Source organism: Burkholderia sp. BCC1644 (assembly GCF_902833225.1).
Classification (GTDB): domain Bacteria; phylum Pseudomonadota; class Gammaproteobacteria; order Burkholderiales; family Burkholderiaceae; genus Burkholderia.
This window is the reverse complement of sequence record NZ_CADFEI010000023.1, coordinates 1-113,067: the sequence shown is the minus strand read 5'-3', so window position 1 is coordinate 113,067 and position 113,067 is coordinate 1. Positions and strand designations below refer to the sequence as shown.

General features: G+C 64.6%; 117 protein-coding genes, 1 tRNA gene, 2 pseudogenes and 1 riboswitch (1 of these 121 only partly in view). Of the genes and pseudogenes, 103 read left to right on the top strand and 17 right to left on the bottom strand.

All coding sequences use genetic code 11. The features are described 5' to 3' along the window. From rpoC to dsbD, 37 genes are all read left to right on the top strand, one after another. Positions 1–2,060, top strand: the final stretch of a protein-coding gene (gene rpoC / locus HWX87_RS33220; protein WP_176051126.1) for a DNA-directed RNA polymerase subunit beta'. Its footprint begins 2,188 nt before the window's first position; only the last 2,060 of its 4,248 coding nucleotides appear in the window; its start codon lies beyond the left edge, outside the window; the stop codon is at positions 2,058–2,060. 311 nt (positions 2,061–2,371) lie between these two features. After that, positions 2,372–4,219: a DNA helicase RecQ gene (gene recQ / locus HWX87_RS33215; RefSeq protein WP_176051125.1), complete on the top strand. Its 1,848-nt coding sequence runs from the start codon at positions 2,372–2,374 to the stop codon at positions 4,217–4,219. A gap of 227 nt (positions 4,220–4,446) precedes the next feature. Then, positions 4,447–4,827 carry a 30S ribosomal protein S12 gene (rpsL, locus tag HWX87_RS33210; RefSeq protein ID WP_006400662.1) on the top strand — a complete coding sequence of 127 codons (381 nt, stop codon included), beginning with the start codon at positions 4,447–4,449 and terminating at the stop codon, positions 4,825–4,827. A gap of 172 nt (positions 4,828–4,999) precedes the next feature. Then, the gene (rpsG, locus tag HWX87_RS33205; RefSeq protein ID WP_006477195.1) at positions 5,000–5,470 is read left to right on the top strand and encodes a 30S ribosomal protein S7; all 471 of its coding nucleotides are present in this window, start codon (positions 5,000–5,002) and stop codon (positions 5,468–5,470) included. A 123-nt stretch (positions 5,471–5,593) separates the two neighbouring features. Then, positions 5,594–7,696 (top strand): elongation factor G, encoded by a 2,103-nt coding sequence (gene fusA / locus HWX87_RS33200; protein ID WP_176051124.1) that lies wholly within the window; start codon positions 5,594–5,596, stop codon positions 7,694–7,696. A 39-nt stretch (positions 7,697–7,735) separates the two neighbouring features. After that, complete coding sequence (gene tuf, locus HWX87_RS33195) at positions 7,736–8,926, top strand: elongation factor Tu (RefSeq protein WP_011350666.1); 1,191 nt, start codon at positions 7,736–7,738, stop codon at positions 8,924–8,926. Between the two features lie 284 nt (positions 8,927–9,210). Beyond that, positions 9,211–9,522 carry a 30S ribosomal protein S10 gene (rpsJ, locus tag HWX87_RS33190; protein ID WP_004199280.1) on the top strand — a complete coding sequence of 104 codons (312 nt, stop codon included), beginning with the start codon at positions 9,211–9,213 and terminating at the stop codon, positions 9,520–9,522. Positions 9,523–9,700: 178 nt separating this feature from the next. After that, positions 9,701–10,351: a 50S ribosomal protein L3 gene (gene rplC, locus HWX87_RS33185; RefSeq protein ID WP_006482922.1), complete on the top strand. Its 651-nt coding sequence runs from the start codon at positions 9,701–9,703 to the stop codon at positions 10,349–10,351. After that, on the top strand, positions 10,351–10,971 hold the full coding sequence (rplD, locus tag HWX87_RS33180) for a 50S ribosomal protein L4 (protein WP_006477192.1): 621 nt from the start codon (positions 10,351–10,353) through the stop codon (positions 10,969–10,971). The genes rplC and rplD overlap by 1 nt, the downstream gene beginning before the upstream one ends. Further along, entirely contained in the window at positions 10,968–11,282 is a 315-nt protein-coding gene (rplW, locus tag HWX87_RS33175; RefSeq protein WP_004199275.1) for a 50S ribosomal protein L23, read from the top strand. Before rplD ends, rplW begins: the two co-directional genes overlap by 4 nt. A 2-nt stretch (positions 11,283–11,284) precedes the next feature. Continuing rightward, the gene (gene rplB, locus HWX87_RS33170) at positions 11,285–12,112 is read left to right on the top strand and encodes a 50S ribosomal protein L2 (protein ID WP_006482900.1); all 828 of its coding nucleotides are present in this window, start codon (positions 11,285–11,287) and stop codon (positions 12,110–12,112) included. Between the two features lie 10 nt (positions 12,113–12,122). After that, positions 12,123–12,398, top strand: coding sequence for a 30S ribosomal protein S19 (gene rpsS, locus HWX87_RS33165; protein WP_004199273.1), 276 nt, complete (start codon positions 12,123–12,125; stop codon positions 12,396–12,398). Between the two features lie 12 nt (positions 12,399–12,410). After that, positions 12,411–12,740 (top strand): 50S ribosomal protein L22, encoded by a 330-nt coding sequence (rplV, locus tag HWX87_RS33160; RefSeq protein ID WP_004199272.1) that lies wholly within the window; start codon positions 12,411–12,413, stop codon positions 12,738–12,740. Positions 12,741–12,751: 11 nt separating this feature from the next. Continuing rightward, entirely contained in the window at positions 12,752–13,552 is an 801-nt protein-coding gene (gene rpsC, locus HWX87_RS33155) for a 30S ribosomal protein S3 (RefSeq protein WP_006482899.1), read from the top strand. A gap of 2 nt (positions 13,553–13,554) precedes the next feature. Continuing rightward, positions 13,555–13,971: a 50S ribosomal protein L16 gene (gene rplP, locus HWX87_RS33150; protein WP_006752927.1), complete on the top strand. Its 417-nt coding sequence runs from the start codon at positions 13,555–13,557 to the stop codon at positions 13,969–13,971. Positions 13,972–13,980: 9 nt separating this feature from the next. Beyond that, the gene (gene rpmC, locus HWX87_RS33145; RefSeq protein WP_006400652.1) at positions 13,981–14,175 is read left to right on the top strand and encodes a 50S ribosomal protein L29; all 195 of its coding nucleotides are present in this window, start codon (positions 13,981–13,983) and stop codon (positions 14,173–14,175) included. After that, positions 14,172–14,444 carry a 30S ribosomal protein S17 gene (gene rpsQ / locus HWX87_RS33140; RefSeq protein WP_006752928.1) on the top strand — a complete coding sequence of 91 codons (273 nt, stop codon included), beginning with the start codon at positions 14,172–14,174 and terminating at the stop codon, positions 14,442–14,444. Before rpmC ends, rpsQ begins: the two co-directional genes overlap by 4 nt. Positions 14,445–14,753: 309 nt before the next feature. After that, positions 14,754–15,122 carry a 50S ribosomal protein L14 gene (rplN, locus tag HWX87_RS33135; RefSeq protein ID WP_006752929.1) on the top strand — a complete coding sequence of 123 codons (369 nt, stop codon included), beginning with the start codon at positions 14,754–14,756 and terminating at the stop codon, positions 15,120–15,122. Positions 15,123–15,131: 9 nt separating this feature from the next. Beyond that, positions 15,132–15,440, top strand: coding sequence for a 50S ribosomal protein L24 (rplX, locus tag HWX87_RS33130; protein ID WP_006477187.1), 309 nt, complete (start codon positions 15,132–15,134; stop codon positions 15,438–15,440). A 16-nt stretch (positions 15,441–15,456) separates the two neighbouring features. Next, positions 15,457–15,996 carry a 50S ribosomal protein L5 gene (gene rplE, locus HWX87_RS33125; RefSeq protein WP_006477186.1) on the top strand — a complete coding sequence of 180 codons (540 nt, stop codon included), beginning with the start codon at positions 15,457–15,459 and terminating at the stop codon, positions 15,994–15,996. A gap of 7 nt (positions 15,997–16,003) precedes the next feature. After that, complete coding sequence (gene rpsN, locus HWX87_RS33120) at positions 16,004–16,309, top strand: 30S ribosomal protein S14 (RefSeq protein ID WP_011350676.1); 306 nt, start codon at positions 16,004–16,006, stop codon at positions 16,307–16,309. Between the two features lie 14 nt (positions 16,310–16,323). Continuing rightward, positions 16,324–16,719 carry a 30S ribosomal protein S8 gene (gene rpsH / locus HWX87_RS33115; protein ID WP_006477185.1) on the top strand — a complete coding sequence of 132 codons (396 nt, stop codon included), beginning with the start codon at positions 16,324–16,326 and terminating at the stop codon, positions 16,717–16,719. Positions 16,720–16,737: 18 nt separating this feature from the next. Then, complete coding sequence (gene rplF, locus HWX87_RS33110; protein ID WP_011350678.1) at positions 16,738–17,268, top strand: 50S ribosomal protein L6; 531 nt, start codon at positions 16,738–16,740, stop codon at positions 17,266–17,268. A 12-nt stretch (positions 17,269–17,280) separates the two neighbouring features. Beyond that, positions 17,281–17,646: a 50S ribosomal protein L18 gene (gene rplR, locus HWX87_RS33105; RefSeq protein WP_006477183.1), complete on the top strand. Its 366-nt coding sequence runs from the start codon at positions 17,281–17,283 to the stop codon at positions 17,644–17,646. Between the two features lie 14 nt (positions 17,647–17,660). Next, complete coding sequence (gene rpsE / locus HWX87_RS33100) at positions 17,661–18,179, top strand: 30S ribosomal protein S5 (protein WP_006752931.1); 519 nt, start codon at positions 17,661–17,663, stop codon at positions 18,177–18,179. Between the two features lie 15 nt (positions 18,180–18,194). Further along, positions 18,195–18,377, top strand: coding sequence for a 50S ribosomal protein L30 (rpmD, locus tag HWX87_RS33095; protein ID WP_006400644.1), 183 nt, complete (start codon positions 18,195–18,197; stop codon positions 18,375–18,377). 26 nt (positions 18,378–18,403) lie between these two features. After that, a complete protein-coding gene (gene rplO / locus HWX87_RS33090) occupies positions 18,404–18,838 on the top strand; it encodes a 50S ribosomal protein L15 (RefSeq protein ID WP_006482880.1) in 435 nt (144 codons plus the stop codon). Between the two features lie 42 nt (positions 18,839–18,880). Continuing rightward, positions 18,881–20,230, top strand: coding sequence for a preprotein translocase subunit SecY (gene secY, locus HWX87_RS33085; RefSeq protein ID WP_006482915.1), 1,350 nt, complete (start codon positions 18,881–18,883; stop codon positions 20,228–20,230). 5 nt (positions 20,231–20,235) lie between these two features. Then, the gene (gene infA / locus HWX87_RS33080) at positions 20,236–20,454 is read left to right on the top strand and encodes a translation initiation factor IF-1 (RefSeq protein WP_004521905.1); all 219 of its coding nucleotides are present in this window, start codon (positions 20,236–20,238) and stop codon (positions 20,452–20,454) included. 20 nt (positions 20,455–20,474) lie between these two features. Then, positions 20,475–20,591: a 50S ribosomal protein L36 gene (gene rpmJ / locus HWX87_RS33075; protein ID WP_004199844.1), complete on the top strand. Its 117-nt coding sequence runs from the start codon at positions 20,475–20,477 to the stop codon at positions 20,589–20,591. Positions 20,592–20,629: 38 nt separating this feature from the next. Then, complete coding sequence (gene rpsM / locus HWX87_RS33070) at positions 20,630–20,995, top strand: 30S ribosomal protein S13 (RefSeq protein WP_006477178.1); 366 nt, start codon at positions 20,630–20,632, stop codon at positions 20,993–20,995. A gap of 28 nt (positions 20,996–21,023) precedes the next feature. Further along, entirely contained in the window at positions 21,024–21,425 is a 402-nt protein-coding gene (gene rpsK / locus HWX87_RS33065) for a 30S ribosomal protein S11 (RefSeq protein ID WP_004197937.1), read from the top strand. 154 nt (positions 21,426–21,579) lie between these two features. Next, entirely contained in the window at positions 21,580–22,203 is a 624-nt protein-coding gene (gene rpsD / locus HWX87_RS33060) for a 30S ribosomal protein S4 (protein WP_047899585.1), read from the top strand. A 124-nt stretch (positions 22,204–22,327) separates the two neighbouring features. After that, on the top strand, positions 22,328–23,305 hold the full coding sequence (rpoA, locus tag HWX87_RS33055) for a DNA-directed RNA polymerase subunit alpha (RefSeq protein ID WP_006477176.1): 978 nt from the start codon (positions 22,328–22,330) through the stop codon (positions 23,303–23,305). 147 nt (positions 23,306–23,452) lie between these two features. Then, the gene (rplQ, locus tag HWX87_RS33050; RefSeq protein ID WP_006477175.1) at positions 23,453–23,848 is read left to right on the top strand and encodes a 50S ribosomal protein L17; all 396 of its coding nucleotides are present in this window, start codon (positions 23,453–23,455) and stop codon (positions 23,846–23,848) included. A 201-nt stretch (positions 23,849–24,049) separates the two neighbouring features. Next, entirely contained in the window at positions 24,050–24,376 is a 327-nt protein-coding gene (gene cutA, locus HWX87_RS33045) for a divalent-cation tolerance protein CutA (protein WP_176051123.1), read from the top strand. Next, entirely contained in the window at positions 24,369–26,219 is a 1,851-nt protein-coding gene (gene dsbD, locus HWX87_RS33040; protein ID WP_176051122.1) for a protein-disulfide reductase DsbD, read from the top strand. The genes cutA and dsbD overlap by 8 nt, the downstream gene beginning before the upstream one ends. A gap of 105 nt (positions 26,220–26,324) precedes the next feature. Here the strand turns inward: dsbD and hemB are convergent, their stop codons facing one another. Both hemB and yihA read right to left on the bottom strand, forming a co-directional pair. Continuing rightward, positions 26,325–27,323, bottom strand: coding sequence for a porphobilinogen synthase (gene hemB / locus HWX87_RS33035; RefSeq protein ID WP_176051121.1), 999 nt, complete (start codon positions 27,321–27,323; stop codon positions 26,325–26,327). A 253-nt stretch (positions 27,324–27,576) separates the two neighbouring features. Continuing rightward, positions 27,577–28,236 (bottom strand): ribosome biogenesis GTP-binding protein YihA/YsxC, encoded by a 660-nt coding sequence (gene yihA / locus HWX87_RS33030; protein WP_176051120.1) that lies wholly within the window; start codon positions 28,234–28,236, stop codon positions 27,577–27,579. Positions 28,237–28,450: 214 nt separating this feature from the next. Here yihA and HWX87_RS33025 point away from each other — a divergent pair, with 214 nt between their 5' ends. From HWX87_RS33025 to msrQ, 5 genes are all read left to right on the top strand, one after another. Then, a complete protein-coding gene (locus HWX87_RS33025) occupies positions 28,451–29,104 on the top strand; it encodes a c-type cytochrome (RefSeq protein WP_176051134.1) in 654 nt (217 codons plus the stop codon). 215 nt (positions 29,105–29,319) lie between these two features. Further along, positions 29,320–31,536, top strand: coding sequence for a cytochrome c biogenesis protein ResB (locus HWX87_RS33020; RefSeq protein WP_176051119.1), 2,217 nt, complete (start codon positions 29,320–29,322; stop codon positions 31,534–31,536). 4 nt (positions 31,537–31,540) lie between these two features. Next, positions 31,541–32,731, top strand: a complete 1,191-nt coding sequence (gene ccsB, locus HWX87_RS33015) for a c-type cytochrome biogenesis protein CcsB (RefSeq protein ID WP_176051118.1) — start codon at positions 31,541–31,543, stop codon at positions 32,729–32,731. Positions 32,732–32,890: 159 nt separating this feature from the next. Beyond that, complete coding sequence (gene msrP, locus HWX87_RS33010; RefSeq protein ID WP_176051117.1) at positions 32,891–33,886, top strand: protein-methionine-sulfoxide reductase catalytic subunit MsrP; 996 nt, start codon at positions 32,891–32,893, stop codon at positions 33,884–33,886. Positions 33,887–33,906: 20 nt separating this feature from the next. Next, positions 33,907–34,593: a protein-methionine-sulfoxide reductase heme-binding subunit MsrQ gene (msrQ, locus tag HWX87_RS33005; protein ID WP_176051116.1), complete on the top strand. Its 687-nt coding sequence runs from the start codon at positions 33,907–33,909 to the stop codon at positions 34,591–34,593. Between the two features lie 80 nt (positions 34,594–34,673). On the opposite strand, the gene HWX87_RS33000 is transcribed toward msrQ, so the two are convergent. Further along, entirely contained in the window at positions 34,674–34,949 is a 276-nt protein-coding gene (locus HWX87_RS33000; RefSeq protein ID WP_176051115.1) for a lipoprotein, read from the bottom strand. A 36-nt stretch (positions 34,950–34,985) separates the two neighbouring features. Between HWX87_RS33000 and cyaY the strand changes: the two genes are divergently transcribed. Next, complete coding sequence (cyaY, locus tag HWX87_RS32995) at positions 34,986–35,312, top strand: iron donor protein CyaY (RefSeq protein ID WP_176051114.1); 327 nt, start codon at positions 34,986–34,988, stop codon at positions 35,310–35,312. Between the two features lie 82 nt (positions 35,313–35,394). Here cyaY and HWX87_RS32990 read toward each other — a convergent pair whose 3' ends face one another. After that, positions 35,395–37,788 carry a penicillin-binding protein 1A gene (locus HWX87_RS32990; RefSeq protein ID WP_176051113.1) on the bottom strand — a complete coding sequence of 798 codons (2,394 nt, stop codon included), beginning with the start codon at positions 37,786–37,788 and terminating at the stop codon, positions 35,395–35,397. Between the two features lie 220 nt (positions 37,789–38,008). Here HWX87_RS32990 and HWX87_RS32985 point away from each other — a divergent pair, with 220 nt between their 5' ends. The 12 genes from HWX87_RS32985 (at position 38,009) to ugpQ (ending at position 50,102) form a co-directional block, all read left to right on the top strand. Beyond that, a complete protein-coding gene (locus tag HWX87_RS32985) occupies positions 38,009–38,932 on the top strand; it encodes a competence protein ComA (protein ID WP_176051112.1) in 924 nt (307 codons plus the stop codon). Further along, positions 38,929–39,537 (top strand): fimbrial protein, encoded by a 609-nt coding sequence (locus tag HWX87_RS32980; protein WP_176051111.1) that lies wholly within the window; start codon positions 38,929–38,931, stop codon positions 39,535–39,537. Before HWX87_RS32985 ends, HWX87_RS32980 begins: the two co-directional genes overlap by 4 nt. After that, on the top strand, positions 39,534–40,388 hold the full coding sequence (locus tag HWX87_RS32975; RefSeq protein ID WP_176051110.1) for a pilus assembly protein: 855 nt from the start codon (positions 39,534–39,536) through the stop codon (positions 40,386–40,388). Before HWX87_RS32980 ends, HWX87_RS32975 begins: the two co-directional genes overlap by 4 nt. Beyond that, on the top strand, positions 40,385–42,016 hold the full coding sequence (gene pilQ / locus HWX87_RS32970; RefSeq protein WP_176051109.1) for a type IV pilus secretin PilQ: 1,632 nt from the start codon (positions 40,385–40,387) through the stop codon (positions 42,014–42,016). Before HWX87_RS32975 ends, pilQ begins: the two co-directional genes overlap by 4 nt. 40 nt (positions 42,017–42,056) lie before the next feature. Next, positions 42,057–42,611: a shikimate kinase gene (locus HWX87_RS32965; RefSeq protein ID WP_176051133.1), complete on the top strand. Its 555-nt coding sequence runs from the start codon at positions 42,057–42,059 to the stop codon at positions 42,609–42,611. Further along, complete coding sequence (gene aroB, locus HWX87_RS32960; RefSeq protein WP_176051108.1) at positions 42,608–43,687, top strand: 3-dehydroquinate synthase; 1,080 nt, start codon at positions 42,608–42,610, stop codon at positions 43,685–43,687. Before HWX87_RS32965 ends, aroB begins: the two co-directional genes overlap by 4 nt. A gap of 65 nt (positions 43,688–43,752) precedes the next feature. Beyond that, the gene (locus HWX87_RS32955; protein ID WP_244137803.1) at positions 43,753–44,937 is read left to right on the top strand and encodes a deoxyguanosinetriphosphate triphosphohydrolase; all 1,185 of its coding nucleotides are present in this window, start codon (positions 43,753–43,755) and stop codon (positions 44,935–44,937) included. Positions 44,938–45,027: 90 nt separating this feature from the next. After that, a complete protein-coding gene (ugpB, locus tag HWX87_RS32950; protein ID WP_176051106.1) occupies positions 45,028–46,362 on the top strand; it encodes a sn-glycerol-3-phosphate ABC transporter substrate-binding protein UgpB in 1,335 nt (444 codons plus the stop codon). 96 nt (positions 46,363–46,458) lie between these two features. Next, entirely contained in the window at positions 46,459–47,343 is an 885-nt protein-coding gene (gene ugpA, locus HWX87_RS32945; protein WP_176051105.1) for a sn-glycerol-3-phosphate ABC transporter permease UgpA, read from the top strand. Then, complete coding sequence (gene ugpE, locus HWX87_RS32940) at positions 47,340–48,185, top strand: sn-glycerol-3-phosphate ABC transporter permease UgpE (RefSeq protein ID WP_176051104.1); 846 nt, start codon at positions 47,340–47,342, stop codon at positions 48,183–48,185. Before ugpA ends, ugpE begins: the two co-directional genes overlap by 4 nt. Before the next feature lie 32 nt (positions 48,186–48,217). Next, positions 48,218–49,303: a sn-glycerol-3-phosphate import ATP-binding protein UgpC gene (locus HWX87_RS32935; protein WP_176051103.1), complete on the top strand. Its 1,086-nt coding sequence runs from the start codon at positions 48,218–48,220 to the stop codon at positions 49,301–49,303. 28 nt (positions 49,304–49,331) lie between these two features. Further along, positions 49,332–50,102, top strand: a complete 771-nt coding sequence (gene ugpQ / locus HWX87_RS32930; protein ID WP_176051102.1) for a glycerophosphodiester phosphodiesterase — start codon at positions 49,332–49,334, stop codon at positions 50,100–50,102. 169 nt (positions 50,103–50,271) lie between these two features. On the opposite strand, the gene HWX87_RS32925 is transcribed toward ugpQ, so the two are convergent. After that, entirely contained in the window at positions 50,272–51,003 is a 732-nt protein-coding gene (locus HWX87_RS32925; protein WP_176051101.1) for an OmpW family outer membrane protein, read from the bottom strand. Between the two features lie 193 nt (positions 51,004–51,196). On the opposite strand from HWX87_RS32925, the gene HWX87_RS32920 reads away from it, so the two are divergent. The 5 genes from HWX87_RS32920 (at position 51,197) to thpR (ending at position 60,838) form a co-directional block, all read left to right on the top strand. Beyond that, on the top strand, positions 51,197–51,910 hold the full coding sequence (locus HWX87_RS32920; RefSeq protein WP_034189835.1) for a transposase: 714 nt from the start codon (positions 51,197–51,199) through the stop codon (positions 51,908–51,910). Positions 51,911–52,198: 288 nt separating this feature from the next. Continuing rightward, positions 52,199–56,902: a glutamate synthase-related protein gene (locus HWX87_RS32915; RefSeq protein WP_176051100.1), complete on the top strand. Its 4,704-nt coding sequence runs from the start codon at positions 52,199–52,201 to the stop codon at positions 56,900–56,902. An 85-nt stretch (positions 56,903–56,987) separates the two neighbouring features. Further along, positions 56,988–58,454 carry a glutamate synthase subunit beta gene (locus tag HWX87_RS32910; protein ID WP_176051099.1) on the top strand — a complete coding sequence of 489 codons (1,467 nt, stop codon included), beginning with the start codon at positions 56,988–56,990 and terminating at the stop codon, positions 58,452–58,454. Between the two features lie 327 nt (positions 58,455–58,781). Further along, positions 58,782–60,275, top strand: a complete 1,494-nt coding sequence (locus HWX87_RS32905; RefSeq protein WP_176051098.1) for an alanine/glycine:cation symporter family protein — start codon at positions 58,782–58,784, stop codon at positions 60,273–60,275. Further along, on the top strand, positions 60,272–60,838 hold the full coding sequence (thpR, locus tag HWX87_RS32900) for an RNA 2',3'-cyclic phosphodiesterase (protein WP_176051097.1): 567 nt from the start codon (positions 60,272–60,274) through the stop codon (positions 60,836–60,838). Before HWX87_RS32905 ends, thpR begins: the two co-directional genes overlap by 4 nt. 88 nt (positions 60,839–60,926) lie before the next feature. Here the strand turns inward: thpR and HWX87_RS32895 are convergent. The 4 genes and pseudogenes from HWX87_RS32895 to HWX87_RS32880 all read right to left on the bottom strand — a co-directional run. Next, positions 60,927–62,309 (bottom strand): annotated as a pseudogene (locus HWX87_RS32895) (D-amino acid dehydrogenase); the annotation flags it as partial. 16 nt (positions 62,310–62,325) lie between these two features. After that, on the bottom strand, positions 62,326–63,588 hold the full coding sequence (locus tag HWX87_RS32890; RefSeq protein ID WP_176051095.1) for an MFS transporter: 1,263 nt from the start codon (positions 63,586–63,588) through the stop codon (positions 62,326–62,328). Positions 63,589–63,833: 245 nt separating this feature from the next. After that, a complete protein-coding gene (locus tag HWX87_RS32885; protein WP_176051094.1) occupies positions 63,834–64,610 on the bottom strand; it encodes an SDR family oxidoreductase in 777 nt (258 codons plus the stop codon). After that, positions 64,607–66,376 (bottom strand): ABC transporter ATP-binding protein/permease, encoded by a 1,770-nt coding sequence (locus tag HWX87_RS32880; RefSeq protein WP_176051093.1) that lies wholly within the window; start codon positions 66,374–66,376, stop codon positions 64,607–64,609. Before HWX87_RS32880 ends, HWX87_RS32885 begins: the two co-directional genes overlap by 4 nt. A 271-nt stretch (positions 66,377–66,647) precedes the next feature. Further along, positions 66,648–66,771, top strand: a riboswitch (TPP riboswitch). A gap of 225 nt (positions 66,772–66,996) precedes the next feature. On the opposite strand from HWX87_RS32880, the gene HWX87_RS32875 reads away from it, so the two are divergent. The 29 genes from HWX87_RS32875 to tatC all read left to right on the top strand — a co-directional run bounded on the left by HWX87_RS32875 (position 66,997) and on the right by tatC (position 88,422). Then, positions 66,997–68,133, top strand: a complete 1,137-nt coding sequence (locus HWX87_RS32875) for an FAD-dependent oxidoreductase (RefSeq protein ID WP_176051092.1) — start codon at positions 66,997–66,999, stop codon at positions 68,131–68,133. A gap of 32 nt (positions 68,134–68,165) precedes the next feature. After that, positions 68,166–68,363, top strand: coding sequence for a sulfur carrier protein ThiS (thiS, locus tag HWX87_RS32870; RefSeq protein ID WP_014898319.1), 198 nt, complete (start codon positions 68,166–68,168; stop codon positions 68,361–68,363). Between the two features lie 38 nt (positions 68,364–68,401). Continuing rightward, entirely contained in the window at positions 68,402–69,217 is an 816-nt protein-coding gene (locus tag HWX87_RS32865) for a thiazole synthase (protein WP_034183640.1), read from the top strand. After that, positions 69,214–70,335: a thiamine phosphate synthase gene (gene thiE / locus HWX87_RS32860; protein WP_176051091.1), complete on the top strand. Its 1,122-nt coding sequence runs from the start codon at positions 69,214–69,216 to the stop codon at positions 70,333–70,335. The genes HWX87_RS32865 and thiE overlap by 4 nt, the downstream gene beginning before the upstream one ends. An 84-nt stretch (positions 70,336–70,419) precedes the next feature. After that, entirely contained in the window at positions 70,420–71,241 is an 822-nt protein-coding gene (locus HWX87_RS32855) for an ABC transporter ATP-binding protein (protein WP_124453428.1), read from the top strand. Continuing rightward, entirely contained in the window at positions 71,238–72,005 is a 768-nt protein-coding gene (gene mlaE / locus HWX87_RS32850) for a lipid asymmetry maintenance ABC transporter permease subunit MlaE (protein WP_176051090.1), read from the top strand. Before HWX87_RS32855 ends, mlaE begins: the two co-directional genes overlap by 4 nt. A 24-nt stretch (positions 72,006–72,029) precedes the next feature. Then, positions 72,030–72,581, top strand: a complete 552-nt coding sequence (gene mlaD / locus HWX87_RS32845; RefSeq protein ID WP_176051089.1) for an outer membrane lipid asymmetry maintenance protein MlaD — start codon at positions 72,030–72,032, stop codon at positions 72,579–72,581. Positions 72,582–72,612: 31 nt separating this feature from the next. Continuing rightward, a complete protein-coding gene (locus HWX87_RS32840; RefSeq protein WP_176051132.1) occupies positions 72,613–73,548 on the top strand; it encodes a VacJ family lipoprotein in 936 nt (311 codons plus the stop codon). Positions 73,549–73,659: 111 nt separating this feature from the next. Beyond that, entirely contained in the window at positions 73,660–74,289 is a 630-nt protein-coding gene (locus HWX87_RS32835; protein WP_096473120.1) for an ABC transporter substrate-binding protein, read from the top strand. Then, positions 74,286–74,561, top strand: a complete 276-nt coding sequence (locus HWX87_RS32830) for an STAS domain-containing protein (RefSeq protein WP_176051088.1) — start codon at positions 74,286–74,288, stop codon at positions 74,559–74,561. The genes HWX87_RS32835 and HWX87_RS32830 overlap by 4 nt, the downstream gene beginning before the upstream one ends. 192 nt (positions 74,562–74,753) lie before the next feature. Next, positions 74,754–75,680 carry an ABC transporter ATP-binding protein gene (locus tag HWX87_RS32825; protein ID WP_176051087.1) on the top strand — a complete coding sequence of 309 codons (927 nt, stop codon included), beginning with the start codon at positions 74,754–74,756 and terminating at the stop codon, positions 75,678–75,680. After that, complete coding sequence (locus HWX87_RS32820; protein WP_011350723.1) at positions 75,677–76,432, top strand: ABC transporter permease; 756 nt, start codon at positions 75,677–75,679, stop codon at positions 76,430–76,432. The genes HWX87_RS32825 and HWX87_RS32820 overlap by 4 nt, the downstream gene beginning before the upstream one ends. A 57-nt stretch (positions 76,433–76,489) precedes the next feature. Beyond that, entirely contained in the window at positions 76,490–76,729 is a 240-nt protein-coding gene (locus HWX87_RS32815; protein ID WP_006477131.1) for a BolA family protein, read from the top strand. Between the two features lie 14 nt (positions 76,730–76,743). Next, positions 76,744–78,093, top strand: a complete 1,350-nt coding sequence (murA, locus tag HWX87_RS32810) for a UDP-N-acetylglucosamine 1-carboxyvinyltransferase (RefSeq protein ID WP_176051086.1) — start codon at positions 76,744–76,746, stop codon at positions 78,091–78,093. Continuing rightward, entirely contained in the window at positions 78,090–78,743 is a 654-nt protein-coding gene (gene hisG, locus HWX87_RS32805; RefSeq protein ID WP_012327780.1) for an ATP phosphoribosyltransferase, read from the top strand. The genes murA and hisG overlap by 4 nt, the downstream gene beginning before the upstream one ends. Positions 78,744–78,767: 24 nt before the next feature. After that, entirely contained in the window at positions 78,768–80,084 is a 1,317-nt protein-coding gene (hisD, locus tag HWX87_RS32800; protein ID WP_176051085.1) for a histidinol dehydrogenase, read from the top strand. 142 nt (positions 80,085–80,226) lie between these two features. Continuing rightward, positions 80,227–81,300 (top strand): histidinol-phosphate transaminase, encoded by a 1,074-nt coding sequence (gene hisC / locus HWX87_RS32795; RefSeq protein WP_176051084.1) that lies wholly within the window; start codon positions 80,227–80,229, stop codon positions 81,298–81,300. Between the two features lie 65 nt (positions 81,301–81,365). Then, positions 81,366–81,953 carry an imidazoleglycerol-phosphate dehydratase HisB gene (gene hisB, locus HWX87_RS32790; protein WP_059232569.1) on the top strand — a complete coding sequence of 196 codons (588 nt, stop codon included), beginning with the start codon at positions 81,366–81,368 and terminating at the stop codon, positions 81,951–81,953. 62 nt (positions 81,954–82,015) lie between these two features. After that, on the top strand, positions 82,016–82,636 hold the full coding sequence (locus HWX87_RS32785) for a YchE family NAAT transporter (protein ID WP_176051083.1): 621 nt from the start codon (positions 82,016–82,018) through the stop codon (positions 82,634–82,636). Then, positions 82,633–83,274, top strand: coding sequence for an imidazole glycerol phosphate synthase subunit HisH (gene hisH, locus HWX87_RS32780; RefSeq protein WP_124453409.1), 642 nt, complete (start codon positions 82,633–82,635; stop codon positions 83,272–83,274). Before HWX87_RS32785 ends, hisH begins: the two co-directional genes overlap by 4 nt. 163 nt (positions 83,275–83,437) lie before the next feature. Continuing rightward, on the top strand, positions 83,438–84,193 hold the full coding sequence (gene hisA, locus HWX87_RS32775; protein ID WP_122944235.1) for a 1-(5-phosphoribosyl)-5-[(5-phosphoribosylamino)methylideneamino]imidazole-4-carboxamide isomerase: 756 nt from the start codon (positions 83,438–83,440) through the stop codon (positions 84,191–84,193). A gap of 105 nt (positions 84,194–84,298) precedes the next feature. Continuing rightward, positions 84,299–85,072 carry an imidazole glycerol phosphate synthase subunit HisF gene (gene hisF, locus HWX87_RS32770; protein ID WP_011350732.1) on the top strand — a complete coding sequence of 258 codons (774 nt, stop codon included), beginning with the start codon at positions 84,299–84,301 and terminating at the stop codon, positions 85,070–85,072. After that, a complete protein-coding gene (gene hisI, locus HWX87_RS32765; RefSeq protein ID WP_011350733.1) occupies positions 85,072–85,488 on the top strand; it encodes a phosphoribosyl-AMP cyclohydrolase in 417 nt (138 codons plus the stop codon). Before hisF ends, hisI begins: the two co-directional genes overlap by 1 nt. Then, positions 85,485–85,850 carry a phosphoribosyl-ATP diphosphatase gene (locus tag HWX87_RS32760; RefSeq protein ID WP_006485344.1) on the top strand — a complete coding sequence of 122 codons (366 nt, stop codon included), beginning with the start codon at positions 85,485–85,487 and terminating at the stop codon, positions 85,848–85,850. Before hisI ends, HWX87_RS32760 begins: the two co-directional genes overlap by 4 nt. Positions 85,851–85,921: 71 nt before the next feature. After that, positions 85,922–86,314, top strand: coding sequence for a hypothetical protein (locus HWX87_RS32755; protein WP_059236499.1), 393 nt, complete (start codon positions 85,922–85,924; stop codon positions 86,312–86,314). Positions 86,315–86,346: 32 nt separating this feature from the next. Next, positions 86,347–86,712: a histidine triad nucleotide-binding protein gene (locus HWX87_RS32750; RefSeq protein WP_124453403.1), complete on the top strand. Its 366-nt coding sequence runs from the start codon at positions 86,347–86,349 to the stop codon at positions 86,710–86,712. Positions 86,713–86,804: 92 nt separating this feature from the next. Further along, positions 86,805–87,035: a Sec-independent protein translocase subunit TatA gene (gene tatA / locus HWX87_RS32745; RefSeq protein WP_059232563.1), complete on the top strand. Its 231-nt coding sequence runs from the start codon at positions 86,805–86,807 to the stop codon at positions 87,033–87,035. Between the two features lie 26 nt (positions 87,036–87,061). After that, positions 87,062–87,592 (top strand): Sec-independent protein translocase protein TatB, encoded by a 531-nt coding sequence (tatB, locus tag HWX87_RS32740; RefSeq protein WP_176051082.1) that lies wholly within the window; start codon positions 87,062–87,064, stop codon positions 87,590–87,592. Between the two features lie 41 nt (positions 87,593–87,633). Next, the gene (gene tatC, locus HWX87_RS32735; protein WP_176051081.1) at positions 87,634–88,422 is read left to right on the top strand and encodes a twin-arginine translocase subunit TatC; all 789 of its coding nucleotides are present in this window, start codon (positions 87,634–87,636) and stop codon (positions 88,420–88,422) included. Positions 88,423–88,626: 204 nt separating this feature from the next. Here the strand turns inward: tatC and HWX87_RS32730 are convergent, their stop codons facing one another. Continuing rightward, entirely contained in the window at positions 88,627–89,832 is a 1,206-nt protein-coding gene (locus HWX87_RS32730) for a Do family serine endopeptidase (protein WP_176051080.1), read from the bottom strand. Positions 89,833–89,853: 21 nt separating this feature from the next. Between HWX87_RS32730 and HWX87_RS32725 the strand changes: the two genes are divergently transcribed. The 8 genes from HWX87_RS32725 (at position 89,854) to HWX87_RS32690 (ending at position 95,451) form a co-directional block, all read left to right on the top strand. Beyond that, complete coding sequence (locus HWX87_RS32725; RefSeq protein WP_176051079.1) at positions 89,854–90,600, top strand: Nif3-like dinuclear metal center hexameric protein; 747 nt, start codon at positions 89,854–89,856, stop codon at positions 90,598–90,600. A gap of 218 nt (positions 90,601–90,818) precedes the next feature. Next, entirely contained in the window at positions 90,819–91,439 is a 621-nt protein-coding gene (petA, locus tag HWX87_RS32720) for a ubiquinol-cytochrome c reductase iron-sulfur subunit (RefSeq protein ID WP_021161845.1), read from the top strand. Then, positions 91,436–92,818 carry a cytochrome bc complex cytochrome b subunit gene (locus HWX87_RS32715; RefSeq protein WP_176051078.1) on the top strand — a complete coding sequence of 461 codons (1,383 nt, stop codon included), beginning with the start codon at positions 91,436–91,438 and terminating at the stop codon, positions 92,816–92,818. The genes petA and HWX87_RS32715 overlap by 4 nt, the downstream gene beginning before the upstream one ends. Before the next feature lie 21 nt (positions 92,819–92,839). Further along, positions 92,840–93,598, top strand: a complete 759-nt coding sequence (locus tag HWX87_RS32710; protein WP_176051077.1) for a cytochrome c1 — start codon at positions 92,840–92,842, stop codon at positions 93,596–93,598. 94 nt (positions 93,599–93,692) lie between these two features. Continuing rightward, positions 93,693–94,304, top strand: a complete 612-nt coding sequence (locus HWX87_RS32705) for a glutathione S-transferase N-terminal domain-containing protein (protein WP_006400565.1) — start codon at positions 93,693–93,695, stop codon at positions 94,302–94,304. 71 nt (positions 94,305–94,375) lie between these two features. Further along, a complete protein-coding gene (locus HWX87_RS32700; RefSeq protein WP_176051076.1) occupies positions 94,376–94,903 on the top strand; it encodes a ClpXP protease specificity-enhancing factor in 528 nt (175 codons plus the stop codon). Between the two features lie 18 nt (positions 94,904–94,921). Next, positions 94,922–94,997, top strand: a tRNA-Thr gene (locus tag HWX87_RS32695). A 208-nt stretch (positions 94,998–95,205) separates the two neighbouring features. After that, a complete protein-coding gene (locus HWX87_RS32690; RefSeq protein ID WP_176051075.1) occupies positions 95,206–95,451 on the top strand; it encodes a helix-turn-helix transcriptional regulator in 246 nt (81 codons plus the stop codon). Between the two features lie 709 nt (positions 95,452–96,160). Here HWX87_RS32690 and HWX87_RS32685 read toward each other — a convergent pair. The 6 genes from HWX87_RS32685 to HWX87_RS32660 all read right to left on the bottom strand — a co-directional run bounded on the left by HWX87_RS32685 (position 96,161) and on the right by HWX87_RS32660 (position 101,209). Next, positions 96,161–97,093 carry a hypothetical protein gene (locus HWX87_RS32685; protein ID WP_176051074.1) on the bottom strand — a complete coding sequence of 311 codons (933 nt, stop codon included), beginning with the start codon at positions 97,091–97,093 and terminating at the stop codon, positions 96,161–96,163. 2 nt (positions 97,094–97,095) lie between these two features. Next, complete coding sequence (locus tag HWX87_RS32680) at positions 97,096–97,452, bottom strand: hypothetical protein (protein ID WP_176051073.1); 357 nt, start codon at positions 97,450–97,452, stop codon at positions 97,096–97,098. Further along, on the bottom strand, positions 97,452–98,096 hold the full coding sequence (locus HWX87_RS32675) for a hypothetical protein (protein WP_176051072.1): 645 nt from the start codon (positions 98,094–98,096) through the stop codon (positions 97,452–97,454). Before HWX87_RS32675 ends, HWX87_RS32680 begins: the two co-directional genes overlap by 1 nt. Positions 98,097–98,278: 182 nt before the next feature. After that, positions 98,279–99,409 (bottom strand): DUF6680 family protein, encoded by a 1,131-nt coding sequence (locus tag HWX87_RS32670; RefSeq protein ID WP_347880185.1) that lies wholly within the window; start codon positions 99,407–99,409, stop codon positions 98,279–98,281. 56 nt (positions 99,410–99,465) lie between these two features. Beyond that, entirely contained in the window at positions 99,466–100,200 is a 735-nt protein-coding gene (locus HWX87_RS32665) for a LytTR family DNA-binding domain-containing protein (protein WP_176051070.1), read from the bottom strand. Between the two features lies 1 nt (position 100,201). Beyond that, positions 100,202–101,209, bottom strand: coding sequence for a histidine kinase (locus HWX87_RS32660; RefSeq protein ID WP_176051131.1), 1,008 nt, complete (start codon positions 101,207–101,209; stop codon positions 100,202–100,204). A gap of 470 nt (positions 101,210–101,679) precedes the next feature. Between HWX87_RS32660 and HWX87_RS32655 the strand changes: the two genes are divergently transcribed. Together HWX87_RS32655 and HWX87_RS32650 are read left to right on the top strand one after the other, a co-directional pair. Then, positions 101,680–102,222 (top strand): DUF6622 family protein, encoded by a 543-nt coding sequence (locus tag HWX87_RS32655; protein WP_176051069.1) that lies wholly within the window; start codon positions 101,680–101,682, stop codon positions 102,220–102,222. A 354-nt stretch (positions 102,223–102,576) separates the two neighbouring features. Then, entirely contained in the window at positions 102,577–102,780 is a 204-nt protein-coding gene (locus HWX87_RS32650) for a hypothetical protein (RefSeq protein ID WP_176051130.1), read from the top strand. 60 nt (positions 102,781–102,840) lie between these two features. On the opposite strand, the gene HWX87_RS32645 is transcribed toward HWX87_RS32650, so the two are convergent. Continuing rightward, entirely contained in the window at positions 102,841–103,641 is an 801-nt protein-coding gene (locus HWX87_RS32645; protein ID WP_176051068.1) for a transporter substrate-binding domain-containing protein, read from the bottom strand. Positions 103,642–103,966: 325 nt separating this feature from the next. Between HWX87_RS32645 and HWX87_RS32640 the strand changes: the two genes are divergently transcribed. The 4 genes and pseudogenes from HWX87_RS32640 to HWX87_RS32625 all read left to right on the top strand — a co-directional run. Further along, on the top strand, positions 103,967–107,137 hold the full coding sequence (locus tag HWX87_RS32640; RefSeq protein ID WP_176051067.1) for a type VI secretion system Vgr family protein: 3,171 nt from the start codon (positions 103,967–103,969) through the stop codon (positions 107,135–107,137). A gap of 56 nt (positions 107,138–107,193) precedes the next feature. Continuing rightward, positions 107,194–111,837: an RHS repeat-associated core domain-containing protein gene (locus HWX87_RS32635; protein WP_176051066.1), complete on the top strand. Its 4,644-nt coding sequence runs from the start codon at positions 107,194–107,196 to the stop codon at positions 111,835–111,837. A 71-nt stretch (positions 111,838–111,908) separates the two neighbouring features. Further along, positions 111,909–112,268: an SMI1/KNR4 family protein gene (locus tag HWX87_RS32630; RefSeq protein WP_176051065.1), complete on the top strand. Its 360-nt coding sequence runs from the start codon at positions 111,909–111,911 to the stop codon at positions 112,266–112,268. A 96-nt stretch (positions 112,269–112,364) separates the two neighbouring features. Continuing rightward, positions 112,365–113,067 (top strand): annotated as a pseudogene (locus HWX87_RS32625) (sugar-binding protein); the annotation flags it as partial.

The following is a 113,067-nucleotide window of genomic DNA, read 5'->3' as shown; positions in this document are numbered from 1 at the left end:
TGGCCGACTCGGGCGCCCGGGGTTCGGCGGTTCAGATTCGTCAGCTGGCCGGTATGCGAGGCCTGATGGCGAAGCCGGACGGCTCGATTATCGAGACGCCGATTACCGCGAACTTCCGCGAAGGTCTGAACGTGTTGCAGTACTTCATCTCGACCCACGGTGCACGTAAGGGTCTGGCTGATACGGCACTGAAGACCGCGAACTCGGGTTACCTGACGCGTCGTCTCGTCGACGTCACGCAGGATCTGGTCGTGGTGGAAGACGATTGCGGCACGTCGAACGGCGTCGCGATGAAGGCGCTGGTCGAAGGCGGTGAAGTCGTCGAAGCGCTGCGCGACCGTATCCTCGGCCGCGTCGCGGTCGCGGACGTCGTCAACCCGGAAACGCAGGAAACGGTGTACGAATCGGGCATGCTGCTCGACGAAACGGCGGTCGAGGAAATCGAACGCCTCGGCATCGACGAAGTGCGCGTGCGCACGCCGCTGACCTGCGAAACGCGTTACGGCCTGTGCGCTGCCTGCTACGGCCGTGACCTCGGCCGCGGCTCGCTCGTGAACGTCGGCGAAGCAGTCGGCGTGATCGCGGCACAGTCGATCGGTGAACCGGGCACGCAGCTGACGATGCGTACGTTCCACATCGGTGGTGCGGCATCGCGTGCGGCAGTGGCTTCGTCGGTCGAAGCGAAGAGCAACGGTATCGTGCGCTTCACGGCGACGATGCGCTACGTCACGAACGCGAAGGGCGAGCAGATCGTCATTTCCCGTTCGGGCGAAGCGATGATCACCGACGACTTCGGTCGCGAGCGCGAGCGTCACAAAGTGCCGTACGGCGCGACGCTGCTGCAGCTCGACGGCGTGACGATCAAGGCAGGCACGCAGCTCGCCACGTGGGATCCGCTGACGCGTCCGATCATCACCGAGTACGGTGGTACGGTGAAGTTCGAGAACGTCGAGGAAGGCGTGACCGTCGCGAAGCAGATCGACGACGTGACCGGCCTGTCGACGCTGGTCGTGATCGACGTGAAGCGTCGCGGTTCGCAGGCTTCGAAGAGCGTGCGTCCGCAGGTGAAGCTGCTCGACGCGAACGGCGAAGAAGTGAAGATTCCGGGCACGGAGCACGCAGTGCAGATCGGCTTCCAGGTCGGCGCACTGATCACCGTGAAGGATGGCCAGCAGGTGCAGGTCGGTGAAGTGCTCGCACGTATCCCGACCGAAGCGCAGAAGACGCGTGACATTACCGGCGGTCTGCCGCGGGTGGCGGAACTGTTCGAAGCGCGTTCGCCGAAGGATGCCGGCATTCTCGCGGAAGTCACCGGTACGACGTCGTTCGGTAAGGACACGAAGGGCAAGCAGCGTCTCGTCATCACGGATCTCGAGGGCAACCAGCACGAGTTCCTGATCGCGAAGGAAAAGCAGGTTCTGGTTCACGATGCACAGGTCGTCAACAAGGGCGAAATGATCGTGGACGGTCCGGCCGATCCGCACGACATCCTGCGTCTGCAGGGTATCGAGGCGCTGTCGCGCTACATCGTCGACGAAGTGCAGGACGTGTATCGTCTGCAGGGCGTGAAGATCAACGACAAGCACATCGAGGTGATCGTTCGCCAGATGCTGCGTCGTGTGCAGATCACCGACAACGGTGATACGCGCTTCATCCCGGGCGAACAGGTCGAGCGTTCCGACATGCTGGACGAGAACGATCGCATGATCGCCGAGGACAAGCGTCCGGCTTCGTACGACAACGTGCTGCTCGGTATCACGAAGGCATCGCTGTCGACCGACTCGTTCATCTCCGCGGCATCGTTCCAGGAAACGACCCGCGTGCTGACCGAAGCGGCGATCATGGGCAAGCGCGACGATCTGCGTGGCCTGAAGGAAAACGTGATCGTCGGCCGCCTGATTCCGGCCGGTACGGGTCTCGCGTTCCACAAGGCACGCAAGGCGAAGGAATCGTCGGATCGCGAGCGTTTCGACCAGATCGCAGCGGAAGAGGCATTCGACTTCGGCACGCCGAGCGCGCCTGCCGCGGAAGAGCCGCAACAGCACCCGGCAGCCGAGTAAGCGCGGGCGGCGCGAGCCGCCTTGCCTCACCACGCTGTCACCGAAACCGCCCGGTTCTGCCGGGCGGTTTTTTTTCATCTGTCGTTCGCGCGCATGACGCGCCGGCGCCGGCCGAGCTTGCTTGCGAGCGATGTGCGGCCTGACTGCAAGCGCCGCCGAAGCATCGCAATCACCTGCGGCGCGATCGTGGCAGGCCCGTCATGCACGCGAACGAACCCTGGCCGATCGGCCAAAACCGCACGATTCGCCACGCGTTGCGTGAGCGGGTTGTTAAAATTGCGGTCATCGTTTAGCCGTCCTTGTTCTCATTCATGTCCCGCGCCCTCGAAATTCTCGACGAAGTATTTGGTTATCCCGCCTTTCGCGGCCAGCAGGGCGAGATCGTCGAGCACGTCGCCGGCGGCGGCGATTGTCTCGTGTTGATGCCGACGGGCGGCGGCAAGTCGCTGTGCTACCAGATTCCCGCGCTGCTGCGTCGCGAGGCCGGGCAGGGTGCCGGCATCGTCGTGTCGCCGCTGATCGCGCTGATGCAGGACCAGGTCGCCGCACTGAGAGAAGTGGGCGTACGCGCGGCGTATCTGAATTCGACGCTGTCGGGCGCCGAGGCCGCGGCCATCGAGCGCGCGCTGCGCGAAGGCGAGATCGACCTGCTGTACGTCGCGCCGGAGCGGCTGATGACCGGGCGCTTCCTCGACCTGCTCGAGCGCGCGAAGATCGGCCTGTTCGCGATCGACGAAGCGCACTGCGTGTCGCAATGGGGGCACGATTTCCGTCCGGAATACATCCAGCTGTCGGTACTGCACGAGCGTTTCCCGGCGGTGCCGCGCATCGCGCTGACGGCCACGGCCGACGCGATCACGCGCGACGAGATCATCCATCGTCTCGCGCTCGACGACGCGCGCGTGTTCGTGTCGAGCTTCGACCGCCCGAACATCCGCTACCGGATCGTCGAGAAGGACAACGCGCGCTCGCAGCTGCTCGACTTCATCCGCGCCGAACACACGAATACCGACGGCACGACGGACGCCGGCGTCGTCTATTGCCTGTCGCGCCGCAAGGTCGAGGAAACGGCCGAGTGGCTGAAGGCGCAGGGCGTGCGCGCGCTGCCGTATCACGCCGGGATGGAGTTCGAGGTGCGGCAGAAGCACCAGGAAATGTTCCAGCGCGAAGAGGGCATCGTGATGTGCGCGACGATCGCGTTCGGCATGGGTATCGACAAACCCGACGTGCGCTTCGTCGCGCACCTGGATCTGCCGAAGAGCGTCGAAGGCTACTACCAGGAAACGGGCCGCGCGGGCCGCGACGGGATGCCTGCGAACGCATGGATGGCGTACGGCCTCGGCGATGTCGTCCAGCAGCGCAAGATGATCGACGAGTCCGATGCGGACGACGCACACAAGCGCGTGCAGACGTCGAAGCTCGATGCGCTGCTCGGACTGTGCGAGACGATCTCGTGCCGCCGCGTGCGGCTGCTGAACTACTTCGGCGAGGAGAGCCAGCCGTGCGGCAACTGCGATACGTGCCTCGAGCCGCCCGCATCGTGGGATGCGACGCGCGAGGCGCAGATGGCGCTGTCTTGCGTGTTCCGCGCGCAGCGCGCGAGCGGCTTCAATTTCGGCTCGAGCCACCTGATCGAGATCCTGCGCGGCGGGCGCACCGAGAAGGTGCTGCAGCGCGGCCATGACCAGCTCACGACGTTCGGGATCGGCGCATCGCTGTCCGAGCCCGAATGGCGCGCGATTTTCCGGCAGCTCGTCGCGTACGGCTATCTGGCGGTCGATCATGGCGGCTTCGGCGCGCTGGTGCTGACCGAGGCTGCGAAGCCCGTGCTGAAGAACGAGGAGAAGGTCACGCTGCGCCGCTACGTGAAGCCGCAACGCACGCGCCAGTCGTCGAGCCGCAGCGGCACGCGAGTCGATCCGACGGCCGGCATGGGCACGCGCGAGCGCGCGCGGTGGGACGCATTGCGTGCGTGGCGCGCGGAAACCGCCAAGACCGACGGCGTGCCGGCCTACGTGATCTTCCACGACGCGACGCTCGCGGAAATCGCGCGCAACGCGCCGGAGTCGATCGACGACCTGCGCCACATCCCCGGCATGGGCGTGCGCAAGCTCGAACGTTTCGGCGACGAGATCATCGACGTCGTTGAATCGGCCTGACACAGGTGTTCCGACCCTTCCTGTAAACCACGCGATCGACCGGCAAATCACGCAAGCCGTTGACTTAGTTGGTATTTCCGGAATATGATGCTGGGTTCCGGTATTCGGTGGGCCGTGTTGCGTTCGAAAGCGCGCGCCCGATTCGCCGGTTCGGAAGTCAACTGTGCGCCGATTCTCGCTTTGCCCGAAATCGATGCGCAGATTTTGTTCAATTTCAGGAATAAACAATGCCAACCATCAACCAACTGGTTCGCAAAGGCCGTCAGTCGGAAACGACGAAGAGCAAGAGCCCGGCCCTGCAGGACTGCCCCCAGCGTCGCGGCGTGTGCACCCGTGTGTACACGACGACGCCGAAGAAGCCGAACTCGGCACTCCGTAAGGTCGCCAAGGTTCGTCTGACGAACGGCTTCGAAGTGATTTCGTACATCGGCGGTGAAGGCCACAACCTGCAGGAACACTCGGTTGTGCTGATCCGCGGCGGCCGTGTGAAGGACTTGCCGGGTGTGCGTTACCACATGGTTCGCGGCTCGCTGGATACCCAGGGCGTCAAGGACCGTAAGCAAGCGCGCTCGAAGTACGGCGCGAAGCGTGCAAAGGCTGCCAAGTAAGCAGTTTTTGATCAGGGATCGCCGCAGGGCGGTCAAGGCGGGAGTGCCGGATTGCCGGTGCTGTCGAGTAAGTGGTCACCCGGCCAAGCTGGTTAGTCGTAAAGATGTGATCGGGTTTGTTGGTGGCCGCGGAGCTGGAACCAGCTCCAACTGAACAAGTAAAGGAAGAATCATGCCGCGTCGTCGCGAAGTCCCCAAGCGGGAAGTGTTGCCGGATCCGAAGTTCGGTAACGTTGATGTTGCCAAGTTCATGAACATGCTGATGCTGTCCGGCAAGAAGTCGGTCGCAGAGCGCATCGTTTATGGCGCATTCGAACAAATCCAGACCAAGGGTGGCAAGGACCCGCTGGAAGTGTTCACGGTTGCGCTCAACAACGTGAAGCCGGTGGTCGAAGTGAAGAGCCGCCGCGTTGGTGGTGCCAACTATCAAGTTCCGGTCGAAGTGCGCCCGTCGCGTCGTATGGCATTGGCGATGCGCTGGCTGCGTGAGGCTGCGAAGAAGCGTAGCGAGAAGTCGATGGCCCTGCGCCTGGCAGGTGAACTCTCCGAAGCGGCCGAAGGCCGTGGCGGCGCGATGAAGAAGCGCGACGAAGTTCACCGCATGGCAGAAGCCAACCGCGCGTTCTCGCATTTCCGTTTCTAAGCGCCTGGCTGGGCTGTTAGCGGAAATAAATTCCGGGCGGGTGCGCTTTTCAGGCGCCTCGCCCGTTTGTGTTGAAGCATGATGCAGCCGGGCTGCATCATGTCATCCCAGTAGAGGATCAAAGTGGCTCGCAAGACTCCTATCGAGCGCTACCGCAATATCGGTATTAGCGCTCACATCGACGCCGGCAAAACGACGACGACCGAGCGCATTCTGTTTTACACCGGTGTGAACCACAAGATCGGTGAAGTCCACGACGGCGCAGCCACGATGGACTGGATGGAGCAGGAACAGGAGCGTGGCATCACGATCACGTCCGCTGCTACCACGGCCTTCTGGAAGGGCATGGGCGGCAACTATCCGGAACACCGCATCAACATCATCGACACCCCGGGCCACGTCGACTTCACGATTGAAGTCGAGCGCTCGATGCGCGTGCTCGACGGCGCATGCATGGTGTACTGCGCAGTGGGCGGCGTGCAGCCGCAGTCGGAAACGGTGTGGCGCCAGGCGAACAAGTACAAGGTGCCGCGTCTCGCGTTCGTCAACAAGATGGACCGTACCGGCGCGAACTTCTTCAAGGTCTACGACCAGCTCCGTCTGCGCCTGAAGGCGAACCCGGTTCCGGTCGTGGTGCCGATCGGTGCGGAAGAAGGCTTCAAGGGCGTCGTCGATCTGATCAAGATGAAGGCGATCATTTGGGACGAAGCGTCGCAAGGTACCAAGTTCGACTACGTCGACATCCCGGCGGAACTCGTCGACACGTGCAACGAATGGCGTGAAAAGATGGTCGAGGCGGCTGCAGAGTCGAGCGAAGACCTGATGAACCAGTACCTGGAAGCAGGTTCGCTGACGGAAGACGAGATCGTGAAGGGTCTGCGTGACCGTACGATCGCGTGCGAAATCCAGCCGATGCTGTGCGGTACCGCGTTCAAGAACAAGGGCGTGCAGCGTATGCTCGACGCCGTGATCGACTTCCTGCCGTCGCCGGTCGACATCCCGCCGGTTACGGGTGAACTCGAAAACGGCGAGAAGACGGAGCGTCGTGCTTCCGACGACGAGAAGTTCTCGTCGCTCGCGTTCAAGATCATGACCGACCCGTTCGTCGGCCAGCTGATCTTCTTCCGCGTCTACTCGGGCGTCGTCAATTCGGGCGACACGCTGCTCAATGCGACCAAGGGCAAGAAGGAACGTCTCGGCCGTATTCTGCAGATGCACGCGAACCAGCGCGAAGAAATCAAGGAAGTGCGCGCAGGTGACATCGCTGCAGCGGTCGGCCTGAAGGAAGCGACCACGGGCGACACGCTGTGCGATCCGGCACATCCGATCGTGCTCGAACGCATGATCTTCCCGGAGCCGGTGATTTCGCAGGCCGTCGAGCCGAAGACGAAGGCTGACCAGGAAAAGATGGGCCTGGCGCTGAACCGTCTGGCACAGGAAGATCCGTCGTTCCGCGTGCAGACCGACGAAGAATCGGGTCAAACGATCATTTCGGGCATGGGCGAGCTCCACCTCGAAATTCTGGTTGACCGGATGAAGCGTGAATTCGGCGTGGAAGCGACCGTCGGCAAGCCGCAGGTTGCTTACCGCGAAACCATCCGCAAGTCGGCCGCGGACGTCGAAGGCAAGTTCGTCAAGCAGTCGGGCGGTCGCGGTCAGTACGGCCATGCGGTCATCACGCTCGAGCGCAGCGAACTGGGCAAGGGCTACGAGTTCATCGACGCGATCAAGGGCGGCGTGATTCCGCGTGAATACATTCCGTCGGTTGACAAGGGTATCCAGGAAACGCTGAAGAGCGGCGTGCTGGCAGGCTTCCCGGTCGTCGACGTGAAGGTCACGCTGACGTTCGGTTCGTACCACGACGTCGACTCGAACGAAAATGCGTTCCGCATGGCTGGTTCGATGGCGTTCAAGGAAGCAATGCGCCGCGCGGATCCGGTTCTGCTCGAGCCGATGATGGCCGTGGAAGTGGAAACGCCGGAAGACTTCATGGGTAACGTGATGGGCGACCTGTCGGGTCGTCGCGGCATTATCCAGGGCATGGACGACATGGTGGGCGGCGGCAAGATCGTGCGCGCCGAAGTGCCGCTGTCGGAAATGTTCGGCTATTCCACGTCGCTGCGGTCGCTCACGCAAGGTCGCGCAACGTACACGATGGAGTTCAAGCACTACGCTGAAGCTCCGAAGAACGTTGCAGAAGCGATCATCAGCGCGAAGTCGAAGTAATTCGCTATCACAATCGATTATTTTTGAAAGAAGAGAATCATGGCAAAAGGTAAATTCGAGCGGACCAAGCCGCACGTGAACGTTGGTACGATTGGTCACGTTGACCACGGCAAGACGACGCTGACGGCAGCGATCACGACGGTTCTGACGAAGAAGTTCGGCGGCGAAGCGAAGGCATACGACCAGATCGACGCGGCACCGGAAGAAAAGGCGCGCGGCATCACGATCAACACGGCACACGTCGAGTACGAAACGGCTAACCGCCACTACGCACACGTCGACTGCCCGGGCCACGCTGACTATGTGAAGAACATGATCACGGGCGCGGCGCAGATGGACGGCGCGATCCTGGTTTGCTCGGCAGCTGACGGCCCGATGCCGCAGACGCGTGAGCACATCCTGCTGGCACGTCAGGTTGGCGTTCCGTACATCATCGTGTTCCTGAACAAGTGCGACATGGTGGACGACGCTGAACTGCTCGAGCTGGTCGAGATGGAAGTTCGCGAACTCCTGTCGAAGTACGACTTCCCGGGCGATGACACGCCGATCGTGAAGGGTTCGGCGAAGCTGGCGCTGGAAGGCGACACGGGCGAGCTGGGCGAAGTGGCGATCATGAGCCTGGCCGACGCGCTGGACACGTACATCCCGACGCCGGAGCGTGCAGTTGACGGCGCGTTCCTGATGCCGGTGGAAGACGTGTTCTCGATCTCGGGCCGTGGTACGGTTGTGACGGGTCGCGTCGAGCGCGGCATCGTGAAGGTCGGCGAGGAAATCGAAATCGTCGGTATCAAGCCGACGGTGAAGACGACCTGCACGGGCGTTGAAATGTTCCGCAAGCTGCTGGACCAAGGTCAGGCAGGCGACAACGTTGGTATCCTGCTGCGCGGCACGAAGCGTGAAGACGTGGAGCGTGGCCAGGTTCTGGCGAAGCCGGGTTCGATCACGCCGCACACGCACTTCACGGCTGAAGTGTACGTGCTGAGCAAGGATGAAGGCGGCCGCCACACGCCGTTCTTCAACAACTACCGTCCGCAGTTCTACTTCCGTACGACGGACGTGACGGGCTCGATCGAGCTGCCGAAGGACAAGGAAATGGTGATGCCGGGCGACAACGTGTCGATCACGGTGAAGCTGATCGCTCCGATCGCGATGGAAGAAGGTCTGCGCTTCGCAATCCGCGAAGGCGGCCGTACGGTCGGCGCCGGCGTCGTCGCCAAGATCATCGAGTAATATCGACGATCCGCGGATCCCGACGGGTCCGCGATTCCGCGGTATGCAGTTGTACCGCCGAAACCGGGTGTCCAGCTTGCGCTGGCACCCGGTTTTGTTTTTTGGCGGCGCGTTGGGCTGCCCGAGAAATGCTCGCCACGGTTTCAGATTTTCGTGTAGAATCGCGGACTTAGCAGTGGAAGTGCCGTTAGGAACATGATGTCTCGCTCCCCGCAGGCGTCGTGTTTCACGTTCTTTTAGTGTCCGGCGATGCAACATCGCCTCGCTCTTTTCAAGGAATCGTCATGCAGCAACAGAAAATCCGCATTCGCCTGAAGGCATTCGACTATCGTCTGATCGATCAATCGGCTGCCGAGATCGTCGATACCGCGAAGCGGACTGGCGCAATCGTCCGTGGCCCGGTGCCGCTGCCGACGCGCATTCAGCGTTTTGACATCCTGCGTTCGCCGCACGTCAACAAGACGTCGCGCGATCAGCTCGAAATCCGCACCCACCAGCGCCTGATGGACATCGTCGACCCGACGGACAAGACCGTTGACGCGCTGATGAAGCTCGACCTGCCGGCTGGCGTCGACGTGGAAATCAAGCTGCAGTAAGGCTTTCGGCGCCAATCGGCTCGCCGGGCGGTGCTAAGTCTTTGTATTGCTTGCGGAAATCGCGGAGTCGGGCTATACTGCTTGGCTTTTCGCGTATTCGCGTAAAAAAGTTGGGCCTTGCGTGCCCGGCATTTTGTAAATCAGCCCCGACCAATCGCAGTCGGGAATGGAGAAAATGATGAGCCTTGGACTCGTAGGTCGCAAGGTTGGCATGACCCGTATCTTCACGGCTGAAGGGGATTCGATTCCCGTCACCGTGCTGGACGTGTCGGACAACCGCGTGACGCAGATCAAGACTGTTGAAACCGACGGCTACACGGCCGTGCAGGTTGCATTCGGCTCCCGTCGTGCATCGCGCGTGACGAAGCCGCTGGCAGGTCATCTCGCCAAAGCCGGTGTCGAAGCCGGTGAAATCCTCAAGGAATTCCGCATTGACGCGGCCAAGGCAGCTGAGCTGTCGAATGGCGCCGTTGTCGGTGCTGATCTTTTCGAAGTGGGCCAGAAGGTCGACGTGCAAGGCGTGTCGATCGGTAAGGGCTACGCCGGTACGATCAAGCGTTACAACTTCTCCTCCGGCCGTGCCACGCACGGTAACTCGCGCTCGCACAATGTGCCGGGCTCGATCGGTATGGCGCAGGATCCGGGTCGTGTTTTCCCGGGTAAACGCATGACGGGTCACATGGGTGACGTGACGGTGACGGTGCAGAACCTCGAAATCGCTCGTATCGATGCAGAGCGCAAGCTGCTGCTCGTGAAGGGTGCGATTCCGGGCGCGAAGGGCGGCAAAGTCTTCGTGACGCCGGCCGTCAAGACCAAGGGGGCGAAATAATGGAACTCAAGCTCCTGAACGAAAATGGTCAGGAAGGTGCAGTGGTCAACGCATCGGACGTCGTGTTCGGTCGTGACTACAACGAAGCACTGATCCACCAGGTCGTCGTCGCTTACCAGGCGAATGCTCGCCAGGGTAACCGCGCACAGAAGGACCGCGAGCAAGTCAAGCACACGACCAAGAAGCCGTGGCGCCAGAAGGGTACGGGCCGCGCTCGTGCCGGTATGTCGTCGAGCCCGTTGTGGCGTGGCGGTGGTCGTATCTTCCCGAATTCGCCGGAAGAAAACTTCTCGCACAAGGTCAACAAGAAGATGCATCGCGCAGGCCTCTGCTCGATCTTCTCGCAGCTGGCCCGTGAAGGCCGCCTGTCGGTCGTCGAGGACATCATCCTCGAAGCGCCGAAGACCAAGCTGCTGGCCGACAAATTCAAGACCATGGGTCTCGACTCCGTGCTGATCATCACCGACACGGTTGACGAAAACCTGTACCTGGCATCGCGCAACCTGCCGCACGTGGCAATTGTCGAGCCGCGCTACGCTGACCCGCTGTCGCTGATCTACTTCAAGAAAGTGCTGGTCACGAAGGCTGCGGTCGCCCAGATCGAGGAGTTGCTGTCATGAGCGAGATTCGCAAGAACGATCATCGTTTGATGCAGGTCCTGCTCGCACCGGTGATCTCGGAAAAGGCGACGCTGGTTGCCGACAAGAACGAGCAAGTCGTGTTCGAAGTCGCACCGGATGCCACGAAGCAGGAAGTGAAGGCGGCTGTCGAGCTGCTGTTCAAGGTTGAAGTTGATTCCGTCAACGTGCTGGTTCAGAAGGGCAAGCAAAAGCGCTTTGGCCGTTCGATGGGCCGTCGCAAGGACGTGAAGAAGGCGTACGTTTGCCTGAAGCCCGGCCAGGAAATCAACTTTGAAGCGGAGGCCAAGTAATCATGGCAATCGTTAAAGTTAAGCCGACATCGCCGGGTCGCCGCGCGATGGTCAAGGTGGTCAACAAGAACCTGCACCAGGGCAAGCCGTTCGCGGCACTGCTCGACTCGCAGAGCTCGACCGCCGGCCGTAACAACAACGGTCGTATCACCACGCGTCACAAGGGTGGTGGTCACAAGCAGCACTATCGTATCGTCGATTTCCGTCGCACGAAGGATGGCATCCCGGCAAAGGTCGAGCGTCTCGAGTACGACCCGAACCGTAGCGCGAACATCGCGCTGGTGCTCTACGCAGACGGCGAGCGTCGCTACATCATCGCCCCGAAGGGCCTGACGGTCGGCCAACAGCTGATGTCGGGTTCGGAAGCGCCGATCCGTGCAGGCAACACGCTGCCGATCCGCAACATTCCGGTCGGTACGACGATCCACTGCATCGAGATGCTGCCGGGCAAGGGCGCGCAAATGGCGCGTTCGGCTGGCACGTCGGCCATGCTGCTGGCACGTGAAGGCGTCTACGCGCAGGTTCGTCTGCGTTCGGGCGAAATCCGCCGCGTGCACATCGAGTGCCGTGCAACGATCGGTGAAGTCGGTAACGAAGAGCATAGCCTGCGCCAGATCGGCAAGGCTGGCGCGAACCGCTGGCGCGGTATCCGCCCGACGGTGCGTGGCGTTGCGATGAACCCGGTCGATCACCCGCACGGTGGTGGTGAGGGCAAGACGGCTGCAGGTCGCGATCCGGTTAGCCCGTGGGGTACGCCGGCTAAGGGTTATCGCACCCGTAGCAACAAGCGCACGACGACGATGATCGTCCAGCGCCGTCACAAGCGTTAAGGAGTAGGCAATGGCACGTTCTGTTAAAAAAGGTCCGTTCTGCGACGCCCATTTGCTGAAGAAAGTTGAGGCGGCTGCAGCTTCGCGCGACAAAAAGCCGATCAAGACCTGGTCGCGTCGCTCGACGATTCTGCCGGATTTCATCGGCCTGACGATCGCTGTTCACAACGGCCGTCAACACGTTCCGGTGTACATCTCGGAAAACATGGTCGGCCACAAGCTTGGCGAGTTCGCACTGACCCGTACGTTCAAGGGTCACGCAGCCGACAAGAAGGCCAAGAAATAAGGGGCAATCAAGATGGAAGTGAAAGCAATTCATCGCGGTGCCCGCATCTCGGCGCAAAAAACGCGCCTTGTGGCTGACCAGATCCGCGGTTTGCCGGTCGACAAGGCGCTGAACGTTCTGACGTTCTCGCCGAAGAAGGCGGCTGGCATCGTGAAGAAGGTTGTGCTGTCGGCAATCGCGAATGCGGAGCACAACGAAGGCGCCGATATCGACGAGCTCAAGATCAAGAGCATCTACGTCGACAAGGCTGCATCGCTCAAGCGTTTCACCGCGCGCGCCAAGGGCCGCGGTAACCGCATCGAGAAGCAATCCTGTCACATCACTGTGACGGTCGGGAATTAAGGAGCCATACGATGGGACAGAAAATTCATCCGACTGGCTTCCGCCTGGCTGTCAGCCGTAATTGGGCTTCGCGTTGGTACGCGAACAACAACAATTTCGCGGCGATGCTGCAGGAAGACATCGGTGTTCGTGAATACCTGAAGAAGAAGCTGAAGAACGCTTCGGTCGGTCGGGTCGTCATCGAGCGTCCGGCGAAGAACGCGCGCATCACGATTTACAGCTCGCGTCCGGGTGTTGTCATCGGCAAGAAGGGCGAGGATATCGAGCAGCTGAAGACGGAACTGCAACGCCGCATGGGCGTTCCGGTTCACGTCAACATCGAAGAAATCCGCAAGCCGGAAACCGATGCTCAGCTGATCGCTGACTCGATCACGCAACAGCTCGAGCGCCGGATCATGTTCCGTCGCGCGATGAAGCGTGCGATGCAGAACGCGATGCGTCTGGGTGCTCAAGGCATCAAGATCATGAGCGCGGGCCGTCTGAACGGTATCGAAATCGCTCGTACGGAGTGGTATCGCGAAGGTCGCGTGCCGCTTCACACGCTGCGTGCTGATATCGACTACGCGACTTCGGAAGCGAAGACGACTTACGGGATCATCGGCGTCAAGGTGTGGGTCTACAAGGGCGATACGCTCGGCCGCAACGACGCACCGGTGGTGGAAGAAGTAGCCGAAGACAAGCGTCCGCGTCGCAATGCGCGTCCGGGCGACCGTCGTCCGCGCCGTGATGGCGAAGGCGGCGCTCCGGGTGCTCGCCGTGGCGCACCGCGCCGTGGCGCCGGCAAGCCCGAAGACGGCAAGACTGGAGAATAACGATGCTGCAACCGAAACGCAGAAAGTATCGTAAAGAGCAGAAGGGTCGTAACACCGGCAAGGCGACGCGCGGCAACGCAGTGTCGTTCGGTGACTTCGGCCTGAAGGCTATCGGTCGCGGTCGTTTGACCGCACGCCAGATTGAAGCGGCGCGTCGTGCAATGACGCGTCACATCAAGCGTGGCGGCCGCATCTGGATCCGGATCTTCCCGGACAAGCCGATTTCGCAGAAGCCGGCGGAAGTGCGTATGGGTAACGGTAAGGGTAACCCGGAGTACTACGTCGCCGAGATTCAGCCGGGCAAGATGCTCTATGAAATGGACGGCGTAACCGAAGAACTGGCACGCGAAGCGTTCCGTCTGGCTGCAGCCAAGCTGCCGCTGAAGACGGCATTCATCGTGCGCCAGCTCGGCGCCTAAGGAGAAAACATGAAGGCTTCCGAACTTCTCCAGAAAGACCAGGCCGCGCTCAACAAGGAGCTGGCGGACCTGCTGAAGGCGCAATTCGGCCTGCGCATGCAACTCGCGACCCAGCAGCTCACGAACACGAGCCAGCTGAAGAAGGTTCGTCGCGACATCGCACGTGTGCGGACCGTCATGACTCAGAAGGCGAACCAGAAATGAACGATAGCGTGAAAACCTCGCTGAAGCGGACGCTGGTCGGTCGGGTCGTCAGCAACAAGATGGACAAGACCGTCACCGTGCTGATCGAGCACCGCGTCAAGCATCCGATCTACGGCAAGTATGTCGTGCGCTCGAAGAAGTACCACGCGCATGATGAAGCGAACACCTGCAACGAAGGCGATCTCGTCGAAATCCAGGAAACTCGTCCTGTTTCGAAGACGAAGGCCTGGACGGTGTCGCGCCTCGTCGAAGCCGCTCGCGTCATCTAAGCGGGCAGCGCAGTAGGCAGTAACAGGCACTTCTCCACGAAGTGCTTGAAATCGCAAAGTTTTTGCTTGCGTGACCAGGATTATTTGTTATAATCCTGGTCTTCCCTCTTTATGGGAGCCCCGTCGCGGGCGAAGTTGGTGGGGGAAGCGGACTGGCGCCTGCCTGTCCGAAAGATTCACCGAATTGCGATGGCGGGTTTCGTTTGCCGTCGCTGCTGTTCCAACCCAAGCAGCCGATTGGCTGACGGGACCAAGACTGACCGAATGCATCATGGTGGTGCATCCGGATTAAGTTGGGAAAGACAAACCATGATCCAGACCGAATCTCGGCTCGAAGTAGCCGACAACACGGGTGCACGTGAAGTCATGTGCATCAAGGTGCTCGGCGGCTCGAAGCGTCGTTATGCCGGCATTGGCGACATCATCAAGGTGACCGTCAAAGAGGCAACGCCGCGCGGGCGCGTGAAGAAAGGCGAAATTTACAACGCCGTGGTGGTCCGCACCGCCAAGGGCGTGCGCCGTCAAGACGGCTCGCTGATCAAGTTCGACGGCAACGCCGCTGTGCTTTTGAATAACAAGCTCGAGCCGATCGGCACCCGTATCTTCGGGCCGGTGACGCGTGAGCTGCGTAGCGAACGATTCATGAAGATCGTTTCGCTGGCGCCGGAAGTGCTGTAAGGAGTCGCGATGAACAAGATTCGCAAGGGTGACGAAGTCATCGTCGTCACTGGCAAGGACAAGGGCAAGCGCGGCGTCGTGCTGGCTGTCGGTGCTGAACATGTGACGGTTGAAGGTATCAACCTCGTCAAGAAGCATGTGAAGCCGAACCCGATGAAGGGTACGACGGGTGGCGTGGAAGCGAAGACGATGCCCCTGCATATTTCGAACGTCGCACTGGTCGACGCGAATGGCAAGGCGTCGCGTGTTGGCATCAAGGTCGAGGAAGGCAAGAAGGTTCGCTTCCTGAAGACGACCGGTGCCGTACTGAGCGCCTGACGCAGCGGAGTAAAAAATGGCTCGTTTTCAAGAGTTTTACAAAGAAAAGGTTGTGCCCGGCCTGATCGAGAAGTTCGGTTACAAGTCGGTCATGGAAGTGCCGCGCATCACCAAGATCACGCTGAACATGGGTCTTGGCGAAGCGATCGCTGACAAGAAGATCATCGAGAACGCCGTTGGCGACCTCACGAAGATCGCCGGCCAGAAGCCGGTCGTCACGAAGGCTCGCAAGGCAATCGCAGGCTTCAAGATCCGCCAGGGTTACCCGATCGGCGCGATGGTGACGCTGCGTGGTCAAGCGATGTACGAATTCCTCGACCGTTTCGTAACGGTTGCCCTGCCCCGCGTGCGAGATTTCCGCGGCGTGTCGGGTCGTGCTTTCGATGGCCGTGGCAACTACAACATCGGTGTGAAAGAGCAGATCATTTTCCCCGAAATCGACTACGACAAGATCGACGCACTGCGTGGGCTGAACATCAGCATCACGACGACTGCGAAGACCGACGACGAAGCAAAGGCTCTGCTCGCCAGCTTCAAGTTCCCGTTCAGAAACTGAGGTTACCGTGGCTAAACTGGCACTGATCGAACGTGAAAAGAAGCGCGCCCGCCTGGTCGCGAAGTTCGCAGCAAAGCGCGATGCGCTGAAGGCGATCGTCGAAGACCAAAGCAAGTCGGAAGAAGAGCGCTACGAAGCACGCCTTGAGCTGCAGCAACTGCCCCGCAACGCGAACCCGACCCGCCAGCGTAACCGCTGCGCGATCACGGGCCGTCCGCGTGGCACGTTCCGTAAATTCGGCCTCGCGCGTAACAAGATTCGTGAAATCGCATTCCGTGGCGAGATTCCTGGCCTGACCAAGGCGAGCTGGTAATAGGAGAAACGTAAATGAGCATGAGTGATCCTATCGCCGATATGCTGACTCGCATCCGCAACGCGCAGATGGTCGAGAAGGTATCGGTTGCGATGCCCTCGTCGAAGGTCAAGGTTGCAATCGCGCAAGTCCTCAAGGACGAAGGTTATATCGACGATTTCGCCGTGAAGGCGGAAGGTGCGAAGTCCGAACTGAATATCGCGCTGAAGTACTACGCAGGTCGCCCGGTCATCGAACGCCTCGAGCGCGTTTCGAAGCCTGGTCTGCGCGTGTACCGCGGCCGTAACGACATTCCGCAGGTCATGAACGGCCTCGGCGTGGCTATCGTGTCGACGCCGAAGGGCGTGATGACTGATCGCAAGGCGCGCGCTACCGGCGTCGGCGGCGAAGTCATCTGCTACGTCGCTTAAAGCCGAGGAGAGAGAAACATGTCTCGAGTAGGTAAGAGCCCGATCGCGCTGCAAGGCGCGGAAGTCAAGCTGGCCGACGGTGCTATCACCGTCAAGGGCCCGCTGGGCACCATCACGCAAGCGATCAATCCGCTCGTGAACGTGGCGAACAACGACGGCACGCTGAATCTGGCGCCGGTCGACGAAAGCCGCGAAGCAAATGCACTGTCGGGCACGATGCGCGCGATTATCGCGAATGCCGTGCACGGCGTGACCAAGGGTTTCGAGCGCAAGCTGACGCTGGTTGGCGTCGGTTACCGTGCGCAAGCGCAAGGCGACAAGCTGAACCTGTCGCTGGGTTTCTCGCACCCGGTGGTGCACCAGATGCCGGAAGGCGTCAAGGCTGAAACCCCGACGCAAACCGAAATCGTGATCAAGGGGATCAACAAGCAACAAGTCGGTCAAGTGGCTGCGGAAGTCCGCGGTTACCGTCCGCCGGAGCCCTACAAGGGCAAGGGCGTGCGTTATTCCGACGAGGTTGTGATCCTCAAAGAAACGAAGAAGAAGTAAGGGTGCGCAATCATGGATAAGACTCAATCTCGCCTGCGCCGCGCTCGCCAGACGCGTATCAAGATCGCTGAGCTGCAGGTCGCGCGTCTCGCCGTGCATCGCACGAACACGCACATCTACGCTCAAGTGTTCTCGCCCTGCGGCACCAAGGTGCTCGCCAGCGCGTCGACGCTCGAAGCTGAAGTGCGCGCCGAGCTCGCCGACAAGTCGGGCAAGGGCGGCAACGTTAATGCTGCGACGCTGATCGGCAAGCGTATTGCCGAGAAGGCAAAGGCCGCCGGCATCGAATCCGTCGCCTTCGACCGCTCGGGCTTCCGCTACCATGGCCGCGTCAAGGCGCTGGCTGAGGCAGCTCGCGAAGCTGGGCTCAAGTTCTAAGGAAGGAATTCGTCATGGCAAAGATGCAAGCGAAAGTTCAGGCTGACGAGCGCGACGACGGCCTTCGTGAAAAGATGATTTCGGTCAATCGCGTGACCAAGGTCGTGAAGGGTGGCCGTATTCTCGGCTTCGCCGCACTGACCGTGGTTGGCGACGGTGATGGCCGCATCGGTATGGGCAAGGGCAAGGCGAAGGAAGTGCCGGTCGCTGTCCAGAAGGCAATGGAACAAGCTCGCCGCAACATGTTCAAGGTGCCGCTCAAGAACGGCACGCTGCAGCACGAAGTGCACGGCAAGCACGGCGCATCCGCTGTCCTCCTCGCTCCGGCGAAGGCAGGTACGGGCGTGATCGCCGGCGGCCCGATGCGCGCAGTGTTCGACGTGATGGGCGTTCAGAACGTCGTGGCGAAGAGCCACGGTTCGACGAACCCGTACAACCTCGTTCGCGCCACGCTGGACGGCCTGCGCAAGCAGTCGACCCCGGCAGACATCGCGGCGAAGCGCGGCAAGTCCGTCGAAGATATTTTGGGCTAAGCCCGGGTGGTCACCATGTCTGAAAAAACTGTCAAGGTTCAGCTCGTTAAGAGCCTGATCGGGACCCGCGAATCGCACCGCGCGACCGTGCGTGGCCTGGGCCTGCGCCGACTCAACTCGGTCAGCGAGCTCCAGGACACGCCGGCGGTCCGCGGCATGATCAACAAGGTCTCGTACCTCGTTAAGGTCATCGCGTAAGCGGCCCTACGGATCAAGGAGTTGATATGGAATTGAATAACCTGAAGCCGGCCGCTGGTGCCAAGCACGCCAAGCGTCGCGTCGGTCGTGGCATCGGTTCGGGCCTCGGCAAGACGGCTGGCCGTGGTCACAAGGGTCAGAAATCGCGTTCGGGCGGCTTCCACAAAGTCGGTTTCGAAGGCGGTCAGATGCCGCTGCAACGTCGTCTGCCGAAGCGCGGCTTCACGTCGCTGACGAAGGAATTCGTCGGTGAAGTGCGCCTGGGCGACCTCGAGAAGCTGCCGGTCGACGAGATCGATCTGCTCGCACTGAAGCAAGCCGGCCTGGTCGGCGAGCTGACGAAGAGCGCAAAGATCATCGCGACGGGCGAACTCAAGCGCAAGATCGTCGTGAAGGGTCTCGGTGCCACCAAGGGTGCGCGCGCTGCGATCGAAGCGGCTGGCGGTTCGTTCGCCGAGTGACACGCGTAGCGCGTCGTCACTTGCATTCATCGGAGAAGGTACTTGGCTAACAGCCCGAGTCTTGCAAAACCCGGTCGAAGCACGGCGAAATTCGGCGATCTGCGTCGGCGAGCGATGTTCCTGCTCCTGGCGCTGATCGTCTATCGCATCGGCGCGCACATTCCCGTGCCGGGCATCGATCCGGATCAACTGGCTAAGCTGTTCCAGAGCCAGGCGGGCGGCATCCTGGGCATGTTCAACATGTTCTCGGGTGGCGCGCTTTCCCGCTTCACGATCTTTGCGCTGGGGATCATGCCGTACATCTCGGCGTCGATCATCATGCAGTTGCTGGCGATCGTATCGCCGCAGCTCGAGGCGCTGAAGAAGGAAGGGCAGGCAGGGCAACGGAAGATCACGCAGTACACGCGGTATTTCACCGTGGTGCTCGCGACCTTCCAGGCGTTCGGTATCGCGGCTGCGCTGGAAAACCAGCCGGGCCTCGTCACCGATCCCGGCATGCTGTTCCGTCTGACGACGGTCGTGACGCTGGTTACCGGTACGATGTTCCTGATGTGGCTCGGCGAGCAGATTACCGAGCGTGGTCTGGGCAACGGTATCTCGATCATCATCTTCGGCGGGATCGCAGCAGGGTTCCCGAATGCCGTGGGTGGGTTGTTCGAGCTGGTGCGTACGGGTTCGATGAGCATCATTTCGGCGATCATCATCGTCGTCCTGATTGCCGCGGTGACTTACCTGGTCGTGTTCATCGAACGCGGTCAGCGCAAGATCCTCGTGAACTACGCGAAACGCCAGGTCGGCAACAAGATCTACGGTGGGCAGTCGTCGCATCTGCCGCTGAAGCTGAACATGTCGGGCGTGATTCCGCCGATCTTCGCATCGTCGATCATTCTGTTCCCGGCAACGATTCTCGGCTGGTTCAGTACCGGTCAGCCGACGGGAAGCTGGATTTCCAATACGTTGCATAACGTAGCGGAAGCGCTGAAGCCGGGCCAGCCGGTCTATGTGCTGCTGTACACGCTGGCAATCGTGTTTTTCTGCTTCTTCTACACCGCACTGGTGTTCAACAGCAGGGAAACCGCGGACAACCTGAAGAAGAGCGGCGCGTTTGTTCCGGGCATCCGTCCGGGCGATCAGACCGCACGATATATCGACCGCATCCTCACGCGTCTGACGCTGGCCGGTGCGATCTACATCGTCTTCGTGTGTCTGCTGCCGGAATTTCTGGTGCTGCGCTGGAACGTGCCGTTTTATTTTGGTGGAACGTCGCTGCTGATCATTGTCGTCGTCACGATGGACTTTATGGCGCAGGTGCAGTCGTACGTTATGTCGCAACAGTATGAGTCACTGCTCAAGAAGGCGAACTTCAAGGGCGGTAACATCCCGATGCGTTAAGGACTATGGCCAAAGACGATGTAATCCAGATGCAGGGCGAGGTGATTGAAAACCTCCCGAATGCGACCTTCCGTGTGAAGCTGGAAAACGGCCATGTCGTTTTGGGACATATTTCCGGAAAGATGCGGATGCACTACATCCGCATCCTGCCGGGCGACAAGGTGACGGTTGAGTTGACGCCTTACGATCTGTCTCGTGCGCGGATCGTGTTCCGGGCGAAGTGATTTGAAAAAAGGGTATTATCATGAAAGTGATGGCATCGGTTAAGCGCATTTGCCGCAATTGCAAGATCATCAAGCGCAAAGGCGTCGTTCGCGTGATCTGCAGCTCGGATCCGCGCCACAAGCAGCGCCAAGGCTGACCGCGCGTTTGTTTGCGCTTTTTGTTTGAGGAAAAACAATGGCTCGTATCGCAGGGGTTAACATCCCGAATCACCAGCACACCGAGATTGGCCTGACGGCTATCTTTGGTGTCGGCCGCACCCGTTCGCGCAGCATCTGCGTGGCAGCTGGCGTCGATTTTTCGAAGAAGGTCAAGGATCTGACCGACGCAGACCTGGAAAAGCTGCGTGAAGAAGTGGGCAAGTTTGTCGTCGAAGGCGATCTGCGCCGTGAAGTGACGATGAACATCAAGCGCCTGATGGACCTCGGTTGCTACCGTGGCGTCCGTCATCGCAAGGGCCTGCCGATGCGCGGTCAGCGTACGCGTACGAACGCACGTACCCGTAAGGGTCCGCGTCGTGCAGCGCAAGCGCTGAAGAAGTAAGCGGAACTGACAGTTACAGGAAAACGTAATGGCTAAGGCTTCGAATACCGCGGCGCAACGCGTTCGCAAAAAGGTTAAGAAGAACGTCGCTGAAGGCGTGGTTCACGTTCACGCGTCGTTCAACAACACGATCATCACGATCACCGATCGCCAAGGCAACGCTCTGGCATGGGCGACGTCGGGCGGTCAGGGCTTCAAGGGCTCGCGCAAATCGACGCCGTTCGCTGCTCAGGTCGCAGCCGAGTCGGCTGGCCGCGTCGCGATGGAATACGGTGTAAAGAATCTGGAAGTGCGGATCAAGGGCCCGGGCCCGGGTCGTGAGTCGGCAGTGCGCGCACTGCACGGCCTCGGCATCAAGATCACCGCGATTTCGGACGTCACCCCGATTCCGCACAACGGCTGCCGCCCGCCGAAGCGTCGTCGTATCTAAGGATGTGCTGGCACGTTCGTGCTAGCGCATTGCCTGTCGCCGCTCAGCGTCGACGGGCGTTGCTTTTTTGATTGACTAAGCCCACCGTTCGCCCCAAAGGGAGCGGACTAGCGCGGATTTCGATCCGCGTGACTGATTGATAAAGGAATGCAAAGTGGCACGTTATATCGGCCCCAAAGCCAAGCTGTCCCGCCGTGAAGGCACCGACCTGTTCCTGAAGAGCGCACGCCGCTCGCTCGCCGACAAGTGCAAGCTCGACAGCAAGCCGGGTCAGCACGGCCGTACCTCGGGCGCACGTACGTCCGACTACGGTACGCAGCTGCGTGAAAAGCAGAAGGTCAAGCGCATCTACGGCGTGCTGGAGCGTCAGTTCCGCCGCTACTTCGCCGAAGCCGATCGCCGCAAGGGCAACACGGGTGAAAACCTGCTGCAACTGCTCGAGTCGCGCCTCGACAACGTCGTGTATCGCATGGGCTTCGGCTCGACCCGCGCTGAAGCGCGTCAGCTGGTGAGCCACAAGTCGATCACCGTGAACGGCGTCGTCGCAAACGTCCCGTCGCAGCAAGTGAAGGCAGGTGACGTCGTCGCGATCCGCGAAAAGGCGAAGAAGCAAGCGCGTATCGTCGAAGCGCTGTCGCTGGCCGAACAAGGCGGCATGCCCAGCTGGGTTGCAGTCGATGCGAAGAAGTTCGAAGGCACGTTCAAGCAAATGCCGGAACGCGTCGAGATCGCAGGCGACATCAACGAAAGCCTGATCGTCGAATTGTATTCGCGTTAATCCGATTGACGGCCGAGGTACCCCGATTGCGTTGCGCAAGGAGGGGCCTCGGCTGTTTATTTTCTGGTTGTTACCGGTCAGCCTTATCGGTGTAACGAGCCGAGGGTATTGAAAAGGAAAGCCCATGCAAACCAGTTTGCTGAAACCCAAGATCATCGCCGTGGAATCGCTTGGCGAGAACCACGCGAGGGTGGTCATGGAACCGTTCGAACGCGGTTACGGCCATACCTTGGGCAATGCGCTTCGCCGCGTGCTGCTGTCGTCGATGGTTGGCTACGCGCCGACCGAAGTCACGATCGCAGGCGTGGTGCACGAGTACTCGACGCTGGATGGCGTGCAGGAAGACGTCGTCAACCTGCTGCTGAACCTGAAGGGCGTGGTGTTCAAGCTGCATAACCGTGACGAAGTGACGGTTACGCTGCGCAAGGAAGGTGAAGGCGTTGTCACGGCCGGCGATATCGAGCTGGCTCACGACTGCGAAGTCATCAACCCGAATCACGTGATTGCGCACCTGTCGAAGGGCGGCAAGCTCGACGTTCAGATCAAGATCGAAAAGGGTCGCGGCTATGTGCCCGGCAACGTCCGTCGCTACGGCGAAGACACGGCCAAGATCATCGGCCGCATCGTCCTCGACGCATCGTTCTCGCCGGTCCGCCGCGTGAGCTACGCTGTCGAAAGCGCACGTGTCGAGCAGCGTACCGACCTCGACAAGCTCGTGATGAACATCGAAACGAGCGGTGTGATCACGCCGGAAGAAGCGATCCGTCAATCGGCTCGCATCCTGGTCGACCAGCTGTCCGTGTTCGCGGCGCTGGAAGGCACGGAAACGGCAGCCGAAGCGCCGTCGCGCGCTCCGCAGATCGACCCGATCCTGCTGCGTCCGGTGGACGATCTCGAGCTGACGGTTCGTTCGGCGAACTGCCTGAAGGCCGAGAACATCTACTACATCGGCGACCTGATCCAGCGCACGGAAAACGAGCTGCTGAAGACGCCGAACCTCGGTCGCAAGTCGCTCAACGAGATCAAGGAAGTGCTCGCTTCGCGCGGTCTCACGCTGGGCATGAAGCTCGAAAACTGGCCGCCGGCTGGTCTCGACAAGTAAGCCCGCTTGTAGCGCTGCTGTTGCTGTAGTTGGCAAAGATGCGGATTTTCCTTTAAAATCCGCATCTTGCTTTTTTCGCTACCGGCCCGTGCACCCTCGAGGTGCGATAGAAGAGCTGGATCAAAACTTTGAATCAAGGAAACTGAAATGCGCCATCGTCATGGTCTGCGGAAACTGAACCGCACGAGCAGCCACCGTCTGGCTATGCTCCGTAACATGTCCAACTCGCTGATCGAGCACGAAGTCATCAAGACGACGCTGCCGAAGGCGAAGGAACTCCGTAAAGTCGTCGAGCCGCTGATCACGCTCGGCAAGAAGCCGTCGCTGGCAAACCGTCGCCTGGCGTTCAACCGCCTGCGCGATCGTGACTCGGTCGCGAAGCTGTTCGACGTCCTCGGTCCGCGTTTCGCGAACCGTCCGGGCGGCTACCTGCGCGTGCTGAAGTTCGGCTTCCGCGTGGGCGACAACGCACCGATGGCACTGGTCGAACTGCTCGACCGTCCGGAAGTCGACGAAACGGAAAACGTGCAAGAAGCTGAGTAAGCTTCCGGTACGCTGCAGTATCTGAAAAGGGCCGAGCGATTGCTTGGCCCTTTTTGTTTTTGAGGCGCCGGCTGCGATCGATTGTCGCAGGCCGGCGCCGGCAGCATTGCGCGGGCTGCGCTACGATACGGGCAGCCGGCGTGATCCGAGGATATGCAATTCGCGTCGGCCGGAGCCGGTAGACCAGCCAGGAGGGCGCGGATGATAGTGGTGCTGATGCTGACGACGGTGCCCGATGCGGCGACGGCCACGGCGCTGTCCGACGGCGCGCTCGACGCGCGTCTGGCCGCGTGCGTGTCGGAGCTCGGTGCGATCAAGTCGCGCTATCACTGGCAGGGCAAGGTCGAAACGGCCGACGAGATCCAGTTGCTGTTCAAGACGAGCCCCGTGCGGGCGCTCGAACTGGAGCGATTTATTCTCGCGCATCATCCATACGAGACGCCCGAAATCGTCTCGTGGCAAACGACGGCATCGGCCGCGTACGGCCAGTGGGTGACCAGCGAAACTCAACGTCTATTTCATGTTTAACGGTATGGCGCTTTCCGTGCGCGTGCGCGCGCTGCGGTTCCTTGCAGTCCTGTTGTCGTTCGCGGTCATGCTGGGCGGCCTGTCGGTCGCGCGCGCGGCCGACGATTTCCTCGATCCGTCGGTCGCGTTCAAGTTCAGCGCGAGCGAATCGCCGGGACAGGTGGACGTCCGCTTCAAGGTCGCCAACGGCTATTACATGTACCGCGAGCGGTTTGCGTTTGCGGTGAAGAGCGGACAGGCGACGCTCGGCGAACCGCAATTCCCGGCCGGTCACGTCAAGTTCGACCAGACGTTCCAGAAGAACGTCGAGACCTATCGCGACGAAGTCGTCATCCACGTGCCGGTGAAGCAGGCGGCCGGGCCGTTCGAGCTCGCAGTGACGTCGCAGGGGTGTGCCGACGAAGGGATCTGCTATCCGCCGGCCGAGCACGTCGTGAAGGTCGACGGCGCCGCGCTCGGTGCGGCATCGTCGTCCGGCGGCGACACGGCAGCCGCGGGCAGCTGGTTCGACAAGGTCACGAGCGCCGATTTCGCGCAGTCGCTGCTCGAAGGGCACGGCTTCTTCACGATCGTCGCGCTGTATTTCGTCGCGGGCGTCGTACTGAGCCTCCTGCCCTGCTCGTACCCGATGATTCCGATCGTGTCCGCGATCATCATCGGCCAAGGCACGCGCGCGACGCATGCACGCGGCTTCGCGCTGTCGCTGACTTACGTGGTCGGCATGGCACTCGTCTACACGGTGCTCGGCATCGCCGCGGCGCTGGTCGGCCAGAGCCTCGGCGCGTGGCTGCAGAACCCGTGGGTGCTCGGCGCGTTCGGCGTGCTGCTGACCGCCTTCGCGGTGTCGCTGATCTCGGGCAAGGACATCGTGTTGCCCGCACGCTGGCAGAACGGTGCGGCCGAAGCATCGAGCATGCGCCAGGGCGGCCACTTCGTCGCGGTCGCGGCGATGGGCGCGCTGTCGGCGCTGGTGGTCGGCGCATGCATGACGGCGCCGCTGTTCGCGGTGCTCGCCTTCATTGCGCACACCGGCAATGCACTGCTCGGCGGTGCGGCGCTGTTCGCGATGGGGCTGGGGCTCGGCGTGCCGCTGCTGGTCGTCGGCGTGGGTGCCGGGACGGTGCTGCCGCGCGCAGGCGCATGGATGGACGGCGTGAAGGTGTTCTTCGGCATCGTGCTGCTCGCGGCCGCGCTGTGGATCGTGTGGCCGGTGCTGGCGGGCGGCTTGAAGATGGTGCTCGCCGCGTTGTGGCTGCTGATCGCGGCCGCGGCGCTCGGCCTGTTCACGCCGAATGCCGGCGCCGCGTCGATCTGGCGCCGCCTGGGCCGCGGCGTGGGCGCCGCGCTCGCAATCTGGGCCGCGACGCTGCTCGTCGGCCTGGCTGCCGGCTCGACGGATCCCGTGAAGCCGCTGGCCGTGCTGGCGACGCGCACGGTGGCGTCCGGCGGGGCCGCGACGGCCGGCGCGGCCGCTACGCAGGACGGTCCGGCGTTTGCATCGGTGCGCTCCAGCGGTGAGCTCGACACGCTGCTGAAGACGTCGGGCCAGCCCGTGATGCTCGACTTCTATGCCGACTGGTGCGTGAGCTGCAAGGAGATGGAGCATCTGACGTTCACCGATGCCCGTGTGCAGGCGCGCCTCGCGCAGCTCCACCTCGTGCGCGCGGACGTCACCGCGAACAACCCGGACGATCAGGCGCTGCTCAAGCGCTTCAACCTGTTCGGGCCGCCGGGCATCATCTTCTTCGATCGCAGCGGTAACGAGATCGGACGCGTGGTCGGTTATCAGGCGGCCGAAACCTTCCTGCGCAGCCTGGATCGCGCCGCTGTCCCGACGGTATAGCGAACCGGGGCGCTCGACGCGGCAACGGCTTCGAGCGACGGTAAACAAAAAACGGCGGAACACCGAGGTGTCCCGCCGTTTTTTCTTGGGCCTGCCGGCGCGCGATCAGCGCTGCGCTTTCAGCAGTCGCGCGGCGTCGAGCGCGAAGTACGTGAGTACGCCGTCGGCGCCCGCCCGCTTGAACGCGAGCAGCGATTCGAGCACGACCTTGTCGTGGTCGAGCCAGCCGTTCATCGCGGCCGCCTTCAGCATCGCGTATTCGCCACTCACCTGGTACACGTAGGTCGGGAAGCGGAATTCGTCCTTCACGCGGCGCACGATGTCGAGATACGGCATGCCGGGCTTGACCATCACCATGTCGGCGCCTTCGTCGATGTCGAGGCGCACCTCGCGCAGCGCTTCGTCGCTGTTCGCCGGATCCATCTGGTAGGTCATCTTGTTGCCCTTGCCCAGGTTGGATGCCGAGCCGACCGCGTCGCGGAACGGGCCGTAGAACGCCGACGCGAACTTGGCCGAGTAAGCCATGATCCGCGTGTGGATGTGGCCGTCGCTTTCCAGCATTTCGCGGATCGCGCCGATGCGGCCGTCCATCATGTCCGACGGCGCGACGATGTCAACGCCGGCTTCGGCCTGCGCGCGCGCCTGCTCGATCAGGATCTCGATCGTGTCGTCGTTGATCACGTAGCCGTTCTCGTCGAGCACGCCGTCCTGGCCGTGGCTCGTGTACGGGTCGAGCGCGACGTCGGTCAGCACGCCGAGCTCGGGGAAGCGCTTCTTCAGCTCGCGCACCGCGCGCGGAATCAGGCCTTCCGGATTGGCTGCCTCGCGACCGTCGGGCGTCTTCACCGACGGGTCGATGGCCGGGAACAACGACAGCACGGGCACGCCGAGTTCGACGCATTGCTCGGCGACCTGCATCAGCAGATCGACCGATACGCGCTCGACGCCGGGCATCGACGGCACCGGCTGCCGCTCGTTGGTGCCTTCGACGACGAACACCGGATAGATCAGGTCGTCGGTGGTCAGGCGGTTTTCGCGCATCAGGCGGCGGGAGAAGTCGTCGCGGCGCATCCGGCGCGGACGATGAAGCGGATGGAAGCTCATGGCGATTTGGCAGAAATCAGGGCGGTAAGGACCTTACGGAACCCTTAGGTGATTTTTGGGAGCGTTGGTATATGATAGCGATCGAGCGGCACGCGTCGCGTGCAGCTCCCCGCTTCTCCTCCCTGAGCGGGTGCCTGTCGTTTTTCGATTAGGCTGTTTGACCCGCCGTTCAACGGCGGGTTTTTTTATGAGCCGGCCGAATCCGCAGGCGCCGTCAGGTGCGCGCCGCCGAACCCGGCCGCGCGTTGCCCGATCATTGTGCTACAGGCTCGCTTTCTTCGTCGGCGACGGACGGCCGCAGCCAGCTCTCGATCAGCTCGTGCGCCTCGTCGAGCCCCGTGCGCTTCAGCGCGGAGAACAGCTGGACCGTCAGCTTGCCCTGAACGCCCTGGTCGCGATACGCATCGAGCCCCTTTTGCGTGGTCCGCAGCGCATTGATGCTTTCCTGGCGCGTCAATTTGTCGCACTTGGTCAGCAGCGTGTGGATCGGCTTGCCGGTCGGCGCGAACCACTCGATCATGCGGCGATCGAGGTCGGTCAGCGGACGGCGCGAATCCATCATCAGGATCAGGCCGCAGAGCTGCGAGCGCGTCGCGAGGTAGGACGACAGCAGCATCTCCCAGTGCGCCTTGGCGGCGCCGGGCACTTCCGCGTAGCCGTAGCCGGGCAGGTCGACGAGGTTCGCGACGGGCTCGGCGGCCGGGCCGACGGAGAAGTAGTTGATATGCTGCGTGCGGCCGGGCGTCTTCGACGCGAAGGCCAGCCGCTTCTGGTTGCACAGCACGTTGATCGCCGTCGATTTACCGGCATTCGAGCGGCCCGCGAACGCGATTTCCGGCTGGACCGTCGGCGGCAGGTCGCGCAGATGGTTGACGGTCGTGTAGAAACGGGCTTGATGGAGCAGAAAGGCCATGGGAACCGGAAGGACGGGCGGCGCAAGCCGCTTGGTGGAGGCGGGGTAGCCCCGATAGGCGCCGGAGCTTTCAACACGATATTGTACAATACGGCGGTTTTACCGAAGGCTACCGGGCGCCTGCCTCGCGCTTTTATGTAGCTTCTGCGGTAGACTGAACGCCGTCGTTTTTTGCAGAACCTCAAATTCCCACAAGACGAAACAGGGTGTGCGAATGAATCGACTGTGCAAGTCTCTGATGGTGCTTCAGGTTGCAGCAGGGTTCGTAGGTTTCGTAGCGGAGGCAAACGCGGCGGATGCGGCAAAGCCGGATCTCGACCGCGGCAAGGCGATTGCCGGGCAGGTCTGCGCGTCGTGTCACGGCGCCGACGGCAATAGCGCGTCGGGCAGCTTCCCGAAGCTGGCCGGCCAGCATCCCGAATATCTGGTCAAGCAGTTGAACGACTTCAAGGCGCAGCCGGGCGCGAAGGGGCCGGTGCGTAACAACGCGGTGATGGTCGGATTCGCGAGCGCGTTGAGCGCGGACGACATGCGCAACGTCGCCGCGTACTACGGGTCGCAGACGACGAAGCTCGGTACCGCACGCGATGCGGCGACCGTGCCGGTCGGCCAGAAGATCTATCGCGGCGGCATCGCGGAGAAGGGCGTTCCTGCCTGCGCGAGCTGCCACGGGCCGACGGGCCAGGGGATGCCGGTCCAGTATCCGCGTCTGTCGGGGCAGTGGGCCGATTACACGGTCGCGCAGTTGACCGCGTTCCAGCAGGGTGCCGGCGCGCGCAACAACAACGAGGCGATGCATCAGATCGCCACGCGCCTGTCGGACAACGAGATCAAGGCCGTCGCGGATTACATCGCGGGCCTGCGTTGACCAGCCGGTCGCGAAGGGAATGACCGGTCGCCCGAAGGGCGGCCGGAGTCAGAACAAGAAAAGGGTGGGGCGCCGCACCGTTGCGGCCGCCTTGCCCTTTTTTGTTGGCACTCGCCGGGCCAAGTCGGGCTGGAGAGGCTTGCAGGGCGATGGGGGCTGCGTCCCCCAAGCGAAATAGTGAGCGTAGGGGCTGTTTCCCCTTAGTCGGAGTTTGAATGAGCGTTACCACGTCGGGGTTGCAGTCGAAGTCGGGTCAGGGTGCGTCGAAGCGCGCGGTCGAGCTGTTGAGCTCGATGCGCTTCGCAATTGCGCTGCTGGTGGTGCTGTCGATCGCGAGCATCATCGGTACGGTCCTGACCCAGGACGATCCGTATCCGAACTACGTGAACCAGTTCGGGCCGTTCTGGGCGGACATCTTCCGCTCGCTCGGCCTGTACAACGTGTACAGCGCGTGGTGGTTCATGCTGATCCTGATCTTCCTCGTCACGTCGATCTCGCTGTGCGTGATCCGCAACGCGCCGAAGATGCTTGCCGATGCGAAGAGCTGGAAGGACAAGGTCCGCGAAGGCAGCTTGCGCGCGTTCCACCACAAGGCGGAGTACTCGGCTTCCGGCACGCGTGCGACCGTCGCGGCGACGCTCGCCACGTTCGTCACCAAGGCCGGCTACAAGCACGTCGTGCGTGAAACCGACGGCGCGACGCTGATCTCCGCGAAGCGCGGTGCGATGACCAAGTGGGGCTACATTTCCGCCCACCTCGCGATCGTCGTGATCTGTATCGGCGGCCTGCTCGACAGCAACCTGCCGATCAAATTCCAGATGTGGATGTTCGGCAAGAGCCCGGTCAACACGAGCGCGACGATCAGCGAGATCTCGCCCGACCATCGACTGTCCGCGTCGAACCCGACGTTCCGCGGCTACGCGTGGGTGCCCGAGGGCCAGTTCGTGTCGACCGCGATCCTGAACCAGCCGAGCGGCTCGCTGATCCAGGACCTGCCGTTCTCGATCCAGCTCAACAAGTTCATCGTCGACTACTACACGACGGGCATGCCGAAGCTGTTCGCGAGCGACATCGTCGTGATCGATCGCGAGACCGGCCAGAAGATCCCGGCGCGCGTCGAGGTCAACAAGCCGTTCACGTACAAGGGCGTGTCGATCTACCAGTCGAGCTTCCAGGACGGCGGCTCGCAGATGCAGATGACGGCCTACCCGATGACGGGCGGCAATGCGACGACCGTCCCCGTGAAGGGCACGATCGGCAGTTCGGCCCCGCTGCAGGTGCCGGGCGCCGATGGCGACACGATCGAGTTCTCCGATTTCCGCGCGATCAACGTCGAGAACATGGCCGACGCGAACGGCAAGCCGGACGTGCGCGGCGTCGCGACGACGAGCTCGCTCAAGGAAGTGTTCGACGAGCGGCTCGGCTCGGGCGCGAAGTCGTCGAAGCCGACGCAGCTCCACAACATCGGACCGTCGGTGCAGTACAAGATCCGCGGCAAGGACGGTCAGGCGCGCGAATTCAACAACTACATGCTGCCCGTCGACATGAACGGCGAGCGTGTGTTCCTCGCCGGCGTGCGCGCGAGCCCGAACGATCCGTTCCGCTACATGCGGATCCCGGCCGACAGCCAGGATTCGATCGGCGAATGGATGCGCCTGCGCGCCGCGCTGGAGGATCCGGCCGTGCGCACCGAGGCCGCCTCGCGCTTCGCGCAGCGGTCGCTGCCGGGCACCGACGCGTCGCTGCGCGGCCGCCTGCAGGACAGTGCGTCGAAGGTGCTGACCCTTTTTGCTGCGAGCGACGACAGTGTCGGCCGCGGCGCCGACGGCCAGCCGGTCGGCGGCTTCCAGGCGGTGGCGACGTTCATCGACCGCTCGGTGCCGAAGGCTGAGCAGGAGAAGGCGGCGAGCCTGCTGCTGCGGATGCTCGAAGGCTCGATGTGGGAGGTCTGGCAGATCGCGCGCGAGCGTGCCGGCGAGCCGGCCGCCCAGAACGGCGCCGAGACGGTTCGCTTCGTGCAGAACGCGATCAATGCGCTATCCGACAGCTTTTTGTATGGATCGCCGGTCTATTTGCAGCTTGACTCATTCAAGCAGGTGCAAGCTTCGGTATTTCAGTTGACGCGCGCACCCGGCAAGAATCTGGTGTATCTTGGCAGCCTGCTGCTGGTCGCCGGCATCTTCTCGATGTTCTACGTGCGCGAGCGGCGCCTCTGGTTCTGGCTGAAGGACGCCGGTTCGGGCGTCGATGTGGTGATGGCGATGTCCACGGCCCGCAAGACCTTCGATTTCGAGAAAGAATTCGTGCAGACGCGCGACGCGGCCGGCGTCGCCTTGCGCGCCGCACCTCGCGACGCCGCGCCCACCGGTGCGGCTTCGACGGCCCGCCCGCCTGCCGGCAGCGGTTCCGATTCCGAGAATTCCACCCGGTAACATCATGGATCTCACGCAAGTTTCCTCTTCCCGTGCGGCGTCGGCCCAGGCGCCGGTTTCGTCGCCGCTGTTCGACGACCGTCCTTTCCTCGCGCGCCTGTCGCTGTTCGACTGGCTGTTCGCGCTGGCGCTCGTGGTGGGCGCGGGCTATGCGCTCGTGCACTACAACGCGCACATGGATTACTACGACAAGGCGGTGATGATCGGCACCGTGCCGGCGCTCGTCGCGCTCGGCTGGCGCTGGAAGCCCGCCCGGCTGATGATGGCGTCGATCGCCGTGCTGTCGCTGCTGTCGATCCAGATCTACCAGGGCGATCTCGCGCGCGCCGATTCGGCGTTCTTCCTCAAGTACTTCCTGTCGAGCCAGTCGGCGATCCTGTGGATGAGCGCGCTGTTCGTGCTCGCGACGATCTTCTACTGGATCGGCCTGCTCGCGCGCTCGGAAACGGGTGCGGCGATCGGCCAGAAGCTCACGTGGGTCGCCGTGCTGATGGGCTTCACGGGGCTGATGGTGCGCTGGTACGAGTCCTACCTGATCGGTGCGGACGTCGGCCACATCCCCGTGTCGAACCTCTATGAAGTGTTCGTCCTGTTCAGCCTGATCACCGCCCTGCTGTATCTGTACTACGAAGGCCACTACGGCACGCGTTCGCTCGGCGCCTTCGTGCTGCTGGTCATCAGCGCGGCAGTCGGCTTCCTGATGTGGTACTCGGTCGCACGCGATGCGCAGCAGATCCAGCCGCTCGTGCCGGCGCTGCAAAGCTGGTGGATGAAGATCCACGTGCCGGCGAACTTCATCGGCTACGGAAGCTTCGCGCTGTCGGCGATGGTGTCGGTCGCGTACCTGATGAAGGAGCGCGGCGTGCTTGCCGATCGTCTGCCGACGCTCGAAGTGCTCGACGACGTGATGTACAAGTCGATCGCGGTCGGTTTCGCGTTCTTCACGATTGCGACGATCCTCGGCGCATTGTGGGCAGCCGAGGCGTGGGGCGGCTACTGGAGCTGGGATCCGAAGGAAACCTGGGCGCTGATCGTGTGGCTGAACTACGCGGCGTGGCTGCACATGCGATTGATGAAGGGCCTGCGCGGCGCGGTCGCCGCCTGGTGGGCGCTCACGGGCCTGCTGGTCACGACGTTCGCGTTCCTCGGCGTCAACATGTTCCTGTCCGGGCTGCACAGCTACGGCAAGCTGTAAGATTTCCGCCGCTCGTCCGACTATCGAACCGCCGGTGCACTGCGTGCCCGGCGGTTTTGCTTTGTAACGGGCGGGCGAACCGGGCGTCGAACGGCGCATGATGGGCCGGGTCGAACGCTCATGAAGCATGCGCGCCGCGCATGCAGGAGGAGCTGCACGATGTGGATCAAACGCCCTTTGCGGAACGTACTGACCGGCGGTGATATTTCGCCCGGCGAGATCACGCCGCGCACGGTATTCGAGAGCCGGCGGCGCGTGTTGCAGGCAGCTGGCCTCGCGGCGGCGGGTGGCCTGTTTGGCACCGGCAACGCGGCATTCGCCGCGTATGCGTCGCCGGACGCGCGGGCGGCGAAGCTCGCGGCCAAGACGAACCCGAAGTTCGTCGCCGCCGACAAGGTGACGCCGTTCAAGGACATCACGTCCTACAACAACTTCTACGAATTCGGTACCGACAAGAGCGACCCGGCGCAGAACGCCGGTACGCTGCGGCCGCGCCCGTGGCGCGTGAGCGTCGAGGGTGAGGTGCTGCACCCGAAAGTGTTCGATCTCGACGAACTGCTGAAGCTCGCGCCGCTCGAGGAGCGTGTGTACCGGTTGCGCTGCGTCGAAGGGTGGTCGATGGTGATCCCGTGGATCGGCGTGCCGCTGTCCGAGCTGATCAAGCGGGTACAGCCGACCGGCAACGCGAAATACGTGCAGTTCATCACGCTCGCCGATCCATCGCAGATGCCGGGCCTGTCGACGCCGGTGCTCGACTGGCCGTATTCGGAAGGGCTGCGGATGGATGAGGCGATGAACCCGCTGACGCTGCTGACGATGGGCGTCTACGGGCAGGTGCTGCCGAACCAGAACGGTGCGCCGGTGCGGATCGTCGTGCCGTGGAAGTATGGTTTCAAGAGCGCGAAGTCGCTCGTGAAGATCCGCTTCGTCGACAAAGAGCCGAAGACGAGCTGGAACACCTATGCGTCGAACGAGTACGGCTTCTATTCGAACGTGAACCCGAACGTCGATCATCCACGCTGGAGCCAGGCGACCGAGCGGCGCATCGGCGAGGACGGTTTCTTCACGCCGAAGCGCAAGACACTGATGTTCAACGGCTACGGCGATCTCGTCGCGTCGATGTATCAGGGCATGGACCTGAAGAAGAACTTCTGAGCGCGACAGTGAGAAACGACATGCCTCCTTCGACGCTCACGCCCGCGCGTGCCGCCGGCGCCGGACCTGCCGCACGCACGACGCGGGCCGGTGCAGTCCGTCCCGCCGCGCCGCGCTGGCTCGCGCCGGCCAAGGTGCTGGTGTTCGCGGCCGGTCTGTATCCGCTCGCGCGTCTCGTGCTGTTCGGGCTGACTGACCGGCTCGGCGCGAATCCGATCGAATTCATCACGCGCTCGACGGGCCTCTGGACGCTCGTCTTGTTGTGCATCACGCTCGCCGTCACGCCGCTGCGGCGCATGACGGGGTTCGCCGCGCTGCTGCGTTTTCGCCGGATGATCGGGCTGTTCGCGTTCTTTTACGCGACGCTGCACTTCACGACCTACCTGTGGTTCGACAAGTGGTTCGACGTCTTCGCGATCCTGAAGGACGTCGGCAAGCGTCCGTTCATCACGGTCGGCTTCGCCGCGTTCGTGCTGCTGATCCCGCTCGCCGCGACGTCGACGCGCGCGATGGTGCGCCGGCTCGGCCGCCACTGGGCGACGCTGCATCGCGCGATCTACGCGGTCGCACTGTTCGGTGTGCTGCACTTCTGGTGGATGCGGGCCGGCAAGCACAATCTCGCGCAGCCGAAGCTTTACGCGGCGGTCGTCGCCGTGCTGCTCGGTTGGCGGCTGATCGCGTGGGGATGGCGGCGAGTGCGCGCGTGACGGCGCAGCCCGAAAAACAAAAGGCGATGACCGTGAAGCCATCGCCTTGTTTCGCCTGCCGCGCGAGCGGCGTTGCGCCGTTACTTCGCGGCCGGGCTCGATGCCGGTGCGGGCACGGCCGATGCGCCGCTCGACAGCTCGGGCGACAGCATCAGCGGCGAGCCCGACGTGTCGGGTGTGTCGTCGGACGATGCGTTTTCATCGGTCGGTTTCACGTCCGACGGCGGCGTATTCTGCTGCTGGAGTGGCTTGGGCATCGGAGGCACGGTGGGCAGATAGAGCGCGCCGCTTTGACCGCAGCCGGCAAGAATCGCCAAAGCCGCTACAATCGCGCTCATCCGGAAAACGACTCGCATGATCGTCCCTGAACAATTGAACCGATAGAGTTTAGCATGTCCGATACCGAATACCTGACCCGTGCCGAGGCCGTACTGATGGCCGTCGAGCGTACCGTCGACACCGCGAACGATGGCGACCACGACATCGATCTGGAGCGTAACGGCAGCGTCCTGACGCTGACGTTCGAGAACGGCTCGAAGATCATCGTCAACCTGCAGCCGCCGATGAAGGAAGTGTGGATCGCCGCGAAGGCGGGCGGATTCCACTACCGATTCATCGACGGCGAATGGCGCGACACGCGCACGGGCACCGAGTTCTTCTCGGCGCTCACCGAATACGCGACCCAGCAGGCCGGCCTGCCGATCACGTTCAGCATGTGACGCGCCGGGGTGCCGGACCCCGAGCGTCGCAGCCAAAGAAAAAGCGCCCCTCGGGGCGCTTTTTTCATGTCCGGGCCGGGTGTCAGTGGCCGCGGAACAGGTTCATGATGTCCTGCTTCTCCTGCTCGTCGACGTGCGGCACGGCTTCGTCGGCGTTCTGCGCGGCCGGCGCCTGCGGTACGCCGACCGTCGACACGAAGCCGTGACCCGGCGTGAAATCGGTGAAGTACAGCTCGCTGCCGAGCGACTCGACACCTTCGGGTACCGTCGGCTTGAACTCGGGCACGCCCTTCAGCGCCGCGCCCATGTACTCGATCCAGACCGGCAGCGACAGGCCGCCGCCCGTTTCGCGATCGCCGAGGCTGCGCGGATTGTCGTAGCCGATCCACGCGATCGCGGCGAGCGTGTGCTGGTAGCCGGCGAACCACGCGTCGTGCGAGTCGTTCGTCGTGCCGGTCTTGCCCGCGAGGTCGGTGCGCTTCAGGACGTTGGTCCGCGCGCCCGTGCCGCGTTGCGCGACGCTCTGCAGCAGGCTGTTCATCACGTACGCGTTGCGCGCGTCGATCGCGCGTGGCGCGTTCTGCTCGGCGACGAGCGGCTGCGCGCGCGCGACGATCGCGCCGTTCGGATCGGTGACTTCGGCGATCAGGTACGGATTGACGCGGTAGCCGCCGTTCGCGAACACCGAGTACGCGCCGGCCATCTGCAGCGGCGTGACCTGGCCCGCGCCGAGCGCCATCGGCAGGTAGGCCGGGTGGCGCTCGGCGTCGAAGCCGAAGCGCGTGATGTACTGCTGCGCGTACTTCGTGCCGATGTGGTTCAGGATCCGGATCGACACGAGGTTGCGCGAGCGCTGCAGCGCGGTGCGCATCGACATCGGGCCTTCGAAGCCGCCGCCGTAGTTCTTCGGCTCCCACGGCTGGCCGCCCGTTTCGGCGGCGCTGAAGTACAGCGGGCCGTCGTTGATCACGGTTGCGGGCCCGAGGCCCTTGTCGAGCGACGCCGAGTAGATGAACGGCTTGAACGACGAACCCGGCTGCCGCCACGCCTGCGTGACGTGGTTGAACTTGTTCTTGTTGTAGTCGAAGCCGCCGACGAGCGAGCGGATCGCGCCGTCCTGCGGGATGATCGACAGGAACGCGCCTTCGACCTGCGGCAACTGCGTGATCGACCATTTGCCGGTGTCGTTCTTCACGACGCGGACGATCGCACCGGGGCGGATGCGGCGATTCGGCTGCGCGTTGGCCGACAGCGCGCCCGATGCGAAGCGCAGGTTGTCGCCCTCGACCGTCGCCGTGCTGCCGTCGATGAATGCCACCGTGATCTGGCGCGGGCTCGCGGCCGTGACGACCGCCGCAATCAGCTCGCCGTTGTCGGGGTGTTCGAGCAGCGCGTCGTCGATCGCCTGTTCGCGGTCGTCGGCGCCGGCGGGCAGTTCGATGAAGCTTTCCGGCCCGCGATAGCCGTGGCGGCGCTCGTAATCCATGATGCCCTTGCGCAACGCGGTGTACGCGACCTGCTGGTCCGCGGAATCGATCGTCGTGACGACGTTGAAGCCGCGCGTGTAGGTTTCCTCGCGGTACTGCGCGTACATCATCTGTCTGACCATTTCCGCGACGTACTCGGCATGCACGCTGAAATCGCGTCCCGGGCCCTTGACGACGAGCGGTTGCGCGACGGCTTCGTCGTACTGCTCGCGCGTGATGAAGTTCAGCTCGAGCATCCGCTGCAGGATGTATTCCTGGCGCACCTTCGCGCGCTTCGGATTGACGACCGGGTTGTACGCGGACGGCGCCTTCGGCAGCCCCGCGAGCATCGCCGCTTCCGCGAGCGTGATGTCCTTCAGGTCCTTGCCGAAATAGACCCGCGCGGCGCTCGCGAAGCCGTACGCGCGCTGGCCGAGATAGATCTGATTCATGTAGACCTCGAGAATCTGATCCTTCGTCAGCGCGCGCTCGATCCGGTAAGCGAGCAGCATCTCGTAGATCTTGCGCGTGTAGGTCTTCTCGCTCGACAGGAAGAAGTTACGGGCGACCTGCATCGTGATCGTGCTCGCGCCCTGCGACGCGTGGCCGTTCGTCAGCGCGACGATGCCGGCGCGGACGATGCCGGTGAGGTCGACGCCGCCGTGATCGTAGAAGCGTGCGTCCTCGATCGCGAGGATCGCCTTCTTCAGCGAGTCGGGCACGTCCTTGAAATGGACGACGTCGCGGCGCTCCTCGCCGAATTCGCCGATCAGCACGTGATCGGACGTATAGATGCGCAGCGGCACCTTCGGGCGATAGTCGGTCAGTGCGTCGAGCGACGGCATGTTCGGCCAGGCGACGACGAGCGCGTAGCCGAGCACGAGGCCGCCGGCCACGACGAGGGCCACGCACATCGCGGCGAAGCCGAGCAGGACTTTTTGCCACCAGGGCCGCTTCTTCGGCGCCGGGGCAGGAGGCGGGGACGTAGGAGTCGTGGATTGCATAGGCATACCGGAAAACAGTCCCGCGATTATAGCTGCCCGGTAAGACCGGTCCTGACGCGGGGGCCGCCCGCAGGAAAGCCGCGGGTCGGCGTGCCGCCAGTATGGCCTGCGCACGGCCGCCGCCAGCCATTGCTGGCCGTTTGGCCGACTGTCGGTCACGCGCGCCGCTTTGCAGAATCAGGTCTCGGAAACGCGGCATGGGCCGCGACGATTTCGGGAGGCTGGAATGGCGGGACGTTGGGTAGCGCAGTTTGCGCAGGGCAGGTACCGGTCGACGGGAATCGACGTCGGCGCGGACGAGGTCAGGGTGGCCGTGCTGAGCCGGCGCGGCCGGGTCGCGGATGTGCGGGTCGAGGGGCTGGAGCGGGAGCCGGTCGGGTTGGCGGGTGGGCCGGAAGACGCGCGCTGGGCCGCGGTCGCGCGTGCGCTGGCGGCAGCCGTCGCGCGGCTGTCGGCGGCCGACGTGCGGTGCGACGCGCGCGGCGTGATGGCACTGCACGATGACGAGATTCGTACGGCGACGCTCGACCTGGCCGGGCGTCACGACATCCCGGACGCCGCGCGGCAGGCGGCCGAGCGTATCTCGGGGCTGGCGCCGGACAGTTTCGCGTTCGACTGGCGGCAGCACGGCGGCGCGCGATCCGGCGAGATCGCGGTGGCCGTGGCCCCGCTGGCGCTGCTGGAGCGGCGGGTCGATGTGGCGGCGCAGGCCGGTATCGACCTCACGGCGGTCGATGGCGAGTCGGCCGCCATGCTGCGCGCGTTGCGCTATGCCGCGCAGTTCGAACTCGACGCGCAAGGCTCCTACGCCGCGCTCTGGTTCTGCGACTCGGGTGTGCGCGGCTGGCGAATCGACGGGTCGTTGGCGGTCCCGGTGCTCACGCTGACCGACACGTTGCCGGAGGCGCTCCCCGATGCACTGCGCCGGCGCGCGCTCGGCGCAGTGCGTTGTGTGTTCGTCGCCGGCGACGAACGGAATATCGCACGCTTCGATACGTCCGTCGCCGAGATCGGCGACGTGCTCGGCTTGGCGGTGGTGCCGTTCGACTGCACGGGCTGGGACGGGCAGCCGGGTCCGCCCGCCGGCATGCCGGGCGGCCCGGCATTTGCTGTTGCGTTCGGGCTGGCGTTGCGCGGGGTGTGGGAATGACGGCCGGTCAGGCGGCACTGGGCGGCTTCAACCTGCTGCCGCACCGCGAGCGACTGGCACATGCGCTGCGGCGTCGCCGGGCTGCGCAGTGCGGGGCGGCGATCCTGCTCGGCGTGCTTGGCGCCGCGCTGTGGACGGGCGCGGCCACCTGGATGCGGTGGCGCACGGATGCCGCGCGCGCAAGCGTGGAGACGCGGCTGCGGCAGTTGCAGCCGCAGGTGAATGCCGCGATGCGCGCCGCCGATGCGGCGGCCGTCATCGCGCGGCGTGACGCGCAGGCAGCGACGCTTGCCGCGCCGCATGGGCGTGTCGCAGGGCTGCTGGCGACACTGGCGCAGGTGCGCGACGACGGCGTCCGGCTCGACGCGCTGCGCACGACACCGGCCGGGGCCGTGCTCGATGTGCGGACCACGAGCTACCGGGCGGCCGCGCGTTGGCTCGCCGGGATGGCGCGCGAGCAGCGTGACTGGCGGATCGACGTGGATGCGTTGGCGCCTGTGTCGAGTGCGGGGAGCCCGCTGGTCGGGATGCCGTTCCGGTTCTCGGTTCAGTTGCGCTGGCACGATGCGATGCCGTCGCGGACGGCGTCGGGAGGTGGCGCATGACGGCGATCACACATTGGCCTGCGCCGCGTGACAATGCGCGGCTGGGCGGCATGCCGCGCGTCTCGCCGCGGGTAATGCATGCCGCCGGCTGCGTACTGGCGTTCGTGGCCGTGCTGGCAGGCGGCATTCATCTGGCAAATGCGGCCGACTGGAGCGGGCTCGCGCATAGCCGCGCGTTGCTGGCTGCAGTGCAGGGGCGTGCGGCCGACGCGCAGCGCGTCCTCGAGTCTGCGGGACGCCGGCTCGGTGCGCATCCTGCGCCGGCGCATGACGACCACGCGTCGCCTACGCCGGAATGGGCTGCGCTGATGCTGGGACTGGCCGATCTCGCCGCGTCGAGCGGGCTGAACGGTATATCGATCGAGCCGCAGCGTCTCGATGGCGCGGCACCGGAGGGCCGGCGCACCGTGCGCATCGTCGCGGACGGCGGCTTTCGCGCATTGTCGAAGATGGTCGGCGGGCTGGCGCGCTTTCCGGTGCTGGCGGTGCCGTCGGCGCTGCGTGTCGAGCGAGGCATGCAGGCGACGCGGATGGACATGTCTGTCGACATGTTTCCGGCGCTGCGGGCCGCATCGCCCGCGGGCGGCACGGTGCCGCTTCAGGCTGCTGCGCTCGACGCCGATCCGTTCGGCGGTGAAGCCGATGGAATGGCGGCCCGCCTCGCCGGCACGATTCGCGACGCGCGTGCCGGTCTCGCTTTGTTCGATGACGGCGATGGCGCGTTCACGGCCGTGGCGCCCGGCGAAGCGCTCGGGGCGGCCCGCGTGGTGCGCGTCGAGCCCGCGGCGGTGATGCTCGCGATGGCGGACGGGGCGCACCGGGTCGTCATGAACGACGGAGGGCGGTCATGACGAAGTACGGCCGTCGGGTGCTCGTCGTCTGGGCCGGATTGACGGCGGCCAGTGCCGGCGCGTCGTTGCCGCCGCTGCCGGCAGCCTGGCCCGCCGCGTCGATGGAGGCGCCGGTGCCGAGTTTGCCGCTGCCGCACGGCAGGGTGGGCGGGGTGGACCACGCGGTATCGGAGGAAGCCGGCCCGCCGCCGTTCGACCAGGCCGCTCGCGCGGCACTTCAGGCGGAACCCGCTGTACCGGCACCGCAGCTGGAGGGGCCGCCGATCCCGTTGGCGCCGCCGGCCCGGATGAGCGACGCCACGGCCCGGCAACCCGGCGATGCGGACGACGCGCGGCGGATCTCGCTGAATCTGCAGGGCGCCGGGCTCGCGGCTGCGTTCGACGCGTTCGCGCGGTTCACGGGGCTCAATATCGTCGTCGGCGAGCAGGTGCGCGGCACGGTCACGTTACGTCTGAACAATGTCCGCTGGCGCGAGGCTTTCGACACGCTGCTCGACACGCATGGGCTCGCGATGTCCCGGCGCGGCAACGTGATCTGGGTCACGCCGGCGGCCGAACTGGCCGCCCGTGAGCGCGAGCGCTTCGAAATGCATGCGCGGGCCGCCGATCTGGAGCCGCTGGCGAGCCGCACGTTCGCGCTGCACTACCCACGCGCGCAGGACGTGCAACGGCTGCTGGCCGGCGCGACTGGCCAGCGCCTGCTGTCGAAACGCGGCGCTGCGGCGGCCGATCCGCGCACGAACCTGCTGTTCGTCACCGATCTCGCGCCGCGCATTGCGCAGATCGCGGGTCTGATCGACGCGATCGACCGGCCGTCTCGGCAGGTCCGGATCGAGGCCCGCATCGTCGAGGGTGAGCAGGGCTTCTCGCGCAACCTCGGCGCACGCGTCGCGCTGCGGGCGCAGGGGCGGCCGTCGGCGGGCGAGAGCACCACGTTCGCGGCCGATGCGCGCAACGCGCTCGATCTGGCCGCGCGGCCGCTCGGCGGCTTCGACGCGGCGACCGCCGGCTTTACGCTGTTCGCCGCGCCGCTCAGCCGCGTACTCGACATCGAACTGAGTGCGCTCGAGGCGCAAGGGCGGGGTCAGATCGTTTCGCGGCCGCGCGTCGTGACGGCCGACCGCGTCAAGGCGATCGTCGAGCAAGGTTCCGAGCTGCCGTACCAGGCGAAGGTGGGCAACGGCATGAGCGGTGTGCAGTTCCGCCGCGCGACGCTCAAGCTCGAGGTCGAGCCGCAGATCACGCCCGACGGGCGCGTGGTGCTCGACCTGGACGTGACGAAGGACAGCGTCGGCGAGCCGACGGCGGCCGGCCCCGCCATCCATACGAAGCATGTACAGACGCGTGTCGAGGTCGAGAATGGCGGGACGGTCGCGATCGGTGGTATCTATGAACAACTGAACCGGAACGATGTGACGCGCGTGCCGCTCTTGGGCAAAATACCGTTTCTGGGCGCGCTTTTCCGGCACCGCGCGCAGCGCGACCAGCGCAACGAACTGGTCGTGTTCATCACGCCGACCGTCGTCGATGCGCGCTGCGATGCGCTCGGCGCGGGCGACGCGGATGCCGATAAAACGGGGCCGGAAGCCGCCGGCGCAGGCTCGACAAGGCAGCCGCTTTGCCAGTAAGCTGCGCCACACACCAGCAAGATTGAAGCAGAGGAAGCCGTTGCAAGCGCGGGACCCACATGCAAACGTATTTTTCGTCGGCCTTATGGGAGCGGGTAAGACCACCGTGGGCCGTGCGGTCGCGCGTCGTCTCGACAGGACGTTCTTCGACTCCGACCACGAAATCGAGGCCCGCACGGGCGCGCGCATTCCGGTGATCTTCGAGCTGGAAGGCGAGGCCGGGTTTCGCGATCGCGAAACGCAGGTGATCACCGATCTCACGCAGCGCGAGAACATCGTGCTCGCGACGGGCGGCGGCGCAGTGCTGCGCCCGGAAAATCGCGACTGCCTGAAAAGCAACGGCATCGTCATCTACCTGCGCGCCAATCCGCACGATCTGTGGCTGCGCACGCGCAAGGACAAGAACCGCCCGCTGTTGCAGACCGAAGACCCGAAGGGGCGTCTCGAAGCGCTGTACGAAGTGCGCGACCCGCTGTACCGCGAATGCGCGGATTTCGTCATCGAGACCGGCCGTCCGTCGGTCAACGGCCTCGTCAACATGGTGTTGATGCAACTCGAACTGGCGGGCGTCATCGCCAAGCCGCTACAAGCATGATTACTGTCAACGTCGATCTGGGCGACCGCGCCTATCCGATTCACATTGGTGCCGGCCTGATCGGCCGCACCGAGCTGTTCGCGCCTCACATCAAGGGCTCGTCCGTCACGATCGTCACGAACACGACGGTCGATCCGCTCTACGGCGACGCGCTGCGCGCGGCGCTTGCGCCGCTCGGCAAGCGCGTCTCGACGGTCGTGCTGCCGGACGGCGAGGCGTACAAGAACTGGGAAACGCTGAACCTGATCTTCGACGGCCTGCTGACCGAACGCGCAGATCGCAAGACGACGCTCGTCGCGCTCGGCGGCGGCGTGATCGGCGACATGACGGGCTTTGCCGCCGCGTGCTACATGCGCGGGGTGCCATTCATCCAGGTGCCGACGACGCTGCTGTCGCAGGTCGATTCGTCGGTCGGCGGCAAGACGGGCATCAACCACCCGCTCGGCAAGAACATGATCGGCGCGTTCTACCAGCCGCAGGCCGTGATCGCGGACATCGGCGCGCTGACGACGCTGCCCGATCGCGAACTGGCGGCCGGCGTCGCCGAAGTCATCAAGACCGGCGCGATTGCCGATGCGGCATTCTTCGACTGGATCGAGGCGAACGTCGACGCGCTGAACCGTCGCGACCCGGCCGCGCTCGCGCACGCGGTGAAGCGTTCGTGCGAGATCAAGGCGAGCGTCGTCGCGGCCGACGAGCGTGAAGGCGGCCTGCGCGCAATCCTGAATTTCGGCCACACGTTCGGCCACGCGATCGAGGCCGGGCTCGGCTACGGCGAGTGGCTGCACGGCGAGGCGGTCGGCTGCGGGATGGTGATGGCGGGTGATCTGTCGGCGCGGCTCGGCCTGCTCGACGAAGCGTCGCGGCAGCGCCTCGACGCGGTGATCGCGGCCGCGCGTCTGCCGACCCGCGGGCCTGCGCTCGGCGACGCGCGCTACATGGACCTGATGCGCGTCGACAAGAAGGCCGAGGCTGGCGCGATCAAGTTCATCCTGCTGAAGCGATTCGGCGATACGCTGATCACGGAGGCGCCAGACGAAGCCGTGTTCGCTACACTGGCGCAGACGACCCGCTAACGGCGGCCCGGATGCCCCGGAGCCCCTGACATGGAGGAGACGTGAGCGAGACATCCAGCAGCACACTGCCCGAAGCCAGCCGCGCATCCGCTGCGCCGGTGGCCGAGCCGCCGACGCTGGCGGCGCTGGAAGCCCATCTCGCTCCGTATGCCGCACACGCGTCGCAGTCGCGCGGCCGCCGCCATCCGGAAACCCCGCCGGCGGCGCGCACCGAATTCCAGCGCGACCGCGACCGCATCGTCCATTCGACCGCGTTCCGCCGGCTCGAATACAAGACGCAGGTCTTCGTCAATCACGAAGGCGACCTGTTCCGTACGCGCCTCACGCACAGCCTCGAAGTCGCGCAGATCGCCCGCTCGGTTGCGCGCAACCTGCGCCTGAACGAGGATCTGGTCGAAGCGATCTCGCTCGCGCACGATCTCGGCCACACACCGTTTGGCCATGCCGGACAGGACGCGCTGAATGCGTGCATGCGTGACCACGGCGGCTTCGAGCACAACCTGCAGAGCCTGGCGGTCGTCGACGAGCTCGAGGAGCACTACGGCGCGTTCAACGGGCTGAACCTGTGCTTCGAGACGCGCGAAGGCATCCTGAAACACTGCTCGCGCGACAATGCGCGCAAGCTCGGCGCGCTCGGCGAGCGTTTCCTGCACGGCCGGCAGCCGTCGCTCGAAGCGCAGCTCGCGAACATCGCGGACGAAATCGCGTACAACAACCACGACGTCGACGACGGCCTGCGTTCCGGCCTGATCACGATCGAGCAGCTTGCCGAAGTCGAGCTGTGGCAGCGCCACTATGAAGCGGCACTCGCCGAATTCCCGCACCTCGAAGGCCGCCGTCTCGTGCATGAGACGGTGCGCCGCATCATCAACACGCTGATCGTCGACCTGATCGACGAGACGACGCGCAACCTCGTGCGCGTCGCGCCTGCATCGCTCGACGACGTGCGCGCCGCGCCGCCGCTGGTGTCTCACAGCGTGATGGTCGCCGCGCAGGCGGCCGCGCTCAAGCGCTTCCTGTTCAAGAACCTGTATCGCCACTACAAGGTGATGCGCATGGCGAGCAAGGCGCAGCGCGTCGTCACGGGGCTGTTCGACGCATTCATCGACGACCCGCGCCTGCTGCCGCCGCCGTACCAGTCCGACGACGCGGCCCATCAGCCGCGCCTCGTCGCGCACTACATCGCCGGCATGACCGACCGCTTCGCGCTGAAGGAATATCAGCGCCTGTTCGTCATCAGCGACAACTGACTGTCACAAACGATCACTAGACTTCGCCGGTTCAATGGCGACGGGAATGTTGCACACGCTGTTGGTAACGTTTTCATAGGAGAGAGGTCGATGAAGAAGAAGCCTGCGGGGACACTGGTTCGTTCGATCGCGCTCGGCGGCGCGCTGATGTTCGGGGTACAGCACGTGGCGCTCGCCGCGACGGAAATTCAGTTCTGGCATGCGATGGAGGCCGCGCTCGGCGAGCGGGTCAATGCGATCGCCGACCAGTTCAACGCGTCGCAAAGCGACTACAAGATCGTGCCGGTCTTCAAGGGCACTTACGACCAGGCGCTCGCGGCCGGCATCGCCGCGTATCGCAGCGGCAACGCGCCGGCGATCCTCCAGGTCTACGAAGTCGGCACGGCCACGATGATGCAGGCGAAGAAGGCCGTCGTGCCGGTCTCCGACGTGTTCAAGCAGGCCGGCGTGCCGCTCGACGAAAAGGCATTCGTGCCGACCATCGCGAGCTACTACAGCGATGCGAAGACGGGCCATCTCGTGTCGATGCCGTTCAACAGCTCGACGCCGGTGCTGTACTACAACAAGGATGCGTTCAAGAAGGCCGGCCTCGATCCGAACCAGCCGCCGAAGACGTGGGCCGACGTGAAGGCCGATGCCGAGAAGCTGCGCAAGTCGGGGATGGCATGCGGCTTCACGACCGGCTGGCAGGGCTGGATCCAGCTCGAGAACTACAGCGCGTGGCACGGGCTGCCGTTCGCGAGCCGCAACAACGGCTTCGACGGCACCGACGCGGTGCTCGAATTCAACAAGCCGCAGCAGATCGCGCACGTCTCGTTCCTGCAGCAGATGGCGAAGGACGGCACGTTCACGTACGCGGGGCGCAAGGATGAGGCGTCGGCGAAGTTCTACAGCGGCGACTGCGGGATCATGACGACGTCGTCGGGCGCGCTCGCGAACGTGCAGAAGTTCGCGAAGTTCAGCTACGGCACCGGCATGATGCCGTACGACGCGAACGTGAAGGGCGCACCGCAGAACGCGATCATCGGTGGCGCGAGCCTGTGGGTGCTGGCCGGCAAGGATCCGGCGACCTACAAGGGCGTCGCGAAATTCCTCGCGTACCTCGCTTCGCCGGCCGTCGCCGCGAAGTGGCACCAGGACACGGGCTACCTGCCGGTCACCAAGGCGGCGTACGACCTGACGCGCGAACAGGGCTTCTACGCGAAGAACCCGAGCGCCGAAACCGCGATCAAGCAGATGCTGAACAAGCCGCCGCTGCCGTACACGAAGGGGCTGCGCCTGGGCAACATGCCGCAGATCCGCACGGTCGTCGACGAGGAGTTCGAGCAGGTCTGGGCGCAGAAGAAGTCGCCGAAGGACGCGCTCGATTCGGCCGCGTCGCGTGGTGACGAACTGCTGCGCCGCTTCGAGAAGTCGGGCGGCTGAGCACGCATCGCTTCGTGCCGCCGGCGGCATCGCGCGCGAGCGCGTACCGGCCGGCGGCGCGGTTTCCTTTCCGTTTCGCCTGACCGGATATCCGCGATGCAATCCCGTTCCCGTTTCGGTACGAGCCTGGTGCCGTACCTGCTGATCGCGCCGCAGCTCGCGATCACCGCCGTGTTCTTCCTGTGGCCGGCCGGCGTCGCGCTGTGGCAGTCGACGCAGATGCAGGACGCGTTCGGCACATCGAGCGAATTCGTCGGCTTCGCGAACTTCACGCACCTGTTCGCCGATCCGCTCTATCTCGATTCGTTTCGCACGACGCTCGTGTTCAGCGGGCTCGTCACGGTGAGCGGGCTCGTCGTGTCGCTGCTGCTCGCCGCGTGCGCCGATCGCGTGACCCGCGGCGCGCGCGTGTACCGCACGCTGCTGATCTGGCCGTACGCGGTTGCTCCGACGATCGCGGCCGTGCTGTGGGCGTTCCTGTTCAACCCGAGCATCGGCCTGATTACCTACGCGCTGGCGAAGGGCGGCATCGTGTGGAACCACGCGCTGAACGGCGGGCAGGCGATGTTTCTCGTCGTGCTGGCATCGGTGTGGAAGCAGGTGAGCTACAACTTCCTGTTCTTCTACGCGGGCCTGCAGGCGATCCCGCGCTCGTTGATCGAGGCGGCGGCGATCGACGGCGCCGGGCCGGTGCGGCGCTTCTTCAACATCGCGCTGCCGCTGCTGTCGCCCACCAGTTTCTTCCTGCTGGTCGTGAACCTCGTCTACGCGTTCTTCGACACGTTCCCGGTGATCGACGCGGCCACCGGCGGCGGCCCGGCGCAAAGCACGAAGACGCTGATCTACAAGATCTTCGCGGAGGGCTTCCAGGGGCTCGACATCGGCAGCTCGGGCGCGCAGTCGGTCGTGCTGATGATCATTGTCGTCGGGCTCACGGTGATCCAGTTCCGCTTCGTCGAACGCAGGGTGCAATACGCATGATCGAAAATCGCAAGGGCTTCGACCTGTTCTGCCACGCGGTGCTGATCGCGGGCGTCGTGCTGATCGTGTTCCCCGTCTACGTCGCGTTCTGCGCGGCGACGATGAACGCGCAGGAGGTGTTCACGGTGCCGCTGTCGCTCGTGCCGAGCACGCACCTGTTCGAGAACATCGCGTACATCTGGGGGCACGGCAGCGGCGGCACGACGGCGCCGTTCGGCCGGCTGCTCGTGAACAGCTTCGCGATGGCGCTCGGCATCGCGGTCGGCAAGATCGCGGTGTCGATCCTGTCCGCGTACGCGATCGTCTACTTCCGCTTTCCGTTTCGCAACACGGCGTTCTGGCTGATCTTCATCACGCTGATGCTGCCGGTGGAAGTGCGGATCTTTCCGACCGTGCAGGTCGTGTCGACGCTGCACCTGACGAACACGTACGCCGGGCTCACGATGCCGCTGATCGCCTCGGCGACCGCGACGTTCCTGTTCCGTCAGTTCTTCATGACGCTGCCCGACGAGCTGATGGATGCCGCGCGCATCGACGGCGCCGGGGCGCTGCGCTTCTTCTGGGACGTCGTGCTGCCGCTGTCGAAGACGAGTATCGCGGCGCTGTTCGTGATCACGTTCATCTACGGCTGGAACCAGTATCTGTGGCCGATCCTGATCACGACGGAAGCGTCGCTGTCGACGGCGGTGGTGGGCATCAAGACGATGATCGCGAGCGGCGACGCCGCGACCGAATGGCAATACGTGATGGCGGCGACGCTGCTGGCGATGATCCCGCCGCTCGTCGTCGTGCTGGCGATGCAGCGCTGGTTCGTGCGCGGCCTCGTCGATTCCGAGAAATGAACCATGGACGGTAACCGGGAGAAGGACCAGGTATGGCTGCGCTGAGCTTGAAGGGCGTCAGGAAATCCTACGACGGCAAGCAGCACGTGCTGCATGGCATCGACGTGGAGATCGCCGACGGCGAATTCATCGTGCTGGTCGGCCCGTCGGGCTGCGGCAAGTCGACGTTGCTGCGGATGATCGCGGGGCTGGAGTCCGTATCGGACGGCGAGATCGCGATCGGCGAGCGTGTCGTCAACACGCTGGAGCCGAAGGATCGCGACATCGCGATGGTGTTCCAGAACTATGCGCTGTATCCGCACATGACGGTCGCGCAGAACATGGGCTACGGGCTGAAGATCCGCGGGATCGAGCGTGCGACGATCGATTCGCGAGTGGCCGCGGCCGCGAAGATCCTCGAGCTGGAGCCGCTGCTTGCGCGGCGGCCGCGCGAGCTGTCGGGCGGCCAGCGGCAGCGCGTCGCGATGGGGCGCGCGATCGTGCGCGAGCCGTCGGTGTTCCTGTTCGACGAACCGTTGTCGAACCTCGACGCGAAGCTGCGCGTGCAGATGCGGCTCGAGATCCAGCGGCTGCATGCGCGGCTCGCGACGACGAGCGTCTACGTGACGCACGACCAGATCGAGGCGATGACGCTCGCGCAACGCGTGATCGTGATGAACCGTGGCTACGCGGAGCAGATCGGCGCGCCGGTCGACGTGTACGAGAAGCCGGCGACGGTGTTCGTCGCGGGCTTCATCGGCTCGCCGGCGATGAACCTGATGCACGGCCGGCTGTCGGAAGACGGCGCGACCTTCACGGTCGCGGGCGGCGGCCCCGCGCTGCCGGTTGCCGGCGCACCCGGCATCGGAGCCGAGATCGCCACGGGGCGCGACTGGGTGCTGGGCGTGCGTCCCGAGCACATGACGCCGCAGCCGGGCGTCGCGCAGGCGACGCTGCCGGTCGACTCGTGCGAGCTGCTCGGCGCGGACAATCTCGCGCACGGCCGCTGGGGCAATCACGACGTCGCGGTGCGCCTGCCGCACGCGGACCGTCCCGCGCGCGGCACGGCGCTCGCGGCCGCGCTGCCTGCTCACCGGCTGCATTTCTTCGATCCCGAGACCGGCAAGCGTGCCGGTTGAGCCTGCTGCACTAGCCGAGAGACCGACGATGACCCTTCGCACCGACTGGCCCTATCCGCGCGTCGTCGCCCATCGCGGCGGCGGCACGCTCGCGCCGGAGAACACGCTCGCCGCGCTGGACGAGGGCGCGCGCCGCGGGCACCGGATGGTCGAGTTCGACGCGAAGCTGTCGGCCGACGACGTGACGTTCCTGCTGCACGACGACACGGTCGACCGGACGTCGAACGGCCAGGGTGCGGCGGCCGGCATGCGCTATGCGGCGCTGGCCGCGCTCGACGCGGGCGCGTGGCTCGACGCGCGGTTCGCGGGCGAGCGGATGCCGACGCTCGAGGCGGCCGCGGCGCGCTGCATCGCGCACGGGCTGGCCGCGAATGTCGAGATCAAGCCGTGCCCGGGGCGCGAGCGCGAGACCGGGCAGCGCGTGGCGGCCGACGCGGCCGCGTACTGGCGCGATGCGGCGGTGCCGCCGCTACTGTCGTCGTTCTCGTTCGATGCGCTGCAGCAGGCGCGCGCGACCGTGCCGGCGCTGCCGCGCGGGATGCTCTACGAAGCCGTGCCGGACGACTGGCATGCGCAGGTCGTCGGCGCGCTCGGCTGCGTATCGTTGCATGCAGACCACAAACGGCTCGACGAACCGCTCGTGCGCGCGATCAAGGCGGCAGGGTTGCGCATCCTGGTTTACACGGTGAACGACCTCGAACGGGCGCGCGAACTCGCACGCTGGGGCGTCGATGCGGTCTGCACGGACCGGATCGACCTGATCGCCCCCGATGCGCTGGACGACATCGCCGTCGTCTAGCGATCACGGCATCGCCCGGAGGGGCCCGTTCGGGAATGTCCCTGATGCGAAAAAACAACGCCCCGACGGGTTTTCCGCCGGGGCGTTTTGCATCGTGGAGACGTTACGTCTGGAAAAATCCGCTACAAATTGCAGCAGGATTAACCATTCCCCAAATATTCGACTACGCTTAGAAGCGGTAGCCGACGTTGAGGTACGTCACGATCGGGTTCAGCGAGATATGGGCCTTCGACGTTTCCGTCAGCGTCCCGACCTGCGTCCGGCGGGCCGTGGTGAAGGTCGCGGTCACGCTGACCGGGATGTACGACATCGAGAAGCCGGCGAACCAGTGCTTCGTGAAGTTGTACGTGAAGCCGGCGTTGAACACGGGCGCCCACTGGTTGCTGGTCTGCGCACTGGTCGGGCCGCCGAGCACGCCGTTCTCGAACGCGCTGTTCGTGATCTTCGCGCCGGTAAACCAGATATACGTTGCGCCGACGCCGACATACGGACGGAACTTCGCGTTGGCGTCGTTGAAGTAGTACTTGAGGAGGAGCGCGGGGCTCCACTGGTACGCGCGGCCGAGCGTACCGAAATTCGAGAACTGGCCCTTGCCGGTGATGTCGAACTTCGGCGGGATGCCGGCGATGAACTCGGTGGCGATGTGGTCGGTCACGAAGTAACCGGTCGCCAGCGCGAGCGTGTCGGCGTCACTGATGCCGGCACCGGTGTTGGGAACCGACTGGTTGATGGGCGTGCCGCCTACGCCGTAGACGAACAGCGGGTCGCTGCTGTCCTGCGGTGCAAGGTGCAGCCAGCCGGTGCTGACGTAGAAATCACCTGCGGATTGTGCATGTGCCGTACCGCCCGCAAACGTGAATGCGAGCGCTGCGGCCCCCGTAATGGCCAGTTTTCGTTTCATTGTGTCTCCTCCGATCAAAGGCGTGCTCATTATGACGACTGCGTTTAAAACCAAACAAGCTCGTAAGTTAGAGTTTTCTCCCTAGGATTCGCACGACCGTACGCTTACGCGCCCCGCGAGGACAGGCATTCTACGCAGGTGCGCATTTTCGGACCTCCGGGTATTTCCTAACGCGTTCAAACGGACATTCAGCATGGCACGGTTAGCACGACTCTACGTTCCCGACCAGCCGCAGCACGTGATACTGCGCGGCCTGGATCAGCAACCCGCGTTCGTCGACGACCAGGACTACGAACTCTTCATCGATTGCCTGAAGGCCGCCGCACGCGATCATCACCTGTCGGTGCATGCCTACGTGCTGCTGCCGCGCCAGGTGCAACTGCTCGTGACGCCGAGCGACGAAGCGAGCCTGCCGAAAGCGATGCAGGCTGTCGGCCGCCGCTACGTCGCGCATTTCAACCGGCGCTACTCGCGGCGCGGCACCCTGTGGGAAGGCCGCTACCGCGCGACCGTGATCGAAGGCGAGCGCTATTTCCTGCTCGCGAGCCGCGTGGTCGAGATGAGCCCCGTGCGTTCGCAGCTCGTCGCGACGCCCGAGGCCTATCGCTGGTCGAGCTACCGGCATCACGTCGGGCTCACCGTCGACAGCCTGATCACCGACCATCCGCTCTACTGGGCGCTCGGCAATACGCCGTTCGACCGCCAGCGCGCGTACAAGGAGCTGTGCGAGCAGCCGCTCGACGAGCGGCAGGCCGACCAGTTGCAGCAGGCGACGTTGAAGGGCTGGGTGCTCGGCGGCGAACATTACCGCGAGTGGGCGGCGCGTACCGCGAACCGGCGCGTGTCGCCGCTGCCGCGCGGACGCCCCAGAAAGGTGCGTGAGAACACCCCGCCGATCCAGCAGTAATGCCGGAAAGGCGGGTCAGGAGCGGCGCTGCGGGCGCCGCTTCTTTTTGCACCAAAACGATACGGCCCTAATAAAACAGCACCAGATCGATGCATCTGTTTAATTGGGGTTCGATCATATGGTTTTTGTTGCTATTCCCTTGATTCGTCGCGTATATTCCGAATTCCGGTGGCCCGGGCGAAGCACGCCCGGCCACTGTCGGCCGCGCCGTCTCCCGTCGGGAGCGGGATCGACGGCAACAAGAAAACGGTTCAACGGCCTCCAGGCCCCCTTTACGACGGTGTCCCCATGAACGACCACCAGCAGCCGCTCGCCGCGGTGCCCGCCGCACAAGGTCTGTACGACCCGCAAAACGAACACGACGCCTGTGGCGTCGGCTTCGTCGCTCACATCAAGGGCAAGAAGAGCCACGAGATCATTCAGCAGGGTCTGAAGATCCTCGAGAACCTCGATCACCGCGGCGCGGTCGGCGCCGATCCGCTGATGGGCGACGGCGCGGGCATCCTGATCCAGATTCCGGACGCGTTCTATCGCGAGGAAATGGCGAAGCAGGGCGTGAACCTGCCGCCGGCCGGCGAATATGGGGTCGGCATGATCTTCCTGCCGAAGGAGAACGCGTCGCGACTCGCGTGCGAGCAGGAGCTCGAGCGTACGGTGAAGGCCGAGGGGCAGGTCGTGCTCGGCTGGCGCGATGTGCCGGTCGATCATGCGATGCCGATTTCGCCGACCGTGAAGGCGAGCGAGCCGCTGATCCGCCAGATCTTCATCGGCCGCGGCAAGGACATCATGGTGACGGACGCGCTCGAGCGGAAGCTGTACGTGATCCGCAAGACGGCGAGCCACCGCATCCAGGCGCTGAAGCTCAAGCACGGCAAGGAATATTTCGTGCCGTCGATGTCGGCGCGCACGATCGTCTACAAGGGGCTGCTGCTCGCGGGCCAGGTCGGCGTGTACTACCGCGACCTGCAGGACCCGCGCGTCGTGTCGGCGCTCGCGCTCGTGCACCAGCGCTTCTCGACCAACACGTTCCCGGCGTGGGAACTCGCTCACCCGTACCGGATGATCGCGCACAACGGCGAGATCAACACCGTGAAGGGCAACGTGAACTGGCTGAACGCACGTACCGGCGCGATCGCGTCGCACGTGCTCGCCGACGATCTGCCGAAGCTGTGGCCGCTGATCTACCCGGGCCAGTCCGATACCGCCTCGTTCGACAACTGTCTCGAGCTGCTGGTGATGGCCGGCTACCCGCTCGTGCACGCGGTGATGATGATGATCCCGGAAGCGTGGGAACAGCACACGCTGATGGACGAGAACCGCCGCGCGTTCTACGAATACCACGCCGCGATGATGGAGCCGTGGGACGGCCCGGCCGCGATCGCGTTCACCGACGGCCGCCAGATCGGCGCGACGCTCGACCGTAACGGCCTGCGCCCGGCGCGCTACATCGTGACCGACGACGACCTCGTCATCATGGCGTCGGAAGCCGGCACGCTGCCGATCCCCGAATCGAAGATCGTCAAGAAGTGGCGCCTGCAGCCGGGCAAGATGTTCCTGATCGACATGGAACACGGCCGCATCATCGACGACAAGGAACTGAAGGACAACCTCGCGAACGCGAAGCCGTACAAGAGCTGGATCGACGCCGTGCGCATCAAGCTCGACGAGATCGAGCCGAAGGCCGAGGAAGTCGCGGCCGGCCGCACGCAGGGCGCCGCGCTGCTCGACCGCCAGCAGGCGTTCGGCTATACGCAGGAAGACCTGAAGTTCCTGATGGCGCCGATGGCGCAGCAGGGTGAGGAAGCCGTCGGTTCGATGGGCAACGACTCGCCGCTCGCGGTGATGTCGAACAAGAACAAGACGCTCTATCACTACTTCAAGCAGCTGTTCGCGCAGGTCACGAACCCGCCGATCGACCCGATCCGTGAAAACATGGTCATGTCGCTCGTGTCGTTCATCGGCCCGAAGCCGAACCTGCTCGACACGAACAACATCAACCCGCCGATGCGTCTCGAAGTGTCGCAGCCGGTGCTCGACTTCAAGGACATCGCGAAGATCCGCGCGATCGACCAGTACACCGGCGGCAAGTTCAGCGCATACGAACTGAACATCTGCTATCCGGTCGCCTGGGGCAAGGAAGGCATCGAGGCGCGCCTCGCGTCGCTGTGCGCGGAAGCCGTCGACGCGGTGAAGTCGGGCTACAACATGCTGATCGTGTCGGACCGCAAGACGGACGCCGAGCACGTCGCGATTCCCGCGCTGCTCGCCACGTCGGCGATCCACACGCACCTCGTCCAGCAAGGGCTGCGCACGAGCACGGGCCTCGTCGTCGAGACGGGTTCCGCGCGCGAGACGCACCACTTCGCGCTGCTCGCGGGCTACGGCGCGGAAGCCGTGCACCCGTACCTCGCGATGGAAACGCTCGCGAAGATGGCCGAAGGCCTGCCGGGCGACCTGTCGCCGGAGAAGGCCGTCTACAACTTCACGAAGGCGGTCGGCAAGGGCCTGCAGAAGGTGATGTCGAAGATGGGCATCTCGACGTACATGTCGTACACGGGCGCGCAGATCTTCGAAGCGCTCGGCCTGTCGAGCGACCTCGTCGAGAAGTACTTCAAGGGCACCGCGTCGAAGGTCGGCGGCATCGGCCTGTTCGAAGTCGCGGAAGAGGCGATCCGCCTGCACCGCGATGCGTTCGGCGACAACCCGGTGCTGCGCGACATGCTCGACGCGGGCGGCGAGTACGCATACCGCGTGCGCGGCGAAGACCACATGTGGACGCCGGATTCGATCGCGAAGCTGCAGCACGCGACGCGCAGCAACTCGTACCAGACGTACAAGGAATACGCGCACCTGATCAACGACCAGACCAAGCGGCACATGACGTTCCGCGGCCTGTTCGAGTTCAAGGTCGAGCCGACCAAGGCGATCCCGATCGACGACGTCGAATCGGCGAAGGACATCGTCAAGCGCTTCGCGACGGGCGCGATGTCGCTCGGCTCGATCAGCACCGAGGCGCACGCGACGCTCGCGGTCGCGATGAACCGGATCGGCGGCAAGTCGAACACCGGCGAAGGCGGCGAGGACCAGAAGCGCTACCGCAACGAGCTGCGCGGCATTCCGATCAAGGCCGGCGAGACGTTGAAGTCGGTGATCGGCGACGAGATCGTCAGCGACATCGTGCTGAAGGACGGCGATTCGCTGCGCTCGAAGATCAAGCAGGTCGCGTCGGGCCGCTTCGGCGTCACCGCCGAGTACCTGGCATCGGCCGACCAGATCCAGATCAAGATGGCGCAGGGCGCGAAGCCGGGCGAAGGCGGCCAGCTGCCGGGCCACAAGGTGTCCGAATACATCGGCAAGCTGCGTTACTCGGTGCCGGGCGTCGGCCTGATCTCGCCGCCGCCGCACCACGACATCTACTCGATCGAGGATCTGGCGCAGCTGATCCACGACCTGAAGAACGTGAACCCGAGCTCGAGCATCTCCGTGAAGCTCGTGTCGGAAGTGGGCGTCGGCACGGTTGCGGCCGGTGTCGCGAAGGCGAAGGCCGACCACGTCGTGATCGCCGGCCATGACGGCGGCACGGGCGCGTCGCCGCTGTCGTCGGTCAAGCACGCCGGCACGCCGTGGGAACTCGGCCTCGCCGAAACGCAGCAGACGCTGGTGCTGAACCGCCTGCGCGGCCGCATCCGCGTGCAGGCCGACGGCCAGATGAAGACGGGCCGCGACGTCGTGATCGGCGCGCTGCTCGGCGCGGACGAATTCGGCTTCGCGACGGCGCCGCTCGTCGTCGAGGGCTGCATCATGATGCGCAAGTGCCACCTGAACACGTGCCCGGTCGGCGTCGCGACGCAGGATCCGGTGCTGCGTGCGAAGTTCAAGGGCCAGCCCGAGCACGTCGTGAACTACTTCTTCTTCGTTGCCGAGGAAGTGCGCGAGATCATGGCGCAGCTCGGCATCGCGAAGTTCGACGACCTGATCGGCCGCGCCGACCTGCTCGACACGCGCAAGGGCGTCGAGCACTGGAAGGCGAAGGGCCTCGACTTCTCGCGCGTGTTCTACCAGCCGGAAGAGTGCGAGGACGTCGCGCCGCGCCACGTCGACGTGCAGGATCACGGCCTCGAGCGCGCGCTCGACCACGTGCTGATCGAGAAGGCGAAGGCCGCGATCGAGAACGGCGAGCATGTGTCGTTCATCCAGCCGGTGCGCAACGTCAACCGTACGGTCGGCGCGATGCTGTCGGGCGTGATCGCGAAGAAGCACGGCCACGACGGCCTGGCCGACGACGCGGTGCACATCCAGCTGAAGGGCACGGCCGGCCAGAGCTTCGGCGCGTTCCTCGCGAAGGGCGTGACGCTCGACCTCGTCGGCGACGGCAACGACTACGTCGGCAAGGGCCTGTCGGGCGGCCGGATCATCATCCGTCCGACCAACGACTTCCGCGGCAAGTCCGAGGAAAACATCATCTGCGGCAACACGGTGATGTACGGCGCGATCGAAGGCGAATCGTTCTTCCGCGGCGTCGCGGGCGAGCGCTTCTGCGTGCGCAACTCGGGCGCGACGGCGGTCGTCGAAGGCACGGGCGACCACGGCTGCGAATACATGACGGGCGGTACGGTCGTCGTGCTCGGCGAGACGGGGCGCAACTTCGCGGCCGGCATGTCGGGCGGCCTCGCGTACATCTACGATCCGGAAGGCACGTTCGCGGCGAAGTGCAACAAGTCGATGGTCGCGCTCGAGCCGGTGCTGCAGCAGGCCGAACAGGAGCGCACGGTCGACCGCGCACTCTGGCACGCAGGCACGACGGACGAAGCGCTGCTCAAGGGGCTGATCGAGCGTCATTTCCAGTTCACGGGTTCGCCGCGCGCGAAGTCGCTGCTGGAAAACTGGGACGCGGCGCGCCGCCAGTTCGTGAAGGTGTTCCCGCACGAATACAAGCGCGCGCTGGGCGAGATCGGTGCGAAGAAGGCGGCGAAGGAAGTGCTGGCTGCCTGAGCGACGAACGACATAGCGAATGCCGCGCGCGCATGACTGCCGCGCGCGGCTCCCCCACCCGATACACCGAACAGAAGAGCACCTTATGGGCAAGGCAACCGGTTTTCTGGAGTTCGAACGCCGCCACGAGGCGTACGAAGCACCGCTCACGCGCGTGAAGCATTACAAGGAATTCGTCGCGGCACTGACCGACGCGGACGCGAAGGTCCAAGGCGCGCGCTGCATGGATTGCGGCATCCCGTTCTGCAACAACGGCTGCCCGGTCAACAACATCATTCCGGACTTCAACGATCTCGTTTACCGCCAGGACTGGCAGCAGGCGATCGAAGTCCTGCACTCGACCAACAACTTCCCGGAATTCACGGGCCGCATCTGCCCGGCGCCGTGTGAAGCGGCGTGCACGCTCGGGATCAACGAAGACCCGGTCGGCATCAAGTCGATCGAGCACGCGATCATCGACAAGGCCTGGGCGGAAGGCTGGGTGAAGCCGCTGCCGGCCGAGCACAAGACGGGCAAGAAGGTCGCGGTCGTCGGTTCGGGCCCCGCGGGCCTCGCCGCCGCGCAGCAGCTCGCGCGCGCGGGCCACGACGTGACGGTGTTCGAGAAGAACGACCGTGTCGGCGGCCTGCTGCGCTACGGGATTCCCGACTTCAAGCTCGAGAAGTGGCTGATCGACCGCCGCATGCGCCAGATGGAAGCGGAAGGCGTGACGTTCCGCACCAGCGTGTTCATCGGCAAGGATCCGTTGCCCGAGTCGATCGGCAGCCTCGCGAAGGAAACCATCTCGCCGGACACGCTGAAGGAAGAGTTCGACGCGGTCGTGATCGCCGGCGGATCGGAAACGCCGCGCGACCTGCCGGTGCCGGGCCGTGAGCTCGCGGGCGTGCATTACGCGATGGACTTCCTGCCGCAGCAGAATCGCGTGAACGCGGGCGACAAGCTCGTCGACCAGCTGCTCGCGAAGGGCAAGCACGTGATCGTGATCGGCGGCGGCGATACGGGTTCGGACTGCGTCGGCACGTCGAACCGTCACGGCGCGAAGCAGGTCACGCAGTTCGAGCTGCTGCCGCAGCCGCCGGAAGAGGAAAACAAGCCGCTCGTGTGGCCGTACTGGCCGATCAAGCTGCGCACGTCGTCGTCGCACGAGGAAGGCTGCGAGCGCGACTGGGCAGTCGCGACGAAGCGTCTCGAAGGCAAGAACGGCAAGGTCGAGAAGCTGATCGCGGTGCGCGTCGAATGGAAGGACGGCAAGATGCAGGAAGTGCCGGGCTCCGAATTCGAGATGAAGGCCGACCTCGTGCTGCTCGCGATGGGCTTCACGCAACCGGCAGCGCCGGTGCTCGAAGCATTCGGCGTCGCGAAGGACGCGCGCGGCAATGCGCGTGCGGCGACCGAAGGCGATCGTTCGTACTACACGTCGGTCGACAAGGTGTTCGCGGCAGGCGACATGCGTCGCGGCCAGTCGCTCGTGGTGTGGGCGATCCGCGAAGGCCGCCAGTGCGCGCGCTCGGTCGATGCGTACCTGATGGGTCATACGGAACTGCCGCGCTGAGCTGAATCGCGCAAGCGGGTTTCGACGAAAGCCGGGCGTCCGAAAGGGCGCCCGGCTTTTTTCATGGGTGGCGCGCAGGTGCGCCGATGCCGCTTCGAGTGTCGAGCCGCATGTGCGTTGCACGCCGCGCCACGCCAATTGCCGCCGCGCGGACGTCCGTCATTTTCGCGAAGCGTCGCCTAATCTGATGACATCCGGCGCTGATTTTTCGTTATCTCGTTTCCTTTCGTTTTGTAATTTTTCTTGCAAACTGTCATATCATGTCGCCCCTCGGGCTGCGCTCGCGTCGCTGCCTCATGTGACTGACCCTATTTACAAGGAAACCGGATGGAAGCATTCGTGCAAGGGCTGATCGAAGCCGTCAATGGCGTGCTGTGGAACTACGTGCTGATCGCGCTGCTGCTTGGCGCCGGCGCATGGTTCACGTTGCGGTTCCGGATGATCCAGTTGAAGGCGCTGTTCCTCAGCATGAAACTGGTCGGCAGCAAGGGTGAGCCGGGCAGCATCTCGTCGTTTCAGGCGTTCGCGACCGGGCTCGCGAGCCGGGTCGGCACCGGCAACATCGCCGGCGTCGCGGTCGCGCTGACGGTCGGCGGGCCGGGCGCGATCTTCTGGATGTGGATGACGGCGCTGGTCGGCATGTCGTCCGCGTTCGTCGAGGCGACGCTCGCGCAGATCTTCAAGGTGTCGCACCCGGACGGCAGCTTCCGCGGCGGCCCCGCGTACTACATCCAGACGGGCCTGCGCTCGCGCGGCTTCGGCGTGCTGTTCTCGCTGTCGCTGATCCTCGCGTTCGGCTTCGTGTTCAACGCGGTGCAGGCCAACGCGATCGCCGACGCGTTCCATACGTCGTTCGGCTTGAGCCGCGAAACGGTCGGCCTCGGCCTCGTGCTGCTTTCCGCCCCGATCATCTTCGGCGGCATCCGCCGCATCGCGACGGTCGCGCAGGTGATCGTGCCGCTGATGGCGATCGGCTACCTCGCGCTCGCGGTCTACGCGGTCGCGACGCACATCGCGCTGGTGCCGGACGTGATCGCCCTGATCGTGAAGAGCGCGTTCGGCCTCGAGCAGGCGGCAGGCGGCCTGACCGGCTATGCCGTTAGCCAGGCGATCGCGATCGGCGTGAAGCGCGGGCTGTTCTCGAACGAAGCCGGGATGGGCAGCGCGCCGAATGCGGCCGCGACCGCGAGCACGCGGCACCCCGTCACGCAGGGGCTGATCCAGATGCTTGGCGTGTTCGTCGACACGATCGTGATCTGCAGCGCGACCGCATTCGTGATCCTGCTGTCGGGCCAGTACGAGGTCGGCACCGGGATGGAAGGCGCGGCGCTCACGCAGCGGGCGATCTCGAGCCACGTCGGCGACTGGGGCGGCATCTACATGGCCGTCGCGATCTTCTTCCTCGCGTTCTCGTCGGTGATCGGCAACTACGCGTATGCGGAAGGCAACGTCGAATTCATCACGAAGCGGCGCGGCGTGCTGCCGCTGTTCCGCGTCGCGGTGCTCGCGATGGTGATGTTCGGCAGCGTCGGGCAACTGCCGCTCGTGTGGGCGATGGCCGATACGAGCATGGGGCTGATGGCGATCATCAACCTGATCGCGATCCTCGCGCTCGGCAAGTATGCGCACGCCGCGTGGGCCGACTATCGCCGCCAGCGCGCGGCCGGCATTGCCGATCCGGTGTTCACGCGCAACACGATTCCCGAGCTCGCGCGCGTGCTGCCGGTCGACGTGTGGGGCGAACACGGGCCGCTGCCGCAGCGTCCGGTGGCTTCGGCCGACGCGGCCAGCGCGCCGCGCGGCGCGGTGCGCGAGTCATGAACGGCGACCGGCTCCGTGCGTTCGTCGCGCTGATGCCCGATGCGGCGTCGCGCGACGCGCTGCACGCGTTGCCGGTCACCCGTGGCGCGCGGCGCACGCTGCCCGCGCAACTGCATATGACGCTCGCGTTTATCGGCGCGATCGAACGCGAGCGGTGCGACGCGCTGGCTGCGCACCTGCCTGCGCTCGCGGCAGCGCATGCGCTGCCGTTGCTGCCGGTCGAGCGGATCGCGTGGTGGCCGAGCTTGCCTCGCGCAAGGCTGATCGTCGCGGAGCTGGCGGCCGATCCCGCGTGCGTCGCGCTGAATGCGGGGTTGTCGGCACTACTGCGCGAACTGGGCGTGCCGGCCGACCGTCGGCCGTTCCGGCCGCACGTGACGCTCGCGCGACTGCCGCACGACGCGGTCGGCCAGCCCGCGCACGGCGGCGCGCCGGGGCGGCCGGTCGTGCTGCGCGTCGAAGCGCTGACGTTGTTCGAAAGCCGGCTATCGCACGAGGGCGTGTCGCATCGGCCGATCGTCTCCGCGCCGATCGCATGGGCGGACGGTCAGGCGGCGCAGTGAGTGGCATGTGCGCCGCGTTGTGATGGCCTGGCGCCATGCCGATCGCGTCGGCACATCGCTTCGACGATATCGTCCCGCCCTACCGAGCCTACCGGGCCTGCCGGCCGTAGCGGGCGAGCGTGAGGCCCGACAGGTCGATCTCGGGTTCTCGCCCCGTGACGAGATCCGCCACCACCTTCCCCGACCCCATCGACATCGCCCAACCCGTCGAGCCGTGGCCGACGTTGAGCCAGAGCCCGTCGATCCCGCTCGCGCCGAGTAGCGGCGGCCCATCGGGCGTCATCGGCCGACGGCCGACCCAGAATCGCGCCGATGCGCGATCGGCTGCGTGCGGGAACCAGTCGTCGAGCACTTTCATCAGCGTATCGAGCGCTTGCTGGCGCAGCGCTGCCTGCCGGTTACCGAGTTCCGCGGTACCCGCGACGCGCAACGTCGGGCCGAATCGCGTGATCGCCGTCTTCAGGGATTCGTCCATCAGCGCGGCGCGCGGCGCTTTTTCGTCGTCGACGACGGAGAGCGTCGCCGAGTAGCCCTTCACCGGATACAGCGGCACGTCGATGCCGTGCGGCCGTAGCAGGCCGGCGCTGTCGACGCCGAGCGCGACGACGATCGCGTCGGCGGCGAGCCGCGTGTCGCGGTGCGTGCCGCCGGCGTTCGATGCGTGCGGATTCGGTCGTGCCCGATCATGCGTATCGCCATCGCCATCGCCATCGCCATCGCCATCGCCATCGCCATCGCCATTACCGGCGATCCGCACGCCGCACACCTGGCCCGCCGCAACGTCGAGTGCCTGCACTTGCGTGCGAAAGCGGAACGTCACGCCGTTCGCTTCGCTCAGCGCCCGCAGTTCGCGCGTAAAGCGTGCGCAGTCGCCGGCTTCGTCGTCGGGCAGGTAGATGCCGCCGACGGGTGCCTGTCGCGCCCAGCGCAGGCCCGGCTCGATCGCCGTGCAGCCCGCCGCGTCGAGTTCGCGAAACGCGATGCCGGCATCGCGCAGCACCTTCAGCGCGGGCTGCACCATCTCGACGTCGAATGCGCCGCGCAGCAATTGCAGGTAGCCGCGGCTCGCGCCGTAGTCGAACGGATGGCGCTCGCGAAACGCATGCAGGCACGCGCGGCTGTAATACGCGATGCGCTGCATCCGCTGCTTGTTCACGCGGAACCGTTCGAACTCGCATTCGCGGAGCCAGCACGCGATCCAGCGCCACTGTGCGGCATCGAGCGTCGGCCGGAAGATCAGCGGCGACGCGGGCTTGAACAGGTACTTGAGGATCTTGCCGGGCATCCCCGGCGCGGCCCACGGCGTCACGTAGCCGGGCGCGATCACGCCCGCGTTGCCGAGGCTCGTCGCCCGCGCGACGTCGGCCTCGCGTTCGATCACGGTGACCTCGCAGCCTGCTTCGCGCAGGTGCCAGGCGGTGGTGACGCCGATTACGCCGGCGCCGAGGACGATCACGTGCATGCGGTTTCCGGAACGAAGCGGTGGCTCACGACGCGACGGCCGGGTCGTCGACGAGCGACTTGCCGCGCGTTTCGGGCAGCACGAGCGCGGCGACGATCACGAGCAGGTAGCCGCCGCCCGCGACGAGGCCGATCGCCTTCACGAGCGACATCGACTGCGACAGCGAGCCGACGAGGATCGGGAAGAACGAGCCGAGCCCGCGGCCGAGGTTGTAGCAGAAGCCCTGGCCCGAGCCGCGGATCGCGCCCGGATACAGTTCCGACAGGTAGGCGCCGACGCCCGCGAAGATCCCCTGCACGACGATGCCGAGCGGGAAGCCGAGCAGCAGCATCGCGGTGTCGGTGATCGGCAGCATCGTGTACGCCATGCCGAGCGAGAACGAGCCGATCGCGAACAGGATGAACGACGCGCGGCGGCCGAGCCGGTCGGACAGGATCGCGCCGACCACGTAGCCGACGAACGAGCCGACGATCAGCACGACGAGATAGCCGCTCGTGTTGAACACCGACAGGTGGCGGACGGTTTTCAGGTAGGTGGGCAGCCACGTCGTGATCGCGTAGTAGCCGCCGAGCATGCCGGTGCACAGCGCGCTGCCGAACAGCGTCGCGCGCAGGTGCGGCGGCGAGAAGATCTCGAGGAAATGGCCCGACACGCGGCCTTCGTCGCGTGCGCGGCGCGTGGCCGTGTAGATGTCGGGATCGCTGACGTTGCGGCGGATGTACAGGATCCACAGCGCGGGTGCGATGCCGATCCAGAAGCACGCGCGCCACGCGACCTGCTCGGGCAGCAGCGCGAAGAATGCCCAGTAGAGGATCGCGGCCGCACCCCAGCCGAACGACCAGCTGCTCTGCACGGTGCCGACGGCCTTCGCGCGATGCTCGGGCGAGCGGATCGTCTCGGCCATCATGATCGTCACGACCGACCATTCGCCGCCGAAACCGAAGCCCTGCAGCGTGCGCGTGGCGAGCAACTGCCAGAACGAATGCGTGAAACCGGACAGGCACGTGAACAGCGCGAACGTCGCGATCGTCCACTGCAGCACGCGCACGCGGCCGTAGCGGTCGGCGAGGATGCCAGCGACCCAGCCGCCGATCGCCGACGAGATCAGCGAACTCGTCGCGATCATCCCGGCCTCGCTCTTCGACATGCCCCACGTGGCGATCAGCGTCGGGATCAGGAACGAATAGATCATGAAGTCGAACGCATCGACCGCGTAGCCGCCGAAGCCGGCGTACAGCGTCCTGCGCTCGCGCGTCGACAGTTCGTTGAACCATTGGAATGCCTGCATGCTTGCCGCCCCCTCTCGTCTTGTCTCGTCTCGCACTGCCGCGTGGCGGTTATTTTACGGGCGGGGAGCGGGGCGCCAAAAAGACGGGAACGAGAGCGTGATGGCGCGGCGGGCGGCGAGGGGGGGAGCGCGGCGTGGGGCGGCGGGTGTTCCGGGAACGTGTGAGTGCCGATCGCGCTCTCGTGCCACGCAAACGTCGGCGGCAGCGACGCTCCGCGCGCCCGCACGACGTCCGGCCGCTCGCTTCAGAGCGTCAGGCCGCCGTCGACGTGAATGACCTGGCCGGTGATCTGCCGCGCCGCATCGGACAGCAGGAACGCGATCAGCGCGGCGACGTCGTCGGGCTCGGCGATCCGGCCGAGCGGCGTCGCCTGTTCGGCCTGCGCCCACGCGGCGGCGTTGCCGGCGCTCGGGCCGTGGTCCTTGCGCGTGAAGCCCGGCGCGACCGCGTTCACGGTGATGCCGTGCGCGGCGAATTCGGCGGCGGCGGTGCGCACGAGCGATTCGAGCGCGGCCTTCGCGGCGGCGGTCGCCGCGAACGGCGCATCGGCACGGTAGCGGTGTGCGACGAACGAACTGACCGCGACGATTCGCGGTGTGGCCGACGCTTCGAGCAGCGGCCGCGCGTGGCGTGCGAGCGCGGAGAACGCGCCGGGCATCGCCGCGAAGGCGGCGGCGAGCGCGTCCGTGGAAAGATCGGAAAAGGATTGCCGCGCGGCGAAGCCGGCATTCGCGACGAGCTGATCGAGCCCGCCGAAGCGTGTAGCGGTGCGCTCGACCAGCGCGGCGGCGACGCCCGGTTCGCCAAGATCGCCGGTCAGCGTGATGCACTCGGCGCCGGCCGTCGTGCATGCATGGGCGACTTCGGCAAGGCGTGCCCGCGCTGAATCGTCCGCGCCGCGCGCATGCAGCGCCAGCGCGATGCCGGGCGCCGCGAGCCGCCGTGCGAGCGCTGCGCCGATCCCCGAGCCTGCGCCGGTGATCAGCGCGATGCGTTCGAGGTGCGCGGCGCGTGCGCTCACGCGGCGACCTTGTCGCCGGCGTTCACGCGTTCGACGTTGATCGTGCCGACGTGGAACGCGGCCAGCGACTCGCGGTGCGCGATGCTGACGATCGCGGCCTTCGGCAGCCGTTCGGCGAACAGGTGATAGAGGCGTGCCTCGTTGTCGGCGTCGAGCGCGCTGGTGGCTTCGTCGAGGAACAGGAAGTCGGGCTTGTGCAGCAGCACGCGTGCGCCGGCAAGACGCTGCTGTTCACCCGGCGACAGCACGCGCGTCCAGTGCGCGGTCTCGTCGAGGCGGTCGACGTAATCCTCGAGGCGGCACGCGCGCAGCGCGTCGCGGCACGCTTCGTCGCTGAATGCGTCGGGCGTCGCCGGATAGGTGAGCGCGGCCTTCAGCGTGCCGATCGGCAGATAGCTCGTCTGCGGCACGAACATCATCCGCGCGCCGACGGGCGCGTCGATCGCGCCGTCCCCGAACGGCCACAGGCCCGCGAGCGCGCGCATGAACGTGCTCTTGCCGGAACCCGACTTGCCGATCACGAGCCAGCGCGAGCCCGGCTCGATCGTGACGTTGCCGATGTTCGCGAGCGCGTTGCCGTTCGGCAGCGCGAGCTTCAGCGACGACGTCGACAGCTTCGCATCGTCGATGTAATGCAGATTGATGCCGCCGTGCTCGGTCGCGGGCGACAGGCTTTCCTTCAGGTGCGACGTGCCCATCACGCGCTTGAATTCGCGCAGACGGTTGACGGTGGCGCGCCATTCGACGAGGGTCGAGTAGCTGTTGATGAACCACGAGAACGAATCGCTGACGGTGCCGAACGCGGACGAGATCTGCATCAGCACGCCGAACGAGAACGCACCCGCGAAATAGCGCGGCGCGGCGACGACGAGCGGGAAGATGATCGCGATCTGCCCGTAGAAGCTCAGCACGAACGTGAGCCGCTTCGTGTACTTCATCACGCGCCACCAGTTGTCGCGGATGCGCATGAAGAGGGTCTGCGCGTTGCCGGTCTCGGTTTTCTCGCCGTCGTAGAACGCGATCTGCTCGGCGTTCTCGCGCACGCGGATCAGCCCGAAGCGGAAATCGGCCTCGACGCGCTGCTGCTGGTAGTTGATCGACACGAGCGGATGGCCGACCTTCTGGATGATCAGCGAGCCGATCACCGCGTACAGCGCGGCCGCCCACACCATGTAGCCGGGAATCGAGATCGGCGTCGCGCCGAGCGTGAACGTCAGCGCGCCGGCGAGCGACCACAGGATCGTGATGAACGACACGAGCGTGACGACCGTCGACAGCAGGTCGAGCGACAGCGCGAGCGTCGTGGTCGCGAACGACTGGAGGTCGTCGGTGATCCGCTGGTCGGGGTTGTCGGCGAGACGATCACGTTCGATCCGGTAGAACGCGCGATCGCCGAGCCACTGGCCGAGGAAGCGGTCGGTGAGCCACTGGCGCCAGCGGAAGCCGAGCATCTGCCGCAGGTAGCGGCCGTACACGGCGAGGATGATGAAGGCGAACGCGAGCGCGGAGAACTGCATCAGCAGGTTCGGGAAGTCGTGGACGTCCTTCGACTGCAGCGCGTTGTAGAACTCGGCGTTCCACTTGTTCAGCCGGACGTTGATCCAGACCACGCAGAGGTTGATCGCGATGATCGCGACCAGCAGGCCCCACGCGAATTTCCATTCGGACGATACCCAGTAGGGCTTGATGAGGCTCCATGCGGATACCGGGCGCTCGTCCTGCGGCGCGTCGGAGGCGGAGCGGACGGGATCGATCGATTGGGTCATGTGCTTCCTGATGAGTAGCCGGCGCGCGGGCCGGGCGAAGCCGGGCGCGCGCCGCGATACGGCATGCCGGGGCGCGGCGCCGACTGACGGCGGGCGCACGGATGGTCGCCCGCGCGTCTTAAACGGCACTTAAGGGCCGGCGGTGACGCGGCAACCGGCCGCTTGCCGCGGCCGGCCTGCGGGCATTGTGCCAGAGCGGCGCAGGCCGACGGCGAATTTGCACCATGGGGGACAGTTTGCGGCGCTTTCCGCTTTTATGGTCTAATGGCCGACGACGAAACAGGGGTGCTTCGTGGCGCGGCCGGCGGATGTTCCAGGCGGCGCAGCGAGGCTGAGAAAAACCCTTTGCACCCGATCCGGGTAATACCGGCGAGGGAAGTTTCTGATCCCGCCGGGCCGCGCTGGCCGCCATCCCACATGGTCAGCGCCCGAGTCCCGCCCGGCCGGCCTTTGCTGCCGGTTTCGTCCTTTTGGGTACGCGCATTGCGCGTTACGGAAGGAATGATGACCGCACAATCTTCAGTCTTTTGCTTGATTCCCGGCCCGATGCCGCGTGCGTTCGCACGGGGCGGCGCGCGCGCGTCGACGTTCGTCGTGCACGCTTGCGTGGAGGGCGCGCGATGAACGTCCTGGATGCACGGCCCGATTTCGCGGTGCTCGGCGGCGGCCTCGTCGGCCGCCTGATCGCGTGGCGGCTCGCGGGCGACGGGCATCGCGTCGCGCTCTACGAGCGCGGCGGCCCGGACGGCGAGCAGTCGGCCGCGTGGATCGCCGCCGCGATGCTCGCGCCGCTCGCGGAAGCGGCGAGCGCGGAGCTGCTGATCACCGAGCTCGGCGCCGCGTCGCTCGAACGCTGGCCGCAGTGGCTCGCGGAACTGCCCGAACCCGTCTTCTTCCAGCATCACGGCACACTCGTCGTCTGGCACCACGCGGACCGCGCGGAGGCGCCGCTGTTCGAGCGGCGCGTGCGCGCGAACGCGCCGGCCGACCTGTTCGACGGCGGCTTCGTGACGCTCGCCGGCGCGCAGGTCGACGCGGCCGAGCCGGTGCTCGCGGGTCGCTTCGCGCGCGGCCTGCTACTGCCGAACGAAGGCCAGCTCGACAATCGCCAGGCGCTGCGCGCGTTGGCTGCGGGCCTCGCCGAACGCAGCGTCGACCTGCACTGGCACGTCACGATCGACGATGCGAACCTGCCCGCCGCGCATTTCACAATCGATTGCCGCGGGCTCGGCGCGAAATCCGCGCTGCCCGCGCTGCGCGGCATCCGCGGCGAAGTCGCGCGCGTGCATGCGCCGGGCATCGGGCTCACCCGGCCCGTGCGGCTGCTGCATCCGCGGTACCCGCTGTACATCGCGCCGAAGCAGGACGATCTCTATGTGATCGGCGCGACCGAAGTGGAGGGCGAGGACATGTCGCCCGTCAGCGTGCGCTCCGCGCTCGAACTGCTGAGCGCGGCGTTCTCCGTGCACCCGGCGTTCGGCGAGGCGCGCATCCTCGAACTCAATGCGCAGTGCCGGCCGACGCTGCCCGATCACCGCCCGGCGGTGATCTGGGACGGCGCGTCGACGCTCGCCGTCAACGGCCTGTACCGGCACGGCTTCATGATCGCGCCGGAAGTCGCGCACGCGGCCGTCGCGTTCGCGCAAGCCGCGCTCGGCGGCGCGTTCGGCGACGCCGACGCGTTCGCCGCGTGGCGCGATGCCGCGCGCTGGCCGACGCTTCTTCATCACCGCAGCGACGCGCGCCAGCCGGCCTGACGCGCGCCGCCGACCGAATCCGACCGAGCCTCATGGATATCCAGATCAACCAACAGACCCTGACGCTGCCCGACGGCGCGACGGTGGCCGACGCGCTCGCCGCGTACGGCGCGCGTCCGCCGTACGCGGTCGCGCTGAACGGCAATTTCGTCGCGCGCACGCAGCATGCGGCGCGCGCGCTCGCGACGGGCGACAAGCTCGACGTCGTGCACCCCGTCGCGGGCGGCTGAGCGCCGCCGGTTCGTCCCCGCTCTTCCAGGAAAACGACATGACGTCCCTCACATCCGCCGACGCGCTGACGCTGTACGGCGAAACCTTTGCAAGCCGCGTACTGCTCGGCACGTCGCGCTATCCGTCGCTGCAGTCGCTGTCCGATTCGATCGCCGCGTCCCGTCCCGGGATGGTGACGGTCGCGCTGCGCCGCCAGATGACGGGCGGCACGGCCGAAGCCGGCTTCTTCGACCTGCTCAAGCGCCACGCGGTGCCGCTGCTGCCGAACACGGCCGGTTGCCAGACCGTCGCCGAGGCCGTGACGACCGCGCACATGGCGCGCGAGGTGTTCGGCACCGACTGGATCAAGCTCGAGCTGATCGGCGACGACTACACGCTGCAGCCCGATCCGGTCGGGCTGATCGAGGCTGCCGCGCAGCTGGTCAAGGACGGTTTCAAGGTGCTGCCGTACTGTACCGAGGATCTCGTGATCGGCCGGCGCCTGCTCGATGTCGGCTGCGAGGCGCTGATGCCGTGGGGTGCGCCGATCGGCACGGGCAAGGGCGTCGTGAACCCGTACGGCCTGCGCGTGCTGCGCGAGCGGCTGCCCGACGTGCCGCTGATCGTCGACGCGGGGCTCGGCGTGCCGTCGCATGCTTGCCAGGTGATGGAGTGGGGTTTCGACGGCGTGCTGCTGAACACGGCCGTGTCGCAGGCCACGCACCCGGAGATCATGGCGCGCGCCTTTGCGCAGGGCGTCGAGGCGGGGCGCGCCGCGTATCTGGCAGGGCCGATGGACGCGCGCGAAACTGCGCACGCCAGCACGCCGGTCGTCGGCATGCCGTTCTGGCACCAGGACGGGGGCGGCGCATGAGCGCTTTCGCCGATGCATTCTGGCCGCCGGCCGACGAGCTGGCCGAAGCGGCCGAACGAATTCGCGCCCGCCTCGGCGACTGGCCGGATGGCGCGGCGCCGTGGCGGCTCTGCGTGGCGGCGCCCGACGTGCCGGCCGACGGCGACGTGCTGATCGTGTCGGCCGGCGACCGCACCGCGCAGGCGCGCGCGTCGGCCGCGTCGCGGCCGGCCTCGCCGGACGCGGTCGCGATCGAATTCGACGAGCAGGGCGCGGTGCTGCATGCGGCGGGCGCGCGCTACGCGCTCGACGCCGCCCATCCGCTCGCGGACGACTGGATCGCGGCCCTCGCGGCATTCCTCGATTGCGGCTTCGCGCCGGTTGACGCGCTGGTGCTCGCGCTGGCCTGGCGCGACGGCGACGAGACGCGCGCCGACGATGCGTGGCCGGTCGACGCCGCGCGGTTCCCGCGGGTCGCCGGGCTGCCGCCCGCGCCGGAGCCGGCGTTCGCGCCGTGCCCCGCGCAACTCGGCCTCTATCCGGTCGTCCCGGATGCGGACTGGGTCGAACGCGTGCTCGATGGCGGCGCGCGGACCGTGCAACTGCGCGTGAAAGGCGCGACGCCGGATGCGCTGCGCCGGGAAATCGCGCGCGCGGTCGAGGCGGGGCGCCGCTATCCCGATGCGCGCGTATTCATCAACGATCACTGGCAGATCGCAGCAGATGAAGGCGCGTACGGCGTTCATCTGGGTCAGGAAGACCTCGAGACGGCCGATCTGGCCGCAATTGCGCGCGCGGGCCTGCGGCTCGGACTTTCGAGCCATGGTTATTACGAGATGTTGCGGGCGTTGCACGAGCGCCCGAGCTACCTCGCGCTCGGCCCTGTCTACGCGACCGCCACGAAGGCCGTTGCCGCGCCGCCGCAGGGCCTCGCGCGGATTGCCCGCTATGCGCGCTTCGCGGGCGCGCGGGCGCCGCTCGTCGCGATCGGCGGGGTGGGGCTCGACGCGCTGCCGGCCGTGCTGGCGACAGGGGTCGGCAGCGTGGCGGTGGTCAGTGCGGTCACGGGCGCGGCCGATTATCGGACGGCGCTTATTGCACTGCAGCAGTGCTTTCCCGGACAATTTGACAATCATTGACCGCAGGGCCCGGAACGGCGTCACGACATCATTCCAATGCAGGCCCTATAATTCGGCGTTCTGCGTATAAGGACTGTCAGCTCCGTGAGCCCCACTCCTACCGAGACCCTGCTGGAACTTCGCGACGTCGACTTTGGCTACGGCGACCGCCTCGTCCTGTCCAACCTGAACCTGCGCTTCGGGCGTGGGCAGGTCGTCGCGGTCATGGGCGGCTCGGGTTGCGGCAAGACCACCGTGCTGCGCCTGGTCGGCGGCCTCGTGCGTGCGCGTCGCGGCCAGGTGCTGTTCGACGGCGCCGATGTCGGCGCGCAAACGCGCGATGGCCTGTATGCGCTGCGCCGCAAGATGGGCATGCTGTTCCAGTTCGGCGCGTTGTTCACCGACATGTCGGTGTTCGAGAACGTCGCGTTCGCGCTGCGCGAGCATACCGACCTGCCCGAAGACCTGATCCGCGACCTCGTGCTGATGAAGCTCAACGCGGTCGGCCTGCGCGGCGCGCGCGACCTGATGCCGTCCGAGGTGTCGGGCGGGATGGCGCGCCGGATCGCGCTCGCCCGCGCGATCGCGCTCGATCCGCAGCTCATCATGTACGACGAGCCGTTCGCGGGCCTCGACCCGATCTCGCTCGGCATCACCGCGAACCTGATCCGCACGCTGAACCAGGCGCTCGGCGCGACGTCGATCCTCGTCACGCACGACGTGCCGGAATCGTTCGCGATCGCCGACTACGTGTACTTTCTGGCCAACGGCGGCGTGCTCGCGCAGGGTACGCCCGACGAGCTGCGCGCGTCGACCGATCCGAGCGTGCGGCAGTTCATCGACGGCGCACCGGACGGCCCGTTCAAATTTCATTACACGAGCCCGCCGCTCGCAGCGGATTTCGGGCTCGGCGGAGGGCGCGCATGATCAGCGCGATCGGACGTTACGTCATCGGCGGCCTCGAGCGCGCGGGCTACGGCACGCGGCTGTTCGTGCGCCTCGTGCTGGAATTCTTCCCGCTGCTGCGCCGGCCGCGGCTGGTCACGAAGCAGATCCACTTCCTCGGCAACTATTCGTTCGTGATCATTGCCGTGTCGGGGCTGTTCGTCGGCTTCGTGCTCGGCCTGCAGGGGTATTACACGCTGAACCGCTACGGTTCCGAGCAGGCGCTCGGCCTGCTGGTCGCGCTGTCGCTCGTGCGCGAGCTCGGGCCGGTCGTCACCGCGCTGCTGTTCGCGGGCCGCGCGGGCACGTCGCTCACGGCCGAGATCGGTCTGATGAAAGCCGGCGAACAGCTCACCGCGCTCGAGATGATGGCGGTCGACCCGATCAAGACGGTGATCGCGCCGCGCCTGTGGGCGGGCATCATCGCGATGCCGCTGCTTGCCGCGATCTTCAATGCGGTCGGCGTGCTCGGCGGGTACTTCGTCGGCGTCGTGCTGATCGGCGTCGATCCGGGCGCGTTCTGGTCGCAGATGCAGGGCGGGGTCCAGGTCTGGGCCGACGTCGGCAACGGTGTGATCAAGAGCATCGTGTTCGGGTTCGCCGTGACCTTCATTGCGCTGTATCAAGGGTATGAAGCGAAGCCCACGCCCGAAGGCGTGTCGCGCGCGACCACCAAGACGGTCGTGTTCGCGTCGCTCGCCGTACTCGGCCTCGATTTCCTGCTGACCGCGCTGATGTTCAGCTAAGCCTCAGCCAAGCCAAATTTTGGGATGACGATGAAAAAGACTGCTCTCGACTTCTGGGTCGGCCTGTTCGTGGTGGTGGGCTTCCTTGCGGTGCTGTTCCTGGCGCTGAAGGTCGGCAACATGAGCTCGCTGTCGTTTCAGCCGACCTATGCAGTGAAGATGAAATTCGACAATATCGGCGGGTTGAAGCCGCGCGCGGCCGTGAAGAGTGCCGGCGTCGTGGTCGGCCGCGTGAAGTCGATCGGCTTCGACACGAACACGTACCAGGCGCTCGTGACGATCGACGTCGACGGCCAGTATCAATTCCCGAAGGATTCGTCGGCGAAGATCCTGACGTCGGGCCTGCTCGGCGAGCAATATATTGGTCTCGATCCGGGCGGTGACACCGAAATGCTGAAGACGGGCGATACGATCACGATGACGCAGTCGGCGATCGTGCTCGAGAACCTGATCGGCCAGTTCCTGTACAGCAAGGCCGCCGATGCGGGCGGTGCGAAGCCGGCAGCCGGTGCACCGGCTGCGCCGGCACCGGTGGCGGTTCCGGCGTCGGCAGTGTCCGGCGCGGCGGCCCAATAACCACACGAGAGAAAAGAAGAGGGTAATGACCATGCAGACGATCCGCATCAGGCACGCCGCGCTGGCGGTAGCGGCAGTCGCCGCGTTGAGCGGCTGCGCGACCGTGCAGACGCCGACCAAGGGCGATCCGCTCGAAGGCTTCAACCGGACGATGTACACGTTCAACGATACGGTCGACACGTACGCGCTGAAGCCGGTCGCGAAGGGCTACCAGTACGTGGTGCCGCAGCCGGTGCGCGACAGCGTGACGAACTTCTTCTCGAACATCGGCGACGTCTACATCGCGGCGAACAACATCGTGCAGCTGCGGATCGCGGACGGCGTCGGCGACCTCATGCGCGTCGTGATCAACACGGTGTTCGGCGTCGGCGGCCTGTTCGACGTCGCGACGATCGCGAAGCTGCCGAAGCATACGGCCGACTTCGGGATCACGATGGGCCGCTACGGCATGCCGTCGGGCCCGTACCTCGTGCTGCCGCTGCTCGGCCCGAGCACGCTGCGCGACACGGCCGGCCTCGGCGTCGACTACGTCGGCAACCCGCTCACCTACGTGAAGCCGGATGGCCTGAGCTGGGGCCTGTTCGGCGTCAACCTCGTCAACACGCGTTCGAACCTGCTCGGCGCGGGCGACGTGCTGGATGCCGCGGCGCTCGACAAGTATTCGTTCGTGCGCAACGCGTACCTGCAGCGCCGCCAGATGCTGATCAGCAACGCGCGCGGCGAGGCCGCCGCGACGTCGAGCAACGACGCGCTGCCGAAGTACGACCTGCCGGAAGACGGCGCGGCACCGGCGGCAGCCGGTACGGCAGGTGCAGCAGCGGTGGGCGCATCGGGCGCGGCGGTTGCTGCGCCGGCCTCGGGCACGGCCGAATCGCCGAATCCGGCCAGCGAAACGAACGTGCCGGCGATGCAGGTGGCGCCGCCGTCGCCGGGCGGGTTCCGCTTCCCGAGCATCCGGCTGCACTGACGGATTTACATTCGTTACAGCCGGAAACGATTCAGTCGGTAGCGTGCGCGAACTTGCGCGTAAGCTACCTGCTCCAACCTCCGCATCGACTCAATCATGCAGGTCACTATGATGAAAAAACTGTTCCTGATCCCCGTTTTCGCGGCGCTGTTCTCGTTCGGCAGCGCAGCTCACGCGCAAGTCGACCAGTCGAACCCGCAGGCGCTGATCAAGACGGCGACGCAGCAGGTGCTCGACGAAGTCAAGGCGCAGACGATCAAGCAGGGTGATACCAACCGCATCATCACGATCGTCAACAAGGACATCCTGCCGTACACCGATTTCCGCCGCACCACGCAGCTCGCGATGGGCCGCAACTGGCGCACGGCAACGGCCGAGCAGCAGCAGCAGGTTCAGGAGCAGTTCAAGCTGCTGCTGATCCGCACGTACTCGGGCGCGCTGGCGCAGCTGAAGCCGGACCAGCAGATCCAGTACCCGCCGTTCCGTGCCGATCCGGCCGATACCGATGTCGTGGTCAAGACCGTCGCGATGAACAACGGCCAGCCGGTCCAGATCGATTACCGCCTGTACAAGTCGGCAAGCGGCTGGAAGGTGTATGACCTGAACGTGCTCGGCGCATGGCTGATCCAGACGTACCAGCAGCAGTTCAACGAGAAGATCCAGCAAAGCGGCGTGGACGGCCTGATCCAGTTCCTCACGCAGCGCAACCAGCAACTTGCCGCCGGCAAGCAAGCGTCGTGAGCGGTTTCGAAGCCGGCTCCTCGCTGACCGTCGCGAGCGCGAAGTCCGCGCTCGCGGACGGTCTTGCGCGCATCGGCGCGGGCGCCACCGCCGTCAATTGCGCGGCGCTGACGCAGTTCGACTCGTCCGCGCTCGCCGTGCTGCTCGCATGGCAACGTGCCGCCAAGTCGCGCGGCGCGACCCTCGACATCCTCAATCTCCCTCCGAAGCTCGCCAGCCTCGCGCGCGCCTACGGCGTCGACGCGCTCATCGAAGGCACCGGGCGACATTGACCCTGTCCGACCGGAGCCTGCCGCGCCAGCCGGCGCGCGCACGCTTCAGGCCGCGTGCCTCCGGCACCGGCTCCACCAGCCGGTTTGCCCTATAATCAAGCGTTTTGCGGGGCAGCCAATCGGCGTCCGGCCCCCATTTTCATTCGCAGCAAGCACAGAATAGGCGTCGCGGCCCTTGCGTCGCGCACAGTCATGTCAGCCATAGAAATCCGTCACGTCAAGAAGCGCTACAAGTCGCTTCAGGCGCTCAAGGGCGTCAGCCTGTCGGTCGAGGAAGGCGAGTTTTTCGGTCTGCTCGGCCCCAACGGCGCAGGCAAGACCACGCTCATCAGTATCCTCGCCGGGCTCGCCCGGGCCGACGAAGGCAGTATCTCGGTGCGCGGCCACGATGTCGTCAAGGACTTCCGTGGTGCGCGCCGCGCGCTCGGCGTCGTGCCGCAGGAGCTCGTCTTCGACCCGTTCTTCACCGTTCGCGAGACGCTGCGGATCCAGTCCGGCTATTTCGGGCTGCGCCGCAACGACGACTGGATCGATGAAGTGATGGCCAATCTCGACCTCACCGAGAAGGCCGACGCGAACATGCGCGCGCTGTCGGGCGGGATGAAGCGCCGCGTGCTCGTCGCGCAGGCGCTCGTGCACCGGCCGCCCGTGATCGTGCTCGACGAGCCGACCGCCGGCGTCGACGTGGAACTGCGCCAGACGTTGTGGAAATTCATCTCGCGCCTGAACCGCGAGGGTCACACGATCGTGCTGACCACCCACTACCTCGAGGAAGCCGAGTCGCTGTGCGACCGCATCGCGATGCTGCGCCGTGGCGAAGTGGTCGCGCTCGACCGTACCGACGCGCTGTTGCGCCGCTTCGCGGGGCTGCAGCTGTACCTGCGGCTCGCGACCGGCGCGCTGCCGTCCGAGTTGCGCGGGCTGGAGTCCGATCCGGCCGCCCGCGCGCCGGGCGAGCACCTGCTGCGCCTCGCGAGCTACGACGATGTCGAGCGGATCCTCGCGAATTGCCGCGCGGCGGGCTGCACGTTCGACGAGATCGAGGTCCGCAAGGCCGACCTCGAAGATGTGTTCGTCCAGGTGATGAACGGGGCAGACGTCATCGAGGGATTGGCATGAGCGGGTTTCAAACGCTGTTCTACAAGGAACTGCTGCGCTTCTGGAAGGTGTCGTTCCAGACGGTGTGCGCACCGATCGTCACGGCGCTGCTCTATCTGACGATCTTCGGCCACGCGCTGTCGGGCCGCGTCGAGGTGTATCCGGGCGTCGAGTACGTGAGCTTTCTCGTGCCGGGCCTCGTGATGATGAGCGTGTTGCAGAACGCGTTCGCGAACAGCTCGTCGTCGCTGATCCAGTCGAAGATCACCGGCAACCTCGTGTTCATGCTGCTGCCGCCGCTGTCGTACCGCGACATCTTCGGCGCGTACGTGCTCGCGTCGGTCGTGCGCGGGCTCGCGGTCGGCACGGGCGTGTTCGTCGTGACGATCTGGTTTATCCCGATGCACTTCGCGGCGCCGCTGTTCATCATTGCGTTCGCGCTGCTCGGTTCGGCGATCCTCGGCACGCTCGGCCTGATCGCCGGGATCTGGGCCGAGAAGTTCGACCAGCTCGCCGCGTTCCAGAACTTCCTGATCATGCCGCTGACGTTCCTGTCCGGCGTGTTCTATTCGACGCACTCGCTGCCGCCCGTGTGGCGCGAGATCTCGCGTCTCAATCCGTTTTTCTACATGATCGACGGCTTTCGTTTCGGGTTCTTCGGCGCGTCCGACATCAACCCGTTCGCGAGCCTCGCGATCGTCACCGGTTTCTTCGTGCTGCTCGCGCTGATCGCGATGCGGCTGCTCGCGACCGGCTACAAACTGCGTCATTGATATCGACAGGCTGCGGCCGCCCTCCAGGGCGGCGCGCGCCGACAGGAGCCTTACACCATGTTGCCGACTCCCGAACAGGTCAAGCAATACATCGCCGGCGGTCTCGCCTGCACGCATCTGGAAGTCGAAGGCGACGGCCAGCATTTCTTCGCGACGATCGTGTCGGCGGCCTTCGAAGGCAAGCGTCCGATCCAGCGGCACCAGCTCGTCTACGCGGCGCTCGGCGATCGCATGAAGCAGGAAATTCACGCACTCAGCATGAAGACGCTGACGCCCGCCGAATGGCAGAACGCATAACCGGAAATCACTGAGTGCAAGTCACCGTCAACGAGCGCGACGCCGTCCAGAGCGTCGCCACGGCACACCCGGCCGCCAACGGGGAATCGCAGGGACAGGGGATGGACAAGCTCGTGATCGAAGGCGGCAAACGCCTGTCCGGCGAGATCGTCGTGTCGGGCGCGAAGAATGCCGCGCTGCCGATCCTGTGCGCGGGGCTGCTCACCGCCGACCCGGTCGACCTCGACAACGTGCCGAACCTGAAGGACGTGCGCACCACGCTGAAGGTGCTGAACCAGATGGGCGTGAAGAGCGAGACCGACGGCTGCCGCGTGCAGCTCGACGCGTCGCGCGTCGACAACCTCGTCGCGCCGTACGAGCTCGTGAAGACGATGCGTGCGTCGATCCTCGTGCTCGGGCCGCTGCTCGCGCGCTTCGGCGAGGCGAAGGTATCGCTGCCGGGCGGCTGCGCGATCGGCGCGCGTCCGGTCGACCAGCACATCAAGGGCCTGCAGGCGATGGGCGCCGAGATCAGCATCGAGCACGGCTTCATCGAAGCACGCGCGAAGCGCCTGAAGGGCGCGCGCATCGTGACCGACATGATCACGGTGACGGGCACGGAAAACCTGCTGATGGCCGCGACGCTCGCGGACGGCGAGACGGTGATCGAAAACGCGGCACGTGAACCGGAAGTGAGCGATCTCGCACACCTGCTGGTCGCGATGGGCGCGAAAATCGACGGCATCGGCACCGATCGCCTCGTGATCCAGGGCGTCGAGCGGCTGCACGGCGCGCGCCATTCGGTGATCCCCGACCGCATCGAGGCCGGCACGTTCCTGTGCGCGGTCGCGGCGGCCGGCGGCGACGTGATGCTGACGGGCGTGCGCCCGCACATCCTCGACGCGGTGATCGACAAGCTGCGCGAAGCGGGCGTGTCGATCGAGGAAGGCGACAGCTGGTTGCGCGTGAAGATGGACCGCCGGCCGTCCGCGGTGACGATCCGCACGTCGGAATACCCGGCGTTCCCGACCGACATGCAGGCGCAGTTCATGGCCCTCAATACGGTCGCGACGGGTACCGCGCAAGTCGTCGAAACGATTTTCGAGAACCGTTTCATGCACGTGCAGGAGCTGAACCGGCTCGGCGCGCACATCACGATCGACGGCAATACCGCGCTCGTGACGGGTGTCGAGAAGCTGTCGGGCGCGAACGTGATGGCGACCGACCTGCGTGCGTCGGCGAGCCTCGTGATCGCCGGGCTGCGCGCCGAAGGCGAAACGCTCGTCGACCGCATCTACCACCTGGACCGCGGCTACGACCGCATGGAAGCCAAACTGACCGCCGTCGGCGCGAACGTGCGCCGCCTTTCCGGGAGCCAAGCATGACCGCGCCGCTGACCCTCGCCCTGTCGAAGGGCCGGATTTTCGAGGAAACCCTGCCGCTGCTGGCCGCGGCCGGCGTGCAGGTGACCGAGGATCCGGAAACGTCGCGCAAGCTGATCCTGCCGACGACGAACCCGGACCTGCGCGTGATCATCGTGCGCGCGAGCGACGTGCCGACCTATGTCGAATACGGCGCGGCCGATTTCGGCGTGGCCGGCAAGGACGTGCTGGTCGAGCACGGCGGCTCGGGCCTGTACCAGCCGATCGATCTGAACATTGCACGCTGCCGGATGTCGGTGGCCGTGTCGGCCGGCTTCGACTACGCGAGCGCCGTGCGCCAGGGCGCGCGCCTGCGCGTCGCGACGAAGTACGTCGAAACGGCGCGCGAACACTTTGCCGCGAAGGGCGTGCACGTCGACCTGATCAAGCTGTACGGCTCGATGGAGCTGGCGCCGCTGGTCGGGCTGGCCGATGCGATCGTCGACCTCGTCAGCTCGGGCGGCACGCTGAAGGCGAACAATCTGGTCGAGGTCGAGGAGATCATGGCGATCTCGTCGCGCCTCGTCGTGAACCAGGCTGCGCTGAAGTTGAAGCGCGCGGCGCTCAAGCCGATCCTCGACGCGTTCGAACGCGCGTCGCAGAATGGCGGTTGAGCGCATCACCGTAACGGAACTCCCATGTCCATCACCATCCGCAAGTTCGATTCGACAAGCGAAGGCTTCGGCGCCGCACTGCGCGCGTTGCTCGCGTTCGAGGCGAGCGAAGACGAGGCGATCGAGCAATCGGTCGCGCAGATCCTCGCCGACGTGAAGTCGCGCGGCGACGCCGCGGTGCTCGAGTACACGAACCGCTTCGACCGGCTGAGCGCGAACAGCGTCGCCGCGCTCGAACTGCCGCAGGACGCGCTGCAGACGGCGCTCGACGGTCTCGCGCCGAAGGCGCGCGCGGCGCTGGAAGCGGCCGCCGCGCGTGTGCGCGCATACCACGAGAAGCAGAAGATCGAGTGCGGCACGCATAGCTGGCAGTACACGGAAGCGGACGGCACGGTGCTCGGCCAGAAGGTCACGCCGCTCGACCGCGTCGGCCTGTACGTGCCGGGCGGCAAGGCCGCGTATCCGTCGTCGGTGCTGATGAACGCGATTCCCGCGCGCGTCGCGGGGGTCGGCGAGATCGTGATGGTCGTGCCGACGCCGGACGGTGTGAAGAACGACCTCGTGCTGGCCGCGGCACTGCTCGGCGGTGTCGATCGCGTGTTCACGATCGGCGGCGCGCAGGCGGTGGGCGCGCTCGCATACGGCACGGCGACGGTGCCGGCCGTCGACAAGATCTGCGGCCCGGGCAATGCATACGTCGCGTCGGCGAAGCGCCGCGTGTTCGGCACGGTCGGCATCGACATGATCGCGGGGCCGTCGGAAATCCTCGTGCTGTGCGACGGCACGACCGATCCGAACTGGGTCGCGATGGACCTGTTCTCGCAGGCCGAGCACGACGAGCTCGCGCAGTCGATCCTGCTGTGCCCGGACGGCGCGTTCCTCGACCGCGTCGAGAAGGCGATCGCCGAGCTGCTGCCGTCGATGCCGCGCCGGGACGTGATCCGCGCATCGCTCGAAGGGCGCGGCGCGCTGATCAAGGTGCGCGACATGGCCGAAGCGTGCCGGATCGCGAACGACATCGCGCCGGAACACCTGGAAATCTCGGCGCTGGAACCGCAGCAATGGGGCCAGCAGATCCGTCACGCGGGTGCGATCTTCCTCGGCCGCTACACGAGCGAAAGCCTCGGCGACTACTGTGCGGGCCCGAACCACGTGCTGCCGACGTCGCGCACCGCGCGCTTCTCGTCGCCGCTCGGCGTGTACGACTTCATCAAGCGTTCGAGCCTGATCGAAGTCAGCGCGGAAGGCGCGCAGACGCTCGGCGAGATCGCATCCGAGCTCGCATACGGCGAAGGGCTGCAGGCGCACGCGAAGAGCGCCGAGTTCCGGATGAAGGGCTGACCACGCACTGCGCGGGGCCGGGGCGGGCGCTGACGCGCCGGTGCCGGCCGCACCCGCGAACGGGGCTGGAGACGAGTGCAGGGCGGCAGCCGCCGCCTTGCCGACCATTTGATGCCGGCGCGACGCACGCCGGCTTGAGACCATGACGACGCCACAAGACATCATCCGCCGCGACGTGCTCGCGATGACGAGCTACCCGGTGCCCGACGCGAGCGGGTTCGTGAAGCTCGACGCGATGGAGAACCCGTATCCGCTGCCCGAACCGCTCGCCGCGGCGCTCGGCGAGCGTCTCGCGCAGGTCGCGCTGAACCGCTATCCGGCGCCGCGCCCGGCCGCGCTGCTCGACAAGCTGCGCGACGCGATGGGCGTGCCGGCCGGTTGCGAAGTGCTGCTCGGCAACGGCTCCGACGAAATCATCAGCATGATCTCGGTCGCGTGCGCGCAGCCGGGCGCGAAGGTGCTTGCACCGGTACCGGGCTTCGTGATGTACGAGCTGTCGGCGAAGCTGGCGCAGCTCGAATTCGTCGGCGTGCCGCTGCAGGCCGACCTGACGCTCGACGTCGACGCGATGCTCGCGGCGATCGCCGAGCACCGGCCCGCGATCGTCTATCTCGCGTACCCGAACAACCCGACCGGCACGCTGTACGACGATGCCGACGTCGAGCGGATCATCGCTGCCGCGCGGCACAGCCTGATCGTGATCGACGAGGCGTACCAGCCGTTCGCCGAGCGTTCGTGGCTGCCGCGCGCCGCCGAGTTCGACAACATCGTGGTGATGCGCACGGTGTCGAAGCTCGGCCTCGCGGGCATCCGCCTCGGCTATCTCGTCGGGCGGCACGCGTGGCTGACCGAATTCGACAAGGTGCGCCCGCCGTACAACATCAACGTGCTGACCCAGGCGACCGCCGATTTCCTGCTCGACCACCTCGACGTGCTCGATGCGCAGGCGGCCGAGCTGCGCGCGGAACGCACGCGTCTCGCGCAGGCCGTGGCCGCGCTGCCGGGCGCGACGGTGTTCCCGAGCGCGGGCAATTTCCTGCTGGTACGCGTGCCGGATGCGGCTGCCGTGTTCGATGCGCTGCTCACCGAGCGGGTGCTGGTCAAAAACGTGAGTAAAATGCATCCATTGCTGGCCGAATGCGTGCGGCTGACCGTCGGTTCTCCCGACGAAAACGCCCGCCTGCTGGCCGCCTTGAAACTCGCGCTGCCCGGTTGAGCCCAGGGCGCGGCGGCGCGCGACGATCAATCCCCATTTACTTCAGACTCAATCAAGGAATTGCCATGCGTGTGGCGGAAGTCGTTCGCAATACCAGCGAAACGCAGATCCGTGTGAAGCTCGATCTCGACGGCACCGGTCAGCAGAAGCTGGCCACCGGCGTGCCGTTTCTCGACCATATGCTCGACCAGATCGCGCGACACGGTCTGTTCGATCTCGAGGTCGAAGCGCATGGCGACACGCATATCGACGACCACCACACGGTCGAGGATGTCGGCATCACGCTCGGTCAGGCGGTCGCGAAGGCGATCGGCGACCGCAAGGGCATCCGCCGCTACGGCCATTCGTACGTGCCGCTCGACGAGGCGCTGTCGCGCGTCGTGATCGACTTCTCGGGCCGTCCGGGCCTCGAATTCCACGTGCCGTTCACGCGTGCGCGAATCGGCACGTTCGACGTCGACCTGTCGATCGAGTTCTTCCGCGGTTTCGTGAACCACGCGGGCGTCACGCTGCACATCGACAACCTGCGCGGGATCAACGCGCACCATCAGCTCGAGACGGTGTTCAAGGCCTTCGGCCGTGCGCTGCGCGCGGCGGTGGAGCTCGACGAGCGTGCGGCGGGGCAGATTCCGTCGACGAAAGGCAGCCTCTGACCGTCCGGATGGACGGACGCTAAGGACAACCTCACGGCTTCGGCGCGCGGCGCCGGCTTGCGATGGATCTGCTCAAATCGTTCATTTCGCTGCTGGCGCTGATCAATCCGGTCGGCGCGGTGCCGTTCTTCCTGAGCCTGACGGCGCAGCAGACGGACGACGAGCGGCGTCGCACGATCCGGATCGCCTCGGTGTCGGTGTTCTGCGTGATGACGGTGACCGCGCTGCTCGGACAGCAGATCATCAACTTCTTCGGCATTTCGGTCGGGTCGCTCGAAGTGGGCGGCGGGATCATCATGCTGCTGATGGCGATCAACATGCTGAACGCGCAGATCGGCAACACGCGATCGACGCCGGAGGAGCGCCACGAGGCCGAGCTGAAGAACAACATCGCGGTCGTGCCGCTGGCGATTCCGCTGCTCACGGGCCCCGGCTCGATCAGCACGGTGATCATCTATGCGGCGAACGCGCATCACTGGTATGAACGGGTCGGGCTGGTTGCGATCGGCGCGATCCTGGCTTTTCTGTGTTTCGTCGCGATGCGGCTCGCCGAGCCGATCGCGAACTGGATCGGCCGCACGGGCATCAACATCGCCACGCGGCTGATGGGTCTGATGCTGTCGGCGCTGGCGGTGGAATTCATCGTCAATGGACTGAGGGCGCTACTGCCTGCACTGAGATGAAAACTTCGATTGCGATTGTGGATTATGGGATGGGCAACCTGCGCTCGGTCGCGCAGGCGCTCAAGAAGGCCGAACCGGCCGCCGACGTGGCGATCGTCGACACGCCGGCCGCGATTCGCGCGGCCGACCGCGTCGTGCTGCCCGGCCAGGGCGCGATGCCCGACTGCATGCGTTGCCTCGGCGAATCGGGCCTGCAGGAGGCCGTGATCGAGGCGTCGCGCACGAAGCCGCTGCTCGGCGTATGCGTCGGCGAGCAGATGCTGTTCGACTGGAGCGCGGAAGGCGACACGAAGGGCCTCGGCCTGTTGCCCGGCAAGGTCGTGCGTTTCGAGCTCGGCGGTCGCGTGCAGGACGACGGCTCGCGCTTCAAGGTGCCGCAGATGGGCTGGAACCGCGTGCGCCAGTCGCAGCCGCACCCGCTGTGGGACGGCGTGCCCGACGACGCGTATTTCTACTTCGTGCACAGCTATTACGTGACGCCGGACAACCCGGCGCATACGGTCGGCGAAACGGCATACGGCGCGCCGTTTACGTCCGCGGTCGCGCGGGATAACCTCTTCGCGACCCAATTCCACCCCGAGAAAAGCGCGGAGGTCGGGTTGCGTCTGTATCGCAACTTCGTACACTGGAAACCGTGAACGTCGCGTGCGTGCCACAGTCGGCGGGCTGGAAAGGCCTGTCGCACGGGGCGCACACGCGAAAGCGCCGAAAGAGTTGTACTAAACTAGCGAGACGGCGCGGTACCGGATTGGCCGGTACGCGCCGGATTCTTTTCATTTTCCACGACGACACCCGATTGCTATGCTGCTGATTCCGGCCATCGATCTCAAAGACGGTCAGTGTGTGCGCCTCAAACAGGGCGATATGGACCAGGCCACGATTTTTTCCGAGGACCCGGCGGCGATGGCCCGCAAGTGGGTCGATCTCGGCGCCCGGCGGCTCCATCTGGTCGACCTGAACGGCGCATTCGCCGGCAAGCCGAAGAATCTCGAGGCGATCGAAGCGATCCTCGACGAAGTCGGCGATGAAATCCCCGTACAGCTCGGCGGCGGCATCCGCAGCCTCGAGACGATCGAGAAGTATCTCGATGCGGGCCTGTCCTACGTGATCATCGGCACGGCGGCCGTGAAGGATCCGGGCTTCCTGCAGGACGCGTGCACCGCGTTCGCCGGCAGCATCATCGTCGGGCTGGACGCGAAGGACGGCAAGGTCGCAACCGACGGCTGGAGCAAGCTGACCGGCCACGAAGTGATCGATCTCGCGAAGAAGTTCGAGGACTACGGCGTCGAATCGATCGTCTACACGGACATCGGCCGCGACGGGATGCTGCAGGGCATCAACATCGAGGCGACCGTGAAGCTCGCGCAGGCAGTCGGCATCCCGGTGATCGCCAGCGGCGGCCTGTCGAACCTCACGGACATCGAGAACCTGTGCGAAGTGGAAGAGCACGGCGTCGAAGGCGTGATCTGCGGCCGTGCGATCTACTCCGGCGATCTCGATTTCGCGGCCGCGCAAAAGCGCGCGGACGAACTGAACGGCGAACTCGACAACGCGTAACGCGGTTGTCCCGTTCGCCGGGGCTGCCTGCGGGCGGCCCTGACCGGAGGCCTCGCGCGAGGCCTCCGCAACCGGCCGTCCCATCGCGGCCTCTGGCGCACCATCATGGCTCTAGCTAAACGCATCATCCCCTGCCTGGACGTGACTGCCGGGCGTGTCGTCAAGGGCGTCAACTTCGTCGAGCTGCGCGACGCCGGCGACCCCGTCGAAATCGCCCGCCGCTACGACGACCAGGGCGCCGACGAACTGACGTTCCTCGACATCACCGCGACGTCCGACCAGCGCGACCTGATCCTGCCGATCATCGAAGCCGTTGCGTCGCAGGTCTTCATTCCGCTGACCGTCGGCGGCGGCGTGCGCGCCGTCGAGGACGTGCGGCGCCTGCTGAACGCGGGCGCGGACAAGGTCAGCATGAATTCGTCGGCGGTCGCGAACCCGCAGCTCGTGCGCGACGCGGCCGACAAGTACGGCTCGCAGTGCATCGTCGTCGCCATCGACGCGAAGCGCGTGTCGGCCGACGGCGAGACGCCGCGCTGGGAAGTCTTCACGCACGGCGGCCGCAAGAACACGGGCCTCGACGCGATCGAATGGGCACGCAAGATGGCCGAGCTCGGCGCGGGCGAGATCCTGCTCACGAGCATGGACCGCGACGGCACGAAGTCGGGCTTCGACCTTGCGCTTACGCGCGGCGTGTCGGACGCGGTGCCGGTGCCGGTGATTGCATCGGGCGGCGTCGGTTCGCTGCAGCATCTGGCCGACGGCATCAAGGACGGCCGCGCCGACGCGGTGCTGGCCGCGAGCATTTTCCACTACGGCGAGCACACGGTCGGCGAGGCGAAACGCTTCATGGCCGACCAGGGCATCCCGGTGAGGCTGTGATGAATACGGAAACGAATGCATTGCCCGCGTGGCTCGACAAGGTCCGCTGGGACGACAACGGCCTCGTGCCGGTGATCGCGCAGGAAGCGTCGACGAACGACGTGCTGATGTTTGCGTGGATGAACCGCGAGGCGCTGGCGAAGACGATCGAGACCCAGCGCGCGGTCTATTATTCGCGCTCGCGCAAGCGCCTGTGGTTCAAGGGCGAGGAGTCGGGCCACGTGCAGCACGTGCACGAGGTGCGGCTCGACTGCGACGAGGACGTCGTGCTGCTGAAGGTCGAGCAGGTGTCGGGCATCGCGTGCCACACCGGCCGGCATTCGTGCTTCTTCCAGAAATTCGAAGGCACCGTCGACAACGGCGACTGGGTCGCGGTCGAACCGGTGCTGAAAGATCCCGAACACATCTACAAATGACGCAATCGACCGAAGACACGCTGCTGCGCCTCGCGGCCGTGATCGATAGCCGCAAGGGCGGCGACCCCGATCAATCGTACGTATCGCGCCTGTTCCACAAGGGCGACGACGCGGTGCTGAAGAAGATCGGCGAAGAGGCGACGGAAGTCGTGCTGGCCGCGAAGGACGTGCGCCAGGGCGGCGCGCCGACCGCGCTCGTCGGCGAGGTGGCCGACCTGTGGTTCCACTGCCTCGTGATGCTGTCGCACTTCGACCTGAGCCCGGCCGACGTGATCGCCGAACTCGAGCGCCGCGAGGGACTGTCGGGCATCGAGGAAAAGGCGTTGCGCAAGCGCCGCGAGCGCGAGGAAAACGGCGGCTGACATGCATCGTCCCGCCGCGGTGGCAACAGTACGGTAAGCTGTAAGAATTGTCATCTAACGGGGGTAGCATCATGAACGATACGTCGAACCAGTTTCCGACGCCTGCGGTGCCGGGGGCGGCGGATGCCGAACGCCTGAACGGGTTGCGCACGCTCACTCACGTGCTCTACGGCCTGTATGCATTTCACTGGCTGACGGGTGGCGTCACGGGCATCATCGCGATCATCATCAACTACGTGAAGCGCGGCGATGTGGCCGGCACGCCGTATGCCGATCATTTCGAGTGGCAGATCCGCACGTTCTGGCGCGCGCTGATCGCGTACGTCATCGGGTTCGCGCTGGCATTCGTCGTGATCGGATTTGCAGTGATGTTTGTCACATGGATCTGGACGCTGTACCGTATCATCAAGGGTTGGCTGTACCTGAACGACAACAAGACGCTCGATCCGCAGGCGTGGTTCTGACCGGCCGCGCGCGGGCGTTTCGCAGGAGCAACATGAGTCACGATCCGAATTGCCTGTTCTGCAAGATCGCGGCAGGCGAGATCCCGAGCACGAAGGTGCACGAGGACGATGAATTCGTCGCGTTCCGCGACATCCGCCCGGCGGCCGAGACGCACGTGCTCGTGATTCCGCGTCAGCACCTGCCGACGTTGTCGGCGGCGAGTGCGGCCGATGCGCCGATGCTCGGCCGGCTGATGCTGCTCGTCGCGCGCCTTGCCGACCAGCTCGGCGTCGCGTACACGGGCGGCGAAACCGGTTTCCGCACGGTCATCAATACGGGCCCGGGCGGCGGGCAGGAGGTCTACCACCTGCACGCGCATATCCTGGCCGGTCCGCGCCCCTGGCAACGGATGGGTTGACGGCGCGGGGCGTTTCCCCGCATCGATAGTCGAAGCCGGCGTGTCGCCGGCGATTTGCGCCGCCCGGCGGCGTGGTTGAGGAGAGTTTCATCATGGGTGGATTGAGCATTTGGCACTGGCTGATCGTGCTGCTGATCGTCGCGCTGGTTTTCGGTACGAAGAAGCTGCGCAACATCGGCAACGATCTCGGCAGCGCAGTGAAGGGTTTCAAGGACGGCATGAAGGAAGGCGAAACGCCGGCCGATGCGCAGCAGCTGCCGCGCACGGGCTCGGTCGACGTCAACGCGAAGGAAACGACGCGTTCCGATTCGAACAAGGCGTAACGCCGGCACGCTGACAGGCATTCGCGATGCTGGATCTCGGTCTTTCCAAGATGGCGCTGATCGGCGTCGTCGCGCTCGTGGTGCTCGGCCCCGAGCGCCTGCCGCGCGTCGCGCGTACGGCAGGCGCGCTGTTCGGCCGTGCGCAGCGGTACATCAACGACGTGAAGGCCGAGGTCTCGCGTGAAATCGAACTCGACGCGTTGCGGACGATGAAGACCGATTTCGAGTCGGCCGCGCGCAATGTCGAGACGACGATTCACGACAACCTCCGCGAGCACGAGAAGGACCTGAACGACACGTGGCATTCCGCGGTCGGCGGTCTCGACGAGGCTTCCGGTAACGCCGGTTCTTACGGTTCCGATGCGCCCGCGGCGCCGTCGTGGCGTGGCAGTCCGGCCGCGCTTGCGCCGAAGCGCCGCAACTGGCGCGTGAAGCAGGCGGCGACGCCTGTCTGGTACAAGCGCGCGACCACCCGCCGCACGCACGTGCAGTCGGGCGCAGCGCGTGTCGCGCGCCACCAGCCGGCCAGCCTGCGCCGGCCGACGCGCTTCTTCTGAGCCGAGCGCATGCTCGCTCGTTTATCCTACCGAGGGCCGGCGTGAGCGACCCCCAGCAGAACCCGGGCGACGCCCCGGAAGAAACCTTCATTTCCCATCTCGTCGAGCTTCGCGATCGCATCATTCGCGCGGGCCTGGCCGTGATCGTCGTGTTCCTCGGGCTCGTCTACTGGGCGCCCGACATCTTCCGGCTGCTCGCGCGGCCGCTGATGGAGAACTTGCCGAAGGACGGCAAGATGATCGTCACCGACGTCACCGGCTCGTTCTTCGTGCCGATGAAGGTCACGATGCTCGTCGCGCTCGTGATCGCGCTGCCGGTCGTGCTGTACCAGATCTGGGCGTTCGTCGCGCCGGGGCTGTACCAGCACGAGAAGAAGCTCGTCACGCCGCTCGTCGGCAGCAGCTATGTGCTGTTCCTGTGCGGGATGGCATTCGCGTACTTCCTCGTGTTCCCGACGATCTTCCGCGTGATGGCGCACTACAATGCGCCGCTCGGGGCCGAGATGACGACCGACATCGACAACTACCTGAGCTTCGTGCTCGGGATGTTCATCGCGTTCGGGGTCACGTTCGAGGTGCCGATCGTCGTCGTGCTGCTCGTCCGGATGGGCCTGCTTTCGCTGAAGAAGCTCAAGGAGATGCGGCCGTACGTGATTGTCGGCGCGTTCGTCGTCGCGGCGGTCGTCACGCCGCCGGACGTGTTCTCTCAACTGATGCTCGCGTTGCCGCTCATCGTGCTGTTCGAGATCGGGCTGCTGGCCGCGCGGTTCTTCGTGCCGAAGAAGCCGGCCGAAGAGGGCGAGACGGGGAACGGCGAAGCCGCGAGTTGACGGCGGCGCGCAGCGCGACGGGCTGGCCCGCTGGGCCGGACCGGAGCTGCTCGGTGGCGCAGCCGTCCGGCAAGCGTGTGGCGAGGCCACCTTCCCGGCAAGACGGATAGATCGAAGCAAAGCAAAAGGGCAGCCAACCGGCTGCCCTTTTTCATTTCCACCGACGGTAACGAACGTGATGTCGCGCCGCCCGCCTGCCGAATCTCACTCGGTATCGCTGTCCTGCTCGTCGAGCGCCTGCTTCGGCGGCGGCGGGCGCTTGCCGATCACGACGTTCACGTCCAGCTCCTTGCCCTTGCGTACGACGTGCACCTTGGTCGGCGTGCCGGGCTTGATCTGCGCGACGGTATTCAGCAGCTTCGTCGTGTCGGTGATGTCCTCGCCGTTCACACTCACGAGGATATCGCCCGGCTTGATGCCGGCCTTGTCGGCCGGGCCGCCCTGCAGCACGCCGGCGACGATTGCGCCCGATTTCTGCTGGAGCCCGAACGATTCGGCGATCTCCGGCGTGACGTCCTGCGGTTCGACACCGATCCAGCCGCGCGTGACCGAGCCCGTCGTGATGATGCTTTCGAGCACCGTGCGCGCGGTCGAGACGGGAATCGCGAAGCCGATGCCGAGCGAGCCGCCCGAGCGCGAATAGATCGCCGTGTTGATGCCGAGCAGGTTGCCGTTCACGTCGACCAGTGCGCCGCCCGAGTTGCCGGGGTTGATCGGCGCGTCGGTCTGGATGAAGTTCTCGAACGTATTGATGCCGAGGTGATTGCGGCCGAGCGCGCTGATGATCCCCATCGTGACCGTCTGGCCGACGCCGAACGGGTTGCCGATCGCGAGCACGACGTCGCCGACGCGCGACTGGTCGGAGCGGCCGAGCGTGATCGTCGGCAGGCTCGTCATGTTGATCTTCAGCACGGCGAGGTCGGTCTCGGGATCGCTGCCGATCACCTTTGCGGTGGCCGTGCGGCCGTCGGCGAGCGCGACTTCGATCTGGTCGGCGCCGTCCACGACGTGCTGGTTCGTTAGAATGTAACCTTCAGGGCTCACGATAACGCCCGAGCCGAGGTTGGCTGCCGGTTCGTCCTGCTGCTTGCGGGCGTTGCGGTCGCCGAAGAAGTAGCGGAACAGCGGATCTTTCGCGCGGGGGTCGGGCGGCAGCGAGCCGTCCTTGCTGGAGAACACGTTGACGACGGCCGGCATCGCCTTCTGCGCGGCTTCGGCGTACGACGTGGTCGCCGGTGCGCCGCCGATGCCCGGCGCGACTTCCCGCAGCGCAACGATCGGCGTGGCGAGCTGCTTGCCGAGCTGTCCTTGCCGTTGCAGCCATTGCGGCTTGAGCGTCACGACGATGAACATCAGCGCGAGCAGCACGGTAACCGCCTGCGCGAAGAACAGCCAGAAGCGTCTAAGCATCTGAATGGATTAGAGGTTTATATGGATCGGATCGAACTTGAATTGTACTTGAACAATACCCTTGAAACCGCGCGCTTCAAGGACTATTGCCCGAACGGCCTCCAGGTCGAGGGGCGCCGCAAGATCGAGAAGATCGCCACCGGCGTCACCGCGTCGGTCGCGTTCCTCGAAGCCGCACTCGAATGGGGGGCAGATGCCGTGCTCGTCCATCACGGCTATTTCTGGCGCAACGAGGCGCCGCAGATCACGGGCCGCAAGTACCAGCGCCTGAAGCTGCTGCTCAGGAACGACCTGAACCTGTTCGCGTTCCACCTGCCGCTCGACGCGCATCCCGAATTCGGCAACAACGCGCAGCTCGGCAACAAGCTCGGGCTGATCGGCGAGCAGCGTTTCGGCGAAGGCGACCTCGGCTGGATGGCGACGCTGCCGATGCCGGTCACGCTCGAGCACTTCGTCGCGAAGGTCGAGCGCACGCTAGGCCGTACGCCGCTCGTGTTCGGCGATCCGGAGATGCAGCTGCGCCGTATCGCGTGGTGCACGGGCGCAGCGCAGAGCTATTTCGACGCGGCGATCGACGCCGGCGCGGACGTGTATCTGACCGGCGAGGTCTCCGAATACGTGACGCACACGGCGGCCGAGAGCGGCGTCGCCTTCGTTGCGGCGGGGCACCATGCGACCGAACGTTACGGAATCCAGGCACTTGGCGCCCACTTGTCCGAAGAATTCGATATCGAACACCTTTTTATCGATATTCATAATCCGGTCTGAACCCCGGATTTGCGGCGGCGCATCGAAATTTCACAATGTAGCGGATGCTTAAAAGAGAAATGATTTAATCGCTCCGATAGTGGGGGAAAACCCTTGACTATCAATCACTTCGAAGGGATTTTCATCTCCGGGCCTTGTAAATGGCGACTCCATTCGAGCAAACTAGCGGCGGAATGAAAAGTCGTGACGGAAAATCCAACTCAGAAGTGGGGCGTGTGATGCGAGACAAGGAAGAGAAACGCGTCGACAGCGGCCGCCGTACCTGGCTGATTGCGACATCCGTAGCAGGTGGCGTTGGAGGCGTAGCCACCGTAATACCTTTCGCGGCGTCGCTAGCGCCGTCCGCGAAAGCGAAAGCGGCCGGTGCACCGGTCGAGGTCGATATCAGCGGGCTGAAGCCTGGTGAAATGGTCACCGTGCCGTGGCGCGGCAAGCCTGTCTGGATCCTGAATCGCACCGATTCGATGCTGGCCGACGTGGTCAAGGCCGACAAGGAAGTGGCCGATCCGACCACCGAAAAGCCCTATACGATGCCGTTGCCCGCGTATTGCGCGAACGAATATCGCTCGCGGGCCGATCGCAAGAACATTCTCGTCGTGATGGCCGTCTGTACGCACCTCGGCTGCACGCCAAGCCAACGCTTCACGCCGGGTCCGCAGCCGAACCTGCCGGATGACTGGCCGGGCGGTTTCCTCTGCCCGTGTCACGGTTCGACCTACGACCTCGCCGGCCGTGTGTTCAAGAACAAACCGGCGCCTCAGAATCTCGACATCCCGCCCTACATGTTCACGTCGGCAACGACCCTCGTGATCGGCAAGGACGAGAAAGGAGAAGCGTGATGGCCGACAACAAGGAAGTCTCCACGACAGGTCTCACCGGCTGGATCGACCAGCGCTTCCCGCTCACGTCCACCTGGAAGAAGCACGTTTCCGAGTACTACGCGCCGAAGAACTTCAACTTCTGGTACTTCTTCGGCTCCCTCGCGCTGCTGGTGCTCGTCAACCAGATCGTCACGGGCATCTTCCTGACGATGAACTACAAGCCCGACTCGACGCTCGCGTTTGCGTCGGTCGAGTACATCATGCGCGAGGTGCCGTGGGGCTGGCTGATCCGCTACATGCACTCGACCGGTGCATCGATGTTCTTCGTGGTCGTCTACCTGCACATGTTCCGCGGGCTGCTGTACGGGTCGTACCGCAAGCCGCGCGAGCTCGTGTGGATCTTCGGCTGCGCGATCTTCCTGTGCCTGATGGCCGAGGCATTCTTCGGCTACCTGCTGCCGTGGGGCCAGATGTCGTTCTGGGGCGCGCAGGTGATCGTGAACCTGTTCTCGGCGATTCCGTTCGTCGGCCCGGATCTGTCGCTGTGGATTCGCGGCGACTACGTCGTGTCCGACGTCACGCTGAACCGCTTCTTCGCGTTCCACGTGATCGCGATTCCGCTCGTGCTGGTCGGCCTCGTGGTCGCGCACCTCGTTGCGCTGCACGAAGTGGGGTCAAATAACCCGGACGGCATCGAGATCAAGGCGAAGAAGGACGAGAACGGCATCCCGCTCGACGGCATCCCGTTCCATCCGTACTACTCGGTGCACGATTTCCTCGGCGTGTGCGTGTTCCTGATGATCTTCGCGCTGATCGTGTTCTTCTCGCCGGAGATGGGCGGCTACTTCCTCGAGGCGAACAACTTCGTCCCGGCGAACCCGCTGCAGACGCCGCCCGAGATCGCGCCGGTCTGGTACTTCACCGCGTTCTACGCGATGCTGCGCGCGACCACCGACCCGTTCAAGATCGTGCTGATGATCGTGATCGCGCTGCTCGGCGTGCTCGCACTGATCCGTGCGCGCGGCAAGTGGAAGGCCGGGTTGCCGGTGCTGGCCGCGGCGATCGTCGTGTTCATGTACCTGACGGAGTCGAAGTTCTGGGGCGTCGTCGTGATGGGTTCGGCGGTGATCACGCTGTTCTTCCTGCCGTGGCTCGACCGCAGCCCGGTGAAGTCGATCCGCTACCGGCCGCTGTTCCACAAGGTGTTCCTCGGGATCTTCGTCGCGGCGTTCCTGACCCTCGCGTTCCTCGGCACGCGGCCGCCATCGCCGGCGGCCACGCTGATCGCGCAGTGTTGCGCGCTGATCTACTTCGCGTTCTTCCTCGGCATGCCCGTCTGGACGCCGCTTGGCACGTTCAAGCAGCCGCCGGAGCGGGTGCGCTTCAAGCCCCATTAACGTGAGCGAGGAGAGAACGACATGAAGAAACTGCTTTCGACACTCGCGCTGATCGGGGTGACCGCGTGTGCGCTGCTGGCGGCGCCGGCCGTGCGGGCGGAAGGTAATTTTCCGCTCGACCGGGCGCCCGATAACACGGAAAATCTCGTTTCGCTTCAGCACGGCGCGCAATTGTTTGTAAACTATTGCCTGAACTGCCACAGCGCGAACCTGATGCGCTACAACCGTCTGACGGATCTGGGCATATCCCAGAAGGAGATCGAAGCGAATCTCCTGTTCACGACCGACAAGGTCGGGAGCACGATGTCCGTCGCGATGCGGCCCGAAGACGCGAAGAACTGGCTCGGCACCACGCCGCCCGACCTGTCGGTCGAGGAGCGCGCGCGCGGCCGCGACTGGCTGTATACGTATCTGCGGAGTTTCTACCGCGACGATACGCGGCCGACCGGCTGGAACAACGCGGTGTTCGAGAACGTCGGCATGCCCCATGTGTTGTGGCAACTGCAGGGGCAGCGCATTGCCAAATTCGAAGACAAGACGGACGAGGAGACGGGCGAGAAGGTCCACACGCTCGTCGGCTTCCAGCAGGTCACACCGGGCACGCTCTCGTCGCCCGACTATGATGCTGCTGTTGCCGATCTGGTGGCCTATATGACATGGATGTCCGAGCCGGCCCAGCAGACCCGCAAACGCCTCGGCGTGTGGGTGCTGATCTTTCTCGGTGTCCTGACTTTCCTGGCCTGGCGGCTCAATGCCGCGTACTGGAAAGATATCAAGTAAACACGCCTGACCGGCGTGGGGCCGGCGCAAGGCGGAACCCGTGAAAGGGGTGCCGCCGCGTGCCGGCCCTCGGCTTTTTTGAGGAAACGCAAATATGATGGTTCTGTATTCCGGCACAACTTGCCCGTTCTCCCAGCGTTGCCGGCTGGTGCTGTTCGAGAAGGGCATGGACTTCGAAATCCGTGACGTCGACCTGTTCAACAAGCCGGAAGACATTTCGGTGATGAACCCGTACGGTCAGGTGCCGATTCTGGTCGAGCGCGACCTGATTCTGTACGAATCGAACATCATCAACGAGTACATCGACGAGCGCTTCCCGCATCCGCAGCTGATGCCGGCCGACCCGGTGCAACGCGCACGTGCACGCCTGTTCCTGCTCAACTTCGAGAAGGAACTGTTCGTCCACGTCAGCACGCTCGAGAACGAGAAGGGCAAGGCAGCGGAAAAGAATCACGAGAAGGCACGCCTCGCGATCCGCGATCGCCTGACGCAGCTCGCGCCGATCTTCGTGAAGAACAAGTACATGCTCGGCGAAGAGTTCTCGATGCTCGACGTCGCGATCGCTCCGCTGCTGTGGCGCCTGGATCACTACGGCATCGAGCTGTCGAAGAATGCCGCGCCGCTGATGAAGTACGCCGAACGGATCTTCAGCCGTCCGGCCTACATCGAAGCACTGACGCCGTCCGAAAAGGTCATGCGTCGTTGATGATGCAATGAAGGCAAGACGGGGAGGGCGGCGCGGCGTGCCGCGCGCCCGCTCCGGGTTCGAGGATTGTGATGCAAGAGATTTCAACGAAGCCTTATCTGCTGCGCGCGCTGTACGAGTGGTGCACCGATAACGGTTACACGCCGCACATCGCGGTGAGAGTCGACAACTCGACGCGCGTGCCGCGTCAGTTCGTGCGTGACGGCGAGATCGTGCTCAACATCAGCTTCGAGGCGACGAGCCAGTTGCAGATGGGCAACGAGTGGATCGAGTTCACGGCCCGGTTCTCCGGGAAGGCGCACAAGATCGAGATTCCGGTGGCGAACGTGCTCGCGATCTACGCGCGCGAGAACGGGCAGGGGATGGCATTCCAGGTCGATGCGGTTGCGGGTGAAGGCGAGGATTCGGGCGCGTTCGACGAAGAAGCCGAGCAGACGGATGATGCGCCGCGCGTCGAATCGCCTGCTGCGTTGACGCCGGTTGCCGACCGTGGCGCGAACGAGGAACCCTCCGAAGGCGCCGACGAACCGCCGAAAACCGACGGCGATGGCGACGGCTCGAAAGGTGGCAACAGACCTCGCCTCAAGATCGTGAAATGAGGTAGAATCTCGCGCTACGCCGGCTTAGCTCATCTGGTAGAGCAGTTGATTTGTAATCATCAGGTGGCGGGTTCGAGTCCTGCAGCCGGCACCATATCTGACAAGGGGTTACGCGATGTTTGCGTAGCCCCTTCGCGTTTCCAATTCCCCCTCGGCATTTCCAATCTGCATTGGCGAACAGGCTTGTTCAGCTACGTGCTGTGTACGTAGCGTTTCTTCAAGCAAGGGTTCCGTCTTGTCGCAAAGCAAGTCGCGGGCCGGAATGAGTGCAAGCCCTCATGACGATCCCCTCCGAGTAACACATGACGCAGCGCCGAGAAGATCGCGATTTGATTCCTCATGAAGTTGTCAGCGCAACGGTCGACGGGGTGACGCCCCTGCGTGCGTGGCGCGAATATTTCGGGCTGACGCAGGTCGAAGTCGCGACGCGACTCGGCATCAGCCAGTCCGCCTACGCTCAACAGGAGAGCAGCGAGAAGCTGCGCAAGTCGACGCGCGAGAAGATCGCCGCCGCGCTCGGCATCACGGACGCGCAGGTTGACGTCTGACGAGAGTGGTTGGCGCAGCAGAGAGCTGCCTGGGACTTCGGTGCTGGGCGGCATTTTTCGCCTGTATCCATGCACGGAGTCGGCGGGTTCACGTGTCCTCAGAGCGGTCGGTCGCTGGTCGCCCTGGTGGGGTAGCGCGCAGCAGGCCCGTGGCGGGGGCTGTGTGCACGTGGCAGGTGCAGCCCTTGGGGGCGGTTCGACCCCTAGGGCGGGCTGATTCGGATCCGGCGCGCGCAGTTGTAGCCCCGCCCCACCTGCCCGCCGAATTGAGTGGTTTTTGTGCACGCATGCACTGGCCGCTCGGGCCCGGCCAGCACGGACCGCGCGGCGATCGGTGGGCGGATTCGCCTATGCACTTTTATGCGCCTTGGTTATGCAGCCTTGCTAGCCCTGACGATGATACCTGTCCCTCTCTGCCGGGGCGGTGCGCTTCACGGGCGGGGGCAGTGTTCCGCTGAGAATGAGCAGGGGCCACCGGCGTAACGCTTTAGACCTCTTTCTACCGCCCGCCCCAATCCTTCGCTAAGTCTGTCCCGCGTGCACTGGGCCGACTGGCGCTAATGCTGGCGAGATCTCGCTTTCCTGGCACTCGTGCCCTTTGATGCATGCCAACGCCACGCACGGCGCATTTTGTAGCTTTATCGCTCTGGCAACAGAGCGATTTATGAGCCGCGCGCAGATTTGAAGTGGTTACGTGCGAGCGTAAATTTTACGAATTAGGAAAGAATTTTGAAAAATCAGAGCTTTGTCGAAGTTTCTTTCGAATATTGAATCTGTCTTTTCCGGGTGGGGGCAGAATGTCATTTAACAGATCGAAAATGGCATCTATTGCCAATTCCTTTCGGTTCTTTATTTTCACGCGGAGCGATTCGAGATCTTCCAGTGTTAGCGTCTGACCTGGATTGTTCGTCTCAAAATCCTGGATAAAATTTCTCAACTGATCAAAGTCGTTTGGTGGGAACCATACCTGTGTTCGCTCGCTTAACGCGGTCACTTTTTTGTCGAGCTCGTCGTCCGGCCAGTCCGGTGTGCCCACCCGCGAGTATTGCTGGCCAATTGACCAGCCTAGCTTGGCTTGAAACAGATCATCCAATTGCGCGATGCGGCCTTGGGTACAAAGGTCGTAGTGCTCGACTTTAACCGGTAAGGCAAGCGGAAGCATTATGCAACTGTCTTCTGCCAAGCCGAGCTCCGGTCGCGAAGGAAGATAGAAATATCGACTATCGTTATTATTTATCAGCTTCGACAGAAAATCTTTGTAGCGAGCCTCTGTCTCTGTAGAGCCGATGGAAAACAATCCACCAGGCGTGCGCACTAAGAAATTATCAAAATTGCGCGCGAGGGCATGACGAACAGAGCGAACCGGCGCGACCGAGATGTATCGCGCCTTGCAGGGGGCGTCACCGCGGCGTGCAAGGTCGCAGGACTGTGTCAGAACGGCAAACATCTCGTTTGCCTCGTTCTCAACGTGATACCGATGGTAAGTAGTCAGCGGACCGCGAACGAAATCCGAGTCTTTCTGGATCAAATCGCCTTGTTCTAGGCATCTATTAGGGGTGGCCTTGTACAAATTCGGCACAGGGGCCGTGTCGGCCCGGATGTCGGTCGCCTCCCCAAGGCTGCCGAATTCGGTCTCATTCATATTCAGGCGGCTGTGTTTCGGCTGGGCGGTAAAAAGCCAAGTCGGATGGACTCGTTTAGGCGCTGTTGGCGCTCCTCCGAGGCGATTACGGACGGTTTCACAGCTAATGTCACCGTGGCGGTAGACGATGTTACGTTTACTGACACCGTCCGCGGACGGTTATGGGGAGCGGTTCCCTGAACGAGACTTGATTCGCTAAACCATGGCTCTGAAATTTTGGCGGCAGACGGCGACGTAGTGGTGAAGCGATTTTCGATCGCAGTTGTACCGCGGGACGCACCGGCATCGTAGGCAAATTCCTTTGCTCCGATGTCAAAATTCATATTGGTGGACAATGCGTTGGTCTCTATTTTTTTCATCACTTTTCTCCATCATCCAACCCGTCAATGATAATTCTGGACAGACCCAAGAGTGTGTCGAACGCTTCGGGGTTTTCCACTATTCGCTTCGCTCCGACTGCCGAACTTACGTTGAAGTGATGGTTTATCGCCACTTCGAATCGATCGCCTCGCTTGATGCAATTCACATTCGCTAAGTGATCGCTTAGTTTCACTGTAGCTTGCCACGATTGCTGCACAATCGTGGCGTTCTGCTCCTCGTCCGGGAGTTTTGCGAGTACACCGTCGTGCGAGCGAAACGTAGTCGCGACATTGGCATCGGGTTTCGTGTCAGTGAACATGAAATTTACACCGACACCAGAGACAGGAGTATGAGGGAGAAGCTCTAGTACCTTCGCGGCAACTTCGAATGTCTTCTGTACGTGGGGACGGTCATCAGCGTTCAAAGCAAACAGCAGTGTGGCCGGCGTAGCCATCACCGATAGCGATTCAAAACTGAACCGTGGTGCTTGCCCATATTCCTGTATCGGCAACTCCACGCCGACTTGGAAGTCACGGTCGGCAGGAAAGCCGAGCACATGCTGGGCGATCCACTGTGGGGTCAAGATTGCCGGATTCCAAGCCCCTGCAATTACCAGGGTCATCTTGTCGCTTTGCAGCTCCATCTGTGTTTCTCCAAGAGAACATCGACCACTAACCAGAGACAGAGCCGGCCGGACGGCCGAGCCGGACGGCCGAGTAGGATACACCATTTGCATCTAGCGCTTCCGTTGCGCACTGGACGTTCGGGCGCGGACATCGTGTCAGCGAAGCATACACCCCGGCTAACGACCGCCTGCGGTCATTTTTATCGTTCGGCGTGAGCGTTATCGTTGACGCGCGTAGGTGCTAGACGATCGATGGCTTCGCCCAACTTCATAGCGATCTCCGCCTGAGCGGTAACCACACGTTCTTGGAAGTCATGTTGTCTTGCTGCCGCGTCTGGGTCCACCTGTATTGTCCGCACATCCAACGGGAGAGTGCGATCGCCCGCCAACAACTCGAGGACGAATCGCCGTAAGAGATTTTGCTCGAGTTCGACTGTCCCGTGCGCCTCCGGTGAATAGCTGCCAGATTTCAATTGTTGCCGATCGAATTTGTATGCAGTAGCAGCAGCGAGTCGCTCCAACAGGTTCGTAAACAACTCGTCGCCGCGCCCGTTCCATTCCCGAGTTTCGGCTTCGGTGTTCGGACGCTGCTCGAGGGGGACAGAGAGGTGGGCGTGGTAGTCGTGCCACGCGTCGAGGACTGCTTGGGCCTTCCGACTGCGGAGCGGAACTCCCAGTATGCGTCGGCCGTAAAATGCGAGGTCGATGGAATTTAGCGCTCGAACGTGGTCGATCGATACTCGAGATTGCCGCGTCGCCATCAACGTAGTGAAGACCATCTGCTTACGATTGGTCGCTTCGCGAGTCCGCTCCACCCACTTCTGCGCCTGAACTGCAAGGACGGGCCCGAGTAGAGTCGCGCCTGCCATTACATATTCAGTTAGGCCAAGCTGAGACATATGAATCCCGTTTTGTGGTTTGATGAACAGTCTAGCGCAGTGGGTGCGGCCGGCGTCGTCCGCGTTTCCAATTCGACGCCAAGCCTTATCAGATAAGGCCGAGAAGGCGATATGATCGGCAGGTTTGGAAACGCAATGCTTCCCTAAGTGCTTGTAATGCTTGAAAATTTCAACTGCTTTGTAATCATCAGGTGGCGGGTTCGAGTCCTGCAGCCGGCACCAAATTCGAAGGGCCGGGAGGTTTTCCTCCCGGCCCTTCGTCATTTCAGCGTTCACTTTCCCGGCCCGTGGGTTGTCGTTTGTTCTGTGCAGCGACATGGAGTCCGTCTTTTCGACATCGATCTGTCGAATCAATGAAGGATCGCGCGGCGCGAAGCATCGTCGACGAATCTGAACGCAGCGGCGCATTGCAGCCGCGCAGACTGCCAACATGCCATCCACTGCCTGTCGGCGCGTAATCGTGTTGCCGGTGCAGCAGACCGATCCGATCACATCTGCCTGAACAATCCCGCATACGCACGACTGACCGGCAGCATTTCCCGCTGCCCATGCACGCGAATCCGCAATCTTCCGAGCAAGTCGCGCTCGATGCGATCGATCGCTGCGTACGCAACGATCACGCCGCGATGCACCTGCGCGAACCGCTCCGGATCGAGCCGTTGCATCAGTTCCTTCAGTGGCGTGCGAATCACCAGCCGTTCGCCGGCCGTGACGATTTCCGTGTATTTCTCCGACGCCTGGAAATACAGCACGTCGTCGACCGAGACGAGCCGCGTTGCATCCTTCACGCCTACCGTCAGCCAGCGGATCGGCACCGCGTCTCTCGCTTGTGCCGCCTGCGCGAGCGCATCGGCCTGCGCAAGCACCGGTCCGCCGCGCTGAAGCTTCGCAATACAGCGCAGCAGCCGTTCGTCCGTCACCGGCTTCAGCAAGTAATCGACCGCCGCGCGATCGAACGCGTCGACCGCATACTCGTCGTAGGCCGTGACGAACACGACATGCACGTCCGGCACCAGCGCGGCGAGCTTCAACCCGTCGATGCCGGGCATCCGGATGTCGAGAAACGCGATGTCCGGGCGTGGCGACGCGTTCAGCGCAGCCAGCGTTTCGACGCCGTTGCGCGGCATCGCGACGATCTCCAGTCCGGGCCAGAGTTGCCGAAGCCGCTGCGCAAGCGAGGCGGACAGGTTCGGTTCGTCGTCGGCGATGAGGGCGGTCGGCATGTCAGTCGATCGGAGTCAGCAGGGTAGCGGTGACGCCATGCGCGGCGGCGACGTTCGTTTCGACGGTGACACGGCCGCGCTCGCCGTGCAGCGTCCGGATGCGCGCGGCGACGTTGGCGAGCCCGACGCCGCCGTGCAGGCGCGTGTCGCTTTTGCCGAGGCCGACACCCGTATCGATCACGTTGAGTTCGAGCCTGTCGCCCCGCATCCTGCCGCGAATCACGATCACGCCGCCGTCGATGGACGGCTCGATCCCGTGCAGCAGCGCATTCTCGACGAGCGGCTGCAGCAGCAGCGGCGAGAACGGCAACGCGTGCAGATCCGCCGGCACGTCGATCGTATAAGAAAGCCGCTCGCCGAGCCGGATCGATGCGATCTTCAGCAATGCTTCGACGAGTTCGAGTTCTTCTCCGAGCGTCGACGTCGCATCGCGCGTGCGTCGCAGGCTCGCACGCAGGTAGCGGTTCAGGCTGTCGAGCATCGTGGATGCGCGGGCCGGATCGCGCTCGATCAGGCTCTGCACGTTCGCGAGGGTATTGAACAGGAAGTGCGGCTCGATCTGCGCCTGCAGCAGCGCCAGGCGCGCGGCCGTCTCGGCCTGGCGCGCTTCGGCAGCTTCGCGGCGCTCGGTCTCGAGCGTCGCACGCATGCGCATGGACTGCAGGAACAGCGATACGCACACGAACAGGATTGCCGAGATCAGAAACGACGGCCCGTAGTTGTCCCACGTTCCGAGGCGGGCGCGCCCGAACACATGAGGCACGTTCCCGCGGACGATCGCTGCCGAGATCTCGAAACCGATGAGTACGCTGACCGGTGCGATCACGACGGCCTTCAGCGCGAGCCCCGGCTTGCGCGGCAGCAGGCGATCGGCGGCATGGCTGAACAGCAGTGCGCAGAAACCGATCGCGTTGGCGACGACGAGGTAAGGCAACGGCGGTTCGTTGAAATGGAGCGCCCAGAAACCGAGGCCGACAACCGAGTTGAAGCACGCGAACGCGAGCAGCATGGCCGGATCGCGCAGCAGCCGGGGTGGGGCGCCGGTGGGTGGCTGCGGAATCGGCGACGGGTCGGACGTGGCTCGCATGGTGTCGGGTAAGGGTGGGCGCGCGATGCGCTGATGGCCTGACCTTACTGCTGGATGGACCGATCGCGCACGCGTTGCGACGAACGGCGCGCGGCTTCGACGAAGCGCTTCGGCTGCCGACGGTTGGCCGGTTTCCGTCACGAGTGTAGTGGAAGGCGCTGCGGAAGGACACGGGGCGTTGCCGGTCGCGCGTCGAGTGCGAAGCGCCGACGGGTTCAGACGTCGCCGGCTGCGGGATGCGATGGCGCGTCAGCCGTCCCGATTCGCCAAACGATCATCGCCGCGACGCGCAACTCGTCCGCGAATTTCCGCCACCCGTCGCAAGCTGCGCCGCCGGTCGGGATCGGGCAGTACGGTATGGCCGTGTCCACTCCGATCAGGCGATTCCGACCATGTCCACGCTCCTTCACCTGAAGCCTTACGTGTACGTCATGTTCTGCGTGCTGCTCTATGTCGGCATCAAGCGCTGTTTTCCGCGCGAGGTGCCGGCGGCCCGTCCGCTGATCTCGCCCGTCGCGTTCGGGATGCTCGGCATCGTCAGCCTGAACGGACGCTTTCCGCATGCCGGCATCGAAGCGAACGCGATTGCGCTGGCGGCCGTCCTGGGCGGTGCGGCGCTGGGCTGGCTGCACGCGAGCCGGTGGCGGCTCGAGTACCGCCCGGCCGCCTCGGGCCTGCGCGTGCGCCTGCCCGGCGACGCGAGCCTGCTCGTCACGCTGACGCTGACGTTCGTTGCCGAAACCTGCATCCATTACGCGGTCGCCGTGCAAGCGCCGTGGGCCGCGACGAGCGGCTTCGTGGTGCTGTCGTTCGCGGTATGGGGCGTGCTCGTCGGGATGACGCTCGGGCGCGCGGTGAACGTGGTCGTGCGCTGCATGCGCCATGCGAGCGGATCGGCGCGCGGCGGGTTCCCGTATTCGGCCGATCCGCGATGAAGGGGGCGACACGGCCGGCGAGCAGGGAACCGGCGGCCACGCATGTGATGCGGCCCGTCTTCGTCAATTGGATCGGCATCGAATCGAAACGGCATGCGACGCGCGCTGTTTTGCGCCCCGTTTTCCTGTCACGGCCACGTCATGGTGTGCCCATAACGTTGCACGTTCCCGTCGCGGCGGCATCGCCGGATCCGCGACGTGCGCAACCCGCTCGCGACGACGTGCCCGCGTCGCAGGCAGGCCTGCCGGGATCTCGCTCCCGGCGGCGCGACGGTCATGCATCGCGCCATTTCATTCAAAAATACGATCGACGCCGGTTCGAACCGGATCGCGGACGATCAGGAGACAAGGACCATGCTGAGTCCGCATGAATTCTCGATGCTGTTGCGCATTGCGCGTGCGCCGGACAGCGTCGATCAATCGAATCCGGCCTTTGCCGTGCTGGTCGAGAAGCGGCTGGTGGACGACACGCAGGCGCGCATGAACGCCGTGGCGGCGCGTCCGGCGCTGACGCCGATCGGCCAGATGCTGCTGGCGCGCTTCGACGAAGCGGCTTGAGGGGGAGGCGTCACGCGTTCATCGAAATGAACGGCGTGACGCGTTGAAACACCGGGCCGTTTATTGCGCGACCGGCACCGTCACGTCGGCGCCGAACCAGTGCATCGAGATCTTTTTCAGCGAGCCGTCCTTGCGCAGCGAATCGAGCGCGTCGTTGATCGCCTTCTCGAACTTCGGGTTGCCCTTGCGGAACGGGATCGCCATTTCCTGCTTGCCGCCGTTCACGATCGCGCCCGCGCGCAGCGGCAGGTTCGACGTCTTGATCATGTACGGCAGCATCAGGCGATCGTCGAGCGTTGCCTCGATCCGGCCCGCGGCAAGGTCGCGCAGCTTTTCCGGCGCGCCCGGATACGTCTGCACCTCGATGCCCGGCACGGCGCGTGCCATCTGGTCGTAGTTGGTGCCGAGCGTCACGCCGAGCTTCTTGCCCTTGAAGTCGTCGAGCGACTTGAAGTTGCGCGTGTCGTCCTTGCGCTGGATCAGCTGCGCGGCCGAGTACGTGTACGGCTCGCTGAAGTCGAGCGCTTCCTTGCGCTGCGGCGTGATCGTGACCTGGTTGACGATCACGTCGAACTTGCCGGCCTGCAGGCCGGCGATGATGCCGCTCCATTCGGTCGGGACGAACTGCGTCTTCACGCCGAGCTTGCCGGCGACCGCGTTCGCGACGTCGACGTCGAAGCCCTCGAGCTGACCGGACGTGCCGCGCGAGTTGAACGGGGGATAGGTGCCCTCGAGGCCGACGCGCAGCACGCCGGTTTTCTTCACCGAATCGAGCAGGTCGTCCGCGTGCGCGGCGACCGCCGTAAAGCCGAGGGCCGACGCGAGCAGCAGGCCCGACAGCAGGAACTTCGAACGTTTCATCGCAGATCTCCAGGGTTCAGTGTCGTGTGGTGAGCGCCGGGTCTCGGTCGGACCCGGGTGAGGCCGGAATACGGGCACGTAGACACTACTCGCAACCGCGCCGCGCCGGAAGTCGAATTGGCCCTGATTGCAATCGATTTCAGGGGGCACGACGGGGGCACGGGCTGGCTGGCGTGGGTGCAGGCGGCGTGCGGGCGGAACGAATGACGCGTCTGCAATTCCGGTGGGTTTTCAGGGACTGACGTAATTTCTCTGTAAAATCGCGCGAGCGATGTCCAGTGCTCGCGCCATCCGAGGGCGCGTCAAAAGAAAAAAGGCCGTAGCCATGAACATGCAGAACACAATCGCCGCGTTGCGCGGCGGGTTGCTTCAGCAGGACCGGTTGCTGAAGCTCGATACGCCGTTGGGGGGCGACGTCCTGACCGTGCAGCGGGCAGTCGGCCACTCGCGCATCGGGCGCGCGTACGAGTTTACGCTCGACGTACTGTCGACCGAAGGCGATCTGGAGCTTAAAAAACTGATCGCGCAGCCTGTCACGCTGTGGATCGAGCAAGGCAACCGCAGCTATCGGCCGATCAACGGATACGTGCATACCGCGCGCCGGCTGGGCGCCGACGGCGGACTGACGACCTATCAGCTCACGTTCGCCGATTTCACCCATTTCCTGAAGTTCCGTCGCGACCAGCGGCTCTGGAACGACACGACCGTCGACCAGATCATCAGCGACGTGCTGAACCATCATCCGCAGGCCAAGGGCCATTTCCGCTTCGCGCTGTCGAAGCCGCTGCCGAATCGCTCGTATACGCGCCAGCACGATACCGACTGGCATTTCGTGCATCGCCTGATGGAGGACGAGGGACTCTACTGCGCGTGGCAGCAGGCCGACGACGGCAAGTCGCACACGCTCGTGATTACCGACAACCTGCAGGCGTTTGCGCCGCTGTCACCGGAAACGGTGAGCTTCTATCGCGGCGGTGCGGCAAGCGGGGCCGACGCGTTCACGCAATGGTCGGGCACGCGCACGCTGCAGAGCGTCACGCGATCGACGCGCACGTTCGATTACAAGAATCCTGCGCAGCCGTCGAATCCGAAAGGGACGTCGCTGCCGACGATGGCCGGCCAGGGTGAACTGCCCGACCAGCTCGAGGTGTACGAATACACGGGCGCTTATACGTATCTGGACCAGACGCGCGGCGACCATCTGACGAAGGTCAAGATGGAGGAGTGGGAGTCGCAGGCGAAGCGCTTCCATGGCGCGGGCGGCGTGCGCGCGATCGATGCGGGCCGGCGCTTCACGCTGGCAGAACATCCCGAGCACGATCGCGATTCCGCCGGTCAGCGCGAATTCGCCGCGATCGAGGTCGCGTGGTGGATCGAGAACAACCTGCCCGTTGCGAGCGACAGCGCGGATTTTCCGTACAGCCTGCGCGAGGCATTGGCAGGCGCACAGGAACGCTACGGTGCCAGTCCCGCGTTTCGCGTGCCGCACGACGACGGATCGACCGGCTTCTATCTCGTCGAGGTCGAGGCGCAGCGCGTGAGCGTGCCGTACCGCAGCCCGTTCGAGCACAAAAAACCGGAGATGCATCTCGAGACGGCGATCGTCGTCGGGCCGCAGGGCGAGGAGGTCCATACCGACTCGCTGAACCGGATCCGCGTGCAGTTCGTGTGGGACCGGATGAATCCGGGCGACGAGAACGCATCCTGCTGGGTGCGCGTCGTGCAATCGGATACGGGCGGCGGCTACGGCGGCGTGCACGTGCCGCGCATCGGCGAGGAAGTGCTGATCGACTACGTCGGCGGCGACTGCGACCGGCCGCTGGCCGTCGGGCGCGTGTACAACGGCGCGAACCAGCCGCAGTGGCATAGCGACGGGATCCTGTCCGGCTACCGGTCGAAGGAGTATTCGGGCGGCGGGTACAACCAGCTCGTGATGGACGACGCGACCGGCCAGAACCGCGTGCAACTGATGAGCAGCAGCGCGAACAGCCTGCTGCATCTGGGCTACATCATCGACCACAGCGCGAATTCGCGCGGGGCGTATCTGGGCAGCGGGTTCGACCTGCGATCGGATGCGTACGGCGCGGTGCGCGCGAGCCAGGGCCTGTACGTGACGACGCACCCGAAGGCGGCGAACAGCCAGCCGCTCGACGTGAAGGAAGCGCAGCAGCAGCTCGTGACGGGCGAGAGCCTGGTCGAGGCGATGTCGGGCGTGAGCGAGCAGCATCAGGCGGAAAGCCTGAAGGACGCGCACGACACGATGCGCGCGTTCACCGACGCGACGCAGGACAGCGCATCGGGCAGCGCGTCGGGCGGGCGCACGGCAGGTGGCGGCACCGGTAGCGCAAATGCGTTCAAGGAACCGGTGATGCTGTTCGGCAGCCCGTCGGGAATCGGGATGTCGACGCAGCAGTCGGTGCACGTGGTCGCGAACGATCATGTGAACGTGGCGAGCGGGCAAAGCGTGCACGTGGCCGCGGGCAAATCGCTGATCGGGAGCATTGGGCAGAAGCTGAGCCTGTTCGTGCAGAACGCGGGGATGAAGCTGTTTGCCGGCAAGGGCAAGGTCGAGATCCAGGCGCAGTCGGACAACATCGAGGTGACCGCGCAGAAGGCGGTGAAGGTGGTGTCGGCGACGGATCGGATCGAGATCGCGGCCGATCAGGGGATCCTGCTGACGAGCGGCGGCGGGTATATCCGCATTCAAGGCGGGAACATCGAGATTCATACGCCGGGCGCGGTCGATGTGAAGGGTGCGTCGCATACGTTCGCGGGGCCGGCGAGCATGGGGTATCCGTTGCCGAGCCCGCGGCCGGATCAGCCGGGGCAGCTGGAGTTGTTTCACAAGTACGTGAACGGCGAGGCCGTGAAGGGCGGGCTGTTCACGGTGAAAGACGTGAACGGCGCCGTGCTGAAGAAGGGGGCGCTCGACAACAGCGGCTATACGGCCGTGAGCGGTTTGCCGCCGGGCGCGGTGCGTGTCGAGTTCGGGAAGGATCCGCGCGAGTCGGATCAACCGGCGAATTATTTCAAGCAGGTGCAGTGGCCAGTCGAGTCCGTTGAGGCGTCGCCGCAGGCGGCGCAGGCTGCTGCGTCGGAGCAGCTTGCGAGCCAGTTGAAGGGAATGGCGCCTGCGGCTGCGACGGCTGCGATGGGACTTGCGAGCGGAGGTGGGGCCGGTGCTGCGTTGGGCGGACTGGCGAGCTCCGCGTTGCCGGCTGCGGCGGGTGCATTAGGTGGCGCAGGCGCAGTGTCCGCGTTACAGACGGCTTCGAGCCTCGGCAGCGCTGCGAAGCAGGTCGCCGGGATGGTACAGGCTGCACGGCAGGGTGGCCTTGCCGCACTGGCTGCGCCGGCCGCGAACGCGGCATCCGGGATGCTGCAGGGGGCGCTGCCCGGCGTCGCCGGCAAGGGCGCTACGACGGTGGTATCCGCTGCGGGGGCAACCGGCATGAAGCTGCCGACGAGCGGATTCGGTGGACCGCTGAAATCCTGAGCGAGCGGTGCATCAGCCGTCTGGAACAACAAATCGAGACTTGAACCAAAAACGACATGGCACAACAACTTCCACCGGGCGCCGAGAAGGAACAGGCCGTTTCCTGGCTCAGCGATATTTCGCCGAAAGATGTGGCGGCGGGGGGCGACCGTTTCAATAAGTGGTTGCTCAAGATCAGCGGCAATCACGTTTCGTTCGAGGATCTCAAAACGTTCGCGAGCGCGGTGCCGATCATCGGCAACCTGATGGCGTTTTACGACGCGGTTTGCGACATCGTGATGATCGTCGAGAAGCGCCACGCCAATCTGCTCGACTACCTTGGGCTCGCAATCAACCTGATCGGGGTCATTCCGGTTCCGCCGCCGCTGGCATCGTTTCGCCTGTCGGCGCGCCCGCTTCTGGCGCTCGTGCGCAATCAATTGCTGATTTCACGAGGCAATCTCGGGGCAGCGCTCATCTCGGTGCTTGTAACGCACGTCAACGCCGCTGCCGCGACCGAAATCGAAAACTTCCTGAAGACCCTGCAGGACGTTCTTGTTGAGCTGCTGAACGACTGCGCACACAAGGCGCAGGAATTGATGGTCGGTATTGCGACCGGACTGGAGCTCGCCCTCAAAGGGCAAATTTTCGACAGTAGCGCGAACGTGCGGCGTACCGCGCAGATCGCTCGGAAGATGGACAAGCGCTCCTGGTACAACCCGATGCTGGTGGTTGACGCGATCGAGTACGGGTACGAAGGTTCGATCGCGTTGGGGAAGGAAGCCGGAAACGCGACGGCCGGGACTGCTGCGAAGCTTGCTCCGGATTCGTGGCTGCAACCGTTCCGCGATATCGTTGCGTTCCTGAAGACCGAGGCGCCGAAAGTCGCGAAGGCGATCCGCGATCTGAACGGCAGCGAAGAAGGCAAGATGCTGTGGCTGATCGCGCAAGTGATCGAGGCCGTGGCAAGGGTGCGCGCACGCGGCAAGCTTCATGAAAAGACCGCCGACGTGCCGCCCGGCGGCAAGGGGCGCGCGCAGCATGATCGTCCTCAGGAGCCGGCAGGTGCGACCGGACAGCAGGCGCATGCGGAAGGTGCTGGCCAGAGTCCTTGTAAAGGTTGTGGGGTTGGTGCGTCGACCGGGTCGATCGATTTTGCTTTCGGCGACGAGACTTTCACTCACGCGGACTTTGAACTGCCCGGCGCGCTGCCGCTCGTCTGGGCGCGCACTTATCGGTCGCGCCTCTCCGCATACGACAACGGGGAACTTGGCGCGCGGTGGCTCACGCCCTATACGACGCGCATCGATGTCGAAGGCGATACATGGTTCTTTCGCGACGCCAGCGGGCGCAGCATCGAATATCGAGCGCTTGCAGTCGGAGGGGTGTATGACGACCTCGCGGAGAACCTGACGCTGACACGCCTGGACGAGACGTGGGTCACGATTGCATACGGTCACGACCAGCTTCACGCGTATGAACGGCGCGGTAATGCGTTCCGGCTGGCGATGCAGAAGGACCGTGCGGGCAATACGATCACGCTCGATTACGACGCGCTCGACCGCGTGGCACGCTTGATCGATGCGAGTGGCAACGTGCTGTCGTTCGAGCACGACAAGCAAGGCCGGGTCGTGCTGATCGAGCAGGTGCTCGAGGACGGAGCGCGCCGTACGCTTGCGAATTACGCCTATGACGAAGCGGGCGATCTCGTGCGCGCAACCGACCGGTACGGCAACGCGTGGAGCTATCAGTACCGCCGCCATCTCGTGACGCGTTATACCGATCGCACCGGCCGCGGGATGACGCTTGAATGGGACGGCGCGGACGCTGAAGACAACGCGAACGCGAAATGCGTGCGCGAGTACGCGGACGACGGCAGCCTCGATATCCGCCTTGCATGGCATCCGAACATTCGGCTGACCTACGTGACCGATGTGCTCGGTCAGATGTCGCGCTATTACTTCAATATCAAGGGGTACGTTTATCGAATCGCCTATCCGGACGGAAGCGAGGAATGGTTCCGGCGCGACGAGCACGACAATCTGACGCTGCACATTCTGCAAGACGGCAGCATCGAGCAGATGCGTTATGACGCGCATGGCAACCGGACATGGCACGAGCGCGCGGACGGCAGCATTGTCGAGATGGCGTACGACGACAAGGATCAGATGATCCGGCTTGTCGATCCGAACGGTCATGTCTGGCAGCGCAAGTACGATGATGCCGGCAACCTCGTCGAGGAAATCGATCCGCTCGAGCATGCGACGAAGTATGCCTACAACGACAAAGGGTTGCCTACGCAGATCACCGATGCGAAGGGCGGCTCGAAGGCACTCGAATACAACATCGCCGGGCAATTGACGAACTACACGGACTGCTCCGGAAAGAAGACGGAGTGGCGGTACGACGATATCGGCCGCGTGATCGAGACAAAGGACGCGTCCGGTGGCGTGGTTGCCTACGGTTATGGCCCGAACGGCCAATTGACGGAGACGCGTTCGCCGGCCGGTGTCGAGCACGTGCAATACGACGCAGAAGGCCGGTTGTTGCGGCATACGGATCAACTCAATCGATCGACCCGATACGGCTACGATGCCGTGGGTCGTATTGCGAGCCGCGCGGATGCGCTCGGGCAGACGATTGCGTATCGTTACGACCGTCTTGGCCGCTTGACCGCGCTGACCGATGCGAACCTTGCGACGTACCAGTTCCACTACGATCCGGCGGGGCGGTTGATCGAGGAAATCGGTTTTGATCGCAAGTCGACGCGTTATCAATACGACCCGGACAGCGGCAGCCTTGTTTCGGTTGATGAAGCGGGTTGCGTGACGTCGATCGACGTCGACGCAAATGGCCGCCTGATGAAGCGTGTCGCGGGGGAAAGCGAGGAACGGTTTGCGTACGACCGGAGCGGCAGGCTGATCGACGCGGTGAACCGGTACAGCCGCGTGCAGTTCTTCTTCGATCCGGTCGGCAATCTCGTGCGCGAACATCACGCCTACGATTTGTTCGGCGAGCGGCGTAGCTATGTGTGGCATCACGAATACGACGAGCTCGGCAACCGGCGACGTACCGTGCGGCCGGATGGCCATGCGGTTGATTGGCTGATGTATGGTTCGGGATATGTGCACGGGATGCTGCTCGATGGCGAGGAGCGTGTGCAATTCGAGCGCGATGACCTTCATCGCGAGACGGTGCGCGTGCTGTCGAGCAAGGTCGGGCAGCGCACGCACTACGATCCGGCAGGACGTGTGCTGCAACAGACGATTCAGCGGTCGACGTCGCCTGCGCCGCTTGCCGAGCGGCGGTATCGCTATGACGCGGCGGGGCAGTTATCGCGAATCGAGGATAGCCGCAAGGGCGGGACCGATTACCGCTATGACCCGGTCGGGCGACTGATCGAGGCGATCAGTCCGGTCGCGAAGGAGCGGTTTGCATTCGACCCGGCGAGCAACATCATCGATCCGGTGCGGCCGACCGAAGCGCCGGCCTCCCGTCCGAGCCCGGTGAGACCGGAAAGCACGTTACCGCCCGAGGTACCGAAGGTGCTGGGCAACCTGCTGAAGGCGTACGCGGGGATGCACTTCGAGTACGACACGCGCGGGAATCTGGTGCGCAAGCGTACGCCGGTGGGGGAGCAGGAATACGAGTGGGACGAATTCAATCGCTTGCAGTCGGCGCGGGTCGCGGAGGCGTCGCGGCAGAGTCAGTCACGGTATTTCTATGACGCGTTCGGCCGCCGGATCGCTAAGGAGGTGAATGGCGATCGGACGGTGTTCGGATGGGATGGTGACGCGCTGGCGTATGAGAGCGATGGCGAGCGTGGCACGCACTATTTGTACGAGCCGGGAACGTTTGTGCCGCTGGCGCAGTATGTGGCCGAGCCGGTGGAAGGAATTGCTACGCCCGAATGGAAGAGTACCGACCGCTATGTGCCGGAGGATGATCCGCTGCAGAAGGCGCCAGAGCGGCGGGGTGGCGCGGTGCTGTTCTATTACCACTGCGATCAGATTGGGACGCCGCAGTTGCTGACGGATGACGACGGCGATGTCGTATGGGAAGCGTCGTATAAGGCTTGGGGTGAAGCGCGGGAGGTGATTGCACGAGCATCAAAGGCGGTGGGGATCGTAGCGAAGAATCAGCTGCGGTTTCAGGGGCAACAAGGCGATGACGAGACTGGACTGCACTACAACCGGCATCGGTACTATGATCCGAGTAGCGGCCGCTTTATTAGCAAGGATCCGATCAGTCTCGGGGGCGGCATCAACGTCTATCAATACGCGCCCAACCCTGTTGAGTGGATCGATCCACTGGGCTTGAGTCGCTTCAAGAAAGGGAGCTGGGGGCCGTGTAAGAAAGGTACAGGTCTCACGTATACCGTTTTTCAGCAAGATATTGATTGGGATATGGAGCATCGAGGGAAGACCAATTTGCAGCGAGCAATGGAAGGTGGCGCGCCATTTATGATGAAAAATGGCGTGCCTCAGCAGATTCAGTTGCACCATTCTCGTCAACAATCCACTGGCCCCTTGTTCGAAGTAACAACGAGCACACACAGGGCTGCCAGTGGCGCAGGTCGCGAGGCATTGCATCCATATGGAAATCAAAAGAATCCTGATTTCCCCGTTGATCGCGATGCCTTCGACATTGATCGAAAGCAATACTGGCAAGATCGCGCGGCAGGGGCGAACGCGTTAAAAAATGGAGGGTGCAATCTGTGATTCCATCAACAGTTGATCAGTACCTGGCTGGATCCACAGGCGACATCGCTAGGGATGATCCGAAAACAGCCATGAGGGCACTTCAGGATCTGGGCGTTGCCTCAGATACTGATTTCGGGCAGTTCTACCTCAAGTATCAGGGGGGGTTTATAAGTCCGCGGCCTGTTGCTGAGTTGCTTGATATCGAGGGTCCGTCCATCCCGGCGATTCCGGACCAAACGGAGTATGTTAGGGATCGCTACGGTATTCCGGAACAATATCTGGCTTTAACGTCGGATGAAAGCGAGGGGATGTACCTGTACGGCAATGATGATGGCGCGGTCTACGATCTCGATATTTCTGATCTAAATGATTTTATAAATGGAAATATTTCGGCGCGCTGGGCTACATTTAATGATTTCTTGATTTGGTATTTTGATTCATCGGTATAGGGCAAAAAGGACTGCGCGAGCGGCTCTTGGTGTTATTGGTGGTTGGGGCTGAGATTGTCGCCGCAGGACCAGTCTCATCGGACAAGACAAAGGCAGAGCGGCAGCCTTGTTTCGGTTGATGAAGCGGGTTGCGTGACGTCGATCGACGTCGACGCAAATGGCCGCCTGATGAAGCGTGTCGCGGGGGAAAGCGAGGAACGGTTTGCGTACGACCGGAGCGGCAGGCTGATCGACGCGGTGAACCGGTACAGCCGCGTGCAGTTCTTCTTCGATCCGGTCGGCAATCTCGTGCGCGAACATCACGCCTACGATTTGTTCGGCGAGCGGCGTAGCTATGTGTGGCATCACGAATACGACGAGCTCGGCAACCGGCGACGTACCGTGCGGCCGGATGGCCATGCGGTTGATTGGCTGATGTATGGCTCGGGATATGTGCACGGGATGCTGCTCGATGGCGAGGAGCGTGTGCAATTCGAGCGCGATGACCTTCATCGCGAGACAGTGCGGGTGCTGTCGAGCAAGGTCGGGCAGCGCACGCACTACGATCCGGCAGGACGTGTGCTGCAACAGACGATTCAGCGGTCGACGTCGCCTGCGCCGCTTGCTGAGCGGCGGTATCGCTATGACGCGGTAGGGCAGTTATCGCGAATCGAGGATAGCCGCAAGGGCGGGATCGATTACCGCTATGACCCGGTCGGGCGACTGATCGAGGCGATCAGTCCGGTCGCGAAGGAGCGGTTTGCATTCGACCCGGCGAGCAACATCATCGATCCGGTGCGGCCGACCGAAGCGCCGGCCT

Coding starts and splice junctions, on each gene's coding strand:
- recQ (WP_176051125.1), top strand. CDS start 2,372: ATGTCCCGCGCCCTCGAAATTCTCGACGAAGTATTTGGTTATCCCGCC.
- rpsL (WP_006400662.1), top strand. CDS start 4,447: ATGCCAACCATCAACCAACTGGTTCGCAAAGGCCGTCAGTCGGAAACG.
- rpsG (WP_006477195.1), top strand. CDS start 5,000: ATGCCGCGTCGTCGCGAAGTCCCCAAGCGGGAAGTGTTGCCGGATCCG.
- tuf (WP_011350666.1), top strand. CDS start 7,736: ATGGCAAAAGGTAAATTCGAGCGGACCAAGCCGCACGTGAACGTTGGT.
- rpsJ (WP_004199280.1), top strand. CDS start 9,211: ATGCAGCAACAGAAAATCCGCATTCGCCTGAAGGCATTCGACTATCGT.
- rplC (WP_006482922.1), top strand. CDS start 9,701: ATGAGCCTTGGACTCGTAGGTCGCAAGGTTGGCATGACCCGTATCTTC.
- rplD (WP_006477192.1), top strand. CDS start 10,351: ATGGAACTCAAGCTCCTGAACGAAAATGGTCAGGAAGGTGCAGTGGTC.
- rplW (WP_004199275.1), top strand. CDS start 10,968: ATGAGCGAGATTCGCAAGAACGATCATCGTTTGATGCAGGTCCTGCTC.
- rplB (WP_006482900.1), top strand. CDS start 11,285: ATGGCAATCGTTAAAGTTAAGCCGACATCGCCGGGTCGCCGCGCGATG.
- rpsS (WP_004199273.1), top strand. CDS start 12,123: ATGGCACGTTCTGTTAAAAAAGGTCCGTTCTGCGACGCCCATTTGCTG.
- rplV (WP_004199272.1), top strand. CDS start 12,411: ATGGAAGTGAAAGCAATTCATCGCGGTGCCCGCATCTCGGCGCAAAAA.
- rpsC (WP_006482899.1), top strand. CDS start 12,752: ATGGGACAGAAAATTCATCCGACTGGCTTCCGCCTGGCTGTCAGCCGT.
- rplP (WP_006752927.1), top strand. CDS start 13,555: ATGCTGCAACCGAAACGCAGAAAGTATCGTAAAGAGCAGAAGGGTCGT.
- rpmC (WP_006400652.1), top strand. CDS start 13,981: ATGAAGGCTTCCGAACTTCTCCAGAAAGACCAGGCCGCGCTCAACAAG.
- rpsQ (WP_006752928.1), top strand. CDS start 14,172: ATGAACGATAGCGTGAAAACCTCGCTGAAGCGGACGCTGGTCGGTCGG.
- rplN (WP_006752929.1), top strand. CDS start 14,754: ATGATCCAGACCGAATCTCGGCTCGAAGTAGCCGACAACACGGGTGCA.
- rplX (WP_006477187.1), top strand. CDS start 15,132: ATGAACAAGATTCGCAAGGGTGACGAAGTCATCGTCGTCACTGGCAAG.
- rplE (WP_006477186.1), top strand. CDS start 15,457: ATGGCTCGTTTTCAAGAGTTTTACAAAGAAAAGGTTGTGCCCGGCCTG.
- rpsH (WP_006477185.1), top strand. CDS start 16,324: ATGAGCATGAGTGATCCTATCGCCGATATGCTGACTCGCATCCGCAAC.
- rplF (WP_011350678.1), top strand. CDS start 16,738: ATGTCTCGAGTAGGTAAGAGCCCGATCGCGCTGCAAGGCGCGGAAGTC.
- rplR (WP_006477183.1), top strand. CDS start 17,281: ATGGATAAGACTCAATCTCGCCTGCGCCGCGCTCGCCAGACGCGTATC.
- rpsE (WP_006752931.1), top strand. CDS start 17,661: ATGGCAAAGATGCAAGCGAAAGTTCAGGCTGACGAGCGCGACGACGGC.
- rpmD (WP_006400644.1), top strand. CDS start 18,195: ATGTCTGAAAAAACTGTCAAGGTTCAGCTCGTTAAGAGCCTGATCGGG.
- rplO (WP_006482880.1), top strand. CDS start 18,404: ATGGAATTGAATAACCTGAAGCCGGCCGCTGGTGCCAAGCACGCCAAG.
- infA (WP_004521905.1), top strand. CDS start 20,236: ATGGCCAAAGACGATGTAATCCAGATGCAGGGCGAGGTGATTGAAAAC.
- rpmJ (WP_004199844.1), top strand. CDS start 20,475: ATGAAAGTGATGGCATCGGTTAAGCGCATTTGCCGCAATTGCAAGATC.
- rpsM (WP_006477178.1), top strand. CDS start 20,630: ATGGCTCGTATCGCAGGGGTTAACATCCCGAATCACCAGCACACCGAG.
- rpsK (WP_004197937.1), top strand. CDS start 21,024: ATGGCTAAGGCTTCGAATACCGCGGCGCAACGCGTTCGCAAAAAGGTT.
- rpoA (WP_006477176.1), top strand. CDS start 22,328: ATGCAAACCAGTTTGCTGAAACCCAAGATCATCGCCGTGGAATCGCTT.
- rplQ (WP_006477175.1), top strand. CDS start 23,453: ATGCGCCATCGTCATGGTCTGCGGAAACTGAACCGCACGAGCAGCCAC.
- cutA (WP_176051123.1), top strand. CDS start 24,050: ATGATAGTGGTGCTGATGCTGACGACGGTGCCCGATGCGGCGACGGCC.
- dsbD (WP_176051122.1), top strand. CDS start 24,369: ATGTTTAACGGTATGGCGCTTTCCGTGCGCGTGCGCGCGCTGCGGTTC.
- hemB (WP_176051121.1), bottom strand. CDS start 27,323: ATGAGCTTCCATCCGCTTCATCGTCCGCGCCGGATGCGCCGCGACGAC.
- yihA (WP_176051120.1), bottom strand. CDS start 28,236: ATGGCCTTTCTGCTCCATCAAGCCCGTTTCTACACGACCGTCAACCAT.
- HWX87_RS33025 (WP_176051134.1), top strand. CDS start 28,451: ATGAATCGACTGTGCAAGTCTCTGATGGTGCTTCAGGTTGCAGCAGGG.
- HWX87_RS33020 (WP_176051119.1), top strand. CDS start 29,320: ATGAGCGTTACCACGTCGGGGTTGCAGTCGAAGTCGGGTCAGGGTGCG.
- ccsB (WP_176051118.1), top strand. CDS start 31,541: ATGGATCTCACGCAAGTTTCCTCTTCCCGTGCGGCGTCGGCCCAGGCG.
- msrP (WP_176051117.1), top strand. CDS start 32,891: ATGTGGATCAAACGCCCTTTGCGGAACGTACTGACCGGCGGTGATATT.
- msrQ (WP_176051116.1), top strand. CDS start 33,907: ATGCCTCCTTCGACGCTCACGCCCGCGCGTGCCGCCGGCGCCGGACCT.
- HWX87_RS33000 (WP_176051115.1), bottom strand. CDS start 34,949: ATGCGAGTCGTTTTCCGGATGAGCGCGATTGTAGCGGCTTTGGCGATT.
- cyaY (WP_176051114.1), top strand. CDS start 34,986: ATGTCCGATACCGAATACCTGACCCGTGCCGAGGCCGTACTGATGGCC.
- HWX87_RS32990 (WP_176051113.1), bottom strand. CDS start 37,788: ATGCCTATGCAATCCACGACTCCTACGTCCCCGCCTCCTGCCCCGGCG.
- HWX87_RS32985 (WP_176051112.1), top strand. CDS start 38,009: ATGGCGGGACGTTGGGTAGCGCAGTTTGCGCAGGGCAGGTACCGGTCG.
- HWX87_RS32980 (WP_176051111.1), top strand. CDS start 38,929: ATGACGGCCGGTCAGGCGGCACTGGGCGGCTTCAACCTGCTGCCGCAC.
- HWX87_RS32975 (WP_176051110.1), top strand. CDS start 39,534: ATGACGGCGATCACACATTGGCCTGCGCCGCGTGACAATGCGCGGCTG.
- pilQ (WP_176051109.1), top strand. CDS start 40,385: ATGACGAAGTACGGCCGTCGGGTGCTCGTCGTCTGGGCCGGATTGACG.
- aroB (WP_176051108.1), top strand. CDS start 42,608: ATGATTACTGTCAACGTCGATCTGGGCGACCGCGCCTATCCGATTCAC.
- ugpB (WP_176051106.1), top strand. CDS start 45,028: ATGAAGAAGAAGCCTGCGGGGACACTGGTTCGTTCGATCGCGCTCGGC.
- ugpA (WP_176051105.1), top strand. CDS start 46,459: ATGCAATCCCGTTCCCGTTTCGGTACGAGCCTGGTGCCGTACCTGCTG.
- ugpE (WP_176051104.1), top strand. CDS start 47,340: ATGATCGAAAATCGCAAGGGCTTCGACCTGTTCTGCCACGCGGTGCTG.
- HWX87_RS32935 (WP_176051103.1), top strand. CDS start 48,218: ATGGCTGCGCTGAGCTTGAAGGGCGTCAGGAAATCCTACGACGGCAAG.
- ugpQ (WP_176051102.1), top strand. CDS start 49,332: ATGACCCTTCGCACCGACTGGCCCTATCCGCGCGTCGTCGCCCATCGC.
- HWX87_RS32925 (WP_176051101.1), bottom strand. CDS start 51,003: ATGAAACGAAAACTGGCCATTACGGGGGCCGCAGCGCTCGCATTCACG.
- HWX87_RS32920 (WP_034189835.1), top strand. CDS start 51,197: ATGGCACGGTTAGCACGACTCTACGTTCCCGACCAGCCGCAGCACGTG.
- HWX87_RS32915 (WP_176051100.1), top strand. CDS start 52,199: ATGAACGACCACCAGCAGCCGCTCGCCGCGGTGCCCGCCGCACAAGGT.
- HWX87_RS32910 (WP_176051099.1), top strand. CDS start 56,988: ATGGGCAAGGCAACCGGTTTTCTGGAGTTCGAACGCCGCCACGAGGCG.
- HWX87_RS32905 (WP_176051098.1), top strand. CDS start 58,782: ATGGAAGCATTCGTGCAAGGGCTGATCGAAGCCGTCAATGGCGTGCTG.
- thpR (WP_176051097.1), top strand. CDS start 60,272: ATGAACGGCGACCGGCTCCGTGCGTTCGTCGCGCTGATGCCCGATGCG.
- HWX87_RS32890 (WP_176051095.1), bottom strand. CDS start 63,588: ATGCAGGCATTCCAATGGTTCAACGAACTGTCGACGCGCGAGCGCAGG.
- HWX87_RS32880 (WP_176051093.1), bottom strand. CDS start 66,376: ATGACCCAATCGATCGATCCCGTCCGCTCCGCCTCCGACGCGCCGCAG.
- HWX87_RS32875 (WP_176051092.1), top strand. CDS start 66,997: ATGAACGTCCTGGATGCACGGCCCGATTTCGCGGTGCTCGGCGGCGGC.
- thiS (WP_014898319.1), top strand. CDS start 68,166: ATGGATATCCAGATCAACCAACAGACCCTGACGCTGCCCGACGGCGCG.
- HWX87_RS32865 (WP_034183640.1), top strand. CDS start 68,402: ATGACGTCCCTCACATCCGCCGACGCGCTGACGCTGTACGGCGAAACC.
- thiE (WP_176051091.1), top strand. CDS start 69,214: ATGAGCGCTTTCGCCGATGCATTCTGGCCGCCGGCCGACGAGCTGGCC.
- mlaE (WP_176051090.1), top strand. CDS start 71,238: ATGATCAGCGCGATCGGACGTTACGTCATCGGCGGCCTCGAGCGCGCG.
- mlaD (WP_176051089.1), top strand. CDS start 72,030: ATGACGATGAAAAAGACTGCTCTCGACTTCTGGGTCGGCCTGTTCGTG.
- HWX87_RS32840 (WP_176051132.1), top strand. CDS start 72,613: ATGCAGACGATCCGCATCAGGCACGCCGCGCTGGCGGTAGCGGCAGTC.
- HWX87_RS32835 (WP_096473120.1), top strand. CDS start 73,660: ATGAAAAAACTGTTCCTGATCCCCGTTTTCGCGGCGCTGTTCTCGTTC.
- HWX87_RS32825 (WP_176051087.1), top strand. CDS start 74,754: ATGTCAGCCATAGAAATCCGTCACGTCAAGAAGCGCTACAAGTCGCTT.
- HWX87_RS32820 (WP_011350723.1), top strand. CDS start 75,677: ATGAGCGGGTTTCAAACGCTGTTCTACAAGGAACTGCTGCGCTTCTGG.
- HWX87_RS32815 (WP_006477131.1), top strand. CDS start 76,490: ATGTTGCCGACTCCCGAACAGGTCAAGCAATACATCGCCGGCGGTCTC.
- hisG (WP_012327780.1), top strand. CDS start 78,090: ATGACCGCGCCGCTGACCCTCGCCCTGTCGAAGGGCCGGATTTTCGAG.
- hisD (WP_176051085.1), top strand. CDS start 78,768: ATGTCCATCACCATCCGCAAGTTCGATTCGACAAGCGAAGGCTTCGGC.
- hisC (WP_176051084.1), top strand. CDS start 80,227: ATGACGACGCCACAAGACATCATCCGCCGCGACGTGCTCGCGATGACG.
- hisB (WP_059232569.1), top strand. CDS start 81,366: ATGCGTGTGGCGGAAGTCGTTCGCAATACCAGCGAAACGCAGATCCGT.
- HWX87_RS32785 (WP_176051083.1), top strand. CDS start 82,016: ATGGATCTGCTCAAATCGTTCATTTCGCTGCTGGCGCTGATCAATCCG.
- hisH (WP_124453409.1), top strand. CDS start 82,633: ATGAAAACTTCGATTGCGATTGTGGATTATGGGATGGGCAACCTGCGC.
- hisA (WP_122944235.1), top strand. CDS start 83,438: ATGCTGCTGATTCCGGCCATCGATCTCAAAGACGGTCAGTGTGTGCGC.
- hisF (WP_011350732.1), top strand. CDS start 84,299: ATGGCTCTAGCTAAACGCATCATCCCCTGCCTGGACGTGACTGCCGGG.
- hisI (WP_011350733.1), top strand. CDS start 85,072: ATGAATACGGAAACGAATGCATTGCCCGCGTGGCTCGACAAGGTCCGC.
- HWX87_RS32760 (WP_006485344.1), top strand. CDS start 85,485: ATGACGCAATCGACCGAAGACACGCTGCTGCGCCTCGCGGCCGTGATC.
- HWX87_RS32755 (WP_059236499.1), top strand. CDS start 85,922: ATGAACGATACGTCGAACCAGTTTCCGACGCCTGCGGTGCCGGGGGCG.
- HWX87_RS32750 (WP_124453403.1), top strand. CDS start 86,347: ATGAGTCACGATCCGAATTGCCTGTTCTGCAAGATCGCGGCAGGCGAG.
- tatA (WP_059232563.1), top strand. CDS start 86,805: ATGGGTGGATTGAGCATTTGGCACTGGCTGATCGTGCTGCTGATCGTC.
- tatB (WP_176051082.1), top strand. CDS start 87,062: ATGCTGGATCTCGGTCTTTCCAAGATGGCGCTGATCGGCGTCGTCGCG.
- HWX87_RS32730 (WP_176051080.1), bottom strand. CDS start 89,832: ATGCTTAGACGCTTCTGGCTGTTCTTCGCGCAGGCGGTTACCGTGCTG.
- HWX87_RS32725 (WP_176051079.1), top strand. CDS start 89,854: ATGGATCGGATCGAACTTGAATTGTACTTGAACAATACCCTTGAAACC.
- petA (WP_021161845.1), top strand. CDS start 90,819: ATGCGAGACAAGGAAGAGAAACGCGTCGACAGCGGCCGCCGTACCTGG.
- HWX87_RS32710 (WP_176051077.1), top strand. CDS start 92,840: ATGAAGAAACTGCTTTCGACACTCGCGCTGATCGGGGTGACCGCGTGT.
- HWX87_RS32705 (WP_006400565.1), top strand. CDS start 93,693: ATGATGGTTCTGTATTCCGGCACAACTTGCCCGTTCTCCCAGCGTTGC.
- HWX87_RS32700 (WP_176051076.1), top strand. CDS start 94,376: ATGCAAGAGATTTCAACGAAGCCTTATCTGCTGCGCGCGCTGTACGAG.
- HWX87_RS32690 (WP_176051075.1), top strand. CDS start 95,206: ATGACGCAGCGCCGAGAAGATCGCGATTTGATTCCTCATGAAGTTGTC.
- HWX87_RS32685 (WP_176051074.1), bottom strand. CDS start 97,093: ATGAATGAGACCGAATTCGGCAGCCTTGGGGAGGCGACCGACATCCGG.
- HWX87_RS32680 (WP_176051073.1), bottom strand. CDS start 97,452: ATGAAAAAAATAGAGACCAACGCATTGTCCACCAATATGAATTTTGAC.
- HWX87_RS32675 (WP_176051072.1), bottom strand. CDS start 98,096: ATGGAGCTGCAAAGCGACAAGATGACCCTGGTAATTGCAGGGGCTTGG.
- HWX87_RS32670 (WP_347880185.1), bottom strand. CDS start 99,409: ATGTTGGCAGTCTGCGCGGCTGCAATGCGCCGCTGCGTTCAGATTCGT.
- HWX87_RS32665 (WP_176051070.1), bottom strand. CDS start 100,200: ATGCCGACCGCCCTCATCGCCGACGACGAACCGAACCTGTCCGCCTCG.
- HWX87_RS32660 (WP_176051131.1), bottom strand. CDS start 101,209: ATGCTGCTCGCGTTCGCGTGCTTCAACTCGGTTGTCGGCCTCGGTTTC.
- HWX87_RS32655 (WP_176051069.1), top strand. CDS start 101,680: ATGTCCACGCTCCTTCACCTGAAGCCTTACGTGTACGTCATGTTCTGC.
- HWX87_RS32650 (WP_176051130.1), top strand. CDS start 102,577: ATGCTGAGTCCGCATGAATTCTCGATGCTGTTGCGCATTGCGCGTGCG.
- HWX87_RS32645 (WP_176051068.1), bottom strand. CDS start 103,641: ATGAAACGTTCGAAGTTCCTGCTGTCGGGCCTGCTGCTCGCGTCGGCC.
- HWX87_RS32640 (WP_176051067.1), top strand. CDS start 103,967: ATGAACATGCAGAACACAATCGCCGCGTTGCGCGGCGGGTTGCTTCAG.
- HWX87_RS32635 (WP_176051066.1), top strand. CDS start 107,194: ATGGCACAACAACTTCCACCGGGCGCCGAGAAGGAACAGGCCGTTTCC.
- HWX87_RS32630 (WP_176051065.1), top strand. CDS start 111,909: ATGAGGGCACTTCAGGATCTGGGCGTTGCCTCAGATACTGATTTCGGG.